This window comes from Ignavibacteriales bacterium, from assembly GCA_016709765.1.
Classification (GTDB): Bacteria; Bacteroidota; Ignavibacteria; order Ignavibacteriales; family Ignavibacteriaceae; genus IGN3.
The window spans coordinates 1,038,088-1,153,430 of record JADJMD010000013.1 but is presented as its reverse complement, the minus strand read 5'-3'; the positions used below and the strand labels follow the sequence as shown (position 1 = coordinate 1,153,430).

The 115,343-nt window shown below is 34.4% G+C and carries 99 protein-coding genes and 3 pseudogenes (2 of these 102 only partly in view); 50 read left to right on the top strand and 52 right to left on the bottom strand.

Annotation, left to right across the window (positions count from 1 at the left end; all coding sequences use genetic code 11):
- The 11 genes and pseudogenes from IPJ23_14705 to IPJ23_14655 all read right to left on the bottom strand — a co-directional run.
- Positions 1 to 513, bottom strand: partial view of a T9SS type A sorting domain-containing protein gene (locus tag IPJ23_14705; GenBank protein ID MBK7631926.1) — the 5' portion only. Its footprint begins 51 nt before the window's first position; only the first 513 of its 564 coding nucleotides appear in the window; it begins with the start codon at positions 511 to 513; its stop codon lies off the left edge, out of view.
- A gap of 1,746 nt (positions 514 to 2,259) precedes the next feature.
- The gene (locus tag IPJ23_14700) at positions 2,260 to 2,811 is read right to left on the bottom strand and encodes a T9SS type A sorting domain-containing protein (protein MBK7631925.1); all 552 of its coding nucleotides are present in this window, start codon (positions 2,809 to 2,811) and stop codon (positions 2,260 to 2,262) included.
- A gap of 871 nt (positions 2,812 to 3,682) precedes the next feature.
- A complete protein-coding gene (locus tag IPJ23_14695) occupies positions 3,683 to 4,204 on the bottom strand; it encodes a T9SS type A sorting domain-containing protein (GenBank protein ID MBK7631924.1) in 522 nt (173 codons plus the stop codon).
- A 127-nt stretch (positions 4,205 to 4,331) separates the two neighbouring features.
- The gene (locus IPJ23_14690; protein MBK7631923.1) at positions 4,332 to 4,643 is read right to left on the bottom strand and encodes a tail fiber domain-containing protein; all 312 of its coding nucleotides are present in this window, start codon (positions 4,641 to 4,643) and stop codon (positions 4,332 to 4,334) included.
- A complete protein-coding gene (locus IPJ23_14685; GenBank protein ID MBK7631922.1) occupies positions 4,601 to 5,986 on the bottom strand; it encodes a hypothetical protein in 1,386 nt (461 codons plus the stop codon). Before IPJ23_14685 ends, IPJ23_14690 begins: the two co-directional genes overlap by 43 nt.
- A 99-nt stretch (positions 5,987 to 6,085) precedes the next feature.
- Complete coding sequence (locus IPJ23_14680; GenBank protein ID MBK7631921.1) at positions 6,086 to 7,858, bottom strand: hypothetical protein; 1,773 nt, start codon at positions 7,856 to 7,858, stop codon at positions 6,086 to 6,088.
- A gap of 153 nt (positions 7,859 to 8,011) precedes the next feature.
- On the bottom strand, positions 8,012 to 8,170 hold the full coding sequence (locus IPJ23_14675; protein ID MBK7631920.1) for a hypothetical protein: 159 nt from the start codon (positions 8,168 to 8,170) through the stop codon (positions 8,012 to 8,014).
- Positions 8,171 to 8,529: 359 nt separating this feature from the next.
- The gene (locus tag IPJ23_14670) at positions 8,530 to 9,054 is read right to left on the bottom strand and encodes a helix-turn-helix domain-containing protein (protein MBK7631919.1); all 525 of its coding nucleotides are present in this window, start codon (positions 9,052 to 9,054) and stop codon (positions 8,530 to 8,532) included.
- Positions 9,055 to 9,083: 29 nt separating this feature from the next.
- Positions 9,084 to 10,793 carry a response regulator gene (locus tag IPJ23_14665; protein ID MBK7631918.1) on the bottom strand — a complete coding sequence of 570 codons (1,710 nt, stop codon included), beginning with the start codon at positions 10,791 to 10,793 and terminating at the stop codon, positions 9,084 to 9,086.
- Positions 10,776 to 11,144 (bottom strand): annotated as a pseudogene (locus tag IPJ23_14660) (hypothetical protein). Before IPJ23_14660 ends, IPJ23_14665 begins: the two are co-directional and overlap by 18 nt.
- On the bottom strand, positions 11,144 to 12,709 hold the full coding sequence (locus IPJ23_14655) for a hypothetical protein (GenBank protein MBK7631917.1): 1,566 nt from the start codon (positions 12,707 to 12,709) through the stop codon (positions 11,144 to 11,146). Before IPJ23_14655 ends, IPJ23_14660 begins: the two are co-directional and overlap by 1 nt.
- Before the next feature lie 1,574 nt (positions 12,710 to 14,283).
- Here IPJ23_14655 and IPJ23_14650 point away from each other — a divergent pair.
- Positions 14,284 to 15,000: a T9SS type A sorting domain-containing protein gene (locus tag IPJ23_14650; GenBank protein ID MBK7631916.1), complete on the top strand. Its 717-nt coding sequence runs from the start codon at positions 14,284 to 14,286 to the stop codon at positions 14,998 to 15,000.
- Here the strand turns inward: IPJ23_14650 and IPJ23_14645 are convergent.
- Positions 14,992 to 15,957: a hypothetical protein gene (locus tag IPJ23_14645; GenBank protein MBK7631915.1), complete on the bottom strand. Its 966-nt coding sequence runs from the start codon at positions 15,955 to 15,957 to the stop codon at positions 14,992 to 14,994. The two genes, IPJ23_14650 and IPJ23_14645, sit on opposite strands and share 9 nt — an antisense overlap.
- Before the next feature lie 176 nt (positions 15,958 to 16,133).
- Between IPJ23_14645 and IPJ23_14640 the strand changes: the two genes are divergently transcribed.
- Positions 16,134 to 17,243 carry a serine/threonine-protein phosphatase gene (locus IPJ23_14640; GenBank protein MBK7631914.1) on the top strand — a complete coding sequence of 370 codons (1,110 nt, stop codon included), beginning with the start codon at positions 16,134 to 16,136 and terminating at the stop codon, positions 17,241 to 17,243.
- A gap of 8 nt (positions 17,244 to 17,251) precedes the next feature.
- Here IPJ23_14640 and IPJ23_14635 read toward each other — a convergent pair whose 3' ends face one another.
- Positions 17,252 to 18,019 (bottom strand): response regulator transcription factor, encoded by a 768-nt coding sequence (locus tag IPJ23_14635; protein MBK7631913.1) that lies wholly within the window; start codon positions 18,017 to 18,019, stop codon positions 17,252 to 17,254.
- A gap of 274 nt (positions 18,020 to 18,293) precedes the next feature.
- Here IPJ23_14635 and IPJ23_14630 point away from each other — a divergent pair, with 274 nt between their 5' ends.
- The 4 genes and pseudogenes from IPJ23_14630 (at position 18,294) to IPJ23_14615 (ending at position 22,505) form a co-directional block, all read left to right on the top strand.
- Positions 18,294 to 19,028: a hypothetical protein gene (locus tag IPJ23_14630; protein ID MBK7631912.1), complete on the top strand. Its 735-nt coding sequence runs from the start codon at positions 18,294 to 18,296 to the stop codon at positions 19,026 to 19,028.
- A 39-nt stretch (positions 19,029 to 19,067) separates the two neighbouring features.
- Positions 19,068 to 20,286: pseudogene (locus tag IPJ23_14625) on the top strand (ammonium transporter).
- Positions 20,287 to 20,676: 390 nt separating this feature from the next.
- Positions 20,677 to 21,048: a beta-lactamase family protein gene (locus IPJ23_14620; GenBank protein ID MBK7631911.1), complete on the top strand. Its 372-nt coding sequence runs from the start codon at positions 20,677 to 20,679 to the stop codon at positions 21,046 to 21,048.
- A 20-nt stretch (positions 21,049 to 21,068) separates the two neighbouring features.
- Complete coding sequence (locus tag IPJ23_14615; GenBank protein ID MBK7631910.1) at positions 21,069 to 22,505, top strand: serine hydrolase; 1,437 nt, start codon at positions 21,069 to 21,071, stop codon at positions 22,503 to 22,505.
- 131 nt (positions 22,506 to 22,636) lie between these two features.
- Here IPJ23_14615 and IPJ23_14610 read toward each other — a convergent pair whose 3' ends face one another.
- A complete protein-coding gene (locus IPJ23_14610) occupies positions 22,637 to 23,134 on the bottom strand; it encodes a DinB family protein (protein ID MBK7631909.1) in 498 nt (165 codons plus the stop codon).
- A gap of 249 nt (positions 23,135 to 23,383) precedes the next feature.
- Here IPJ23_14610 and ettA point away from each other — a divergent pair, with 249 nt between their 5' ends.
- Together ettA and IPJ23_14600 are read left to right on the top strand one after the other, a co-directional pair.
- Entirely contained in the window at positions 23,384 to 25,069 is a 1,686-nt protein-coding gene (ettA, locus tag IPJ23_14605; GenBank protein ID MBK7631908.1) for an energy-dependent translational throttle protein EttA, read from the top strand.
- 62 nt (positions 25,070 to 25,131) lie between these two features.
- A complete protein-coding gene (locus IPJ23_14600; GenBank protein ID MBK7631907.1) occupies positions 25,132 to 25,758 on the top strand; it encodes a hypothetical protein in 627 nt (208 codons plus the stop codon).
- Positions 25,759 to 25,839: 81 nt separating this feature from the next.
- On the opposite strand, the gene gatD is transcribed toward IPJ23_14600, so the two are convergent.
- Both gatD and gatE read right to left on the bottom strand, forming a co-directional pair.
- Positions 25,840 to 27,234, bottom strand: a complete 1,395-nt coding sequence (gene gatD, locus IPJ23_14595) for a Glu-tRNA(Gln) amidotransferase subunit GatD (protein ID MBK7631906.1) — start codon at positions 27,232 to 27,234, stop codon at positions 25,840 to 25,842.
- Positions 27,235 to 28,062: 828 nt separating this feature from the next.
- Positions 28,063 to 29,970, bottom strand: a complete 1,908-nt coding sequence (gatE, locus tag IPJ23_14590; protein ID MBK7631905.1) for a Glu-tRNA(Gln) amidotransferase subunit GatE — start codon at positions 29,968 to 29,970, stop codon at positions 28,063 to 28,065.
- A gap of 199 nt (positions 29,971 to 30,169) precedes the next feature.
- On the opposite strand from gatE, the gene IPJ23_14585 reads away from it, so the two are divergent.
- Positions 30,170 to 31,909 carry an APC family permease gene (locus IPJ23_14585; protein ID MBK7631904.1) on the top strand — a complete coding sequence of 580 codons (1,740 nt, stop codon included), beginning with the start codon at positions 30,170 to 30,172 and terminating at the stop codon, positions 31,907 to 31,909.
- Between the two features lie 42 nt (positions 31,910 to 31,951).
- Here IPJ23_14585 and IPJ23_14580 read toward each other — a convergent pair whose 3' ends face one another.
- From IPJ23_14580 to IPJ23_14555, 6 genes are all read right to left on the bottom strand, one after another.
- Positions 31,952 to 33,175, bottom strand: coding sequence for a peptidase C1 (locus IPJ23_14580; GenBank protein MBK7631903.1), 1,224 nt, complete (start codon positions 33,173 to 33,175; stop codon positions 31,952 to 31,954).
- Between the two features lie 150 nt (positions 33,176 to 33,325).
- Positions 33,326 to 35,398 (bottom strand): VWA domain-containing protein, encoded by a 2,073-nt coding sequence (locus IPJ23_14575; GenBank protein ID MBK7631902.1) that lies wholly within the window; start codon positions 35,396 to 35,398, stop codon positions 33,326 to 33,328.
- Positions 35,399 to 35,579: 181 nt separating this feature from the next.
- Entirely contained in the window at positions 35,580 to 35,843 is a 264-nt protein-coding gene (locus tag IPJ23_14570) for a hypothetical protein (GenBank protein ID MBK7631901.1), read from the bottom strand.
- A 28-nt stretch (positions 35,844 to 35,871) separates the two neighbouring features.
- Positions 35,872 to 37,014 (bottom strand): acyl-CoA dehydrogenase family protein, encoded by a 1,143-nt coding sequence (locus tag IPJ23_14565; protein ID MBK7631900.1) that lies wholly within the window; start codon positions 37,012 to 37,014, stop codon positions 35,872 to 35,874.
- Positions 37,015 to 37,186: 172 nt separating this feature from the next.
- Positions 37,187 to 37,549 carry a cupin domain-containing protein gene (locus IPJ23_14560; GenBank protein ID MBK7631899.1) on the bottom strand — a complete coding sequence of 121 codons (363 nt, stop codon included), beginning with the start codon at positions 37,547 to 37,549 and terminating at the stop codon, positions 37,187 to 37,189.
- Between the two features lie 12 nt (positions 37,550 to 37,561).
- Positions 37,562 to 38,317 (bottom strand): class I SAM-dependent methyltransferase, encoded by a 756-nt coding sequence (locus tag IPJ23_14555; GenBank protein MBK7631898.1) that lies wholly within the window; start codon positions 38,315 to 38,317, stop codon positions 37,562 to 37,564.
- A gap of 153 nt (positions 38,318 to 38,470) precedes the next feature.
- On the opposite strand from IPJ23_14555, the gene IPJ23_14550 reads away from it, so the two are divergent.
- Positions 38,471 to 38,980, top strand: a complete 510-nt coding sequence (locus IPJ23_14550; GenBank protein ID MBK7631897.1) for a nuclear transport factor 2 family protein — start codon at positions 38,471 to 38,473, stop codon at positions 38,978 to 38,980.
- Positions 38,981 to 39,053: 73 nt separating this feature from the next.
- Here IPJ23_14550 and IPJ23_14545 read toward each other — a convergent pair whose 3' ends face one another.
- Complete coding sequence (locus IPJ23_14545) at positions 39,054 to 39,512, bottom strand: SRPBCC family protein (GenBank protein ID MBK7631896.1); 459 nt, start codon at positions 39,510 to 39,512, stop codon at positions 39,054 to 39,056.
- Positions 39,513 to 39,572: 60 nt separating this feature from the next.
- Here IPJ23_14545 and IPJ23_14540 point away from each other — a divergent pair, with 60 nt between their 5' ends.
- Both IPJ23_14540 and IPJ23_14535 read left to right on the top strand, forming a co-directional pair.
- A complete protein-coding gene (locus IPJ23_14540; GenBank protein MBK7631895.1) occupies positions 39,573 to 40,463 on the top strand; it encodes a carbohydrate kinase in 891 nt (296 codons plus the stop codon).
- A gap of 57 nt (positions 40,464 to 40,520) precedes the next feature.
- A complete protein-coding gene (locus IPJ23_14535; GenBank protein MBK7631894.1) occupies positions 40,521 to 41,975 on the top strand; it encodes a hypothetical protein in 1,455 nt (484 codons plus the stop codon).
- An 11-nt stretch (positions 41,976 to 41,986) separates the two neighbouring features.
- Here IPJ23_14535 and IPJ23_14530 read toward each other — a convergent pair whose 3' ends face one another.
- The 4 genes from IPJ23_14530 to IPJ23_14515 all read right to left on the bottom strand — a co-directional run bounded on the left by IPJ23_14530 (position 41,987) and on the right by IPJ23_14515 (position 45,756).
- On the bottom strand, positions 41,987 to 42,412 hold the full coding sequence (locus IPJ23_14530; protein MBK7631893.1) for an acyl-CoA thioesterase: 426 nt from the start codon (positions 42,410 to 42,412) through the stop codon (positions 41,987 to 41,989).
- 3 nt (positions 42,413 to 42,415) lie between these two features.
- Positions 42,416 to 43,000 carry an imidazole glycerol phosphate synthase subunit HisH gene (gene hisH / locus IPJ23_14525; protein ID MBK7631892.1) on the bottom strand — a complete coding sequence of 195 codons (585 nt, stop codon included), beginning with the start codon at positions 42,998 to 43,000 and terminating at the stop codon, positions 42,416 to 42,418.
- A 160-nt stretch (positions 43,001 to 43,160) separates the two neighbouring features.
- Positions 43,161 to 44,594: a right-handed parallel beta-helix repeat-containing protein gene (locus IPJ23_14520; GenBank protein MBK7631891.1), complete on the bottom strand. Its 1,434-nt coding sequence runs from the start codon at positions 44,592 to 44,594 to the stop codon at positions 43,161 to 43,163.
- 283 nt (positions 44,595 to 44,877) lie between these two features.
- A complete protein-coding gene (locus tag IPJ23_14515) occupies positions 44,878 to 45,756 on the bottom strand; it encodes a hypothetical protein (GenBank protein ID MBK7631890.1) in 879 nt (292 codons plus the stop codon).
- A gap of 138 nt (positions 45,757 to 45,894) precedes the next feature.
- Between IPJ23_14515 and IPJ23_14510 the strand changes: the two genes are divergently transcribed.
- Positions 45,895 to 47,091 carry a hypothetical protein gene (locus IPJ23_14510; protein MBK7631889.1) on the top strand — a complete coding sequence of 399 codons (1,197 nt, stop codon included), beginning with the start codon at positions 45,895 to 45,897 and terminating at the stop codon, positions 47,089 to 47,091.
- A 73-nt stretch (positions 47,092 to 47,164) separates the two neighbouring features.
- Here IPJ23_14510 and IPJ23_14505 read toward each other — a convergent pair whose 3' ends face one another.
- A complete protein-coding gene (locus IPJ23_14505) occupies positions 47,165 to 48,952 on the bottom strand; it encodes a T9SS type A sorting domain-containing protein (GenBank protein MBK7631888.1) in 1,788 nt (595 codons plus the stop codon).
- 418 nt (positions 48,953 to 49,370) lie between these two features.
- Between IPJ23_14505 and IPJ23_14500 the strand changes: the two genes are divergently transcribed.
- The 4 genes from IPJ23_14500 to serA all read left to right on the top strand — a co-directional run bounded on the left by IPJ23_14500 (position 49,371) and on the right by serA (position 52,408).
- Positions 49,371 to 49,670, top strand: coding sequence for a hypothetical protein (locus IPJ23_14500; protein ID MBK7631887.1), 300 nt, complete (start codon positions 49,371 to 49,373; stop codon positions 49,668 to 49,670).
- Between the two features lie 11 nt (positions 49,671 to 49,681).
- Positions 49,682 to 50,137 (top strand): hypothetical protein, encoded by a 456-nt coding sequence (locus tag IPJ23_14495; protein MBK7631886.1) that lies wholly within the window; start codon positions 49,682 to 49,684, stop codon positions 50,135 to 50,137.
- On the top strand, positions 50,137 to 51,096 hold the full coding sequence (locus tag IPJ23_14490; protein MBK7631885.1) for a hypothetical protein: 960 nt from the start codon (positions 50,137 to 50,139) through the stop codon (positions 51,094 to 51,096). Before IPJ23_14495 ends, IPJ23_14490 begins: the two co-directional genes overlap by 1 nt.
- A gap of 97 nt (positions 51,097 to 51,193) precedes the next feature.
- Complete coding sequence (gene serA / locus IPJ23_14485) at positions 51,194 to 52,408, top strand: phosphoglycerate dehydrogenase (protein MBK7631884.1); 1,215 nt, start codon at positions 51,194 to 51,196, stop codon at positions 52,406 to 52,408.
- Between the two features lie 8 nt (positions 52,409 to 52,416).
- Here serA and IPJ23_14480 read toward each other — a convergent pair whose 3' ends face one another.
- The 3 genes from IPJ23_14480 to IPJ23_14470 all read right to left on the bottom strand — a co-directional run bounded on the left by IPJ23_14480 (position 52,417) and on the right by IPJ23_14470 (position 55,603).
- Complete coding sequence (locus IPJ23_14480) at positions 52,417 to 53,760, bottom strand: sodium:alanine symporter family protein (protein MBK7631883.1); 1,344 nt, start codon at positions 53,758 to 53,760, stop codon at positions 52,417 to 52,419.
- 424 nt (positions 53,761 to 54,184) lie between these two features.
- A complete protein-coding gene (locus IPJ23_14475; GenBank protein MBK7631882.1) occupies positions 54,185 to 54,685 on the bottom strand; it encodes a hypothetical protein in 501 nt (166 codons plus the stop codon).
- A gap of 69 nt (positions 54,686 to 54,754) precedes the next feature.
- A complete protein-coding gene (locus tag IPJ23_14470; GenBank protein MBK7631881.1) occupies positions 54,755 to 55,603 on the bottom strand; it encodes a zinc metallopeptidase in 849 nt (282 codons plus the stop codon).
- A 314-nt stretch (positions 55,604 to 55,917) separates the two neighbouring features.
- Between IPJ23_14470 and IPJ23_14465 the strand changes: the two genes are divergently transcribed.
- Both IPJ23_14465 and IPJ23_14460 read left to right on the top strand, forming a co-directional pair.
- The gene (locus IPJ23_14465) at positions 55,918 to 57,225 is read left to right on the top strand and encodes an insulinase family protein (protein MBK7631880.1); all 1,308 of its coding nucleotides are present in this window, start codon (positions 55,918 to 55,920) and stop codon (positions 57,223 to 57,225) included.
- A complete protein-coding gene (locus IPJ23_14460) occupies positions 57,222 to 58,601 on the top strand; it encodes an insulinase family protein (GenBank protein ID MBK7631879.1) in 1,380 nt (459 codons plus the stop codon). The genes IPJ23_14465 and IPJ23_14460 overlap by 4 nt, the downstream gene beginning before the upstream one ends.
- A gap of 68 nt (positions 58,602 to 58,669) precedes the next feature.
- Here IPJ23_14460 and IPJ23_14455 read toward each other — a convergent pair whose 3' ends face one another.
- The 3 genes and pseudogenes from IPJ23_14455 to IPJ23_14445 all read right to left on the bottom strand — a co-directional run bounded on the left by IPJ23_14455 (position 58,670) and on the right by IPJ23_14445 (position 60,429).
- A complete protein-coding gene (locus IPJ23_14455; protein ID MBK7631878.1) occupies positions 58,670 to 59,272 on the bottom strand; it encodes a hypothetical protein in 603 nt (200 codons plus the stop codon).
- A gap of 56 nt (positions 59,273 to 59,328) precedes the next feature.
- Positions 59,329 to 59,796, bottom strand: coding sequence for a thioredoxin family protein (locus IPJ23_14450; protein MBK7631877.1), 468 nt, complete (start codon positions 59,794 to 59,796; stop codon positions 59,329 to 59,331).
- Positions 59,797 to 59,815: 19 nt separating this feature from the next.
- A pseudogene (locus IPJ23_14445) lies at positions 59,816 to 60,429 on the bottom strand (DedA family protein).
- Between the two features lie 265 nt (positions 60,430 to 60,694).
- Here IPJ23_14445 and IPJ23_14440 point away from each other — a divergent pair.
- The 22 genes from IPJ23_14440 to IPJ23_14335 all read left to right on the top strand — a co-directional run bounded on the left by IPJ23_14440 (position 60,695) and on the right by IPJ23_14335 (position 86,682).
- Positions 60,695 to 61,108 carry a hypothetical protein gene (locus IPJ23_14440; GenBank protein MBK7631876.1) on the top strand — a complete coding sequence of 138 codons (414 nt, stop codon included), beginning with the start codon at positions 60,695 to 60,697 and terminating at the stop codon, positions 61,106 to 61,108.
- Positions 61,109 to 61,136: 28 nt separating this feature from the next.
- Positions 61,137 to 61,766, top strand: a complete 630-nt coding sequence (locus IPJ23_14435) for a PorT family protein (protein MBK7631875.1) — start codon at positions 61,137 to 61,139, stop codon at positions 61,764 to 61,766.
- A 345-nt stretch (positions 61,767 to 62,111) separates the two neighbouring features.
- Positions 62,112 to 63,374 carry a hypothetical protein gene (locus IPJ23_14430; GenBank protein ID MBK7631874.1) on the top strand — a complete coding sequence of 421 codons (1,263 nt, stop codon included), beginning with the start codon at positions 62,112 to 62,114 and terminating at the stop codon, positions 63,372 to 63,374.
- 257 nt (positions 63,375 to 63,631) lie between these two features.
- Positions 63,632 to 63,769: a hypothetical protein gene (locus tag IPJ23_14425; GenBank protein ID MBK7631873.1), complete on the top strand. Its 138-nt coding sequence runs from the start codon at positions 63,632 to 63,634 to the stop codon at positions 63,767 to 63,769.
- Between the two features lie 505 nt (positions 63,770 to 64,274).
- Positions 64,275 to 64,901 carry a PorT family protein gene (locus IPJ23_14420; protein ID MBK7631872.1) on the top strand — a complete coding sequence of 209 codons (627 nt, stop codon included), beginning with the start codon at positions 64,275 to 64,277 and terminating at the stop codon, positions 64,899 to 64,901.
- A 79-nt stretch (positions 64,902 to 64,980) separates the two neighbouring features.
- On the top strand, positions 64,981 to 66,513 hold the full coding sequence (malQ, locus tag IPJ23_14415) for a 4-alpha-glucanotransferase (protein MBK7631871.1): 1,533 nt from the start codon (positions 64,981 to 64,983) through the stop codon (positions 66,511 to 66,513).
- 87 nt (positions 66,514 to 66,600) lie between these two features.
- Positions 66,601 to 67,047 carry a thioredoxin family protein gene (locus tag IPJ23_14410; GenBank protein ID MBK7631870.1) on the top strand — a complete coding sequence of 149 codons (447 nt, stop codon included), beginning with the start codon at positions 66,601 to 66,603 and terminating at the stop codon, positions 67,045 to 67,047.
- Between the two features lie 135 nt (positions 67,048 to 67,182).
- Complete coding sequence (gene hemG / locus IPJ23_14405) at positions 67,183 to 68,562, top strand: protoporphyrinogen oxidase (protein ID MBK7631869.1); 1,380 nt, start codon at positions 67,183 to 67,185, stop codon at positions 68,560 to 68,562.
- Positions 68,563 to 69,549: a porphobilinogen synthase gene (gene hemB / locus IPJ23_14400; GenBank protein ID MBK7631868.1), complete on the top strand. Its 987-nt coding sequence runs from the start codon at positions 68,563 to 68,565 to the stop codon at positions 69,547 to 69,549. It begins immediately after the preceding gene.
- A 44-nt stretch (positions 69,550 to 69,593) separates the two neighbouring features.
- Positions 69,594 to 70,589 (top strand): glycosyltransferase family 9 protein, encoded by a 996-nt coding sequence (locus IPJ23_14395; GenBank protein MBK7631867.1) that lies wholly within the window; start codon positions 69,594 to 69,596, stop codon positions 70,587 to 70,589.
- A 12-nt stretch (positions 70,590 to 70,601) separates the two neighbouring features.
- Positions 70,602 to 71,828 carry a metallophosphoesterase gene (locus IPJ23_14390; protein MBK7631866.1) on the top strand — a complete coding sequence of 409 codons (1,227 nt, stop codon included), beginning with the start codon at positions 70,602 to 70,604 and terminating at the stop codon, positions 71,826 to 71,828.
- A gap of 53 nt (positions 71,829 to 71,881) precedes the next feature.
- Positions 71,882 to 73,249, top strand: coding sequence for a TIGR00341 family protein (locus tag IPJ23_14385; GenBank protein MBK7631865.1), 1,368 nt, complete (start codon positions 71,882 to 71,884; stop codon positions 73,247 to 73,249).
- Between the two features lies 1 nt (position 73,250).
- On the top strand, positions 73,251 to 74,054 hold the full coding sequence (locus tag IPJ23_14380; GenBank protein ID MBK7631864.1) for an MOSC domain-containing protein: 804 nt from the start codon (positions 73,251 to 73,253) through the stop codon (positions 74,052 to 74,054).
- Between the two features lie 169 nt (positions 74,055 to 74,223).
- The gene (locus IPJ23_14375) at positions 74,224 to 74,640 is read left to right on the top strand and encodes a hypothetical protein (protein ID MBK7631863.1); all 417 of its coding nucleotides are present in this window, start codon (positions 74,224 to 74,226) and stop codon (positions 74,638 to 74,640) included.
- Positions 74,641 to 74,718: 78 nt separating this feature from the next.
- A complete protein-coding gene (locus IPJ23_14370; protein ID MBK7631862.1) occupies positions 74,719 to 76,014 on the top strand; it encodes a T9SS type A sorting domain-containing protein in 1,296 nt (431 codons plus the stop codon).
- Positions 76,015 to 76,021: 7 nt separating this feature from the next.
- A complete protein-coding gene (locus tag IPJ23_14365; GenBank protein ID MBK7631861.1) occupies positions 76,022 to 76,708 on the top strand; it encodes a DUF2461 domain-containing protein in 687 nt (228 codons plus the stop codon).
- A gap of 100 nt (positions 76,709 to 76,808) precedes the next feature.
- The gene (locus IPJ23_14360; GenBank protein ID MBK7631860.1) at positions 76,809 to 78,137 is read left to right on the top strand and encodes a lysine 2,3-aminomutase; all 1,329 of its coding nucleotides are present in this window, start codon (positions 76,809 to 76,811) and stop codon (positions 78,135 to 78,137) included.
- Positions 78,130 to 79,437, top strand: a complete 1,308-nt coding sequence (locus IPJ23_14355; GenBank protein ID MBK7631859.1) for a pyridoxal phosphate-dependent aminotransferase — start codon at positions 78,130 to 78,132, stop codon at positions 79,435 to 79,437. Before IPJ23_14360 ends, IPJ23_14355 begins: the two co-directional genes overlap by 8 nt.
- 237 nt (positions 79,438 to 79,674) lie before the next feature.
- Positions 79,675 to 82,929, top strand: coding sequence for a PD40 domain-containing protein (locus tag IPJ23_14350; protein ID MBK7631858.1), 3,255 nt, complete (start codon positions 79,675 to 79,677; stop codon positions 82,927 to 82,929).
- A 97-nt stretch (positions 82,930 to 83,026) separates the two neighbouring features.
- Entirely contained in the window at positions 83,027 to 84,790 is a 1,764-nt protein-coding gene (locus IPJ23_14345; protein ID MBK7631857.1) for a bifunctional metallophosphatase/5'-nucleotidase, read from the top strand.
- A gap of 88 nt (positions 84,791 to 84,878) precedes the next feature.
- The gene (gene hemL / locus IPJ23_14340; protein ID MBK7631856.1) at positions 84,879 to 86,174 is read left to right on the top strand and encodes a glutamate-1-semialdehyde 2,1-aminomutase; all 1,296 of its coding nucleotides are present in this window, start codon (positions 84,879 to 84,881) and stop codon (positions 86,172 to 86,174) included.
- 55 nt (positions 86,175 to 86,229) lie between these two features.
- Positions 86,230 to 86,682, top strand: a complete 453-nt coding sequence (locus IPJ23_14335) for a DUF1569 domain-containing protein (GenBank protein MBK7631855.1) — start codon at positions 86,230 to 86,232, stop codon at positions 86,680 to 86,682.
- A 10-nt stretch (positions 86,683 to 86,692) separates the two neighbouring features.
- On the opposite strand, the gene IPJ23_14330 is transcribed toward IPJ23_14335, so the two are convergent.
- The 4 genes from IPJ23_14330 to rpmH all read right to left on the bottom strand — a co-directional run bounded on the left by IPJ23_14330 (position 86,693) and on the right by rpmH (position 91,938).
- Positions 86,693 to 89,401: a patatin-like phospholipase family protein gene (locus IPJ23_14330; GenBank protein MBK7631854.1), complete on the bottom strand. Its 2,709-nt coding sequence runs from the start codon at positions 89,399 to 89,401 to the stop codon at positions 86,693 to 86,695.
- Between the two features lie 38 nt (positions 89,402 to 89,439).
- Positions 89,440 to 91,287 carry a membrane protein insertase YidC gene (gene yidC, locus IPJ23_14325; protein ID MBK7631853.1) on the bottom strand — a complete coding sequence of 616 codons (1,848 nt, stop codon included), beginning with the start codon at positions 91,285 to 91,287 and terminating at the stop codon, positions 89,440 to 89,442.
- Positions 91,288 to 91,390: 103 nt separating this feature from the next.
- A complete protein-coding gene (rnpA, locus tag IPJ23_14320) occupies positions 91,391 to 91,786 on the bottom strand; it encodes a ribonuclease P protein component (protein MBK7631852.1) in 396 nt (131 codons plus the stop codon).
- A gap of 5 nt (positions 91,787 to 91,791) precedes the next feature.
- Entirely contained in the window at positions 91,792 to 91,938 is a 147-nt protein-coding gene (gene rpmH, locus IPJ23_14315; GenBank protein MBK7631851.1) for a 50S ribosomal protein L34, read from the bottom strand.
- Between the two features lie 582 nt (positions 91,939 to 92,520).
- On the opposite strand from rpmH, the gene dnaA reads away from it, so the two are divergent.
- The 8 genes from dnaA to IPJ23_14275 all read left to right on the top strand — a co-directional run bounded on the left by dnaA (position 92,521) and on the right by IPJ23_14275 (position 103,489).
- Positions 92,521 to 93,918 carry a chromosomal replication initiator protein DnaA gene (gene dnaA, locus IPJ23_14310; protein ID MBK7631850.1) on the top strand — a complete coding sequence of 466 codons (1,398 nt, stop codon included), beginning with the start codon at positions 92,521 to 92,523 and terminating at the stop codon, positions 93,916 to 93,918.
- Positions 93,919 to 94,297: 379 nt separating this feature from the next.
- On the top strand, positions 94,298 to 94,702 hold the full coding sequence (locus IPJ23_14305; GenBank protein MBK7631849.1) for a hypothetical protein: 405 nt from the start codon (positions 94,298 to 94,300) through the stop codon (positions 94,700 to 94,702).
- Between the two features lie 174 nt (positions 94,703 to 94,876).
- On the top strand, positions 94,877 to 95,986 hold the full coding sequence (gene dnaN, locus IPJ23_14300; GenBank protein MBK7631848.1) for a DNA polymerase III subunit beta: 1,110 nt from the start codon (positions 94,877 to 94,879) through the stop codon (positions 95,984 to 95,986).
- A gap of 1 nt (position 95,987) precedes the next feature.
- Entirely contained in the window at positions 95,988 to 97,097 is a 1,110-nt protein-coding gene (gene recF / locus IPJ23_14295) for a DNA replication and repair protein RecF (protein MBK7631847.1), read from the top strand.
- On the top strand, positions 97,090 to 97,380 hold the full coding sequence (locus tag IPJ23_14290) for a DUF721 domain-containing protein (protein ID MBK7631846.1): 291 nt from the start codon (positions 97,090 to 97,092) through the stop codon (positions 97,378 to 97,380). Before recF ends, IPJ23_14290 begins: the two co-directional genes overlap by 8 nt.
- Positions 97,381 to 97,404: 24 nt before the next feature.
- Positions 97,405 to 99,381: a DNA topoisomerase (ATP-hydrolyzing) subunit B gene (gene gyrB / locus IPJ23_14285; GenBank protein MBK7631845.1), complete on the top strand. Its 1,977-nt coding sequence runs from the start codon at positions 97,405 to 97,407 to the stop codon at positions 99,379 to 99,381.
- Between the two features lie 37 nt (positions 99,382 to 99,418).
- Positions 99,419 to 101,896, top strand: coding sequence for a DNA gyrase subunit A (gene gyrA, locus IPJ23_14280; protein ID MBK7631844.1), 2,478 nt, complete (start codon positions 99,419 to 99,421; stop codon positions 101,894 to 101,896).
- Between the two features lie 123 nt (positions 101,897 to 102,019).
- The gene (locus IPJ23_14275; protein MBK7631843.1) at positions 102,020 to 103,489 is read left to right on the top strand and encodes a M20/M25/M40 family metallo-hydrolase; all 1,470 of its coding nucleotides are present in this window, start codon (positions 102,020 to 102,022) and stop codon (positions 103,487 to 103,489) included.
- Here IPJ23_14275 and IPJ23_14270 read toward each other — a convergent pair.
- The 6 genes from IPJ23_14270 to glgA form a co-directional block, all read right to left on the bottom strand.
- Positions 103,481 to 103,882 (bottom strand): cupin domain-containing protein, encoded by a 402-nt coding sequence (locus IPJ23_14270; protein MBK7631842.1) that lies wholly within the window; start codon positions 103,880 to 103,882, stop codon positions 103,481 to 103,483. The genes IPJ23_14275 and IPJ23_14270 overlap by 9 nt on opposite strands.
- A 29-nt stretch (positions 103,883 to 103,911) precedes the next feature.
- Positions 103,912 to 104,520 (bottom strand): DNA-3-methyladenine glycosylase 2 family protein, encoded by a 609-nt coding sequence (locus IPJ23_14265; protein MBK7631841.1) that lies wholly within the window; start codon positions 104,518 to 104,520, stop codon positions 103,912 to 103,914.
- Between the two features lie 62 nt (positions 104,521 to 104,582).
- Positions 104,583 to 104,924 carry a hypothetical protein gene (locus IPJ23_14260; protein ID MBK7631840.1) on the bottom strand — a complete coding sequence of 114 codons (342 nt, stop codon included), beginning with the start codon at positions 104,922 to 104,924 and terminating at the stop codon, positions 104,583 to 104,585.
- 124 nt (positions 104,925 to 105,048) lie between these two features.
- Positions 105,049 to 105,465, bottom strand: a complete 417-nt coding sequence (locus tag IPJ23_14255) for a hypothetical protein (GenBank protein ID MBK7631839.1) — start codon at positions 105,463 to 105,465, stop codon at positions 105,049 to 105,051.
- A 95-nt stretch (positions 105,466 to 105,560) separates the two neighbouring features.
- The gene (locus IPJ23_14250) at positions 105,561 to 106,097 is read right to left on the bottom strand and encodes a TetR/AcrR family transcriptional regulator (protein MBK7631838.1); all 537 of its coding nucleotides are present in this window, start codon (positions 106,095 to 106,097) and stop codon (positions 105,561 to 105,563) included.
- A 175-nt stretch (positions 106,098 to 106,272) separates the two neighbouring features.
- Complete coding sequence (glgA, locus tag IPJ23_14245) at positions 106,273 to 107,739, bottom strand: glycogen synthase GlgA (GenBank protein MBK7631837.1); 1,467 nt, start codon at positions 107,737 to 107,739, stop codon at positions 106,273 to 106,275.
- A 215-nt stretch (positions 107,740 to 107,954) separates the two neighbouring features.
- Between glgA and IPJ23_14240 the strand changes: the two genes are divergently transcribed.
- The gene (locus IPJ23_14240; protein MBK7631836.1) at positions 107,955 to 108,749 is read left to right on the top strand and encodes an alpha/beta hydrolase; all 795 of its coding nucleotides are present in this window, start codon (positions 107,955 to 107,957) and stop codon (positions 108,747 to 108,749) included.
- A 59-nt stretch (positions 108,750 to 108,808) separates the two neighbouring features.
- Here IPJ23_14240 and IPJ23_14235 read toward each other — a convergent pair whose 3' ends face one another.
- From IPJ23_14235 to IPJ23_14200, 8 genes are all read right to left on the bottom strand, one after another.
- Complete coding sequence (locus IPJ23_14235) at positions 108,809 to 110,155, bottom strand: MFS transporter (protein MBK7631835.1); 1,347 nt, start codon at positions 110,153 to 110,155, stop codon at positions 108,809 to 108,811.
- 66 nt (positions 110,156 to 110,221) lie between these two features.
- The gene (locus IPJ23_14230) at positions 110,222 to 110,860 is read right to left on the bottom strand and encodes a YceI family protein (protein ID MBK7631834.1); all 639 of its coding nucleotides are present in this window, start codon (positions 110,858 to 110,860) and stop codon (positions 110,222 to 110,224) included.
- A 198-nt stretch (positions 110,861 to 111,058) separates the two neighbouring features.
- On the bottom strand, positions 111,059 to 111,247 hold the full coding sequence (locus IPJ23_14225; GenBank protein ID MBK7631833.1) for a hypothetical protein: 189 nt from the start codon (positions 111,245 to 111,247) through the stop codon (positions 111,059 to 111,061).
- Between the two features lie 189 nt (positions 111,248 to 111,436).
- Positions 111,437 to 111,901: a nuclear transport factor 2 family protein gene (locus IPJ23_14220; protein MBK7631832.1), complete on the bottom strand. Its 465-nt coding sequence runs from the start codon at positions 111,899 to 111,901 to the stop codon at positions 111,437 to 111,439.
- Positions 111,902 to 111,992: 91 nt separating this feature from the next.
- Positions 111,993 to 112,454, bottom strand: a complete 462-nt coding sequence (locus tag IPJ23_14215; protein MBK7631831.1) for a nuclear transport factor 2 family protein — start codon at positions 112,452 to 112,454, stop codon at positions 111,993 to 111,995.
- A gap of 75 nt (positions 112,455 to 112,529) precedes the next feature.
- Entirely contained in the window at positions 112,530 to 112,964 is a 435-nt protein-coding gene (locus IPJ23_14210) for a hypothetical protein (protein MBK7631830.1), read from the bottom strand.
- Positions 112,965 to 113,053: 89 nt separating this feature from the next.
- Complete coding sequence (locus tag IPJ23_14205) at positions 113,054 to 113,494, bottom strand: hypothetical protein (protein MBK7631829.1); 441 nt, start codon at positions 113,492 to 113,494, stop codon at positions 113,054 to 113,056.
- A gap of 193 nt (positions 113,495 to 113,687) precedes the next feature.
- Positions 113,688 to 115,343 carry the end of a response regulator gene (locus tag IPJ23_14200; protein MBK7631828.1) on the bottom strand. 2,520 nt of this gene lie beyond the right edge of the window, so the window shows 1,656 of its 4,176 coding nt (coding positions 2,521-4,176); the start codon falls outside the window, past its right edge — the gene reads right to left on this strand; the stop codon is at positions 113,688 to 113,690.

The following is a 115,343-nucleotide window of genomic DNA, read 5'->3' as shown; positions in this document are numbered from 1 at the left end:
TTGATAGAAATAAATCCCAGTTGACAATTCAATAGCATTGAATTCAATCTCATAATTTCCTGCAGTTTTATATTCATCAACAAGCGTAGCAACATCTCGGCCTAAAACATCAAAAACTTTCAAAGTTTGCCAACCACTTGCTGGCGACTGCCAACTTATTTTTGTGCTTGGATTAAATGGATTTGGGTAGTTTTGATATAGTTCAAAAGTGTTTACTATTACGGTCGGGTTTTCGTTTACCTCGGTTACATCACCCGGTGTAAATGCATAAATTTTATTTGACCTGATTACAATTGCTGTTTTTCCCCCTGCCATTGAAGACGGATTTACAAAAGTACCCTCAGGAACCAATTCATAATAAGCATCATCGAATGCTGAGTATCCCCAATAATTTGTGGCTCCTACACTGTAGCCAATAGCAATCTCATCTCCAACCTGATAACCGTTTATCTGCTGAGCAGTTTGTTGCGTCGTCCAATTTTTTGTTAACCCGCTATAGGCTGTTAGCTCCATCGTGCCACTTTTTGCAAACACTATGTTGTTACCAATACCACTTGAATTAATTAGGAAATTCTTTTCATAGATCTGAGCTGTGCTTGCATCAAAAAGAACTGATGTTGACCAACTAAGAAGCATTAAATAATTTTTTGCATTGAGTGAGCCATACTGTTCGGAAAAAGAATATATAATAACAGAATCTTTTTCCTCCGAGTAAAAAATTACTTCATTATTTGGACCCCCGAGAAAGGCTCCACAAACTTTTGAAGTTGCAATCGGAGCGGTGCTTTTGCTATAAGTTTCTATTGACTGCAGGTTGTTGGTATTTCCGTTAAAGAAAAATGCCTGCATTGTGTCAGAAGTTGTATTAATTCTAAAAATCAGACAATAGTTTTCTGACGCAGTGACGCCGGCAAAATAAACATCCGGGTTTTGCGGGTAATATATGTGTTTAGATTGTTCTGTTGCAAAATTATGAAACCACAAATTATGATTGCCAGGACCTACAGCAACAGTTCCACCACAAATAAAGAAAACGTTGTTGGGGTCGGGGGTTGCAAAAAGTCCCGGTATCTCGCCGATATGTATTCCGGTTGTTCCATAAAATTTCCATAGCCCAACAGTATAGTCGGTTCCGCAATAATATTGTCCTATTGAAAAACTGCCCCCTCTTCTCCAGTCAGCCGGGCATAAGCAATCAACCGGGTCACAATTGAAAAAGAGCGAATACCAATTACCGGTTTTTGTTGAGTAACTCTTTACATGGTATTCCCTGTTTAATTGATCGCCTGTTGCATAACCACAGGTATAAACATAGATATCTTTAAGGTCAAAGCTCCTGGGACTAATGGAGGAAGCAAAATTTAAAACTTCAAAACTAGAGGGAAATGCAACTGAGGTAAATTGATTAGTTGTTGCCGAATATCCAATATACTGATGTTCATTAACTCCGTTACTATAGAATGCCACATATCCGCCATTCATAGGATCATCCGGATAGTGATACCATCCGCCCTGATCTAATTCTGCAAAGGAATGAGTAATTGAACTATATGCAATATTTTTGGCAAAGTCATTACCATTCCTGCCCAATATTGCCCCGGCATAATTATCTGCTGCCCAAAATTTATGATAAGTTCCAGCGTTGGTGACAATTCCGTAATTATATATTTGCCATTCAGCCAGCTCAGCATCGAAGACATAAAATATATTGGCGTCTGTAATAAAGTAAGCAAGCTTCTCGCCGCACCCATATCCCTTATGGATTGAAACACCGTTAGGATCAATTACATTGCCCTGATATTTTACAGTATCCCATTGTGAAAGAATAGAGCTATAAGCAACTAAATATTGATTGCTATATGCAAAAACAGTATTACCTGCACCAAGTACTTTTTGAAAATTTTGCTGTGAGCCCAGATTAACTTCTGTCCAGGTATTTATTCTGATATCAAAAAAGTAAACTATATCGGAACTGGATTTTGTGAATATTAAAACATCATCCCCTCTATCGGCAAGATAAGAACCTGTCATTGATGCGGGTAAATCTTGTTCAACCCAACCTGGCTGCTGTTGTGCGTATATTAAGGCAGTAGATTGAAGAAATGTATTTGTTAAGAAAAGAATAACAAACGATAAAAGATGAAATATATTTTTCATTTTCTCATCTCCTGTAAATTTTACGGGACAAGAAATACAGTACAACAATTTTTAAAACACAATAGCCCACCTGTTAAAGATGGGCTATATTAGAAGTATTATTTATCTAAGTAAAATCATTTTTTTAGTTTCAATAAAACTCTCCACTTGCAGTTTATAAAAATAAACTCCGCTAGTTAATCCGGAAGCATCAAACTCAATTTCATAACTCCCAGTAGATTTGTATTCATTAACAAGTGTTACTATTTCGTTACCAAGGACATCGTAAATTTTTAAAGTTTGCCAACCGCTTGTTGGCGACTGCCAACTTATTTTTGTGCTTGGGTTAAATGGATTGGGATAATTCTGTGAAAGTGAAAATTGATCCAATTTAATATTCTCCTCTTCCACATTTGTTATTGGTACATATGTGAATAAAAGCTGAATGTGATTCTGCCAAGCAGAATTTTCCCAATTTTCCCAGGCGTAAATCACCATATTTCCATTAGTGTCGTACACAGATCTTAATCTAATATAATTCTCCCACTGTGTTGTGTACCAGAACTGAGTTGTCCAGTCTAATAATTGATTGTCTGTACTATAAGATAAAATCCATTTCTGCTGATTTGTCCATCCATTAACACTATGCCAAAACTGAGATATATAATCTATCATTAGATTATTGTTATTATAATGTTTGGTGTATAGACCTAAATTAGACCAGACGGTGTCGATCCATCCTTCTTGTAATGTTACTACTGTAAGGTTTCCGTTACTGTATTGATTTGTAAATCTATCTTCAATTACCCACTGGTTGCCATCCCAGATTTTTGATTCGCTTACAATTTCGTTATTGTTACCATCATAAGTGTGCACCTCTAATGCAGAGTTCTCCCAGTTGCTTTGCCATGTTTGATATAACTCTTCAGTTAGATTATTACCCACAAATGTATATTGATATCTTTCTACATTTTCCCAGGCAGAACCATTCCAACTTTGATATAATTCTTCGGTAAGTAAATTATTATTGAAATTGTATCTTGTGGCTTCTACATTTTCCCAATCAATACCATCCCAAGCTTGGTAAGTTTCTGAAATTGTGTTTTGGTTGCCATCATATTCGTTAAGCAGTCTTTCCGAATTAACCCAGTCGCCGCCATCCCAATTCTTGGTAATTTCCTCTGTTGCATTATCATTTTCATCGTAAGTAAACCAGGTCTGTAATTCATTAACCCACGCAGTACTATCCCAAGTTTCAGTTGTAATTAAATAAAAGACATTGTTTGAATCAATAAAATAGGAATCTCGCGTAACATTCTTCCAATTTCCATTTTCCCATATTTGCTCAAGAACTTCGGTAATATTAAACCCGCTATCAAGAACCTTGTGAGTTTTCAGCGTACGTGAATTTATTTCATTTAGCGCGATTGTGTTAAAATCATCTTGCTGTGTATAAACTATTTGAACAAAAAACAAAATGAAAATTATTATTGTTACTAATCTCATAAACATCTCCTCTATATTTTATGCGTTATGTTTTCAATAATTATTTTAGCAAGGTCATTTTTTTTGTGCTCACATAACTACCTGCTTCCATTCTAAATAAGTAAATTCCAGAAGAATATCCGTTTGCATTAAAATTAACATCATATCGCCCTGCATCCATTTCCTTGTTAATTAGAGTTGCAACTTCGCTGCCAAGAATATCATATATCTTGATAAGCACATTGCTTCTTTCCGGAACAGCAAATTTTATTTTTGTTGTTGGATTAAATGGATTTGGATAATTCTGCTCAAGTTTAAATTCAGTTGGAATCGTTTCATCATCTTCAACGGCTGTAATTGTTTGCTGTTGATAAACGTACCAAAAACCTATTTGGTGCTGATTTACTGCGCTAACCGACTTACCAATAAATGGTTCACCTATAGTGCTGTTTAAAATGTAATTGGCATTAGATGTTTTATTACCACCCGCACTAATTACACTGTTGCTTATTTGATATTGCGAAAATGTAGTGCTTATAAAAAACATCGACATTAAAGCAACAACTATTATTTTATTTTTCATTTTATATTCCTTATTCATTTTACATTTATCCAAAGTATTAAGGATTAGCAGCAGCGATAAGCCTCCGTACCGCTGCCGCTTGTTATTCTATCCACCCAAAATCTTTTAATTATAATTTTTATTTCTCTTATTTATTTTCAAGTGTCTGTACGCGTTTTGTCAAGTTCTCAATTATAGCTTGTTGTTCTTGCATTGCCTTAATTAGGATTGGAATTAGTTCTGTGTATGAAAGCATTTGCAGATCTTTGATACCATCGCCATCATCACCATTATAAACTGTTATTAATTCCGGGAGAACCTTTTCTACATCTTGTGCGATCAGACCATATGATATATTATTTGGACTATTATCCGCTTTCATTTGATATGTCTTGGGTTGCAATTCCATTATAACATTCAACATATTATTAATCGGTTGGATATTCTTTTTAAGACGCATATCTGAAACTGGTGTATAGTTTCCATTTGTATTATCAAATCCCCCATTGATGCGTCATTATAAAAAAGACGTAAAAAATTAGTAGACTGTGAAACATAAAATTGCCATCGATTGGAATTAGATGTCTGCTGCAGAGTAAAGCCTCCACCAGGCACATATTGATCGTGAACCAATTGAAGGTTGGTAACGGGTACATCTGTTCCGATACCCACATAACCACTTGGCTGCACTACTATTCTTTTATTTGAGGACCCCCCGGTGCTAACATACCAATTGTCAGCAGCTGTTAATCCAGTATAAGCTTTAAGAATACCACTCCTTACATAGCCATATCCGGAAGTTGCTGTGCTTTGCAAAGCATTTACGTATATGCTTGCCCAACCGGCATTATTTCCATTGTAATAAATGCCAACTTGTCCGTCACTAAGCACTTCTAATTGATGAGTTGGGGTTTCGGTTCCAACGCCTACATTTCCTGCGCGATCAAAAGTCATTATGTTTTTAATTTGTGTATATCCATTATCAGCAGCAGTGTTTATTTTAAATTTTTGTTGATAAACATTAAAGGACCAGGCTTTGCCATCTACTGGCTGACCCTCTTCTAAAAAGGCCATTCCCAATCCACCACCCCGCGAAAGTTTTAAAGCTAAGCCTGAGGTTGAATTTGAATTAATCGTTAATGAATAGTCCGGGGTTGTTGTCCCTATTCCAATTTTATTTCCGTCATCAAATAAAACCGAATTGCCAAGAGTTGTGCTGTTAGTAAATTTCGGGATATAGTTTGCCGTTCCGCTTCCGCCAATGCCGCTTCCGCCACCTGTTGAGGAAATTGTTAAATCGTTTCCGCTTGGTGTTATTGTTACGTTAGCGCCTGCCACAAGATTTACATCATTCTTTAACCCATTAACACTTTTTACAACTTCATCATCCGCAATCTTTGTTGCAGTAATACTTCCATCAGGCACATTTAAACTATAAATACTGTAAGGAGCCGATGTTAGCGCAATGCGCGGGGCAAGCTCTGTGCCTGCTGCTACAGCAATACCGAGCCAGAGAGCAGCATTAAATGTTGATGGTGGTATTGGTGTTACGCTTCCCAACTGTGTGTTAACAATACCATTTGAAACTGTGATTAATTTGGATTCTGACCAGATAGCCGCACCACCAGATTCAACATCATATAATTTAAATGTAAGATTGTAGTCCCCATTGGGAACAACAACTCCGGCAGCATCTTTTAGAATACCTTGATAGTTAATTGTTTCCGGTATGCCCTGTGAATAAATGCTTGTTAAAGTAAAAAGGCATATCAAAAGGACAAAAAAGAATGTAATTTTTTTCATAGTATTTCCCTTCTAAGAAAGATTGATGAATAATTTGATTCCATTTTATTTGTTTATACTAAAGTCATTTATGACTTTTCGTTTAATTAATAAATACCTTTACTTGCTGTGTTCTTTGTCAACCCTATTGTTTTCATAATCTACACCCAGTGTTTCGCTAACACCGTAAGCATCGGGATGCAGATATCTGCCAACATCTTTTCCTGTTTTGTTTTCCTCAACGGGAATTCTGTTCTTCTCTGCAAACTTATCGTGTCGTATTCCTGTTACCTGCCATGATACTTCTATGTTTGGTTTATCTGTTCTGATAATAAATTGATTGTTCTGAATCTTTTGCGAAACAATTGCCTGTGCAAAATCTCCGATTACAGTTAATTGGTAACGAAAATCCTGGTTAAGTGCTTCAAACCAGTCGGGCATTGTAATAGTTGCATAACCCGAGCCATCAGTAATAACATTACCATTGTATATGTTCATCATATCGGGTGATTCTACAAATGAGTGATAAAGATTTTTATTTGTTGGATCTAAGGGATGATCTATCTTAAAAGAACCGCCACCTTTGCTAATAGTGCCCGTTACATTAACATTGCCGGAAAAATAGCCCGCCCAGGCCGTTGTACCCCCAATACCTATTCCATAGATACCTACGTTAGTGCCTGTGCCTCCCCCAGCGTAACCATGTACACCATAGTTGGCACCATTCCCTCCACTAACTGATCCCGTAACACCCCAATAAGACAATGAGCCCGTAGGATATACCGCTCCAGCTACGCCAGTATATCCACCTTGAAAATATCCGCCAACGCCATAAAAATCGGCGGGGACAGATTTTCCATAAACTCCAACAGCGTCATATTGCCCTGCTCCTAAATATTCTCCAACTATAACTTTTGCAGATCCACTAAGAGTATCTGATGTAAAATATCCCGCGTATTTTCTATTGGTTACAACGTGTAGCGGATATAGCGGAGTTTCCGTTCCAATCCCAACATTACCCTCTCTGTCAAATGTCATTAAATTCTTTATTGGTGAATAACCATTATCTCCTGCTGCATTTATTCTAAGCTTTTGCCCATAGACTTCAAAAAACCAGCCCCTCTGGCCTACTGGTTCTGACCCTTCGAGAAATGACAAACCAAGTCCACCATTAGATCTTGATAACTGTAACCCAAGCCCACCTACAGGCTCGGTATTTATTGAAAGCGCATAACTTGGTGAGCTATTATTTATTCCAATCTTATTTGAGTTTTGATATAAAATTGAGTTTCCAAGTGTTGTGCTGTTTGTAAATAATGGCAAGTAGTTTGCCGTCCCTGTTCCGCCAATGGTTCCTCCTCCGCCACCGGTTGAAGAGATTGTTAAATCATTTCCGCTTGGTGTTATTGTAACATTACTTCCGGCAACTAGATTAACATTATCTTTTAATCCATTTACGCTTTTTACTACTTCACTATCAGCTATTTTTGTAGATGTAATGCTTCCATCAGGCACATTTAAACTGTAAATACTATAAGGAACTGATGTTAACGCGATGCGTGGTGTAAGTTCTGTTCCTGTGGCTACTGTAATACCTAACCAGGCCGCTGCATTAAATGTTGCTTGTGGTATTGGGTTTACGCTTCCCAACTGCGTGTTAACAATACCACCTACAATATTAATTAGTTTTGTTTCTGACCAGATTGATGAACCGCCAGACTCCACATTGTATAATTTAAACGTAAGATTGTAGTCACCGTTTGGTACTAAAACACCACCCGCATCTTTTAATACACCCTGATAGTTAATTGTTTCCGGTATGCCCTGCGAAAATATGTTTGATACTAAAGCCACCAGAATAATTGCTGCAAATAACAAAGTAAGTTTTTTCATTTTAACTCTTCCCTATAATTAAACAAGTTATTTAGAAGCTAATTTTTATTTAAAGTGCAAATAGCAAAGAAAGCAAAAGAGCTGTGTAAACAATTTTGAAAAAATCATTTTTGAAATTTTTTAAATCATATCTTATAACGGTTTTCATCCCTTTCACTCCTTTAAAAAAAGGTTAAAAAATATCAGCATTAATGCCACCGTGACAATTATTAGCAGAACGTAAACGCTTATCTCAAGATGTTTTTCTCGTTTTTTTATTTGATTATCCGATCTCCCATCAACACTAAATTCTTTTCTTTCAGCTGGCTTCATCAGCAAAAACCTTTCTTTAGAATTCTTGATATTTGATAAGACAAAGTGATTTTTATTAAACACAGCAAATCTTTTATGCAAAAGTAGATTTTTAGTGAAGTAGTAAATTGCTTTTTTGATTCAATGTTTTGCTGTTTTGATGCAAAATGAAGAAAGATTGGTTGCGAAATGTTAAATGTTAATATTATTTGTGCGGCACTGTGGTGGCTGTCTAAAAAGTTGTGATTAGTGTCATTCCCGCATAGCGGGAATCCAAAAAATTAAAATACAAAACAGATTCCCACTGGAGTTTATCCTGATGTAAATCGGGGTGGGAATGTCAACTCTGTATTTCTGACTTTTGAGATACCTTTAGGGTTTTAATTGCTTTGCCTAAACTCGGATGGTAAGCAACTAAAATGTTTTTGAAATGCTCGAGTAAATTGTGCGGGACTTCCAAAACCAACTTCATAAGCAATTTGTGTGATGCTTAATTTGTTTTCAACAATCATTTGGGCGGCACGTTTTAACTTGTAGGTTCTTATAAATTCCCCTGGTCCTAGATTTGTAATTGCCTGTAATTTTCTATTCAGCTGGCTGCGGCTAACAAAAAGTTCGTGTGCAAGGTTATCGCTTGTAAAGCTTTCGTTCGGAAGATTTTTTTCTATGGTATCAATTATTTTTTTGACAAGTTCTTTATCCATAGAATTTGTAGATAATGATTCCGGCGTAATCAGAATTTCTTTACCAAATTTTTCACGAAGATGTTTTCGTTGGGTGATGAGATTTTTAATACAAATCGATAATTCAGTAAAGTTAAATGGTTTTGTTAGATATACATCAGCACCTGTTTCTAATCCTTCAATTTTGCTTTGCTGTGTAGCTTTGGCAGTTAACAATATCACAGGAATGTGACTTGTTTTCCAATCTGTTTTTATTTTTTACAAAACTGAAAACCATCCATTCCGGGCATCATAACATCGCTGATAATTAAATCCGGCAGACTGTGTTGAACAATATCGAGTCCCGCTTCGGCGTCTTCTGCAAGTAAAACATTGTAATCTGTATTTAGAATATCGTTAACATAATTACGCACATCGGGTGTATCTTCTACAAAAAGAATTAATGGTTTTTCGTTTTGATATTTTGCACTAGCCGGTTCAAAACTATTTTCATTATCATCGATATTTAAAGCAACAATGGCATCACCATTAAAATTATTTTTCTCTTCGGATAGTTTTTCTAACTCGTAATCTTTTAATATTGGAACAGTAATAACAAACTCCGTTCCTTCACCTTCAGAACTATTTACGGTAATTTCCCATTTATGCAGCAGCACTAATTCTTTTACAAGCGCCAAACCTATTCCAGATCCGCCTGCAACTCGTTTTGATGAATCTTCACCCTGATAGAATCTATCAAATATTTTTGATAGTTGTTCCTTTGGTATTCCAATGCCTGTATCGGTAACAGAAACTTTTGCAATATCCAAATCACTTTTCTTTTCTATTGACAAATCAACAGTAATTATTCCGCCAATGGGTGTAAACTTAAACGCATTACTCAGCAGGTTGTTAATAATTTTTTCAAACTTGTCTTTGTCTATCAGCACAGATACAAAATCTACTGCTGAGTTAAAACTAAATTTAATATTATTACGCTCCGCCAAAGCGGTAAACGAATCAGTAAAGGTTTTTATCAGCTTAACTAAATTCTGCGTTTCAGTTTTTAATGGAATTGATTCTGCTTCCAGTTGGGATAGCTCAAGCAACTGATCAATAAGCTGCTGTAGTTTTTCTGTGTTGCGTAACAGCAGATTATAGTATTGTGATTTGTTCTCTTTAATTCTTCCGCTAATTAATTCTTCAAGCGGACCTTTGATAAGCATTAATGGTGTGCGAAACTCATGAGAGAGATTTGCAAAAAATCGAGATTTCATTTTTTCTATTTCACGAAAATGATATGACTCAAGTTCGCGGTATTTTAATTCGTGCTGAAGTTTTACTCGATTTGCCTGAAATTTTATTATTCCCCAAATACCGACAACAAAAACAGCAAAGTATAAAACGACTGCCCACCCTGTTTGCCACCATGGGGGTGAAATTATCACACGGATTGATGCAGTGTTATCATTCCAGACACCATCGCTGTTTGTTGATTTTACTTTAAATACATATTTGCCCGGATTAAGATTTGTATAAGTTACAAACCTACGTGTGCCGCTTTGTATCCAATCTTTATCAAATCCCTCCATTTGATAAGCATATTTAATTGAATTAGTGCTATTATAATCAAGGGCAGAAAATTCCAATGAAAAAACATTATCCGTGTGTGAGAGAGTAATTCCATCAGTGTAAAAAATATTTTTTGAAAACGAAGAGTTTGTATTAACATTAACAGATTTATTAAAAATTTGAAAGTCCGTAAACACAATCGGTGGTTGATAGGTTGATTGTACTATTTTATTCGGGCTAAAATAATTAAGCCCCGCGGTACTGCCCATTAAAATTAAATTGCTTTTTAGTCGTAATGCAGAAATAAAATTAAAATCATTTCCAATCACGCCATCTGCAGAGGAATAATTTGTAAACGTGTTTTTTTGTAAATCAAAAAATGATATCCCGGAACTTGTGCCTAACCACAAATTTCCATTTTCATCTTCAACAATACTTTTTATAGAATTATCGGCAAGCCCATCTTCATTTGTATAACATTCTATTTTAATATCTGCGGAAGATTTCTTAAACCCATCATCAGAATTATTAATAATAAGTTTATTTAATCCATTGTTGGTTCCAACCCAAAGCGTAGTTGTGTTATCATCATTGCTCTGTTTTGATTCTGCAATTGAATAAATACTATTGCTGCTTAATCCGTTTTTATTTTTTTGATCATAATTAAAACGATAAAAAGTACCGCCGTTTTGTTCATCAAATAAATTTAACCCGCCGCCGTTTGTTCCTATCCAAATTCTATCTTTGCCGTCTTGATAAATTACCCAAACATCATCATATGGCTTAATGAATTTGGTTTATCAGTAAAGTGATGCCAATGATTTACTTTGTTTGTTGTTGTGTTTAATCTTGCCAGACCAACTCCCCAATAACCAACCCACACATTGTTTTTGTTATCCACCAAAAGAGATTTTACAAAATCCCTTGAGGAAGATTGTATGATATTATCAATTACGTTTATTTGGGATAGTTGATTTGTGTTATAGCTATAATGAAGCAATCCAAAACCATAAGTTCCAACCCAAAGATCGTTGTTAGCCCCTGCAGATAGTGCCCAAATATTTTCTGAAGCAAGTTTTCTGTTTTTACTTGGTGCACTATTTTTATTTGTGTCGTTTGATTTGAATAATCCATTATCAGTTCCAAACCACAGCGAACCATTTTGAGTTTGTGCAATAGCTTTTATATTCAGTTTGTTTAGTTCGCCAGAATTAAAATAATTATCCGCAAACGGCTGTGTGTTATTAAATTTAATGTTTTTATCAGAGAAGTAATTTAAGCCGTTGTGAGTCGCTATCCACAAAACACCAGAGCGGTCTTTAATAACATCATTAACTTGATTGCTAATTAAACTATGCGAATCATTTTTATCGTATAAAAATCTATTAAAAATATTTTTGGTTATGTTGTATCTTATCAAACCTGAATAAGAATTTATCCAGAGAATTCTATCCTCATCAACGTGCTCTTCTAATACAAAAGCACAGCTTGTTCCAAATTGCAACTTATCCGGATTAGGTATTTTGACCTGTGTAAATAATTCTGGTGCACGGCTTAATATTGTTAACCCGTTTGCGGTTCCAATCCATAATTTATTTTTTTCAAATTGTGATGGGGTAATTGCCCATATCAAATTATCTGATAAAGAATTGTTGTTCTCAATGCTCTTAAAGTAATGCTTGAATTTTGTTAATGATGTTTTAGGATTTAATTTATTAAGACCGTTAAAAGTGCCAATCCAGATATTGCCTGATTCGTCTTCAATAATTGATGAAATATAATTGTTGCTTATTGTTGTTGAATCATTGGGATTGTGATACCAGCGTGCTGTTTTACCTGTTGCGGGATTTAATTTGTAAACGCCGCTTCTGTATGTGCCAATCCATATTGAATCCTTGCTGTCAATATAAATTGTTGTAATCGGATTTTCTTTTGTGATGTCTGATTTTATCTGCCAATGTGTAAACTTATTAAAAACAGGATCGTAACAATTTATAAAACCGTTTTTTGTTCCCATCCAAAGTTTGCCCACACGGTCTTCAGTAATTGTCCAAATAGAATTATCTGAAAGTGAATTTTTATCACTCGGATTATTTCTAAAAATTTTAAACTCATAACCATCAAAACGATTTAAACCATCATCTGTTGCAAACCATAAAAACCCAAGATGGTCCTGTAATAAGTCGTAAACATAATTGTTAGACAGTCCATCATTAGTTGTAAGTCTATTAAAGGGAATTGATTGAGCATTTAGATTAGCTGCAATATTTATTGCAATTAAAAAACAGAATTGAAAAAAAAGATTTTTATTAAAGAATCGCTGCATAAAAAATCTTGAATCGTTATTAACAAGAATCTTAAGCCATAAATTAAGAAATACCAAAAGTTTACAATCACAAACAAATACATTTTACTTTAACTTGCAAGTATGATTGATGTGGAGCGATAATTGACATGAATCAAATAATACTGGGTTATTGCCGCAATACAACCCCAAAACATAATAAAATAAATTATTAAACATCTCTTTTTTAGCTGATTAGTATTTCTTAAGTTTAATTATAAACAAAGGAGTGTGTTATGAAATCAAACTATTTACTTGTTGTCTTAATCTTTTCTTTTTTTTTCTTACTTGAAGGTTCGACAACACTGGCACAATGGCCAAGTAACCCCGCGGTTAACCTTACTGTTTGTGATACAACTGGTGAGCAAGCACTTGCAAAAATAGGATCGACATCAGATGGCGGCTGCTACATTTCCTGGTTTGATAATAGAAGCGGAAGTTATGCTGTTTACTTGCAGCGATTAGATGCGTCTGGAAGTAAATTGTGGGCCTCAAATGGTTTGCTTGTAAGTAACAACGCACAATCAACTTCTCTTGTAGATTGGGACCTAATGGTTGATGCAAACAACAATGCAATTGTTGCATTTACCGATACAAGAAACAGTGGCAACCTAAATCCGTTTGTTTACGCTATCTCTCCTAGTGGTGATTTTCTTTGGGGCGCTAACGGAATAGATTTAAATCCAACTTCAGATTTTCAAGCAAATCCAAAACTTGCACAAACTGATGATGGCAATATTGTTGTTGCATGGATTATCGCCGCAACAAGATATCAAGTTGGATTACAAAAAATTTCTCCCACTGGTTTAAAACTTTGGGGAACAAATCCAATCATTCTTCAATCCGCAACAGAAGGTTACGGTTATCCGGATATTGTTAGGTCAGACAGCGGCGGAGTTGTTTTATTTCATACAGCCACAACAGGTAATTTCCCAGCACAAACTGTTAAACTTCGTGCAAAAAAAATTACATCTGCAGGATCTATTAGCTGGGCTGTTAACATTCAAGACCTTGGAAAGATAGCTGCTTTTACTGTCCCTAAAGTTTACTCTGATAATAATAATGGCGGTTTGATTGCATGGCATGATGATAGAGATAATAATTCATTACAAAGTGCATTTGTACAAAGGCTTTCATCAAGCGGTTCACTTTACTTTCCTGTTGATGGAGCAGAACTTTCTTTAATGGCTAACAGACACAAGTTTAATCCTGTTGTTGCTTTTGATAATCTAACAAATGAAACCTATGCTTTTTGGGTGGAAACTGAACCGAATCAAAATCAAAATGGAATAAGCGGACAAAAACTTTCTTCAAACGGAACACGACAATGGACCGATAACGCAAAAATATTTAAAGATCTTAGCGTTGCATTTACAACTTCAATAAGTTACTTAACTGCTGAAATGGGAAACAGCCGAGCATATTTATATTATCTAGAAGGCAATGGATCCGGACTTAACGATAAAGTTGAAGGATTTGCTTGCGATGCTAACAGTGATTTTCTTTGGACAGGAAATTTTGTAACCCTTTCCAATCCAACAAGCGATAAATTACAAATGGTTTCAACCGTTGATGTTTTTAAAAACTGTAAACTTGCATGGGGTGATGACAGGTTAGATGGAGCAGGAATTTACGCACAGGATATAAACCCCGATGGGCAGCTTGGTAATTCTGTAACACCGGTTGAATTGGTTTCTTTCTCGGCAAATGTTGTCAGCAACACAGTTAGTTTAAATTGGATCACTGCAACGGAACTTAACAACACTGGATTTGATATTGAGCGCTCTGTCATTTCGAACGAAGTGAGAAATCTTAACTGGCACTCAATTGGTTTTGTTAGTGGAAACGGTACAACTTCCGAATCTAATACATATTCTTTTTCCGATGAAAAGATTTCAAGCGAAAAATATTCTTACCGCTTAAAGCAAATTGATTTTGATGGAACCTTTTCATACTCTAACACAATAGAAGTTGATTTAAGTCTGCTGCAGACATTTAAACTTGAGCAGAATTACCCAAATCCGTTTAATCCTTCAACAAAAATTAGATATTCAATCCCTTCTGTCAGTTCGGCTAAAGTTGGAAGTCTTAACGTTACTTTAAAAGTTTATGATGTTCTTGGCAATGAAGTCGCCACGCTGGTTAATGAAAATCAGTCCGCTGGTAATTATGAAATTAATTTTGATGCAAAAATTTTATCAAGCGGAATTTATTTCTATAAATTACAGGCTGGTAATTTTAGTCAATCAATCAAAATGATTTTATTAAAATAAGTCTTTGCCTTTAAAGGACGGTTTAATTGCCGTCCTTTTATTATATTTTTCTGTGGCGTTCAATTTTTCAAGATCAACAATTGTTTCTCCGGTTTCATCAGTTGAAAAAGCACGAACAAATTTCACATCCCAATCCATTTCATTATACTTATAAGAATTTCGTGTAATTACAGTCTGAGAAAAACTGTCATCAAATCCTTTGATCATAATTAATAGCTCCGCTTCTAGTTCTTTAAGCTCATTTTGGGTTTTTCCAAATAAGGGACTGTCTTCATCTATTTGATGCACAATTGTCCAGGGTAATGGAAAATAATAAATGAATTTAATATCCAGCTTAAGCGGAAAATATTTTCTTGTAAACTGATTGTTGCTTTTATCTAAGTAAGTCATCATTGCGTTTGCCTCCATTTCCATCATAACATTAGCACGAGAATTTGCAACCCGAAACATTAAAGCTTTTCCATCTTTAAATGTTGTTATGATGGCCTTATCACTAAAAATAATTTTTGCTGATGGTTTTGAAAATCTGCCATACAATAACCCGGTGGCAAGAGCAAAGCTCAATATTCCTGTCATCGATTCTATTGAAGCAATTATGTTCGAAAAAATTCCGGAGGGATGCATTCCGCCATAACCAACAGTAGCAAAGGTTTGAACGCTAAAGAAAAAAGTGTTTAAAAAAGATTGTAATTTATCTTGGGCTTCAGCATTAACAAGGTTTTCAATTCCTGCCAGCTGATAAAGAATCGCAAATAATAAATTAACAGATATAAATCCTGCGAAGACAATTAAAAGAAACTTTGGCCATGAGATGCTAGTGAGATAATGAAATGCATTTACGGATGATAGTCCGCCGCCAATTCTTTTGATATTAAAAGAGCCATCTTTATTTATAATTCTCTTGGTGTGTTTTAAATATTTTTCACCTAAGCCGGGATCCTGTGATTGCTTAAACATATTATTATGATTAGTTATTAATTATTGTTGGTGAAGATATGAAATGAAATTGATATTTTTTGTGATTTTTAAATTTTATAATTATCCAATTCCTCGTTAAGCCATTCATCAATTAACTCTTGTCTCTATTGAGTGTTTTATCTAAGTTTTGATAGAAATTAATAATTACAGATAAAATGAATCAGTCAAACTCTACAAATAAAACTGAAAAAAAATTTCATCAGACAATCCGCGATGATTTAAGAAATATAAATCTTAAAAAAGAAATACAATCCGAATATAAAAGTCTGGGTAACTTTTATCTAAATTCAGAAAATAAAGCCAAACTTGAATCAATGTTTTTTATTCCAAGATGGATTCATAAAACTAAATGGCTCATAAAAAGTATGTTTCTTCATTTAACACCCTTGCGCCGTATTTTGGTTCTTGTTGGTATTTTCTCTTTACTTATCAACCGAAGTGGATTTTCATTCGGAAGCAATTCTATAATCGTTGATTTTAGTTTCTTGGGCGGATTACTAATCCTGTTTGTGCTGGCTGTTGAATTAAAGGATAAGCTTTTGGCGAAAAGTGAACTTGAAGCGGGGCGAAAAGTTCAAAAAGAATTAATGCCTGAGCAGGATATACAAATAGCTGGATGGAAACTCTGGTTATTTACTTCACCCGCAAATGAAGTCGGTGGAGATTTAATAGACTTCTTGCGCTTAGATGAAAACAATTATGTTATAACAATTGCAGATGTTGCCGGCAAAGGATTAAAAGCCGCACTTCTTACTTCAAAATTACAAGCAACTATTCGGGCACTGGCAACAGAAATTAATTCTTTATCTGACCTGGGAAAGAAAATCAATAAAATTTTCCATCGGGATAGTACTCCAAGTTTGTTTGCATCTATGCTACTTTTTAAAATTGATACAAACTCAGGAAAAGTGGAATACATTAATGCGGGTCATTTTTCTCCTTTGATTATTAGCAACAATGAAATAAAAGAATTTTCTAAAGGCGGTGCCGCCCTGGGAATTATATCAGATTCTAATTATAAAGAGCAGTCAATTGTGCTCGAAAACAATGATCTCTTTATTGCTTATTCAGATGGGGTGTTTGAAGCACAAAATGAACACGATGAATTTTTTGGCATGCAAAGATTCTTTAAGCTGATTAAAAACTCTTCAAATGATTCACCACAGCAAATTGGCAAATATATAATCTCCCAATTAGAACAATTCGTTGGGGATTATCCTGCTAGTGACGATATATCTTTGATCATAATGAAGAGAAATTCTTAACCAAATATCTAAACAGAAAAAGTTTTTTTCATAATATTACCGTATCGCTGGCTTATTGGAAAGGGAGTTGAAATATTTTTAAGATATAGATTATAGTTTCTAAATCCGGCTTTCTCGATCCTGTCTAGAAACAACATATTAACAATTGTAGCGCGATGAATTCTTAAAAAATCTTTTGCAGGTAAAGTCTCAACCCAATTTCTTATCGATTTTCTAACAATAATTTTACAGTTATCATCCGTTTTTACTTTAGAATATTCTTTAAGTGCAGTTATGCAGACTATTTTTGAAAATTCTACAAGTTTTAATTTTGTACCGATTTTAATAAGTATATGGTCTGTTTTTTTTGAATGTTCAGAAAAAGCATTTTCAGTTGAAATAATTTTATCAGTTAAATTCTGTTTTATCACTTCAATTTTTCTTAACCGTTTTCTTATCGACCTTAAAAGTGATTCGTGATTTACAGGCTTTATCAGAACATCATCTGCACCCAATTCCATTGCCGCTCTAATGTGACCATTCTGTGATGCTGATGTGATAACAAGTAAAGGAATACATTCCGTTGAAGGACTGCTGTTTAAATTTTTAATAACAATCAGTTCCTTTTCATAATCATCCAGATCGCATATCATAACATCAGGTAGATATCTATCCGCTATTTTCAAACCATCAGTCTCGCCGGCAGTTACATAAGTGCTGTATCCCGCAGATTCCAATGCATTTTGAAATTCAAAATCCTGTTCCTGGCTGCTATGTATTATTAATATTTTTTTCAATCAGTTTCTAACTGAATTTCTAAAATTATTTATGTTTAATTCAAATTTAGTTTTACTAAATAAAGGAAACAATAAAAAGCAAATAACAAACTCTAATGCTAAACTAACTCGTTTACAACAGCTATGTCGCGCTTGTTGATTATTTAATTTAGTACAAAAACAGAAATACATAAAATTGGACAATTAATTTTCTCTTTTATGGAAAACAAGAAATCTAATCATCACCTTTTCAGTACTTACCAATCTTATTTATTAATAATTAAAGGAATTACTAATGATTAATATTTTCACAAAATATCTTTTTGCTTTAGTTATATGTTTGATGAGCGTTGCATTTGCACAGGATTTAAGTCTTACCGTTAGTGCAGATTTAGTCAGCAGATACATCTGGCGCGGAATTGATGTGAATGATGCAGTAAACATCCAGCCAAACTTATCTTTAGCTGTCGGCGGATTTAGTGCCGGATTCTGGGGTTCATACAGCTTATCAAACAATCCTATAGACAATACTTTTAATCAGGAAATTGATACATGGATTTCTTATTCATTTGCTTTTGAAAACGGAATGAGTGTTGGTGCGCTGGTAACTGATTATTATTATCCTAATGCTGGAATCAAGTGGGGAAACTTTAATAACTATGACGATCCAAAAGGATCGGGGGCACACACAATTGAAACAGGATTGCTTTTAAAGGGTCCTGACTCTTTTCCAATTTCACTTTCCGGTTTTATCAATGTTTATAACGATGCCGGCAGCAATACATATTTTCAAATTGATTACCCGGCTACTGTGGCCAAAGTTCCTCTTAACTTTTTTGTCGGCGCTTCAGGCGGCAGCAAAGAAAATCCTGGTTACTATGGAACAGAATCATTTAATGTTATCAACATCGGTGTAAAAGCAACAAAAGAGTTAAAGATAACTGATGAATATGGCTTGCCAGTTTCGGTTTCATTTATAATTAATCCTAGAACTGAAATTTCTTATCTCGTTTTCGGTTTGACTTTTTAATGTTTCAAATAATTTAACTATTAATAAAAGGAGCTACTTATGTTCGATACCGGTAGTACTGGATTTATGCTCATTGCAACCAGTCTTGTAATGCTTATGACTCCTGGTCTTGCTTTTTCTACGGCGGACTTGTTGGCAGAAAAATGTTCTTGCAATAATGATTCAAAGTTTTGTTTCTCTCGGCTGGACGACTGTTATCTGGTTCGCTTTCGGATTTTCACTTTGCTTTAGCGGTGGTGAAGGCGGATTAATCGGCAATCTTAATATGGCTTTTCTTGCCGGAACAGATCTCAATTCTGTTTTTACAGGTAATCATCAAATCCCGCTTTACGTTTTCTGTTTGTACCAGATGATGTTTGCAATAATTACACCTGCATTAATCACTGGTGCATTCACTAATCGTGTTCGATTCCCCGCCTATCTTATGTTTCTAACAGCTTGGCTTGTCTTTCTATATTTCCCGCTCGTTCACATGGTCTGGGGCGGCGGTATGTTAGCTCAATGGGGTGTCTTGGATTTTGCAGGTGGAATAGTTGTTCACGCTAGCGCCGGTATGGCTGCACTTGCTTCGGTTTTTTATGTTGGAAAAAGAAATATTACAGAACGCGGACCGCACAGCATTCCTCTTGTTGCTCTTGGAACCGGTTTGTTGTGGTTCGGATGGTATGGATTTAATGCGGGAAGTGAATTACAGGTTGATGCAATTACGGGACTTGCATTTTTAAATACAGATGTTGCCGCTTCGTTTGCTGCAATCACCTGGCTGTTGCTGGCATGGACACTTGAGAAGAAACCAAAGTTTGTTGGTTTATTAACGGGTGCGGTTGCAGGTCTTGCAACTATCACACCCGCAGCAGGATTTGTTACTGTTCAAAGTGCCGCTATTATAGGAATTATAGCCGGACTAGTTTGCTACTTTGCAGTTTCCTTAAAAAACAAAATGCATTGGGATGACGCTCTTGATGTTTGGGGTGTTCATGGTGTTGGCGGTTCAATTGGAGTTATTTTACTCGGATTGTTTGCCACAAGTGCTGTTAATCCTGTGGTTACAACAAACGGCGTACTAATGGGCGGCGGTTTTGATTTCTTCTGGAAACAGGTTATAACGGTTCTTGGTGTTTGTGTATATGCTTTTGTTTTTTCTTATGTAATGCTTTGGGTAATTAATTTTATCACTCCCGTTAAGGTTACAAAAGAAGAAGAAGAAGCCGGATTGGATAGTTCACTTCACGGTGAAATGGCTTACGAACAGGATTAATTTTTATTGTTATTTGTTTTCATCAGGACACGAGATTATCGTGTCCTTTTTTATTTAATTGCTATTAAACTACGTGTCATTTCGAGCGCAGCGAGAAATCTTTTCCTCTATTCATTTAATTTCCCTGTCATCCTGGCAGGCAGACGTGAGAATCTTTTCTTTTATTTACTTTGTATGTCATTCCCACGCAGGTGGGAATCTGTTTGAACTCTCCTTTTTGCCAACCGCAGACTGTGAACTGCAAACTTCTATTTTCCGTTTCACCTTTGATATTATCTATCGTTATTTTTGCAGATAGCGGACCAAAGGCTGCCTGCTATTAAATTTTATTTATGATAACCATTGGTTAATATTTTTTTTATTTTTAAATGTTTATCAAGGGAGAAAAAAATGAAAAGACTTAGTACACACCAATTTTTATTAGTTGTTCTTTTCTTTGTGATAATTTTACCTGCTCGCATCTATAGTCAACCAAACGATTCACAGATTACAAAAGTAGAAAATGGATTACTTCCATATACGCTGATTGAGGGAGAGCCTTCATTCAATTTGCATGACCGAATGGAATATTATAAAGTTCCGGGAGTCAGTATCGCTGTTATTAAAGATTATAAAATTGAATGGACTAAACAGTACGGCGTTATGGATTCTGGAATTCAAAATCCCGTTACAGATAAAACATTATTTAATGTCGGCTCTTTAAGTAAAGGCGTAGCCGCACTTACAGTATTAAACTTGGTTAATGAAGAAAAATTGATTTAAATAAAAACATTAACGAACAATTGATCTCCTGGAAAGTGCCTGAAAATGAGTTTACTGCACAACAAGCTGTTACCCCATTTCTTTTAATGAACCACAGCGGCGGCGCAATGTTCCTTCCTGGTGTTGTATATCTGGCAAACAATTTCCCAACAAATCTTCAGATACTTAATGGAGAAAGTCCATCTCAAACAAATGCTGTGGTTATTGATAAAATACCGGGAACTGAATTTCATTACTCAAATGCCGGATATTCTATTTTACAACAATTAGCGGTTGATGTTGAAGGAAAACCTTTTCCTGAAATAGTAAGTGAAAGAATTTTTGAACCTCTTAAAATGTACAGCACTACTTTTGAACAGCCCCTGCCCGAAGAATTAATTAAAATTGCCTGTGCCGGACACGAGAGCAGCGGATTACCACTTTTGGCTAAAAGATATTTTTTCCCCAATATGGCTGCCGGTGGATTATGGACCACTACTGAAGATTATTCTAAATATATTATCGAGCTTCAGAAATCTTATCTGGGTAAGTCTAATAATATAATCTCACCTGAACTGACTAAAGAAATGTTATCGCCGCACGTTTCAAAACAATATGGACTTGGTGTATTTATGAGAGAAATGTTCGGAGAGATAAATTACTTTGGGCATATGGGAGACAGCAGAGGATTTTTTGCCGGATTTGTATCTCATCTAACTGATGGTTACGGCGCGGTTGTTTTTACAAACGGACAAAATGGGGCTAACTTAATCAGAGAAATAACAAATGGTATTGCCAAAGTTTATGGCTGGGAAAAATATCTTCCAGGTGAAAATAAAATTGTAGTTATTGAGAATGGAATTGCTGATAAATATTGCGGACGATATTCCTTGGGATCTGACGATTACTTTGAAGTACACAAAGACCAGGATAATTTATTTATTAACAAGTTTAATAATACACAGTTGTTTCATACAGGCCAGGGCAAATTTGTAATAAAATTAAGGCTGGGGTACTTGCAGTTTAATATTGATCCCAATGAGGATAAAACTACTGCTGTTTATTATTTTTCTGATGAACTGGGGCGGTTTTTAAATGAACCGATAAACTGCCAAAAAATGGAGCCCGGGCAAAAAGCACCAATTGAATTATTTGAAGAAGGCCAATTTGAAAATGCACTTAATTTATATCGTAAAATAAAACAGGAAAACCCAACTGATCTTAATGTGTCTGAAAATCGTTTTAATAGTTTGGGTTATGATTATTTAAGCAGGGGCCTCCTTGATAAAGCTATCTTAATTTTTAATTTAAATACAGAGCTTTATCCCGAATCTGCAAATGTGTTTGATAGCCTTGGCGAAGCTTATATGAAAAACGGAAATAATGAATTAGCGATCTTTAACTATAAAAAATCTATCAAGCTTAATCCCAATAATCAAAATGCTGTTGAGATATTAAAAAAACTTAAATCAGACTAGTAAAAGTTTTTATTTTTATCTTCCTGAGTGGTGTTGAAGGATGGAGATTCCCTCTCCTGCCTACAGCGGGCAGGTTCGAGGGAATGATATTAAAGCATTTTTTATGTTTTGGGCAAACTCTTAAAGTGAGTTTATTTACCCATCTCATCCGCACTTGGTCCGTAAACACCAGGTATTGGAATATCAAGCAGTCTTAAAAAAACACCCAGCTGTGCTCTATGGTGTATCAACTGGCTTAAAGAGTGTCGTATAACTTCAGCCTTAGAAAGATCCATAATTACAGCATCGCCGTTTCTCATAACCCATCTGTCGTTCAATTTATCTTCATTCTTTTCAACCAGCACAGATTTAGCATTGGTTACAGATTCCTCAAGCAGTGCCAGTAATTCTTTTGTATTATTAATTACTTTGGGATTATAGGGGGTTTTAGCAAAATCTAGTTCATCATGCATCATACCCAAGCCAATCCATCCGGGTATTTCTGCAATATGTGTTGATAATGCTCTTATCGTCATACTTTTGGGATGAGGTCTCCAATCGTATTTATCATCCGGTACAATCGCCATCATCTTTCGGGTAGATACTGCTTCCTGTTCCAACTCATTCAAAAACATTTTGATCATTGACATATTTGCTCCTTTTTAATTTGTAAAAAATCGATTAAGTAAAACTACAAAGAGTGATTGACAACAGTATGTTAGCAGGGTCATATAAAATTAATATAAATTATTTTGTCATTCCCCTGCAAAGGGGAATCCATTGGTTATTTGGTAGATTCCCGCCTACGCGGGAATGACTCACCTAAATACGCAGAACAATAATGAGGTTATTATTCCTTTCCTTATTTTTGCACATTACAAAAACAAAAGAAAGCATAAATGAGCGCAGAAGTAAACAAAATTATTTACTCAATGGTTGGGGTAAGTAAATTCTATAACAACAAACCAATTTTAAAAGATATTTACCTTTCCTATTTCTATGGAGCTAAAATTGGTGTAATCGGTTTAAACGGATCAGGTAAATCATCGCTTCTAAAAATTCTTGCAGGGGTTGATAAAAACATAAACGGAGAAACAGTTGTGTCTCCCGGTTTTACAATCGGCTACCTTGAACAGGAACCGCATCTTGATGATACAAAAACTGTAAGAGAAATTGTGCAGGAAGGTGTTCAATCAATTGTTGATTTGCTAAGCGAGTATGATAAAATAAATGAAAAGTTTGCAGAACCGATGGATGATGATGAAATGACAAAGCTTCTCGAAAGACAAGGCGAAGTTCAGGAAAAGTTAGAGGCAATGGGTGGTTGGGATCTTGATGCACGACTCGAAATGGCTATGGATGCGTTACGATGTCCGCCATCAGATGCTTTGTGCAAAATACTTTCCGGCGGAGAGCGAAGACGTGTTGCGCTGTGCAGACTGCTACTTCAAAAACCGGATATTCTTTTACTTGATGAGCCGACTAACCATCTTGATGCTGAAACAGTTGGATGGTTAGAGCAACACTTACAAAAATATGAAGGAACTGTAATAGCAGTAACGCACGATAGATATTTTCTTGACAACGTTGCAGGCTGGATACTTGAGCTTGACCGCGGCGAAGGAATTCCGTGGAAAGGAAATTATTCATCGTGGCTGGAACAGAAACAGGAAAGATTGCGCGTTGAAGAAAAGCGCGAAACCGACAGACAGAAAACTTTGCAGCGCGAACTTGAGTGGATACGAATGAGTCCCAAAGCTCGTCATGCAAAATCTCAATCAAGGATCACTTCTTATGAAAATCTTCTTAAGGAAGAAAAGGAAAAAGGACAGAAAGATCTTGAGCTTTATATTCCTGTTGCAGAACGACTTGGTGATATTGTAATCGAGACAGAAAAACTTAACAAAGCTTACGGCGATAATATTTTAATTGATGATTTAACATTCTCAATTCCACCCGGTGCAATTGTGGGAATAATCGGAGCTAACGGTGCTGGTAAAACAACTTTGTTTAGAATGATTACAGGATCAGAAAAACCTGATTCAGGTAATCTTAAAATCGGTTCTACTGTTAAGATGTCCTATGTTGATCAATCCAGGGATGCGCTTGATTCGGAAAAAAGTATTTGGCAGTTAATATCAAACGGAGAAGACACCATTATGCTTGGCAACAGGCAGGTAAACTCGCGTGCTTATGTGGCTCAGTTTAATTTCTCGGGTGCAGATCAGCAGAAAAAAGTAGGAATGCTTTCTGGCGGAGAAAGAAACCGCGTGCATCTTGCAATGATGTTAAAGCAGGGCGCCAATGTTATTCTTCTTGATGAACCAACCAACGATCTTGATGTGAACACTTTGCGCGCGCTTGAAGAAGGTATTGAAAAATTTGCAGGATGTGTTTTGGTAATAAGTCACGATAGATGGTTTTTAGATAGAATAGCAACACACATTTTAGCATTCGAAGGTGAAAGCAAAGTTGTTTGGTTTGATGGGAACTACACCGAGTACGAAGAAAAACGAAAAGAAAGATTGGGAATAGAGGCAGATCAGCCGCATAGAATTAAGTACCGACATTTAACTAGAAATTAAAAAATTGATTTCGCGATCCTAAAAAAATAAACTTATTATCAAAGAAAGGTTCGGGTTACATTATGAAAAAATTATCGGTCCTTTTGCTTGCCCTTACGTTCATCATTGCCTGCTCTAAAACCGAGGAGAAAAAAGTTGAGACCACGGAACAACAAACCGTAACCACACAAGAAGCACCTGCGCCGGTTGTTAATCATAGATATGGAATAAAATCCGGTGTTGTTTTATACGATGCGCCAATGGGTTTAAAACAAGAATTATATTTTGATGATTATGGGGCAAAAGAAGTTTTTATAACAATGATGGATATGGGTGTAGCAAAAACCAAAGCTATAGAAATTAGAAAAGATGGCTACACTTACAAATATGAAGATGGAAAAAAAGATGGAACAAAATCAAGATGGTATACAAGTGAAACCGATTTTGCAAAAGCAGATCCTAAAACCATTGAGCGCTACAAAGTAAAAGATCTTGGTACAGAAACAATTGATGGTAAAGAATGTAAGAAATGGAGCGCGGAGTTTAATGGAACACCAATGGTAACATGCATTTGGAATAATGTAATGGTAAAATCGGTAACACAGTTTAACGGAAAAGACCTTGTTATCGAAGCAACAAAAATTCAGGATACTTCAGTAGATCCTAAATTGTTTGAGCTGCCCGCTGGTGTAACTTTTAAAGATATTTAGTTTAAATAAATACTTTGCGTCTTAGCATCTTTGCAGAGGGAAAAATTTTCACGCAGAGACGCTAAGCCGCAAAGAATTAATTCATTTCCTATACTGCTTTATAAACTCTTCAACTTCCGGCAAACCGCCTTGATAAATTAAGTAGCCGTTGCTGGGTTCTCGTTCAGTAATTTCTCCGTTAATTGGGGTTAGCATTATCTCTTTAACTTTTTCTAAATCATTTGTTTGTCCGAGTGCCCAGCCTAGTTTTACATAAGCAACTTCGGGTAACATATTTGCAGCAGGAATTACACCAAGTTCCATCATATCCCTTCCGGTATCATAAACGTACATTTGCACATATCCCCAAAGAGTCTGTACAGTCATATAAACAGCAACATTTTTTTCTCTTGCACGTTTTAAAGCAGGATACATCGGTTTGTTTACGTGCCCGAGTCCGGTACCTGCAATTACAATTCCTTTATAACCATTATCAATTAGTGAGTCAATTATATCCGGCTGCATATTTGGATAGTAATAAACAATAGAAACTTTTTCTTCAAATACCGGATTGATTACAACCTCTTTATCATCTCTTCTTCTTTTATAATCCTCACGGAGCGGAGTGATTTTTTCATTGCTAACCATTGCGATCGGAATGTCACCAATCGTTCTAAAAGTTGAACGATAACTTGAGTGCATTTTTCTTACTCTGGTTCCGCGATGAAGCAGGCCGTACATATCAGAAGTTGGACCAAACATACAAACCATAACTTCGGCAATATCACTTTCGGAAGCTGTTTTAACTGCGTGAATTAAATTTAAGGCAGCATCTGAGGATGGCCGATCACTAGAACGCTGCGAACCAACCATTACAATTGGTACCGGAGAATTTTGAACCATAAACGATAATGCAGCAGCAGTGTGATGCATTATATCTGTACCATGGCCGATTACTATACCTTGAACACCTTTCTCAATCTCATTGCCGATGGCTTTTGCAATACCTGTCCAATGCTTCGGTCCGATGTTTTCACTGAACTCGCCATAAAGTTTTTCTGTTTCAAGATTGCAGTAATCTGCAAGCTCCGGCACTGAGCCGTATAGTTCTCCGGGAGAAAAAGCAGGAATAACTGCGCCGGTTCTGTAATCTAATCGCGATGCAATTGTGCCTCCCGTTCCCAAAAGTTTTACTCTCGGTTTTTTAGGATCGTAAGGAAAGTCTTTTTCAGGGATTTTGTACTTCGCTTCTCGCCTTCCAAATATTTTTACGTTCTTAATTTTTTCAGCAGCAATTCCAATGTTATAACCAATTAGCATTTTAAGAACAATATGAAACTCATCTGCGGTTTCTGACCGGGGTAAAATTAATCCTTTAAAACTTCCTTCATCCGTAAGAATTTCAACGTCGCTCCAGATTGGTGTTTTAAATTTTTGCAGTGTTGTTAATGCAACTCCACGATAACCTTTGTAATCTTCTATATTTATATCAGCCATTATTTTAATTTCTTTTTATCTTTTAAATAATTTTTAGCATTTTTTTTTTTTTTTTTTTTTTTTTTTTTTTTTTCTTTTTTTTTTTGGGTTTTCCTCCCTTTTTTTTCTTTTTTTTTTTTTTTTTTTTTTTTTTTTTTTTTTTTTTTTTTTTTTTTTTTTTTTTTTTTTTTTTTTTTTTTTTTGTGTTTTTTTTTTTTGTTTTTTTTTTTTTTTTTTTTTTTTTTTTTTTTTTTTTTTTTTTTTTTTTTTTTTTTTTTTTTTTGTTTTTGGCTGGGCCTCCCCGGTTTTTTTTTTTTTTTTTTTTTTTTTTTTTTTTTTTTTTTTTTTTTTTTTTTTCTCTCTTTTTTTTTTTTTTTTTTTTTTTTTTTTTTTTTTTTTTTTTTTTTTTTTTTTTTTTTTTTTTTTTTTTTTTTTTTTTTTTTTTTTTTTTTTTTCTTTTTTTTTTTTTTTTTTTTTTCTCCTTTTTTTTTTTTTTTTTTTTTTTTTTTTTTTTTTTTTTTTTTTTTTTTTTGTTTTTTTTTGGGGGGGGGGTTTTTTTTTTTTTTTTTTTTTTTTTTTTTTTTCTTCTTTTTTTTTTTTTTTTTTTTTTCCGCCCCCGCCTTTTTTTTTTTTTTTTTTTTTTTTTTGGGGGGCCCCCCTCCCCCTTTTTTTTTTTTTTTTTTTTTTTGGTCCCTTTCCCCCGGGGGGGGGGGGGGTTTTTTGGAAGATATTTTATTTCAATAATAGAAAAAAAATTTTTTTTTTTTTCCCTCCTCCCAAGGGGGGGGTTTTTTTTTTTTCAAATTTTTTTTTTTTTTTTTTTTTTTTCATCTCTCTTAATACCCTTTTTTACTTAAACCCGATCTTATCTGCAATATCTTTTGCAGGCACTCTTCCACGAAGTTTTTTCATTATCATACCCATCAATAAAGCGGTTTTATTTTCAGGATTAAACATTTTAATTTTTTCAAACCTGGACCCTAAGTTTTTAATTATATCATCAATTTCTTTTTCATCAGCAGGATTTGAAATTACTTCTTCTGTAAAAGCGCCAAGCTCTGCTGTAGTTCTTAATTTTGTTAGTAAAGCATCTTTTGGGATTTTGTTTTCAGAATAAGATTTTAGAATTTCTTCAAACATACTTTTGTTCAGCCATTCAGTGGTACAGCCACGCTTTTTTAATCTCTTGGGATATTGGATAAGAAAGACAGCAACGGTTGTTGGGTTAATTTTCCAATCATTAACCGCTTTCTTAAACAATTCGGCATATTTTGAAACAGAGAGTTCTTCAATTGTGTCTTTTGGAATTCCAAGTTTGACATACCATTCTATTCTTTTCCAAAATTGTTCAGGCAAAGAAGATTTTATTTTTTCTAATCTATCCTTTGTAATTTTTTTTGGCGGAAGATCTGTATCAGGGTACATTCTATCAGCACCAGGAAGAATGCGTTCAAATCCGTTTGTTCCGTCACTCATTGCCTGTCTTGTTTCAGATGGAATTCCAATTGTAGCTTCTTTTGCACGAATAATGATTTCATTAATTGCAGTCTTAACATCATCTTCGCTTCCCCAAACAAGTATCATTGAATCGTTATCAGTGGTATTAGTAAATTTTTTAATTTTTAACCAATCAGCAGAAGTTATTGTATCACTCTTACTATCAGAATGAATAAGGTTAGGAATGTTTGTTAAGCATGCTATTACTCTAACTCGGTCAGATATCTCTTTTGAAAAATAAGTATCTGTTTGTGTTTGCCAGTGAAGTAAATCTTTAAAACCTTTTAACACAACCACGCTTAGTGTCATTCCCGAATCCACGGCATTTTTAAGTGGTGCGTAATAAACCTTCTTTAATAGTTTTGTAATATCGTAAGATTCAGCTTTAAATGTTTCGGGTGTTATTCCTCGTTTTTTTAATTCTTCTTTTAAGCGCAAAAGATTCCATTGTCTCATCGCTTCATTATAGGTTAAAAGTGGGATTAATGTTATTTGCGGAACACCTTTAATTTCAACACGTGTTCCACCTTCTACACTTACATTAACATCTTCGCGTGCAGCTCCCATTCCCCTTCTAACTTTTTGAGTGCTTCTTACAAGTTTGCTGCATTGCCAAGCAACTTCTGCTACTTCCTGTGGTGTGTGCATTGCTGGTTCCGTTACAGTTTCAATAAGCGGCATTCCTAGTCTGTCTGTCAAATAAACTCTTTCATGACCGATATCAGAAACTTCTCGGCAGGAATCTTCCTCGATAGACATTTGAACAATTTTTATTTTTTTATCTTTGTAAGGTATCCAGCCATCCAGCGCATAAATTGCCGTTCGTTGAAATCCTGTGGGAATACTTCCATCCAAATATTGCTTTCGCGCTATGTGAAGTTCATCCACAAGATTACAGTTGTATAACATTCCAATTCCGATTGCAATATCAAGCGCATCATCGTTAATAAGAAAAGGCGGAGTATCATCCATCTCGTAAGTACAAACTGTTTCCCGTTTGATGTGATATATAATGTTCTTCTTTGTTTTAAATTCCATCAAAGCTGTGCCGTCATAAACTCCCATTTCAGAAAGTGTTGGACGCATATGGCGCAATATTTCAGCATCAAATTCTCTGCTGTATTTTCCAGCAGGGCATCTGCAGAAAAGTTTTTTTTCGGTTAAAAGCTGTTGATGGATTTCTAATCCAGATTTGAATCCGACTTTTTTGTAGTCTTCTTCTGTCATTTCACTAAAAGGCTTGAAGATAAAATCATACATAAGTGAGCCGTAAATTTTTATTATTATTGGTATGAAAAATAAACAAAGTTTTATGCAGCAGAAACTAATATTTAAGTATCCAAAATTAAAAAAATCTTCCTGTATTCATCTAAATCAATTATCTTTAAAAGAGTCGTTTAAAATCGAAAATTATTTGGAAGTTATTTTTTAAAAGGAAGCATATTTTATTTTGAACAAAATAAAAAACATCACTAAACTTTCTGAGCTGCCTGCAACAGCTATTTGTGGCAATGATATTACTTCATCCTGTCTCTATGTTTCTGCGTTATCTATTATATATGCAGGACAATATGCATGGATAGCGCTTTTAATGGTTGCCGGAATACTGTTTTTATTTAGGAAAATATATGGCGAGGTTGTTGGTGCATTGCCATTAAATGGCGGAGCATATAATGCGTTACTAAATACCACAAGCAAATCAATAGCATCTTTAGCGGCAACCCTTACTTTGTTATCCTATATGGCAACTGCAGTTATATCTGCATCGGAAGCAATGCATTATGTTCATCATCTGTTTAATGGATTTTCTGTTTTAGCGGCAACGGTTGTTTTATTAGCTGTTTTTATGATGATAACCATAATTGGAATTGGTGAATCATCTAAAGTTGCTGTGTTTATTTTTATTACTCACATCATAACCCTCACTGTATTGGTTTCTCTATCGATATGGTATTTGATTAATAATGGATTTAGTGTTCTCGAATTAAACTATCAACAACCAGTAAAAGAAGGAAGCATATATATTGCTTTATTTTTTGGATTCTCCGCAGCAATGCTTGGTATATCAGGATTCGAAAGCTCCGCTAATTTTGTTGAAGAACAGAAGCGTGGTGTTTTTCCTAAAACACTTAGAAATATGTGGATAGCTGTTGGCATATTTAATCCAGCAACTGCATTTTTAGCACTCTCTATAATTCCAATTCCCGAAGTGTCCGGCCATCAAGAAGCTTTGTTAGCACATATGGGAAACATTGCGGCAGGAAGTTGGTTGTCGGTTTTAATATCAATAGATGCCGCGCTTGTATTAAGTGGCGCTGTCTTAACTTCGTATGTTGGTGTTAGCGGCTTGATAACAAGAATGACCTTAGATAGATGTTTACCAAATTTTTTATTGAAGAGTAATAAAAGAGGTACAACTCACAGAATTATTATTGCTTTCTTTTTGCTTTGTGTTTCAATTCTTTTCATTACAGGTGGACAGTTGGGTGCATTAGCTGGGGTATATACAATATCATTCCTTTCTGTTATGATACTTTTTGGAATAGGTAATATATTATTAAAAGTTAAACGTAGTAAAATACCACGACCAGAAAGAGCATCAGCAGTTTCTCTAGTTATTGCAATAAGTGCTGTTATAATTGGTTTGATTGGAAATGCAATAATGAATCCTGGATATCTAGTTGTGTTTTTGGAATACTTTGTGCCAACGGTTGCTGTTGTTGCGATAATGCTTTGGAGAATTCCTATTCTAAAAGGAATCCTTTTTATTATTAGATCAATTGCCGAAAGTCTTCAAAAAATCACACGTACTACTTCAACTGTGATTAGAGATAAAATTAAACAGATTAACTCACAGCAATTTGTATTCTTTACAAAAGGAGATAACATAGCTAGCTTAAATGAAGTTATGCTTTATGTTCGACGAAATGAAAACACAAAGAACATTAAAATTGTAACAATTGTTAATGATGCAAACATAGTTTCTGAAAATTTGAAACAGGAAATTGAAGTTTTAGATAGAGCCTATCCGGAAATTGATATTGAGTATATTGAAATGCCTGGTGAATTTTCTCCTGAACTAATTCAAACTTTATCCGAAAAATGGAACATCCCAACTAACTTTATGTTTGTTGGCCAGCCGGGTGAAAAATTTATGTATCGATTAGAAGAATTGGGTGGGGTGAGATTAATTATTTAAACTGTAGAGACGCATCGCAATGCGTCTCTACTAAGCACACTTTTATTTGCTAAACTTGCTGAAGTAATCCTTAAACATATCTTTATGAACCATAAAATCCATTATCTTCAGCTTTACATAATCTTCCTGATAGTAATAGTATCCCTTGTCTCCAGTATTTTTTGATCCAGCCCCTGAATCTTTAATTAAAAACCATGTTTTGCCGTCTAATTCTTCATATCCAACTAAATGTATTCCGTGATCATCAGTTGTTGTTTCATTACTGAAACGAAATTGTCTTGAGTTTTCATCAATGTATTCAGAAGGAATATCAAAAGTTGGAACAACTGCACATTTTGTCCAGCTATAATAACCAGGCTCACTAACATCGCCGCCGATTGCAAGTGTATAACCATTCTTAATTGAATTCTTTAATATTTTCATAAAATCATCAAGCGGAATATTGTAATAATCTTTGTTATGCCACCAATTGTCCGGAACTTCATACTCAACTTGCTGCCAATACGGCTGCTGCATATATGAAACAACATCAACGTAATCATCAACATTTAATTTTAGATAATCTGTTAGATATTCTTTAGGCGAATATTTCTTTCCGTCAACAACAACTTCAGTTGGCGGTGTGCCTAGATAATGATTTAATATTGATTTTGTAACTTTAACAACTTCATCTTCATCCCAAGCATTTATAGCTTTTACATTTTTGAGATAAGTCTGAATTTCATTTATCATCTCACGATGATCATGAAATTTTTGATTGGGTAACAACCCAGTAAAGGCAGCTAAGGGAACAATACCATACGTTTTGTAAATTCTTGTAACTGCATTTGCTTCAGAACCTTCTTCAACAATTGATTTACCACGATTATGAACAAACTCTTTAACTTTTTCAACATATTCCCAGTAAGCAGTATAGATTGGAGAAAGCTGAACTTTTTTTCCGGTTAAACGATAAACTTCTGATTCGAAAAATGAAGTGGTAGAAAAACTCCAGCAAGTTCCTGTTTGTCCTTGAGAAACCGGATCGTTATGCCAGTAGTATTTAAACTCTTCTTTTGATTGCGGATAATTCATCCCTGAAAAATCAAGCATGAATGTTTTCTTTTTTTCTTTTGTTGGATTTTTAAATTCATCAATCCCTTTTTGAATTTCTTTATAAAAACCATCCTTTGGTTCTACAAAAACGCCTTTGTTTTTTTCTTGTGGTTTAGTTACGGAAGCTGAAATTAAAACTAAAATTACGATAAGCGATATAAATAATTTCATATCATATCCTTTAAGTAAGTTGATCAAATTAAATTAAAACTAACATTCAAAATTAGGGATAAATAAAAAGAGAGCGAAGAACACAAATAAAAAATTCCCGGTCAGATTGAAGGAGGCAACAAACAATCCGCCGGAAAATATTTCGAGACACTATTTTATAAGGATCATCTTACCCGCCATTAGACCAATGCCAAAATCAATTGTATAAATATAAACATCGGATGGAGCTTCTTGTCCGTTAGAGAATTTCCCATCCCAAAAAACCTCATAAGTTCCTGCATCAGAAACATAATATTTAATTTCTCTAACTAGTTCACCCAACGAATTATAGATCTTCACAACAACATCGGTTTGAATATTTTTTCCGATTGTAAATCTTATATTTGTTGATGGATTAAAAGGATTAGGATAATTACCAAGAATACGGAATTCCGTGGGTTGGATTGGTTCTGTACATATAATTATTCCCTCTTCAACTCCAGTTGGGTTTCCAAAACTTGTAAACGGAGAAATCACACCAAAAGCAATACTCAAATCAATGATTTGCTGTTTTAATAACAAGGCTTGCGGAGAATAAGGATCGAGTAAATAATATTGAACTATTAAGTACTCGATTTTTTGCTTTGCCCAAACTTTTGGTAAAAAACTATAATTAAGAATGTTTGAATCTGCCAGCGTTACTGGATAATTGTATTGTACATTCTGCCCAAATGCTTCACCGGAAAGCGTGATATTAATATTTCCAGGATTTGAATACCTTCCCGAAACAATCATTTGTTGTCCTTTATACAAATTTGGTAATGGATTGGGAAATATTTGATTTAAATATTGTGGGTCAAAGGAAATTGATGTGTTAAGCAATACCGGATTTCTTATCTGCTGGTAGAATGTTGTCAAGACCTCTTCTAATTCATTGTTCAATAAGAAAGTTGCAAATCCATTATTATCCAAAGAAATCTGAGTTAACAATTGTTCATTAACATATGAGCCTATCCCGAAACTGAACAATAAAATATTTGTTTCTGTAGTTTGAATTAAATTATTTATATGCTGAACTAGCTGTTCAGTAATTGTTATTCCGGCCGTAGCCTCTCCATCCGTTAAGAAGATAATAATATTTGCTGTTGAGTCATTTGCTGTTGAGAATTGTGGGACAGCAACATCAAAAGCCCCGGAAATATTTGTTAAATTTCTTGCATAAATTGTTGAAATATAACTCAATGCTTGATTCATTGTGGTTTGATTAAACTCAACATGTGTAGGGCTAAAGCTAGTAATCACATCATCAAAGTCTATTATATTAAATTTATCACCATCATTTAAATTTTGTACGATATAACTCGCTGCGTTTTTTGCTTGTTCCATCTTTGTTCCAGACATACTTCCAGAGCGATCAATTATTAGTGTGAAAACTTTGTCAATTACTTCAGTGTTATTACTAGGATCGGGCTCTGCAACAAATACAAAAAATCCGTTTTCTTGCTCATCGGGAACTAATGAATCGGGAAGAAAAGTACTGAAGCTAAATAATCCCAACTCATTTAAACTTAAAGAATATAAAACTTTATAATTTGCATTCGCATATAATTCTGAAGCTGTATATTCTAAAAAAGCATTGTTACCATTATTGATTTGCTGCGTAGCTGTGTGACTAAGTAATTGAATTGTTTCTATGGTTCTTGAAGAATTTAATGAAAATTTAAATTCCTGATAGTTTAATGAAGCTTGTTGAATTAGCGTGTAATTATTTGGATATTCAAAATTTACACTACCAAACGAGTACTTTAAAAATTCAACATAAGTTAATTCAATAGTAACTATTGAATCTGCTTTTAATGTATCAAGAATATCAAAATACAGAGGAACATCACCAAGATATTGTGCAAGATTTGGATGAGGATTACCCCCAGGCAATGAAGTATCGGGCGGTTGTGGAGTAATCATTGCAGTATTCCACATTCCATTGATTTTCCATTTTAACGAAACCGCACTAGCTCCCAATGGTAGCGGAAAAGCATATTTAAAATTTTTATCCACCCCAAAAACATTTCTGAACGTCTGTGTTGTTTTTATAAGAGCGATCTGGTTTTCAACTTCAACATTAATAATTGAGGTTTCAACTTTTAGATAAGATTGATTTGAAGCATTTACTATTCCGACTCCATTAGCAAAGATGCTAATTGATGTGAAAATTGCGAATAGAACTATTACCAACTGTTTCATAATGGCCCCTTCCTGTTGGATAAAAGTTAAAGAACTCTAAAAATATGTAATGAAACTTAATCTTAATAGCAGAATATTTCAAGCACATTACTTTATATCGCCACAAATAAAAAATTCCCGGTCAGATTGAAGGAGGCAACAAACAATCCGCCGGGAATATAAAGCGATGCGAACAGCTTTACTAATACGATATATCGCTTATTTCAATCATCTCAGTTTTTTTATCATACTTTTTAAGGTACGAAACAAATTCGGAGTTTAAGAATTTTTGATGGGTTTTTTCATAAACCTTAAGATACTTTTCAACTTGCTTATGTGTTAATCCGCTTTTCATGTAATTCTTTTTTTCATTATCATCAAAAAAGATGCGATAATAAAAAAGCTTTGCCGGTTTTGATTTTGCTTTAGCCGCAACTGGTTTTTTAATTGATTTTTTTACTGGCATTTTTTCTCTCTCCAATTATTTAGTTGGATTAAACTTTTCCGTTTTTCTTAATTACTTCGCGCGCAATAATTCCTTTTTGAATTTCATTTGTTCCTTCAAAAATTCTGTTAATACGGCTATCGCGGTAAATGCGTTCAATTGGAAGCTCTTGCGAATAACCCATTCCACCGTGTATTTGAACTGCAAAATCAACAACCTTATCTAAAGATTCTGAACAATAATATTTTACAATTGCCGATTGTCTTGAAATATCTTTCTTTAAATCATAATCAACAGCGGTACGGTAAACAACTGATTCCATATTATAAATCATAACCGCCATCTCTGCAAGCATAAATTGTATTGCCTGAAAATGTGAAATCGGATGATCAAACTGAACGCGCTCTTTTGCATACTTTGTAGAAAGTTCAAGCAATTCTTTTGAAACACCAAGGCATGCTGCACCCAATCCAAGTCTTCCGGCATCAAGAGTTTTCATTGCGTAAATAAATCCTCTTCCGTCTGTTCCAATTAAATGATCTTTTGGGATGCGAACATTTTCAAAACTTAATGCGTTAGTTACGCTTCCCTTTATTCCCATTTTCTTTTCCGGTGGACCAGCTTTAAAGCCAGGAACATTTGTATCAACAGCAAAAAGACTAATTCCTTTTTCTGTACGTGCAAACAAAGAAACAAAATCCGCAATACCGCCGTTTGTTATCCAGAGTTTTTCACCGTTAATAACCCATTCATCACCAACGATATCTGCTTTTGTTTTTAGATGGAAAGAATCTGAACCGGCTTGAGCTTCTGTTAAGCCAAATGCTGCAATTTTTTCTCCGGAGGCAAGAGGCGGTATAAATTTCTTTTTCTGTTCTTCACTTGCACCGTTAAAAATTGCGTTTGTTCCTATCGATTGATGTGCACCAATAAATGTTGCTGTGCTCATACAGCCGCGAGAAATTTCTTCCTGCATCAAACAATAACCAACTTCACCAAATCCGCCGCCGCCGTATTCTTCGGGAAATGAAATTCCAAGAAAACCAAGCTCAGCCATTTTTTGGATTAGTTCTTTTGGAATTTTTGCTTCTTCATCAATTTTAGCAGCAATGGGTTTGATTTCATTATTTGTAAAATCACGCACCATTTCCCGGAGCATGATTTGTTCTTCGGTAAAGCCAAATTCGAACATAGAGATGATGCCTTCTTTTTTTTGTCAATTGATATTGTCAAATAATATTCCAGAAGGATTTATTGCGTTATTTGCTCAAATATTGCTAAAAGTAGAACGTTGTAACAAAATCCTTTTCATATCAAAGAAGGGAAATAAAGAGCGTTCTTAATTGTGAGAAGCTAAAAATTACTTATTCATCTCGATTCACTGTTTCTGGTGAAAATGCCGGCAAACAAACCGCTACATATTCAGCTCCACCATCATGCGGAGTGCTGTATTGTATCCACTCTCCTTTTTTAGTTAGTATGGCTGAACCAGCTTTAACATCAATCGTTTCTTTTTCTGTTTTAACCTGCAAAGTTCCTTTAAGCACAACAGTGTATTCATCAAATTGTGGGCTTTGCCCCGGTTCAACCCAGCCTTGCGGGCTTGTCATCTTTGCGATGCTTAATGATTCCGTTTTTGAGTTTACTCTTCCAAAATATTCTTCAATTATTTTGGGTTTGTTTCCCACTGATTCAATTATGGTTGGCGATTTAATAACTATTGGCATTTTATGTTTTCCTTATTTCTTTTTTGCGCTTACAAGATAAAAGATAAGATTTGTTTCAAAAACTGTTTTTGGATTTTTCTCTAATTGATTTTTGATTTTATTAATTCCCTTTTGGTATTCTTCGTCAGAGAGATTTGCAAGTTGTGAGCAGCTTTGTTTCTGTAAAAATGGATCACTTAAAACATCATTGCCAATCCTTGTGTTGTTAACTTCTTCAACTGCTTTTATTTGAACGTCTGTAAAATTTTCTTTAATAAGTTTGTTTTTAAGAAGCTCTAAAGAGGGAAATCGCTTTAAATCATTTTCATAAATAGAATCAAAATAATTATAGACATACCAGTTTTTGTCTATGCTTGGATCAACACCAAAAGTAGCAACCGTTCCGTTACTCGTTAACGTTCGCATACTTTCACCAATAAATTTTTCTTTATCCGGAAAATGATGAATCGCATTTACACAAAATATCAAATCAAAAATATTATCTTTAAACGGAATGTTAACCGCATCAGCATTTACAAGGTTAAGATATGGTTTATCTGCTTTGGGGATTTTCATCATCTCAAGAGAAAAATCTAAACCAAAAATCTTTTTATTATTATTTTCAAGAAGACTAATCCATCTTCCAGTTCCGCAACCGGCTTCTAAAATTAATCTGTAATTATTGGATAAAACTATCTTTTTAAGTTCGTTTTCAACTCCAACTAAATAATCTGTTTTATAACGGTGGTTATAAGTTGCTGCAATTTGCGAGTAATCTGTTTTTTGCATTTTATTAAAGTTGATAATTATTATAATATTAAACTAAAAATTTGAAGTATCACATTCAAAAATTTAATTGAGCTTTGTTGTAATCAAGCATCCTCTTTTTTAGATTAAACCGAACACAAAAACAATTAATAATATTTATTTTTAGGAGGCACTATGAACAAACTATTTTCGCTACTTATCACCCTTCTCGTCTTTTCTTCATCTCTCTTTGCGCAGGATGTTGAAAAAGTTAAAGTAAAGATTGAAGCGATGAATAAGGCATATACTCAGGCTATGATTGATAATGATGTTGATAAAATGATGTCTATGTATTCTGATGATATTATATCGATGCCAAGTTATCAACCAACCGTAAAGGGACTTACCAAAGTTAGGGAGCTTAGTGAATTGCAGGCTAATTCCGGATGGAAAACCACGCACTTTGAAATGAATATGACTGATATAATGCTTGCGGGAAATCTTGCAATTGAAATCGGTAATTATAATATGAAAATGTCTGGGCCAAACGCGCCGGAATGGGCAGATTACGGAAAGTATCTCACCGTTTGGGAAGAGCAAAAAGATGGTTCGATGAAAATAAAAGTTGAAACTTGGAATACTGATACGAACCCGTGGGCGCAAATGGATGAATCAAAACAAGAGGAAATGCAAAAAACAGAATAACGTACTGTAATTCAATAAACATACTGACGCAATTTACTTTAATTGCGTCAGTTATATTGACTGATCTTACATTTTACCCAAACATTTTTACCAGTACTTCTCTTCTATAATTAAAAATTTCGTTTATCTTCTTTGAAATTGTTAGAGCATTGATTATCCGTCCAAGAAATCCAAAAGGAACAACATAACTAATGATATCTTCCATCAAAACACTTCCATCTTCTGCTTGTTTAAAAATATGTTCGTGATGCCACATTTTATAAGGACCAAATCTTTGCTCATCCACAAAATAATTTGGTTCATTAATTTGAGTAATTTCGGTAACCCATATTTGTGGAATATTTAACAGAGGACGAACAAGATATGATATAATCAAACCTGCATACATTTTATCTGGTAAGGAAGAAGTTACCTGAAAACTTAACCACGGCGGTGTAATTTTTGAAAGATTGGCAGGATTAGAAAAAAAATTCCAGGCATCATTCTTGGAAATATTTAATTTTTGTGATGTTTTGTGTTGATAAAGTTTCATAACCTTTTCATATTATTGATAGTGATTTAACAAATTATAGAAACAAATAATTCCCGACTTATGAATATTACTTCTATCGGAGAAATACTTTATGATATTTATCCGAACCACAAAAGACTTGGTGGGGCTCCGCTTAATTTTATCTATCATATAAAAAAATTAACGGACAGCGGAAATATTATTAGCCGTGTTGGTAAAGATGTACTTGGCAACAAAGTTATAAACGATCTTAAACATTCCGGTTTATCGTTTGATTTTATCCAGCACGATAATCTTCATCCAACAGGAATGGCAATTGTGCATCTTGATGCTGCAGGATCTCCAACATTTAAAATAGATATTGACAGCGCCTACGATTCTATTGAATTAAACGAAGACAATGAAAATCTAATTAATACAGATACTGACTGTCTTTATTTCGGAACACTTGCACAGCGCTCAGAACTTTCACGTAAAACAATTCAATCATTTTTTAAACGTGGATTAAAATATTTTACAGATTTAAATCTTCGCCAAAATTTTTATACTGGGGAAATTTTAACAGCATCGCTTGAAGCTGCTGATTTTATTAAAGTAAATTATGATGAAATGCATTTAATAAATGATTTACTTTTGCAATCAGAATATTCAACAGAACGTGTTGCTTTTGAACTCATGGATAAGTTTGATATAAATATGATTGCTGTAACACGTGGAAAAGACGGCTCATCAATTTTCGAAAATGGGAAAAGATTTGATCATTCAAATGTTGATATAAAAGTTGTTGATACAACCGGAGCCGGCGATGCATTTGCCGCTGTGCTTTGCGTTGGTTATTTGCACGGATTAGAAATTCCTTACATAAATAAACTTGCAAACGATTTTGCCAACGAGATTTGCCAATTTGAAGGTGCGCTGCCTAAATATGATAGAATCTACGAAAGCTTTAGAGAGCAAATGGGATTTTTTTAGCATCCTTTTTAATTAAAAACAAATTTAATTTTCATCATCAGTAAAACAGGATTGATGATGAGAATTATTTCTTTGCTGCTTTTATTTTTTTCAACCTCATTTGCACAAACCATATCCACCTCACGTATTGAAACTATTATTAAGCTGCTTATCAAAAACTCAATTGAGATTTCCAATTATATTTATCCGGCGGAACTACAAATATCAAATCGTTTTGGAATTGAGTATGACGGAATAAAAAATAAATTTTTAATCGCAAATGAAATTCCCAACGAACTTTCTAATAATTTATTAACTGAAAAAATTAAATACGATTATCAGCTTAAAAACCTTGAAGATAATTTTTCTTTACTAACCCTTACAATCCCCTCATTAAATATTAAAAGAGAATATTTTCTTAAAGACTCGTTTCTTGTAAGTTTGCCGTTCTTTTATTCGCGTAATTGGAAGTTTAACACTTCCGAACACTTTAATTTTTATATAAGCGATGAAACTTTGTTTAATAAATATTCAATAAATCAATTAGAAAAATTTGTTAACAAAATGATTAAGGTTCTTTCATTTACAGATGAAGAAATTAATTGTCTTAGAGAAAAGAAAATTTTTTATTTTCTCTGTAAGGATGAAGATGAGATCAAAATAGTAACAGGTTTTACAACACGCGGTATTTATATTATTGCTCAAGATTATATAATTACAACTTACAATGCTCACTATCACGAGTTGCTGCATTTTCTTATCAATTTTAAGCTTCGGGAGTTACCTCTTTACACCCATCCTTTTTTACAGGAGGGATTTGCAGTTGCTTATGGTGGCCGCGGCGGACTTGAAGCACACACTATTTCTGAAATGGGTGTGTTCTTGATTAAATCAGGTTTTGCAACTTATACTGAGCTGCTTAATAAATCAGATTTTCAAAAAATGGATGCGTCTATTTCGTATTCAATATCCGGGCTTTACACAAACTTCTTTATAAAGAAACTTGGTATTGATCATTTTTTAAATCTTTATAGAAAATATTCTGGAAGTTCAGAAAAAGTATTTTTCGCCAACATTTTAGGCAAGGATCTTTTGCCGGATAATCAATGGAATTTATATGTTGATTCTTTATCAACTTTAAATCCAATAAAGATTGTGGAAAACACAAGACGCACAGATTTCGAGCCTATCACACAGCAAAATAATTTTGAGATTTATGAAAACAACGCCAATTTTTTTTTTAGAATTAAAGACACTTTATTAATTAGCACTTCAACCATTATCTCTAACTTTAGAAGTAGAATTTTCAGTGAACACTTTCCTAGTCGAAAATATAATTCTGAAAAATATTTAATCATTGCAAATCAAAACGAAATATCTGTATATAATTTATTTTCCAATAATCTTATTGGAAAATATGTCGTTTCTTTTTCACTTCCTCCAAAAGCGATTCCAATTAAAGAAGGATTTTATGAGTTTGTAATATCTAAAAATTTGTTTGATGAAAAATTGAAAATAAGTGTAATTTATTAAGACAAGGATATTTAGATCTTATGTCTTTCAATAATATCTTCAGGAATTCTTGTCGGTCGTCCGGTAGTAAGCGAAACAAGAGTGTAAAGCATTTCTCCCTCAACAGCAATTTTATTTGTTTCTTTATTATAAACCCAAACGTTAATAGTAACTTGCGCACCACTCCAATCGCCAACTTGTGTTTTAACTAAAGCAACATCACCAAATTTCAACTCCCGTTTGTATTTAAGATGCACTTCGCTTGCAAACCAGTTTAATCCTTTGCCAATATATTCTTCCATTGGAACTTTATACTTATCCCGCATCTGTATAAATCTTGCTGTCTGTATATAATCAAGATATTTAGAGTTGTGAACATGATTGTTCATATCAATATCATCAGGGCGAACAATAATTTCAGTTTCAAAAATTGAATTTGTATTTGTTCCTGTGCTCATCGATTACATTTCAATAAAGTTCTTAAGAAGTTTTAACCCTGCCTTGCCGGACATTTCCGGATGAAACTGAACACCGTATGCATTTTCATTTTCAATAGATGAACAAAAGTTTATTGCGTTTTTACAAGTAGAGGTTGAAAGTTCGCTTTTGGGTAAATAGTAATCATTGTTAAAAAGAAATTCGGAATTTTCATCAATTCCATCAAACAAGGCGCTTTGCCTGCAAATCTCAACTTTATGCATTCCTTTATAGGAAGATTCTTTAACCGCGTCCTCAAACTTTATTGCTGTTCCGGAGAATAAACCAAGACAGGCAAAATTTCCTTCGGTTGAGTAATCAGACATTAACTGCATGCCCAATCCTATTCCAAGCATCGGTTTTCTAACAACACGTAGAACTGAATATAAATTTAGAAGCTGTATTTTTTTCATTACCGAGGCAGCGCTTCCACATCCCGCAAGTATTATTTTATCAGCTCCACAAATATCCAACTCGTTTCTGGACACTTTAAAATCTTCAGTTATTTTTCTAAGTGATTCTGCAACTTTATCAATGCAAACATCACCATAGTCTACAATTGTAACCATTTTATAATTTAAATTTTAGATTCTAATAATTATATCAAAACAAATTTATTTTTCATTGTAAAATAACAATACTAGGGAACTATTTAAATTTATAGGCAAGAAGATATGATGCTATTAGATAGTGTTTTTTCTAAAGTTTAATGAATATCTAGCTATTTAACTAGCAGCATTTTTTTGATTCTATAATAGAACCTGTTTGAAGTATGTTCGAATAAATCGCGATGCGATAAAAATATATTCCGCTTGAGAGTTGATACGGATTAAATTCAACTTCATAATTTCCTGCCGGTTTAAATTCATCCATTAATGTCACAACTTCATTACCAAGTACATCAAAAACTTTTAGCGTTAGATAACCGGCAACTGGCGATTGCCAACTGATTTTTGTTCTTGGATTAAACGGATTTGGATAGTTCTGATATAGTAGAAAATCAGTTAAGGTTTGTTCCTCGTCAATTCCAGTTGCCGAATGAAGTTCATAAGCACCAATATCATACCCGATTCCTTGTGGTCTAACTATTCCATCAAGATCAACATTTACAACGGAACTTACTAGTGGTGTTCCTATATTTATTGGTTGAGATGATTGAAGTAAATGATAATCAGAGTTTGCGGTAGCAACAAAAAGGGTGGTCTCGTCTTGAACAACTTGTGAATGTGTATCATAACCTAATGCTTGCCATGACGTAAAACTGATGTTAGAATTTCCATCGTCATCACTTAGCCGATTTTCTAAAAGATTATAATCGCTAACAAATCCTGTTTTAGACTCTTCATCAATACAAATACTGCCTCTAAAGCTATGATTATTAATTAATATATTATTATAAACCGTGTTTCCCGTTGAGCCATTTACAATTAATATTGCCCAACGTCCATCTGTAGGATGAACGATTGTGTTATTGAAAATTTTATTATTCTTTGATCCTTCCGCGCCATCTATCTGATACATGGCAATTCCGGTAGCATGATTATTGTATATGACATTGTTAAATATTTTCGAATCCTGAACACAGTCCATATTAATGGCTGAACCACCGCCATATCCATTATCGTGAATTATATTTCCAGCAACAATCGCATTGCTAATTATTCCATCACCCCCCATAGATAAATCACCGTTCATATGAACGCCGCACCCATTATTATTAAATGAATGATTATTAATTATTGTTGGTCTATCGCTGCTGTTGGAGATATAAATCCCATGTTCATCCTGGCTGTATGAACACGAATTATTTTTAATTAAAATATCGTTTGTAAATCCTGTAAAGATTCCCCACTTATAATTGTTTGTGCAAATGTTGTTTATAATTTTCACAAAATCAGAAAGCACCACTCTTATTCCTGCTCTTGGTTGATTGATAACATTAAATCCCTTTATCTCAATCCAATTGGCGCCTTCAATATTAATTCCATCATTTGTAATTGGATTGTGAATATTAATAGTAACATCATTGCTTAATGTTTTAAAAACTATTGGCTGGGCCTGGGTTCCGCTTGTTCTGATATCAAAACCCATGTTAACTACCAGAAAGAATGAGAATGGAATCTCCTGCAGAAACAATGTTTGCTGCATGCTGAATAGTTGCAAAGGCTGTACTGACACTTAATCCATTATTATTGTTGTTACCATTTACAGAAACATAATATGTTGATTGTGGCAGAGTAAATGCGGAAAAAAAGATATAAAAATAATTATTTGTAAAAGGTATATAAACATTGTAAGCCTTTGATGTTTATTCATAACTCACAATTAAAGTACCAAGATGGGATCCGAAGACCAATTTAGGAAATCTTAGAAAACACAACAAACAGCAGATTATCGCGACAAACTGTTCGCGATACTATTCTTAAGATTATACACCTGGAAATATTTACACGAAAACTTTTCTAAATCTCTCATCAAAAGCTTTTGCTAACCTTAAAGGTGATTGCTCATCTTTATTTAAATAAAGTGATGGTTCAATTAGCTCCAATTCCATAAGTGCAAACTCATTCTTACTCGTTCTAACTAAATCTACTCTTCCGTATAACGGAATTGTTGAAAGTTTATTAATAATATTTTCAGCGATCACGATTATTTCTGATGATACATCTTTTGGCTTGATATTTCCGCCATGTTCTTCCTGAACACGAAAATCTTTTTCTTTTGGTTTCTTTAAAACCGAATGGCTGAACTTTCCATCAAAAAAGAATAAAGAATATTCGCCCTCTTCAACAATGTTTTTCAAAAATGGTTGGACCATAAATTCTCTGCCGGCAAATATTTTTTCCAGCTGAGAAAGATTCTCCACCAATTTTTCTTTTGTTAATCTAAATGTGTTATCTGCATTTGCGCTTATGTTTGGTTTGATAATTATTTCATCAGTATCATGTTTATCAAAATAACCTTTTGCTAAAACAGAGTTAAACCCTTTCTCCCAAATAGTATCAACAATTGCTACTCCTTTTTGTTTAAGAGCAAAAAGATAATTTTTATTCATATTCCATTTCATCAAGTCAAGATCGTTTTCAAGATAAGAAACACTGTTAATCTTTTCTAAAACCTTAATAAATTTTTCAGGATTATTTTGATAATCCCAAGTAGATCTAACAATTACGGCATCATAATCTGCCCAGTTTACATTTTCATTTCGCCAGGAAATTTCTTCAGCCATCCAGCCAAGTGTTTTCATTGGTTCGATTAACAGTTTATCGTAGGTGTGAAAATTTTCCAACGAATCCATTGATAGGAGTGCAACTTTTTTATCCATAAATATTTTTCTATATAATTTGGTGTTAAATATTGAAGCGGAAAATTACAGCAGAACAACTGATTTACAAAAAATAATTATTTAACTTTGCCTTGTTGAAGTACAGAGAATTTATAACATAAAAGAGAGAACCCTTCCGTGGAATGGATTATACTGATTCTATGGCTTTCCATAATTAATGGCGGGCTTGGTGGGCAATACGTTTTAAACTGGATGGCTAATCAACCCAAATATACGGGCGGAAGCAAGGTTGATATTTCTGCCGGAGTGATGACCTGGTGGAGGGAAATTTCAAAACTCCTCTGGGCCGTTATTGCCGTTACAATCGAACTGCTTCGGGGTAAGAAGCCAAAATATTTGTGGCCCGGCATGGTATCTCTATCAACAATTATTATTTGCGCCTTTACTGGCGTGATAGAAAATATTGGTTTCTTCTATCTTCCTAGAAATTATTCACCGCATATTTTTGCTCCTTATGTAAATGTTTACCTTGCCTTTCTTCCATTCTTTGGCAAGGTGATGTTTAACGCACCGATACGAAAAGAACATTGGATTGGAATATCCCTTGTCGTTGCCGGACTTGCAACGCCTCACATTCCATGGTTATTAGGAATTGCACAGGATAGTCACAATGCTCTTGATATGAATGCCATCATCTGGATTTTAATTATTAACGGATGCTTACTCTCTCAGCAGGTATTAAATAACAAAACCGTTCAAACTGCTTTGCCCGGTGTTGGACCTAACGCACTTGTATTGTGGAGAGAAATCTGGAAAATGATTTTTATTTCATCAGCAATTTTTATTATTCCAATTATCGGCAATATGATGAATGCAAATATGCCCGATAGTGTAACTTCATCTAAGTTTGAAACAAGAGTTCTTAACAAGATAGATGAAAACAAAAAAAATTATTTGCTTAACTATTATACAAAAACAGATAATAATTATGTTTTAAAGTCCGATGTGTCCGAAAATGATGAAGAAAAAATAAAAGAGATTATCAAAGCAACAGAATATCATCAGTTCTTTTCTTTGTTCGATGGAAGCATAATTCCTAATAACTGGCTTCCTATACTTTTTGTTATTGCGGCTGGATTAACAGGATATATTTACAGTTTTGGATTTTTTAAACTATCAAAATTTGCGGCACATTTTTGGGTTCCTTATACAAATGTTTGGCTAGCCTTACTTCCATTTGTTATGCTATTGTTCGGCAAAGATGTTACCGGATATCAAATTGCGGGTGCCGTTGTTGTAACCGCCGGACTTATGATTGGTGTGATGGATCATAGAAAAAATAAGGTTGTAGAAATTGAAAAAAGAAATAAGTAGTTACTTTTTTTAATGAAGAAATAAAAACCCCTCGGTTAAGAGGGGCTCGTTATAAAAATCTTCCAATTAAATATTACTTAATTAGGATCATCTTCTTTATACTTTTAAAATCATTTTTACCAGATGAAGAATTCGCTTCGAGCGAATAAAAATATACTCCGGACGATAATCTGCTAGCATCAAACTTTAATTCATAGTCCCCGGCGGATTGTGTTTTATTAACAAGTTCGCTTACTTTTTCACCGATCGAATTATATATCAATAGCTTTACTGAGCTTTCATCTGCAATAGAATATTTTATAACAGTTGAAGGATTGAATGGGTTTGGAAAATTTTGTTCCAAAGCATAGACGGATGGAATATTAATGTCGGCTGAAACAACCTCAGAATATTCAAAACTTCCGGAATAGTCTATTTGCTTTAGCCTGTAAAAATATTTTCCTACCGTTAGATCATTATCAACAAATGAATATGATCTGTATTCCGTTGTTGTCCCGTTTCCCGTTACAAACCCAATTTTTTCCCATATATTGTTGTTTTTTTTCTGGATTTCAAATCCACTATTATTTTGCTCTGTTGCAGTCATCCAGTTAAGTTGTACACTTTTTCCGTTTACCATAGCTTTAAATGAAATTAATTCAACCGGCACAATTCTGCTAAGTTTATCAAAATAAACTTTTTTGTTGGCGCCAGTTTCACCAACGTAGATTGCAGAAATATCTCTTGCCGGAACATTGATCGGAATTAATTTAGGTGAATACATATTGGCAGAATAAACTAACGGATACTCGTTAATCATTTCGAAACTTGAGAATGTTGCTGAACCATAAGGAAGGCTTGTGTAAAGCAACTTGTCTGACTGTAATGTGCCTGCTCCTGACTGTGCGCTATCTGAATAAAACAGTAAATCAAATCCACCGCCCATTCCTGCATCGGTAAAGTGGCGCAAATCAAACCAGTATTCATCAGTATTCACATTTCCAGCAAGTAAAACTGGGGGATCGTATGAAAACCCGCTATTTATACTTTTACGACCATAAATATCTCTTGCACCTGCTGTTCCAGATGTATAAACAAACCATGACTCGCCATTATTCATTGCGGATAAATATTCTGTCTTTGAAGTATTATCCGTAGCAACATCTATAAAACCTGTTGAAGTAAGCACACCAACGCCGGTTTCACGGTATCTTGCCTGACGTATAACCGATGTGGAAGTATCAGCAAGTATAGGCCCGTAGTAATTCATAATTAAAGTATCACCTGTTCCAGACATACACATTCTTGGATTTGCACCTGAGCTTGTAACAAGACCTCTCGCTCCCCAATTTGTTCCACCGTCGACTGAACTATATCTGACGATGCTGTTATTGGCAAGTGAGTCAAGAAACATATAAAGATTGCCTGTTGAAGAAGTAACAACATCAAATGATCTGTACCCAGTAAATGGAAATGCGTTAAAATTGCCACTTAGAAAATTCCAACTATAAATTTCCTGCCCAACCTGAAAAAAACAATAAACTGAATCCAGCCCGCTTTTTACTAGTTTGATATAATCATAATAACCGCGATAAGTAATGCCGGAACCAAACTGGCTCCACGAATCTCCGTTGTTTGTTGAAGCCAAAATAACGAGCCCTAAATTTGCAGTTGATAATGTATCATTAACTGCAACGTAAATTGTGCCGCTTGAACTTTGTATTCCTGATAGTTGTCCGATTGGTTCAAAGTCCAGTACTAAATTATCCGTACCCCAGTCTCCTCCATCGTTTTGATGGTAAAGTGGTTTTTCTACACGGACATCCTGCGAATAAATTAGAGCTGCAAACGAGAAAAGGAAAAGTGTAAAAAGAAATTTCATTTTAGACCTCCTGATGGTTTGTGAGTGAACACATTTAGAATGAGTTGAGAATAACTTAAATATAGTCAGCATCATTATCAACATGAATGAATTAACAATTATACCGAACCGTTATCGCCTTTACATTATCTATAAGATAAAACCAGCTTAAGTAAGTTGAGGTTTTCCTCTATTATTGTTGATTTTGTTAAGTTTAATAAAAATTGGGAGACAATTAAATCTGATAACTATGATGAAAAATTTTTACAGAATGTGGAAATATTTTCTACTTGACCAGTCAGGTGTATTTCGGGCAAGAAGAAATCATTTGTAGCAAATAGTGTTCTAAAACATGGAGTTAATTGCGGATATACCTTTGTGCGGTAAAAATTAAAATTATTGATATGTTACTAACGAAAAATTTTTTATAAATATTTAAATGATACATTCTACTATAACCTATCCAACATTAATAATTGCTCATCGAGGTGAATCCTATGATGCACCTGAGAATACGTTACGCGCAATAAATTTAGCGTGGCAGAATGGTGCGGATGGAATTGAAATTGATGTACATCTTTCGAGCGATAACGAGATCATTGTTTTTCACAACAAAAAGATAAAAACTATTTCAGGTAAAAGTGAATTAGTAAAATCACAAACTTTAAAGGATTTAAAGGAAAATAACGTCGGAAGAATCAAGGGTAATAAACCGAATAATGAAAAATACCGACTCTAAACGAAGTACTGTTGACCATTCCACCAAACAAATATCTTTTTATTGAAATTAAATGTGGAATAGAAATTATTCCATACTTAAAAAATGTTTTGCATCATTATCAAGTAAAAACAGAACAAATAAAAATTATTGGATTTAGTTTTAAAAAAATGACGTTGATTAAAAATAGTTTTCCTGAATTTGAGGTCTTATTGAATAAAAGAATTAGTATAGGAAAAATATTTTTAGGTAAATCGTACTGGGAAAATCTTATTACGAATCTAAAACTAAATTATTTAGACGGATTAAACATATCTTATACTAAGTCTTTAAATTTCAAATTGATTGAAACATTTAAGAATAATAAACTAAAACTATTTGTCTGGACAATTAACAAACCAGAGAAAGCTTTACGATTGATTAATTTTGGGATTGATGGCATTATGTCTGATCGTGCCGGGTGGATTAGAGAAAAAATAAATTTATAATGAAAAAAGAATCTAAAATTATAATCGGTATTCATGGACTTGGAAATAAACCATCAAAAAATATTTTAGAGAAATGGTGGAAACAAGCGATATTGGACGGGTTAAAGTTCAATAATTATCTTACATCTGAATTTGATTTTGAACTTGTTTATTGGGCGGATATTCTTCATCCTTTCCCTCTCGAGATTGATGCAAATAACAAATCCAACTTAAAAGCTAATGAACAATACACCTCTGATGATTATCAGGAACCTATTAAGCCTTTAAACTTCAGAAATAAGGCGATTGAGTACATGGAAAAGTATTACAGTAAATTTATTTTAAATGAAGTTTTATCATTAAAGTATCCATCAATAACAGAATTTTTCATACACCTTCATTTAAGTGATCTTAAAACATATTATTCAATGGAAAGGATTCCTTTTGACGGGAAACAAATTCCTGTAAAAGAAGCAATCATTGATCGTTTGATAAACATCTTAAACAAACACAAAAAGAAAAAAATATTTCTTATCGCTCATTCAATGGGATCACTGATAGTTCACGATACCTTTACAGAATACCCCTCAGAAGCTCCGATCGACACTTATATTACAATTGGGTCCCCATTGGGACAGAAGTATGTTATAAGTAAATATAAAACTGAAAATGAGATCAACTCAATAAATAAATTTAACGTTCCTGAAAATATTGTGAACAAATGGTACAATCTGTCTGATATTCAGGACCAGGTTGCACTTAATCATAAAATATCAGATTTATATGAAACAAATTCATTGGGTATAAAGATTGAGGATCAGCTGGTTAAAAATAAATATGTGAGTTCGGGTGTTAGAAATCCGCATAAAGCTTTTGGATACTTGAGAACACCTGAGTTTTCAAAAATCATAAACTATTTCTTAACACAGAAAAAGCCAGGAATGTTTGAGCGAATTATAAAAATTTTTAGTAGAATATAATTCTTGCCGTTTTTGGGAGGACACTATATAAATTTTTACTGTCCCTAAGTGCATCTCATCAGGAATTTATTATTTTTAGAAAAACAATTTGGAAAATATGCCAAATACAAAAAAAACTCTTTCGCTTTCAAAGAATAAAATAAAAATTCTTTTGCTTGAAGGCTTACATAAAAACGCTTTACAGCTTTTTAATGATAATCAATACGAAACCGTTGAATACCAAAAGAGTTCACTTGAAACTAAAGAACTGATTGAAAAAATAAAAGATGTTCATCTACTCGGAATAAGATCCAAAACAAATATTACGAGCGATATTTTAAAACACGCAAACAAACTTATTGCAATCGGGTGTTACAGCATCGGCACTAACCAGGTTGATTTACTATCAGCTAAGCTGCAAGGTACACGCTCTGTTGCAGAACTTGTAATTGCGGAATGTATTTTTCTTATCCGCGGCATTCCGGAAAAAAACTTTGCTGCACACAATGGTATTTGGCTTAAAGATGCTTCAAACTCTTATGAAGTTAGAGGAAAAAACTTAGGAATTGTTGGATATGGGCATATCGGTTCACAGGTTTCTATTCTTGCTGAATCATTGGGAATGAATGTGTACTATTATGATATTGAAAAAAAATTAAATCTCGGTAATGCAAAGTCTTGTTCAAGTTTACAGGAAATTCTTTCTATTTCGGATATCGTAACGCTTCACGTACCGGAAACCGATCTTACAAAAAATATGATTAGCAAAAAAGAATTGAGCTTAATGAAAAAAAGTTCATATTTGATTAATGCTTCACGCGGATCTGTGGTTGTTATTAAAGATCTTGCAAAAGTATTGGAAGAAAAACATTTGGCTGGCGCAGCAATAGATGTTTTTCCCGAAGAACCAAATTCAAATAAAGATTCTTTTAGAAGTGTTTTACAAAAATTCCCGAATGTAATATTAACTCCGCATATTGGCGGCAGTACATCTGAGGCACAAGCAAATATTGCTCTGGAAGTTTCTGAAAAATTAGTAAAGTATTGTGATGTTGGAACTACAATTGGCGCAACAAATTTTGTTGAAGTAGCGCTTACACCAATCTTAAATAGGCAAAGATATCTTCATATCCATAAAAATCAGCCGGGAGTATTAAATAAAATAACAAAAGTATTCACTTCAAGAAAACTTAACATTGCATCACAATACTTGCAAACAGATGCACATATTGGTTATGTAATAATTGATATCGATCAAAAAAATAATTCTGCTGAGATAATGAAAGAATTAAAAGCAATTCCGGAAACTATTAAAACAAGGGTGCTGCTTTAGTCTTTTAATTATTCTCCTTCTTCATCAAGTTTATCTTCCCAAAGATATTTTTTTGTTTCGCTTGCTATTACTCCGCTTAACAAAATTAATGAAACAAGATTCGGTACTGCCATTAGCGCGTTTGTAATATCCGCAAAAGTCCAAACAACATTTAAAGACATAACAGAGCCAATCATAACAAACATTACCCAAAGGTAGCGGTATGGTTTTATAACTTTGTTACCGAAAAGATATTCTGCGGCTTTTTCACCATAGTAAGACCATCCAAGTATTGTAGAAAAAACAAAGGTTAGTAAACCAAGTGTTAACACAATCGGACCGATAATATGAAAATCACTGAATGCCTGTTTTGTTAATGCCGCGCCTGATAATCCTTTTACCCACTCTCCGGAATTTACAATTACTAATCCTGTAATTGCACAAACAACAACGGTATCCCAAAATGTTCCTGTTGAAGAAACCAATGCCTGCCTAACAGGATTTTTTGTTTGTGCAGCCGCCGCAACAATAGGCGCGCTACCCAAACCGGACTCGTTGGAAAAAAGTCCGCGCGCAATTCCAAATCTAATGGCTTCTTTCATTCCCGCACCAAGAAAACCGCCAACAACAGCGTGCCCGCTAAATGCGCTGTTAAGTATTAACATAACTGTATCGGGAATCCCGTTAATATTCATTCCAAGAACTATTAAACAGCCAAGCACATAAGTAATTGCCATAAAAGGAACGAGCCGCTCACAAACTTTTGCAATAGATTTTATTCCGCCTATAATTACAAACGCTGTAAGCGTTGCTAATATTAATCCTGTTATCCACATTGGAACTTGAAAAGCTTCGTTAACTAAAGTGGAAATGGAATTTGCCTGTACCATATTTCCAATTCCAAATGCAGTAACGGAAGTAAAAGCGGCAAACAAAACCGCAAGCCATTTCATATTTAATCCGCGTTCAAGAACATACATTGGTCCGCCCGCCATAGAACCATCAGTCATTTTAACTCTGTATTTTACCGCAAGCAAAGCTTCGCTGTACTTAGTTGCAATTCCAAAAACGCCGGTAAGCCACATCCACAAAACAGCACCTGGTCCGCCCGCAGCAACTGCGGTAGAAACTCCAACAATATTTCCGGTTCCAATTGTTGCGGCAAGCGCAGTGGTTAGGGCACCAAACTGGCTAATATCTCCTTTACCTTCTTTATCTCTTCGCAAGGATATTTTTATTGCTTTGCCGATAAATCTTTGAATTATCTTAAGTCGGAATGTTAGAAAGACGTGTGTACCAAAGAGAAGTATGATAAGCGGATAACCCCAAAGTAAATCGCTAATTTGTGTAAGAATATTTTCTAAAGCTTGCATAAATCTCCTTTAACCTAAAATGTATTTATAAAGAAGTGCTGATCTGTGTTTCAAAGATATGTTTGTAAAATTTAATTTCATCACAAACAACTAAAAATTTCTTTTGTGTTGATATTATGATAAAATAAAAAGCAGTTCTTTTAAAAGACGGGATTTATATGTCTTTCGCCGTGAAAGGATCTGTGTGAAAATTTGGAGCAAGTCATTTCAGAGCCCGCCGGGCGGATTACGATTGAGAAATTTGTTTAGATTTAAAGACTTCTTCCTGCGGTCGAAGTGAAAACAATTATCACACTATCTCAAAACGGGAATCTAAATGTTTAAGTTTTAAAAAAGATTCCCGCATTCACGGGAATGACAAATTTTTTTATCGATTTTTGAAACAGTCTTAAATATCTGTTTGTAAATATATTATAAGCTATTTTTATTCCAGTACATTTACTTTTGCTGGACCATCGTCAGAAAATATTTTCCATTGAACAAATGCCGCCGCCAAAAATAAAATTATAGAAAGCCAGTAAGCAAATTGATAATCGAGTGTAATAACGGCTTGCCCGCTTAATTTAACATCACCATCCATATTAATCTTAAGCAGAATTAAAAAGATTGCTCCAAGCGCCGATAACACAATATTTACAAGAGATAGTGTCCTCATCTTTACAAAGCTTATAGCTAGAGCAATAACAGCAGTAAGTAATGCAAACAAAGCCAATGGCTGAGAATCTACTTTTTCATTTTCTTTAGCTTCGCTTGTGGTTGTTTCACCAAACATACTATTAGCTTTATAATCTGCTCCTGTAATAAGCTGGAAACCTGATAAACTCATAATTGTTTGTCCGCTGCACGAAAGATTTACAAAGGGAAGAAAAAACAGAAGAATAATAATTCCATAAAACCCGGGTGAAAATTTTTTTAACGGCTCCATGCTTACCTCTTTTAATAATGAATAAAGAAATAGTTACTCGAACCTTTAGCACATCCCAAATTATTAATCTTACAAATTTATTGCGTTGAATGTATCGCCCTGGCTTATATCTCCGGAAGTAAACCCTTTATAAAACCATCTTTTTCTTTGCTCTGATGTTCCGTGAGTAAAAGATTCCGGAACAACATATCCTTGCGCTTGTTTTTGAATGTTGTCATCACCAACTGCGCTGGCTGCTGTTAAAGCTTCTTCAAGATCACCGCTTTCAAGAAGATCTTTTTGTTCTGTATAGTGCGCCCAAATGCCTGCATAAAAATCTGCTTGTAATTCTAGTCTTACAGAATATTTATTATACTCTTCTTTGCTTACTTGCGAGCGCATTTCGTTCATCTTATCCATTACCCCTGTTAAGTTTTGAATGTGATGACCAACTTCGTGAGCAATTACATAAGCCATCGCAAAATCACCCGGTGCTTTAAAACGTTTTTGCAGCTCATTAAAAAAACTTAAATCGATGTACAGTTTTTCATCACTGGGACAATAAAACGGACCCGTAGAAGCGCCCGCAACACCGCAAGCTGATTGAACCTGCCCGCTGAACAACACCAATTTGGGTTCGCGATAATTTGCACCCTTTTCTTTAAAGATTGCATGCCAAACATCTTCGGTTTCAGCAAGCACAACAGAAACAAATTGTGAAAGCTCTTTATCAGTTGCACTTTCAACGTAGTTTGAATTGGTTGTTTGGTCCGTTGTTTGGATATTTTGTAGAATTGAAGTAGGATCTCCGCCAAGCAAAAGAACAACAAGTACAATCGCAATTGTTCCAATACCACCGCCAACTATTCCTTTTCCTCCTGGCGACATACCGCGTCTGTCTTCAACATTCGAGCTTTCTTTTCTGCCTTGCCAACGCATTTTTATCCTTTCGCTTTAATTGTAAATGCTCCTTTAGTAAAAAGATGTTTCCTGTAAAAATTTGTGGTTAAAGATATTTTATATTTTATCAACTATCAATTAAAGTTATAAACGTTTTTAAAAGTATTTATGCTTTAAAATGGAGAGATAAAATCTTTCCTAAAAGATGTCATCTCTTTTCAACTTTTAACTTTCTTTTTTGAGCAACATCAGTTCTTGATTCAAAATTTCAACCGCTTATCAAAATACCCTTTATATGCATAATACAATTTGTATTTTAGCCTATCACATTTAATTAATATTTCGGATTAACCATGAAATACATTTTAGTTTTTCTCATCTCTGCTGTCTCGATGTTTGCACAGGTAAAAGCAGATGATGTAAAATCGTTTACACTAAAGAACGGAATGAAAATTTTTGTTCTTGAAGACAGCTCAATTCCAAATGCCAATATGTACTTTTTTTACAAAGTTGGATCCCGCAATGAATACATTGGAATAACGGGCATATCTCATTTCTTTGAACACATGATGTTTAATGGCGCAAAGAAATACGGACCCAAACAATTTGATCGCGTTATGGAAGCTAATGGCGGATCAAATAACGCATACACTTCAGAAAACATTACTGCTTACACAGATTGGTTTCCTTCAAGTTCACTAGAAGTTATGTTTGATCTTGAAGCAGATAGAATTGCAAACTTAAACTTTGATCCTAAAATGATTGAAAGTGAAAGAGGAGTGATTTTATCCGAAAGAAGTACGGGATTAGAAAACAACCCACTTGAACAGCTTTGGCAAGAAACTCAAGCAACCGCCTTTATTGCTCACTCTTATCAGTGGCCGGTAATTGGATGGGAATCTGATATAAAGAATTGGACAAAAGAAGATTTGGAAAATTATTTTCATACTTATTATGCACCAAATAATTGTGTTGTTGTAATAAGCGGCGATGTTAAGCTTGCCGAGGTTAAAAAACTTGCAGAAAAATATTTTGAACCGATTCCTGCAGGTCCAAAACCAAGAAACTTACATACTGTTGAGCCCGAACAAACAGGCGAGAGAAGGCTTTTTGTAAAACGCGAAGTTCCATCACCCTATATAATGATTACATATCATGTTCCGCAATCAGGCAGTGATGATTATTATGCTCTTGATTTGCTAAACTCTGTTTTGTCCGAAGGTGAATCATCAAGGCTCTATAATTCAATCGTTGAAAATCAGCAGCTTGCACTTGAGGTTGGAAGTTATTATCCCGAAGCCTTCGATCCAACATTATTTTACTTTTATGGAATTGCTAACGATGGAGTTTCCGTAGCACAATTAGAAAAAGCAATTCTTGATGAAATAGATAAAATTGTTAATGACGGAATAAGTGAGGGTGAATTACAAAAAGTTAAAAATCAAAAATTAATGCAGTTTTATAAAACCACAGAAACTATAAACGGAATGTCTAATACGCTCGGCACTTATGAATTATTTTTTGGTGATTATAAAAAAATGTTTACCGCTCCGGATGATTACAAAAGAGTTACTGCAGAAGAGATTAAAACTGTTGCCGCTAAATATTTTACAAAACAAAACAGAACTGTTGGTGTATTGAATACGGAGGAAGTACAATGAAAAAGATTTTATCAATAATACTTTTATGTATCATCATTTTTCCGATTACCAATGCACAATTCAAACTTCCAAAGTATGAAGTTGTTACGCTTGATAATGGTTTAACAATCTATTTAATGGAAAAGCATGATGTCCCAGTCCTTTCTTTTTCGACTGTGTTTGATGCCGGGGCAATAAGAGATGGAAGCTCAAATGGTCTGGCCTCTTTTACTGCAGAAGCTTTGAAATTTGGGACAGTCAGTTATACAAAATCCCAAATAGATTCCGTTTTTAATTTTTACGGAAGCAGTTTAAACACTTATGCAAGGCTGGATTATTCTGGTGTATCCGCCCAGTTTATGAAAAATGATCTAGACAAACTTTTACCTGTTATAAAAGATGTAATAACAAATCCAACTTTTCCCGAAGAAGAAATTGTTAAAAGAAAACAACGTTGGATTGCGGAACTTGATCAGGCAAAGGAAAGTCCAAGACAGGTAATTGGGGCTTATTACAATAAGTTTTTATTTGCTGATTCTCCTTACGGAAATCCTGTTGACGGCACTAAAAAGAGCGTTGAACAAATTAGCCAAGACGAAATAAAAGGCTTCTATCTAAAGAACATCAGATCAGAAAATTGTGCAATTGCAGTTGTAGGTGATTTTGATTCTGGCAAAATGAAAGCCAAATTAATTGAGCTTTTTTCTAATTGGCGAGTAACGGCACCAAGATTAATAGATGATTCAAGATTTACAAAAAAAGATTTGAAAGAGCCATCTGTTTATCTAATCAATAAAGACAACGCAACAGAAACCACTTTTATGATTGGCGGATTTGGCGTGCCAATGAGCAATCAGGATCTAATTCAGATTGATGTTATTAATACAATTCTTGGCGGCAGATTTACAAGCTGGTTAAATGATGAACTTCGGGTAAACGCCGGCTATACTTACGGTGCACGCAGCCGGTTTGTGTCTTATAAAACGGCAGGAACGTTTTACATAAGCACCTTTACCGCAACTAAAAATACGGAAGCAGCAATTGATCTTGCCGTAAAGACCTACAATAGACTTTTTGAAAGAGGAATTGATGAAACAACTTTAACCTCTGCAAAAAATTATGTTAAAGGACAGTTTCCGCCTGATTACGAAACCTCTGGCGCACTTGCGGGATTTTTAACACAAAAATACATTTATGGATTAGACGACTCATACATTAACGATTTTGAAATAGCCGTCGATGGAATGACTGTTGCCAAAGCAAACGAAATCATCAAAAAATATTTTCCAAAAGATAACTTACAGTTTGTGTTAGTCGGCAAAGCTGATGATATACGGACGATCGCAAAAAAATATGGAACTGTGGTTGAAAAAAATATTAGCGAGGATGGATTTTAGATTAATGTACACTTAACAATGTACAGCGAATAATTAAAGCACGATTGAGAAATTCTCAGTCGTGCTTTTCATTTAAAATAAAACGTGATAGAATCCACATAAATCTTAATTTTATTTAAGACCGGATTTTTTGTAGATATAATTTTATCCCCAACTATCTGATTCCATTCATTTTCAAATAAATCTTTGTAATCATAGTAAAGACCAACGGAGTAGCAATCGGATTCTAAATTTCCTTTTTCAAAATTTACATAACCGCCGTAATCCCAATCAAAGCCCGAAAAAGTAAAGTGTTTTCCGTTTAGTTTAACTAAGTCTTTTAATTCAACCCCGATTTTAATTCCATTATCAATTTCCCAAACAGAATTATCACCATGAATTTCTATCCATTCCGGATTTTTAAAATTAACAGTGTCTTTCCACTTGATAAAAAATGATTGCGGAGTATCTTTAAAAAAAACAGATCCAAGAATTCTTTCTGTTCCCTCAGCATACCAACGTTCAACTCTATCAACATTTTTTTTGCCAACAATTTTTATCAAATCGTTTTCAGCTGATTTTGAATTTAAAATACTGTTGCCGGCACAGGGGGATAAAACAAAATCGCTTTTAGGTTGAGAATAAACTATTTGAAATAAAAAGAATACGGTTAATGCTAGTATTTGCCTCATAAATGTTCCCACAATGTAAGTTTTAAATTTCTACTCTTGCTAAATTAAAAAAAATGTTATTCTTTTGATGGCTTCCACTTATTCAAAAACGCAATAAATTTTTCTTTATCGTAATCTTTATCTTTTTCTAAATCACCCGTGTTTTGACTATGCAGAAGTTTTCCGGTTTGATCTAAAACAAAAAAATGCGGATAGCCTTCAACTTTTGGATACTGTGATAAAAAATCTTCGTTTTTATTTTCTTTACTGTAATTGATTTTTAAAACAATAAAATTCTTTTCAAGCGAAGTTTTTATTTCTTCTGTACCGCGCATAAAAGCATCTATTCTATGGCACCAAATGCACCACTCGCCACCAACATCCAAAATTATTCTTTTGTTTGATTGTTGTGCATTTTCAACTGTGATTTTTAAATCATCAAATGGATTTCTAGTTGGGTCAAATTTTTCAGCTGTACTTTCTGTTTGAGCAAGTATTGTAATTGAGGTTATCAAAAAAGTAAAAACTAAATAAATGTATTTCATAAATAGCCAAAGAATTTTGTTAAACTATATATTTTATCGCTACAAATCCGCCAATAAGTAAAACAGTGAACGCAATCGCAAGCCAGTTAAAATATTTATCAATAAAAGTTTTTATTTGCGGACCAAATTTCCAAATCAAATAGGCTACTAAAAAAAATCTTGCACCACGACTTATAATTGAAGCTACAATAAACATAATAATATTGATATTGAAAGCGCCGGAAGAAATTGTAATAATTTTATAGGGTATAGGTGTAAATCCCGCAGTAAATATTATCCAAAAATCATATTGCTCGTACATTTTTTGGATTTTAAAAAATGCTTCCGGTGTAAAAGATGGAATATTATTAAAGAAAAATGTTGCAATTCCTGTGAACTCATTTGTTGGTGTCCACCATAAAAAATGTCCAATCGCATAACCAAATAACGCTCCGGTTACAGAAGCGATGGAACAAATGGCTGCAAACTTAAATGCCTTTTTTGCGAGCCAAGAACCAGGGCAATTAAAAGCGCATCGGGTGGAATTGGAAAAAATGATGATTCCGCAAAAGCAAGAATAAACAGAGCAACTGCCCCATATTTGGTATCAGCCCAATGAAGGACCCAATCGTAGAGTTTTCGAATAATTTTCATAATTAGGACTAAACTTAAAGCATTTTAAGTGAATCTAAAAACCTAAATCTCACACTATTTTCTAAATTTTCTTTATCTGCGACTTTTTAAATGAGCCAATTTAAACCACTTTTACGCATGTACAGATAGAAGCCAAAAAGTATTTTTTAACAAAACAAAAACTACAGGTTTACGTAGTGCGGCAGGCAAAAATAGATTTTACTTTTTGAGTGAAAATTGAAAAGATCTTAACTAACATAATCTACAAACAACAAAGAGGCGTAAAATGAAAAAAATCTTTTCCCTGTTTCTAATAATGGGTGTTTTACTTGTGTTGGGCTGCAGCGATAATGCAACCGGACCAAATACTGGTGGGCTTGGTGGTGGCGGTACAACAGGCGGGGTTACTTTTACAATCGGCCAAACCCAAGGCTCACAGCAAGGCAGTACAATGTTTACATTAAAACCAAGTGTAGATGTAACAATAACCACGATAACGGCAAAACTTCCGGCTCAACAATTTGAGGATCTATTAACAAATCCAAATCCAGATGCTGTGGTTTCTTCTCAAAACACCTATGAATTAGAAGAATATACAGGAGTTCAAGCCGGTCAACAATGGCAGTTTGTTTTTGTTGGCAAGATAGGTAGTTCGACAGGTGCGGCATATACCGTAACCGCAAATTATACAGTACAATAATTAACTATAAACTAATTCGGAGAGAATAATGAAATCGTTCAAAAACTTAATTGCATTTTCAATAATATTTTTACTTTCTTCTTCAATCTTTGCACAAACAACGGTAATGATTGGACCAAGAGTAACTGGCAATTTTAACATTTTTAATTTAAAAAATTCAACCGGTACATATAACGGAATTGGGGTAGGCTTTGGACCAACAGTGGATGTAACCTTTGGAAAACATATTGGAATTATGGTTAACATGACAGCTTTTGATATGAGGAACTTTTCCAATTCACAAACTATTCAAAACACAACTGTAGAATCTGCTTATAGTCTATCATATCTTGTGCTCGATCCAATGTTTAAGGCAGAGTTTAGTGGATTTTATATGGTTGCCGGGCCTTCATTGGGTATTAAACTTAATTCAAGTGGGGAAATAACACAATCTGCATCTGGTCAGGCACCTGTTATACAACCAGATAATCCAGACACAAAATCTATTAGGTTTGATATTGCCGTTGGTACAGGATATACATTTAAACTTTCATCAGATATGGGCTTAGGAACTGATTTTTTGGTAAACATTCCTCTTTCTGATACATATAATTTACCTGGTAGAAGCAATAGTATTTTTACAATGAAACTTGGTGTTGCACTTAAATTTAAAATCTAAGTTCTCTCCTCGTTAGTTAAGACCCCCGCAAACCCCCGAAGAATTTTTCGGGGGTTTTTTACAATCCGTAAAAATTATCAAATACAAAAGGTTATTTTTTCTTAAAAAAGCATCTCCCTTCGTTTTTTATTCATTATCGAGGATTTAGGGATAACCATTATATGGCACAATATCTGAAATTATACTTGCAACTTCGGGCTTCCAGTATCACTTAAACTACATCCTCTAACTTGTTTATAATAAGCTTGTTAATTTTATAAAACTAGTTGACATTGTAGATTTTTTGTGTACTTTTGAGTGTCCGAAAAAACGAGGTCTTAACTAACAACAATTAATGGAGTATTTATGAAAGAATTTTCTTCTTTCTATAGATCAAACCTTTTAATAAAGGTTTTTGTATTAACATTTATTTTTCTCTTTTCTTTACCTTCTTTTGCACAAGAAGTGGTAAAAAAAGATCTACGATATGGCGGGTATGCAAGGTTATACAGTATGGGCGATAACCCGTTCATTGTTGATCCTGATAACATAAAATCTAACCCAGCATATTCCTCGATGTATTCAAATTTCCTTTGGGGCGATATTGGCAGCAATAATGGAATTGCTGACGAAGGGATTGGACAATTTGCCGGATTTAACTACAGCCTAAATAAAGAATTTACTTTGGGTGCTTTGCTTGCTAGAAATGATTTTAACTCAAGTTCTATCGGATCGCTGGATCCAGGTGGATTGGTTAATCTGGTAAATACTAATGCAACAGGAGCGGATATAGTTGCATTAAATAACAATTTTGAATTATTAAGTTCATATCGCTTTGGAAATTTTGTTCTTGGTTTGGGATTATCATACGCCTCAACCACAAATGATTTTACTCCAGCAACTGGTACCGGTGATAAAAACAGCGCTAGCCAGCTAGGTGTAAATGTTGGCTTTATGGCTGATTTATCTCCAAGTTTTAAATTCGATGTTGATTTTGCTCTAGCTTTGCCTTCAGCTACTTATGAACCAGGAACGGGAGATAAGGTAAGTGCTTCCAATACATTTATGGCAGCAAACGTTAGAGCTTTTCTCAAGCTATCTAACAAATTTACATTGGTTCCAATTGTTGGATTTTACAATGGATCGGGTAAAGTTGATGTTGGCGCACAATCTACAGACTTACCATCTATGATGTCACTGAGTGCTGGCGTGGGGCTTGCTTATCAAGTTGAAAACCTGATAATTTCTGGCGGACCATCTTTTGCATATCAAAGCACAACAACCGCCTCAGTAGCAAATGCTTCTCCGGAATTAAAAAACTCGACCCTTACCTTCCCAGCTTGGAATCTAGGTGCCGAATGGTATTTCACTGATTGGCTAATCGGTAGATTGGGATATGTTGCCAGCACTTATTCTCGCACCAACCAAACATTTGCAAGCTCAACTACAGTTGATGAGAATAGCAGAACCGGTTTTGACAATGGTGATGTAAGACTTGGCGTTGGTTTTAGATTTGGCGGATTTAATCTAGACGCAACAGTTAATGATGATGTTTTGAGACAAGGTCTTAATCTTATTGGCGGCGGCACAAGAACCTTTGCTTATCTTTCCGCAAGTTACGGTTTCTAATTTTTTGTAGCAGGCTGTCTACTATAGGCAGCCTTAAATTCATAAAGTCCATTTTAAAAATGAATTTGCTAAAGAGGTTTTTTTTTTAATAAGTTTGTAGTGGTCTTAATTAACTAATCTAAAATAAATATAAGGAAAACTTATGAAACAGTTACTTTCTGTTCTATTACTTGCTGTGCTATTCACTGGTTTTATTAATGCCCAAGGTAAAATGGCTGTTGGTGTTCAGGCTGGTGTTGCTATACCAATTGGCGATTTTGGCTGATGGTTATAAAATGGGATTTGGAGGACAAGGTAATTTTGCATATCACATAAATCCAATGCTTGATGTTACTGGTTCAATTGGTTATTTAACTTTGCAGCTTTGGTTTAAAGAAGCTGATTATAAATTTTAGTAGTGTTCCTGTTATGGCTGGTATTAGATATGTCTTTTGGTAAAGGTAAGTTTTAATCCTTATGGTTTCTGGAGAACTTGGATTGCATTTTTCTTGTTGATAGCAGCCCTTCCTGAGTTATTCCAGGGCTCGGGACAATTGAGGTGGTTCTGCTTCTTCACACAGATTTTGGAATTGGTGTTGGCGCAGGTTTCTTATATCAATTGGGTCCTAAAATAGATCTTGATGTAAATGCCAAATTTAATGATATTTTTGTGAAGGAAGTTCAACTAATTTTATTAGCATTATGGCTGGCGTGTTGGTAGCATTATAATATTATTATTTATTACAATATAAAGCAGTGTCATTTTTGGTACTGGTTTTTATTTTAAAATCTCACAAAATATTTCTCGACTCTAACGAATCCTCAATCCAACAAATAGCTTAATGTGCAGTTGAATTGGTAAAAAACTCTTCCTATTTTTTTAAATACATTAAATGTTTTTTCAGATTTAAGGGAGATTTTTTGAAAAAATTTTCTCTGTTCTTTTTTGTCTTATCCTTTTTCATTATTTCTACAAACGCTCAGGTTCGTTTTGGTTTAAAATCCGGATTAAATATATCATCAATTCATGGCGATGACGCAGGAGATTTAGATTCTAAATTTGGTTTCGCTGGCGGATTCTTTTTATTATATCAAACTAAAAGCTTCTATATCTTACAACCCGAGTTATCCTATACGATGAAAGGCGCAACTACAAAAATTGGACCTGTTAGTTTTACATTAGCTTATGACTATGTAGAGGTTCCCATACTATTTAAGTTCGCACTTCCTTTAAATGACAGCCCAAATATAAAACCATCTGTATTTGCAGGGCCATATATGGCGTTCAAAACAAAAGCTAAAATAATCGCTAAGGCAAATGGGGAATCTGACGAAGCAGATATAAAATCAGTTACCTCAAGAGATTATGGAGTTCAATTTGGCTGCGCGTTGGGTTTTAATCTGGGAAAATATGAATTGGGTTTTGATATTAGGTATAGTCTTGGTCTTTCTTCTATGGATGAATCAATGAATCATTTTGATGTTAAGAATAATGTATTAAACGTCAATCTCTATTTTTGTTTCGCAAATATGCAAAAACTTAATTAACCTAAATAATTTTGTTGTTCTAGGTTTCCGCTTTCTTTATTGATTCCTTATTTTTCCGCAATAATTTTTAGAGGTTTAAATGAAATTTGAACGTAGTGCAGGAATTTTATTGCATCCAACTTCTCTACCGGGTAAATATGGAATTGGTGATCTTGGCGATGATGCTTTTAAGTTTATAGATTTTTTAGAAAAAGCCGGACAAAAACTCTGGCAGGTTTTTCCACTTGGTCCAACTGGTTACGGTGATTCGCCATATCAATGTTTTTCTGCATTTGCAGGCAATCCAAATCTTGTTAGTCCTGATACATTAATGGAAGACGGTTTGCTTCGTGATCATGATTTGCAAAATATCCCCAAACATGATCCAGCATTTATCGATTACGGCGAAATAATTGAGTATAAAAAATCACTGCTTAAAAAGGCATTTATTAATTTTAAAAATCATCAAGAAAAGTTTGAAATAGATTTCAATAAATTCTGCAAAGAAAATAAAATCTGGCTTGATGATTTTGCTTTTTTTATGGCTGCAAAAGAAGCGCATGGCGGAATTGTCTGGAGAGATTGGGATAGCGGTTTAGTTCTTCGCAAGAAAAAATCTTTGGATGAATGGAAAAAGAAATTATCCGATGATATTCTGTATCAAAAATTTGTTCAGTTTATTTTCTTCAAACAATGGACGGCTGTTAGAGAATATGCAAACAGCAAAGGAATAAAGATAATCGGCGATATGCCTATTTTTATTGCTTACGATAGCGCTGATCTGTGGGCAAACAAAGAGCTTTTTACGGTTGATGAAAATGGAAGTCTTGAAACAGTTGCTGGTGTACCGCCAGATTATTTTTCTGCAACCGGACAGCTTTGGGGCAATCCGCTTTATAAATGGAAAGAAATGGAAAAAGATGATTTTCTGTGGATGAGAAACCGATTCGAACAATTATTTAAAATGGTTGATATCGTTCGTATAGATCACTTCAGAGGGTTTGAAGCGTTTTGGGAAATTCCGGGTGATGCATTGACTGCGGAAAACGGAAAATGGGTAAAAGCACCAGGACACAAATTATTTAAATCAATAAAAAAACACCTTGGCGATGTTCCGATTCTTGCAGAAGATCTTGGCGTAATTACACCAGCCGTAGAAAAACTTAGAGATGATTTTGAATTTCCGGGAATGAAAATATTACAGTTTGCTTTTGGAACTGATATGGAAACAAAATTTCTTCCGCATAACTTTGTACAAAACTGCGTTGTGCTAACCGGTGCTCATGATAACGACACAACTCGTGCTTACTTTGAAAACGCTAAGCTTGACAAAAATTCTGATATTTATGATCATACACAAAAGTACTTAAATTATTTTGGAGATGATATTGTTTATGAGTTGATAAGATTAGCCTATAGATCAGCGGCAAATATTGTTGTTGTTCCGATGCAGGATATTTTAAATCTTGGTGGTGAAGCAAGAATGAATTTCCCTGGAAAGCTCGGTGGCAATTGGATGTGGAGATTTACCTGGGATCAAATCACAGATGTTCTTCACTGGAAATATTTTGGTTTAACTCAGCTCTATGAAAGACCTCCAAAACCAAAAAAGGTCGAAACAGATGTGGTTTAATTTTACTCTGTCATTCCGCACTGAATGCGGAATCTATTTTGCAATATTTGAATCAAACATTTTGGAAAAACAAAAAAGGAGTACGAATTGAAAAAAGGATTTTTATCCGTGATTTTATTAACAGCAATATTAATAGGATGCAGTAAAACTGGAGCTAACGATAATTTAAACTGGGAAGAAAACCTTGAATCCGCATTGCAAAAAGCAAAAACGGAAAACAAGGCTGTGCTTGTTAATTTCACTGGCAGCGATTGGTGCCAGTGGTGCATTAAATTAAGCAATGAGGTTTTTTCAAAATCAGAGTTTAAAGAATATGCAGATGCGAATTTAATTTTAGTAAGATTAGACTTTCCACGTAGCATAGAGCAAAGCGCTGAAACAAAAGCCTACAACAACCAGCTTGCACAAAGATATGGCGTGCAAGGTTTTCCTACCGTTTTGTTATTCAATTCTTCCGGCAATTTGGTAAAAACAACGGGTTATTTGCCAGGCGGACCAGTTACTTACGTTAATGATTTGAAAAGTTCTTTGTAAACCAAGATCTTTAAAAGCCCGGAACATTTGTGATCTGGGCTTTACTTTTATCGACTCCACATCATTCTACCTATTAAATTCCTTGCCCTTTTACTAAATTTGACTACTATAATTCAAAGAAATACAATTTGCTAAATGAGTAAAAAAATAATAGTAATTGGTGCAGGTATTTCCGGATTAACCACCGCATATCTTTTATCTAAAAAAGGATTTGATGTTAAGTTAATTGAGAAAAATAATTCTGTAGGTGGCTCGATTGAAAGCGTAACTGAAAATGGTTTCCTCTTTGATCGCGGACCAAATAGTGCTCTCGAAACAACTCCCGTTATTGCACAACTTATAAAAGAACTTAAACTTGAACATGAACTTCTTTACGCTAGCAAACAGGCAAACAAAAGATATATATTACGCGATAACAAACTTCACGCACTTCCTATGTCTCCGCCCGGACTTATAAAAACAAAACTTTTTTCTACTAAAGCAAAGTTTCGTTTAATGGCTGAACCATTTATTGGAAGATCAAAAGATGGCTATTACCAAAGTCTTGCTGAGTTTGTTAAGCGAAGATTGGGACAAGAGTTTTTAGATTATGCAATCAATCCTTTTGTTGCTGGGGTTTATGCAGGAAAACCTGAAGATCTCAGTGTAAAATCTGCCTTTCCAAAACTTTATGCTCTTGAAGAAAAATATGGTGGCTTAATTATCGGAACCATTCGCAGCATCAGAGAAAGAAAAAAACGAGCAGAGGTTGCAAAGCAATCAGCAAAAATGTTATCATTTAAAAGCGGAATGGCTGTTCTTCCAAAAGCAATTGAAAAATATTTTGGTAGTAGTGTTCTGATTTCTAGTGAGGTAACTTCTGTTGATAAAAATGAAAATGGCTATTCTGTTTCATATCAACAAAACGGAATAACGAATAAAATTGATTGTGATGCGGTGCTTTCAACAATTCCGGTTTATGCTGCAAGTAATGTTTTTACAAAGTACGATAAAGAATTTAAATCCCACGCTGGGGCAATTTATTATCCGCCGGTTTTAGTTTATTATTTAGTTTATGATAGAAAAAATATTAAACAAGAATTGGATGGGTTTGGTTTTTTAATTCCAGAAAAAGAAAACAAATCTTTTCTTGGTGCGCTTTGGAGTTCAATCATCTTTTCAGATAGAACAGATGAAAGCAAGGCGGCTTTTACTTTGTTTGTGGGTGGATCAAGAAATCCTGACTTTGTAAATGAGGAGAGAATGTCTTTGCTGACAAAAGTTAGAAAAGAATTTGAAGAATTAATGGGCATAACCGCCAAACCAATGTTTACATCAGAAAGGTTTTGGGAAAAAGCTATTCCGCAATACAATTTAGGATACATTGAACATGAAAGATATTTTGATGATTTTGAAAAACGAAACCCTGGGTTATTTATTAGCGGTAATTTCCGCGGAGGGATTTCAGTTGGGGATTGTATTAAAAATGCAGAGTTAGTTGCAAATAAGATTTTTGAAAATTTAAAAGGAGTTTAAATGTCGACTTACCCAACAATTCGTCATCGTCGTTTACGTTACAATCCGCTTGTGCGTGATTTGGTTAGAGAAACGACGCTTACAAAAAATGATTTGATATATCCTTTGTTTGTTGTGCCTGGAACAAAAATTAGAAAAGAAATAAAATCAATGCCCGGTGTATTTAATTTATCGATAGATGAACTTGTAAAAGAATGCAAAGAAGTCCGCGATTTAGGAATTCCGGCTGTGATATTATTTGGAATCCCTGAACACAAAGATGACGTTGGTTCCGAAGCTTACGATGCAAATGGAATTATTCAAAAAGCAATTCGCGCTATAAAAGCGGAGATAAAAGATTTGCTTATAATTACTGATGTTTGCATGTGTGAATATACATCTCATGGGCATTGTGGAGTTTTAAATGGTGAAGAAATATTAAATGATGAAACTGTATCACTGCTTGCCAAAGAAGCGGTATCACATGCAGAAGCTGGTGCAGATATGATAGCTCCTTCCGACATGATGGACGGAAGAGTTGCGGCAATTAGAAAAGCCTTGGATTATAAAGGTTTTAATAAAATTCCAATCATGAGTTATGCGGCAAAATATTCATCAGGATTTTATGGACCTTTTCGAGATGCGGCAGATTCAACTCCAGCTTTTGGTGATAGAAAATCCCATCAGATGGATATCGGAAACGTAAACGAAGCCTTGCGTGAAGTTGAAGAAGATATTAAAGAAGGCGCAGATATTGTTATGGTAAAGCCGGCGGGAGCTTATCTTGATGTAATCAGAAAAGTAAAAGATACATTTGGAATGCCAACGGCTGCTTATCAGGTGAGCGGCGAATATGCAATGATTAAGGCCGCTGGGGCGAATGGCTGGATTGATGAAGAGCGCGTAATGGTTGAAGCTGCTTTTGCAATTAAGCGCGCTGGTGCTGATATGTTTCTAACTTACTTTGCAAAGGATCTGGCAATGTGGATTGACAAAACAAGAAAGTAACGATTAAAATCAAACGGCACAAAAAAGTAAAAGATATTCTTGTTGTGCGTCAGCATAATCAAATCGGAGATATGCTGTGCTCGCTTACGCTTTATAAAGCTCTAAAGAAAAAATATCCTGACGCAAGAGTAACTTTAGTGGCTGCAAAAACAAATTATGAGATTCCCTTTTTTGATATTAATCCCTATCTCGACAGAGTGATAATTTTTAACAAATCTTCACTTAAAACAATTTTAATATTCATAAAAGAATTAAGAAGCCGAAAATATCAAATCGGAATTGTGCCTTCCACAATTGTGCTTTCAAGAACATCGCATATAATTAATTTAATTTCAGGTGCAAAAATTCGGGTTGGTGTAAAATCTATTGATGGAAATGAAAACAAATCACACAAATATTTAAATGTTAAATCAGATTTTATATGGAAAGATTCGCATCAAACAAAGCGAAGTTTAGATATAGCAAAACAACTGGGTAGCGATTTATCTTTGGAGGAAATAAATTCTATAAAAATAGATTTTAATGATTCAGATTTAGATTTTGCTAACAATTTTATCTCAACAAACTTTCCAGATAAAAATAAAAAAGCAATTGCGTTTCATCCCGGGGCAGGAAAAGAAATTAATATTTGGGATAAAAAATATTTTATCGAACTTATCAAAAAACTTACTTCTAGTTTTGATATTAATATTTTAATAACCTCTGGCTGGACAGATGAAAAGATTGTAACCGAAATCAGCAAAGAATTAAATCTTACAAATATTAAACACAAAATTTTGCATAATGCTTCTGTTAAAAAACTTGGTGCTGTTTTATCAATGATTGATCTTTATATTACAAATGATACCGGGACAATGCATATTGCTGGTTATTCTGGCGTAAAAATGATTTCTCTTTTTGGTCCAACTCGCCCAAACGAATGGGCGCCAAAAGGAAAAAATCAAAAATATATTAAAGCAACGGACAACAACATTAACAGTATCGGTGTTGATGAGGTTTTTAAACTTGCTAAAACTTTTTTAAGTGAAAATAAAAATTAAAGCAAAAATACTATGTGGATAATTATTAGGGTGTTAATTGGTGTTGTGATTCTTTTTTTATTGGAATATTATTTTACCAGAAAATTAAATCGTGTATTTAAAACTCTATTTCCCAACTACGATACAAAGAAAAAGAAAATATTTCTTTACTCGTTTCTTGTTTTGTTAAATCTTTATCCTGTTATACTAATCTTTAACGCAATTTATGCGGCGCTAACAAAACAATCGGTTTCTTTTCCTCAAAATATTTTCGCTGATTATTTGCTCCTTTATCCATTCTGGGTTTTAATCATTTTAATACTACAAGTTAGTGTGATTTTTATTTTTGTGGACTTATTGAAGTTAGTTTTTTATCCACTTTATAAAAAACACAAAGAAAAACTTTACCCACTGCAAGTAAAAATATTCTTACTGTTGGTGTTGATTTTTATTTTTTATATACCAGCAAGAATGATTTATGATTATAACACCGTTGATGTGCGCATTGTTGATTTTAAGAAGAATAATCTTCCAAAAGAATTGGTCGGATTTAAAATTGCTTTTATCTCTGATGTGCAAGCCGATAGATACACCGATGACAAAAGATTACAGCGATATGTTGATAAAATAAATCAACAAAATCCCGATTTAGTTTTAATTGCTGGGGATGTGATTACTTCAACTCCGGATTATATTGAAACCGCTGCAAAGTACATTGGAAAAATTAAATCTAAATTCGGCACATACTCTTGTGTGGGTGATCATGATAATTGGGCCTATAGAAAAGATTATGTTAGAAGTTTGCGTGAAGTTGAAACCGCTTTAAGTAATAATAATGTTGAAATGATTGACAATGAGTTACGTTATTTTGAAATAGATTCAACACGAGTGGGAATTACATTTATTACCAATACCTATGTTTCTGATATTTCCGAGACAACTCTTAAAAATGTTGCCTCGTCCAACAAAGCTGATTTTAAAATATTTTTAACTCATCAACCGCAGCAATTTTTGATTGACAACGCAGTAAAAAACAAATACGATTTGTTTCTTGCCGGACACACGCACGGTGGACAAATAACTTTGTTGTTTCCGTTTATTCAACTTACTCCTACACTCGTAGAAACAAAATATGTTAAAGGTGATTTTTACTTTAACAATATGCTTGCTGTTGTTTGCGGTGGATTGGGAATGTCCCTTGCGCCGGTTAGATATAACTCAACTCCCGAAATTGTTTTAATCAACTTGCGTAATAATTGATTAACCCTTTTATTATCTTTAGCAAAAATTTATTATATAATAAGAGCAACTAGATGATCATAGACAAAAATAATAGAATCCTTGTTTTAATTAAAGAGTTCGTTTATGAAAGATTTGATCTGAGTGAAGACAAAGCAAATGAACAAGAAATAGTTGAATTAATAAAGAAGGGGGTGGAATTTCGGGGAACTAATCTTTGGGTGTTAATCTTTGCCATCTTCATTGCATCTATCGGGCTTAATGTTAATTCTACCGCAGTAGTTATCGGTGCAATGTTAATCTCACCATTAATGGGGCCTATTATGGGAATAGGTTTGGGTATAGGGATTAATGATTTTCAGCTAATTAAAAAAGCATATAAAAATTTAGGAATTGCTGTCATAATAAGTGTAATCGCCTCAACTACATATTTTTTTATAAGTCCGCTTAGTGATGCCCAATCTGAATTATTAGCGAGAACCACACCAACCATTTGGGATGTGCTTATAGCTTTGTTTGGTGGTCTTGCCGGAATAGTTGCAGCAACAAGAAAAAGCAGCAGCAATGTTGTTCCTGGCGTTGCAATTGCAACAGCTTTAATGCCTCCTCTTTGTACTGCCGGCTTTGGATTGGCTACGGGCAACTTCTATTATTTTATAGGTGCATTTTATTTGTTTTTTATAAATAGCGTGTTTATTAGCTTATCGGCTTTTATAATTGTTCGGTTTTTAAAATTTAAGAAAAGTGCTTTTGTTGATAGTGTTGCGGAAAGAAGAGTAAGAAGATCCATCCTTATTGTAGTAATAATCACAGTTATTCCAAGCCTTGTAATGGCCTATAATATTGTTAATCAAAGCATCTTTGAAAGGAACGCAAACAGATTTATTGCTTATGAACTTAATTTTGAAAACTCTCAAATTGTAAGCAGAAACATTTCATATAAGGGCGAAAAGTCTATGATTGAGGTCTTTTTACTCGGAGAAACGCTTGAACCAAAGCTTATTGAGAATGTAAAATCTAAATTAAAAAACTACGGACTTGTTGATACAGAATTTAAAATTCGGCAGGGAATAAATTCTGAAAAGGTTGATATAAATACTTTGCGCACAGGGGTAATTGAAGATTTATATAGAAAGAATGAAGAGCTAATTAAAAACAAAGACAAAAAAATCACTTTACTTGAAAGTGAACTCAGCAGATTAAAATCAGAATCTTTTCCGGTTGAAGATCTTTCCAAAGAGCTTAAAACGCTGAACAAAAATCTATCTGAGTTTACCATGAACAAAACAATCCTTACTGATTTAGTAAAACAAAAAACAGATACTCTTGCTTTTGCCTATGCGCGCTTTAAGACAAAACCATCTTCCTCTGAGATTAAAAAACTAAAAGAATGGTTGTCTGTTAGAACAAAGTATGAGAACATCCGGTTGGTTATACAATAATATGAAACATGAATTAATATTATCGCAGATATTTGTTTATCCTGTTAAATCACTTGGGGGGATAAGTCTTAAATCATCTGAAGTTGGAGAACGTGGATTAAAATACGATAGACGCTTTTTGCTTGTAGATGAAAACGCAGAGTTTATTACTCAGCGCGATTATCCGCAAATGGCATTTTTAAAACTATCCTTTTCTGATAATGGTTTTAATGTTTTGAATAGTCAAAATAATTCTAAGATATTTATTCCCTTTGGATCAACATCGAATGAAACAATTAAAGTTAAAATTTGGGATGATATTTGTAATGCCTTTGTTGTAAATAAAGATTTAGATATTTGGTTCTCAAGTGCAATCAACAAAAAATGTTCTTTGGTTTACATGCCTGATGCTGAACAAAGAATTGTTGAAAAAAAGTATATTAATGAAGCGCACATCGTAAGTTTTGCAGACGCATATCCATTTTTAATAATTGGGCAGGCTTCATTAGATGATTTAAATTCCAGATTGCAAACACCAATTCCAATGAATCGCTTTAGAACAAACTTTGTTTTTACAGGTGGGGACCCTTATGAAGAAGATGATTGGAAAGATTTTAAAATTGGCAATACTGAATTTAAAGCCGTAAAGCCTTGCGCAAGATGTGTAATCACCACCATCGACCAACAAACAGCCATCAGAAATGATGAGCCCTTAAAAACTTTATCTACATACAGAAAGACAAACAATAAAATTATGTTTGGAATGAATTTGATTTGCCATAAAACCGGCAAGATTTCTCTTAATGAAAAAATTGTTATTTGTTAGCTAATTCTTTGTTTCGTTTAGTGCATAAAACAAGTACTAGTTCCATCACACTATAAACATTTCTCTTAATCCGTTTTTGCCACTTATCCCCAATCTCTTGTGAGCCTGTTATTTAAAAGCCAAGTTATTTTTGAAACTATTTTTATAATCGAATAGTAAGGAAAAAATCATGAAAAAATTGTTGTTTTTTTTAATAATACTTTTTGCCGTTCTATTTTTAAGCAAAGATTTGTTTTCACAACCTGTTCCTATGCTTACAAGAGTATTGAACGAGAACCAAATTTCTGAAAACTTATTGATTGGATTGCAATCCTGCAATAAAGGATTAACGGCTTCCTGTGCCTATTTAATTGGAGAGTTTTGCTGTAAAAAATCTGTTATTCCTCTTATGGCTTTGTTGCATAATGCGGAGTGCGAAGAGATAAGAATTCTTGCTGCGCTTTCGCTCTGTAAGATTGGAGACGCTCGCGGAGTTTTTGCTGTAAAAACATCCGCGTTGTATGATGATAGCCAGCGAGTTAAAAGACTTTGCGGTTTATTTTATAAAGCGGTTTTAGCGGGAAAGGTTGAGGCAAAACTCTATTAATGTCCTTTAATATCTAAGCGAATGATTTTAACTTAACATCAACTAAAAATTATTCTAATCACACTCGTCTGAATGTTAATGAATCGCTTAAATAATATTTGCTTTGTGTTTTTGATTTTTGTTTTATCAACTATTTCTTTTGGGCAAAGAACAAGCGAATGGGAAAAGCTTACCTCGCCAACAAACGATGTTTTAAGAAAAATATTTTTTCTTGATCAGAACAACGGCTGGGCAATCGGTCTTTCCGGCGCAATAGTGCACACAAGCGATGGCGGCAACACCTGGGTTTTACAAAACAGTACAGTAACAACTCCGCTTGTAGATCTATTTTTTCTAAATGAAAATTTAGGCTGGGCATTAACTCACCCTCAAACACCTCCATTTGGAACAACTGTTTTGAAAACCACAAGCGGCGGTTCAACTTGGTTTAAAGATTCTACTTTTTTTCTTAATGAAATTATGTACACAATTTATTTTTTTAATGAGCACGTTGGGGTTGTTGGTGGCAATGGAGTAAAAAAAACCTCTGACGGAGGAATATCGTGGCAAAAGTCCTTTATTGAACCCGGCGGTGTTTCTACGCTACCAATCAACAATTTTGCTTTCTATAGCAATACCTTTGGATACGCTTGCGGGGGGAGGATTGACGTAGCCGGGGTTATTTGGAGAACCACCGATGGTGGAGACAATTGGTCCTATCTCGGCTTAAGCCCCGATCAGATATTTGATGTTTTTATTTTTGATTCCTTAAATGCGCTCGCTCTTTCGGGGGATCCAGAGGGGTTTTATCAGATAAGCAAATTAAAAACAACAAACGGAGGTTTGAGTTGGAACTCAACAGCACTTCCACTTCTAGGATTATCATTTACGATTGATTTTCAAGATGATAAAGAAGGATGGTCTGCTTCTGGCTATAAATTTTTACATACAGGTAATAGCGGTGATACATGGGTTGAAGAACTTACTCCAGATAGTACAACTATTTACGATCTTCAATTTGTGGATAAGTACACCGGTTTTGCTTGCGGAGAAGATGGTGCACTATTAAAGTTTATATCTTTTAAAAAACCTGGTGTTAATAAGCCTGTTTTTGAACTATTACAAAATCACCCCAATCCTTTTTCAGAAAAAACAACTTTTCAAGTTTCTGCTATTACGCCAGATTATGATGTGCCTGCCCGGGCACAAATTAAATTGTTTGATGTGCTTGGGAATGAAATTCTAACAATGGTTGATCGAGATTTTAATTGGGGTATTTATGAGTTTACGTTTGATTTCGAGCAAGCAAAACGATCTCTTTCAAGCGGTGTATATATTTTAGTTTTAGTTTCCGGGGAAACCTTAGTAACACGAAAGATTATTTACTTAAAATGAGGCAAATATGAAAAATGAAATTACTTTTCCACAATCAACTATAAAATTTTTAACTGCTCTTTCTAAAAATAACAACAAGGAATGGTTTGAAAAAAATAGAGTACGTTATGATTTTGAATTTTTGCAGCCTGCCATGCAATTTGTAATTGATCTGGGTGAAAAACTTTCTGAAATATCTCCAAACATTAATGCAATCCCAAAAATTGACAAATCAATTTTTCGGCTTTATCGTGATGTAAGATTTAGTAAAAACAAAGCCCCGTTTAAAACTAATCTAGGTTTGTACTTTTGGGAAGGGCGTGGAAAGAAAATGGAATGTTCCGGTTTCTATTTTCACATCGAGCCAAAACTATTTTTTCTTGGAACGGGAATGTACATGTTTACAAAAGAACAATTAAAGAAATATCGTGAAATTGTTTCTGATCCAACTCAGGGAGAACTATTAAATGAAATAATTTCTGCTCTTTTAAAGAAAAAGAAAATAAAGTTGGGTGGTAGAACTTACAAGAAAACTCCTCGTGGATATGATCCTGAATACAAATACAGCGAACTACTTTTACATAGCGGTCTTTATGTGTCTTATGAAAGCTCCTCTTTTGATGAGCTAATAAAAAAAGATCCCATTGGTTTTGCTTATAAACTATTTAAAGAAACTTATCCTCTTCATAAGTGGTTTGTAGAAAATCTTGTTTAATCTTGCTTTTCTAGATAAATATCTTATCTTGCAACAAAATTATTCTCTTATACCTGTCTAATTCGTAGGTTAGCAATACAAATCAGAAAGGAGATGAAAGATGAAGTACGGTTCATTTATGCTTCACAACTTCAAAAACATCCCCCAGATACATTCAATTCCTCCTGAATTTATTGAAGCTATAGAAGTTGTTGGCTCAGTTCTTCCATTTAAAACAAATAATTATGTTGTTGAATGTCTTATAGATTGGAACAACATACCAAATGATCCAATGTTTAAGCTTACTTTTCCGCAAAAAGATATGCTGCGACCTCATCATTATGAACAGATTAAGCGCGTAATTAATAGCGGAGCCGATAAAACAAAAATAAAAGAAGTCGCTAATGAAATAAGGTTGCAGCTTAATCCGCACCCTGCTGGACAGCTAGAGCATAACGTGCCGACGATAGAAGGCGATAAACTTTACGGTATGCAGCATAAGTACCGTGAAACCGTTTTGTTTTTTCCGAGTCAGGGACAAACATGTCACGCTTATTGTACTTTTTGTTTTCGCTGGCCTCAGTTTGTAGGAATAGATGATTTAAAATTTGCATCTAAAGAATCAGAACATTTAGTAAAATACGTGCAAGCTCATGAAGAAGTGACGGATGTTTTATTTACCGGCGGCGATCCGCTGATTATGAAAACAAAACATCTTGAAACTTATATTCGTCCATTGCTTAACGCAAATATTGAACACTTAAGAAATATAAGAATTGGAACAAAAGCACTTGGCTATTGGCCATATAGATTCTTAACTGATAATGATTCAGATGATTTATTAAGATTGTTTTCGGATGTAAAAAAAGCTGGAAAACATTTAGCGCTGATGGCGCACTTCAATCATCCGGTTGAACTAAGCGGCGAAGCTGTTGCCCAGGCAATCCAAAAAATTAATGATACTGGTGCGGTTATCAGAACGCAATCGCCTGTACTAAAACATATAAATGATTCGCCAAATCTTTGGGCGGAAATGTGGAAAAAGCAAGTTGAGCTTGGCTGTGTTCCTTATTATATGTTTGTTGCACGGAACACCGGGGCGCAACATTATTTTTCAATTCCGCTTGTTGATGCTTGGAAACTTTTTAGAGAAGCATATCAAAATGTAAGCGGAATTTGCAGAACCGTGCGCGGTCCAAGTATGTCTTGCCTGCCGGGTAAAGTGCAGTTGATTGGTGTAAGCGAAATAAAAGATGAAAAAGTTATGGTCTTTAGAATGATACAGGGGAGAAACTCTGATTGGGCTGCTCGACCGTTTTTTGCAGAATACGACGATACAGCAAATTGGTATACGGATTTAAAACCGGCATTTGGAGAAGAAAAGTTTTTCTTTACAGATGAATTAAACACATTTGTTTCACCTCAAGAAATAGAAGTTGATTATGAATAAGGTCGGTAAAAACAACAACGGCAATTTTGATATAAGTTTAAACTTAAATGTTCGCGGTGCGCCGCTATCAGCAACTTTGTTGATAAATGAAATCTCTAACAAGTTAATAAGTGAAGGAAGAAAAGTATATAAACTTGGTCTTGGGCAATCGCCTTTTCCTGTTCCACAAATGGTTGTTGATGAACTAAAGGTTAATGCTCATCAAAAAGATTATTTACCTGTTAGAGGGTTAAAACAATTAAGGCAGGCTGTTGCGGATTATCATTCCCGAAGAAATGATATTAGAAGAAACGTAAACAATGTTTTAATCGGGCCCGGCTCAAAGGAATTAATGTTTCTTTTGCAGTTTGTTTATTATGGTGATTTGGTTATTCCTACACCAAGTTGGGTCTCTTATGCGCCACAAGCAAAATTTATTGGAAGAAATGTTTCCTGGCTTAACACAACTGAAAAAAACAAATGGAGAATTACACCGCAAGATTTAGAAAATCTTTGTAAAGACGATCCTGATAGACCAAGATTAGTAATTTTAAATTACCCTTCCAATCCAACGGGTGCTACTTATACTGTAAACGAATTAAGGGATCTGGCAAAGGTTGCAAAGGAATACCGTCTTATAATGTTATCCGATGAAATTTATGGCGAGCTAAACTTTGAAGGCAATCATGTTTCTATTGCAAAATTTTATCCCGAAGGAACTATAATTTCAAGCGGATTAAGTAAGTGGTGCGGAGCTGGTGGATGGAGATTGGGAACTTTTAATTTTCCACCTTCACTTAACTGGTTGCTTGATGCGATGGCTTCTGTTGCAAGTGAAACATTTACCTCTACAAGTGCGCCCATCCAATATGCAGCAGTTTGCGCTTTTAGAGGCGGAATTGGAATAGAAAGATATTTGTGGAATTCCAGAAAAGTTTTAAAATCTCTGGGATTTCATATACATAAAAAATTAGATAGAGCAGGCATAACAGCGCCAGCGCCAGAAGGAGGTTTTTATCTATTCTGCAATTTCAATAAGCACGCTGCAAAACTTAAAAAACGTGCAATAACAAACAGTTACCAGCTTGTCCAAAAACTTTTAGAAGAAACAGGTGTTGCTTTGCTGCCTGGCAGTGTGTTTGGAAGACCCGAAGAAGAGCTTACAGCGCGTCTTGCTTATGTAGACTTTGATGGCTCAAAGGCATTAGCAGCTATAGAAACATTTCCACCGCATAAAACCCCCGATGAGAATTTTATCAATACAAATTGCTCGCATATTATTGAAGCTATTGATTTAATTTGTAACTGGGTGAAAATATAACTGTTTTGTGTTTTCGTTTTATCGCTATCACAATAGTAAAAAAAACGCTTGGTTGACAAAAATTTCTTGTAAATACTTACCGCCTATTAAAATATCCCGCCGCTCAGCATACCTTTATTATAATTATACATGATTTTAAGTAACTTTTGTCATTGCTTTGCTCTAAAAAATTTTGTTCGATCAAAAATCAACTAGTTGTTCATTACTATAATTATTAAAAAATTTTCTGAGGACATTATGAATAAATTTACCTTCTATTTTTTACTCCTCTTTGTTTCCCTTGTGGGGACTATTTCTGCACAGGTTAATGCAAGAATGCTGCAGTTTCCCGATGTGTCGGCGACACATATTACATTTACTTATGGCGGCGATATTTGGATTGTTGCTAAAGAAGGCGGAACCGCTTATAAACTAACCTCTGCAAAAGGAACTGAATTGCTCGCAAGATTTTCACCCGATGGAAAACAAATAGCATTTAGCGGAAATTATAGTGGCAATGTTGATATTTATGTTATGCCTTCGCTTGGCGGATTGCCTCTAAGAATTACTCACCACGGAATGGCCGACAGATTGTTGGATTGGTACCCAGATGGAAACTCTCTGCTATTTGCTTCGTCTCGAGAAAGCGGCAAGCAGCGTTTCAGTCAATTTTACAAAGTATCAAAGTCTGGCGGATTGCCGGAAAAACTTCCACTGCCTTATGGTGAGTTTGGCGTTATATCACCCGATGGAAATAAAGTTGCTTACACTCCAAAGTCCCGCGTATTTAGAACATGGAAAAGATATCTGGGAGGAATGGCAACTGATGTTTTTATTTTTGATGTTGAGAAAAAAACTGCGGAAAACATAACTAACAACATAGCAAATGATGAACTGCCAATGTGGAGCGGAAACAAAATTTATTTTCTATCCGATCGTGGTGAGAATAAAAGAAATAATATCTGGTCTTATGATCTTACCTCAAAACAAATAAAACAACTAACAAGCTTTGAGGATTTTGATATTCACTTTCCATCAATCGGAAATGGTGAAATTGTTTTTGAAGCAGGCGGGCTCTTGTATCTGCTTGATCTTACAACAGAAAAACATAAAGTGGTAAATATTAATGTTGTGACAGATGAGTCTACTTTAATGGAACGAAATGAAAACGTTGAAAAAATGATTCAGGGTTTTTCTCTATCATACAACGGTAATCGTACTTTGTTTGAAGCAAGAGGTGAAGTCTTTTCTGTTCCGACTGAAAACGGTCCCGTAATTAATCTAACTCAATCTCCAGGCGTTGCAGAACGATTTCCCGCCTATTCTCCAAACGGAAAATACGCCGCATACTTCTCAGATAAATCTGGTGAATATGAGCTAACTATCCGCGATTTGGAAAAGCCATCAAAAGAAGAAAAGCTAACTTCTCTAGGTGCCGGGTTTCGATATTCATTATTCTGGTCGCCAAACAGTAATGCTCTAGCTTTTATTGATCAGACAATGACAATTTATATTTACGATATGGCTAGAGACAAGACGATAAAAGTTGATAAACAAAAATGGATGTATGAGGGAGCGCTTCGAAACTTTTCAGTAAGCTGGTCATCAGATAGCAGATATCTTGCTTATGAAAAAGAGCTTGATAGTAGGACGACTGCAATTGCAATCTTCGATACAAAAGAAGAAAAGATTCATCAGGCTACTTCTGGATATTATAATGACGCAAAACCTGTGTTTGATCCAGATGGTAAATATTTATTCTTCTTAACCAACAGAAATTATAAGCCTGTTTACAGTGATTTTGATAATACATGGATTTATCCAAACTCAACTCAAATTGCTGCCGTTACTTTAACAAAAGTGATTCCATCTCCTCTGGCACCAAAAAATGATTCAAGCATCGTAAAGAAAGAGGAAGAAAAGAAGAGCGAGGCAAATAAAGATCAGAAGAAAGAAGAAAAAAAGGATGTGCCAAATGTAAAAGAAGTTAAAATAGATTTTGATGGATTTGAACAACGCATTGTAATACTGCCGCCTGCAGCAGGAAACATAGTATACTTACAAACCGTAACAGGTAAAGTCGTTTTTCATCGAATGCCTAATAATGGCTCTGATGACAAGAAAAAACCTGTTTGTTATTTTGATTTAGAAAAGCGTGAAGAAAAAACGATTGTGGATGATGCTGATGCGTTTCAAATTTCTGCAGATGAAAAGAAGATATTGCTGTTAAAACAAAAAGTGTATTCCGTTGTTGATGTTGCTCCTGATCAGAAGCTGGATAAAAAGCTTCCAACAAATCAACTTGAAATGACAGTTGTGCCGCGAGATGAATGGAAACAGATATTTACAGATGTCTGGAGATTGGAAAGAGATTACTTTTATGATAAAAACATGCATGGTATTGATTGGAGTGCAATGAGGAAACAATACGGGGCATTGATTGATAACGCGGTAACAAGATCTGATGTTAATCATGTTCTTGGAGAACTTATAGCGGAACTAAATGCCTCTCACACCTATCGTGGCGGCGGTGATGATGAAACGCCTCTTAGAAGACAGGTTGGCTATCTTGGTATTGATTGGGAGTTGAAGAACGGTGTGTACATGATTAAAAGAATTGTGCGTGGAGCGCAATGGGATTCAGAAGTCCGTTCACCGCTTGATGAATCAGGTTTAAAAGTTAATGAAGGTAATTACATTCTTGCTGTTAATGGTGTTTCTATTGATGTTACAAAGGATCCATGGTCAGCATTTGAAGGACTAGCTGATAAAACAATTGAACTTACCGTAAATGATAACCCATCAATTAATGGAGCATGGAATATTTTAATAAAAACAATGAGTGATGAAACACGATTAAGAAATCTTGAGTGGATTGAATCTAATAGAAAAAGAGTTGATGAGGCTACCGGCGGAAAAATTGGATACGTCTTTGTGCCGAGCACCGGAATTGATGGACAGGATGAGCTTGTAAGACAATTCTATGCGCAGTATTCTAAAGAGGGGTTAATAATTGATGAGCGGTTTAATGACGGCGGACAAATTCCAGATCGTTTTGTAGAACTGCTAAACAGAAAACCGCTCAATTTCTTTGCGGTAAGAGATGGAAACAACTGGCAATGGCCGTCTGCCGCAAACATTGGTCCTAAGGTTATGCTTATAAACGGCTGGAGTGGTTCCGGTGGAGATGCGTTTCCGGATTATTTTAGAAAATCTGGCGTTGGTCCTCTAATTGGAACGAGAACATGGGGTGGATTAATTGGGATTACCGGCGCTCCAAATTTAATTGATGGAGGCAGTGTTACTGTGCCAACTTTTAGAATGTACGATCCCGATGGAAAATGGTTTAAAGAAGGTCACGGCGTAGATCCTGATATTGAAGTTCTTGAAGATGCCGCACAACTATCAAGGGGGATTGACACGCAGCTTGAAAAAGCGATTGATGAAGTTATGAGGTTGCATAAACTAAATCCACCGATAAACCCAAAGCAACCTCAATATGAAAAAAGATAAATGAAACTAAAAGCGATCATAAATGATCGCTTTTTTTTTATAATCTGTTAACAATCATTTTATTATCTTGCAAACAAAAATCAATTGGAAAATAAAAATGATATATAGATTCTTAAATATTATTGTCCTTGCCCTTTTTCTAAGTTTTACAACTTTTGCGCAATCTGTAACAGTAAAGATTATTGAAACAAGTGATGTGCACGGTGCAATTTTTCCTTACAGCTTAAAGGACAACAGCGAAATTAACTCTTCGCTCGCACGTGTTTCAACTTATGTTAATCAACAGCGTGCAGATACAAATCAGATTGTTTTTCTTTTAGATAACGGGGATATAATTCAAGGAAATCCTGCTGTATATTATTATAATTTTGAGAAAACCGATACAATAAATCTTTACGCCAATGTAATGAATTATATGAAATATGATGCCGCAACGATTGGTAACCATGATATTGAAACAGGGCACGATGTTTATGATAAGTTTAACAAAGAAATAAATTTTCCGTGGTTGGCCGCTAATATAATTAATACTACAACAAACGAGCCCTACTTTAAACCCTATACTACAATCGAAAAAAACGGAGTAAAAATTGCTGTGCTTGGGTTGATTACACCGGCAATCCCTCAATGGCTTCCGGAAAAAATTTGGAGCGGAATGCGCTTTGACGATATGATAGAAACGGCTCAAAAATGGATTAAGAAAATACGAGAAACTGAGCAGCCAGATTTAATGATTGGTTTATTTCATTCTGGCATTGATTACACCTATAACGATGAAGATGAAAACACATATAAAAATGAAAACGCTTCTCGTCTTGTTGCAGAAAAAGTTGATGGCTTCGATTTAATATTTGTGGGGCATGATCATGCTGGTTGGAATATTAAGACTAAGAATCCGTCTGGAAAAGAAGTTTTGATTCTTGGAACAACATCGAGCGCACAAAACGTTGCCGTTGCAAGCTACACTTTGAAGTATGATAAAATATGTATGATTTATGATAAGAAAGAGATTATTGGTGAACTGGTTAACATGAAAGACTATGCTGTTGATCAGAATTTTGTAAATCACTTTAGTAAAAATCTAACAGAAGTGAGAAACTATATTTCTCGCCCAGTCGGTGAGTTCACAGAAATGATTTCCTCGCGCGAATCTATGTTTGGCCCATCAAAGTTTGTAGATTTAATTCACACTGTTCAGTTTGAGTTAACAAATGCAGATGTTTCCTTTACTGCGCCACTTTCATTTAACGCTAAAATTGATGCAGGAAAAATTTATACTGGTGATATGTTTGATCTATACAGATACGAAAACTTTTTATACACAATGGAATTAAGCGGGAAGGAAATAAAAGATTATCTCGAGTATTCTTACTGGAACTGGATGAACCAAATGAAAGATGAAAACGATCATTTACTAAAATTTAAACTTGATGGAAATGGAAACTTAAAATATTCCGAACGATCAAAATCACCGGAACTTGAAGAAAGATTTTATAATTTTGATTCCGCAGCGGGAATTGAATATGTAGTTGATGTTACGAAACCGGCAGGCAATAGAATCAATATTATTAAGTTTTCAAACGGGAATGTATTTGATCTAAACAAAAAATATAAAGTGGCAATAAATTCTTATCGCGGTAACGGCGGCGGCGGTCATCTTACTCGTGGTGCAAAAATACCGCAGGAAGAATTATCTAAAAGGGTTCTCAACTCGACAGAAAAAGATTTACGCTACTTTTTAATGAGGTGGATTGAAAACAAACAAATAGTGGAACCAAAAGTTATCGGCACCTGGAAAGTTGAACCGGAAAATTTCTGGAAATCCGGTAAACAAAAAGATTATCAATTATTATTCAAATAAACACAATAGTAAGCTGATTTTAATGATACGACTGATCAGTTATGATCATAATAAATCATGAAAATCCGCCTACCATTTTTTCGAGGAAATTATGAACACAACTAAAAGCAAACAACTATTCGAGGAAGCTAAAAAATTTATTCCTGGTGGGGTTAATTCACCGGTAAGAGCATTTAAATCAGTTGGCGGTGATCCGCTATTCATCCAGCGCGGCAAAGGCTCAAAGTTTTATGATGTTGATAGTAATGAATACATTGACTACATAGGTAGCTGGGGACCTCACTTGTTTGGACACAATCCGCCTTTTATTAAAGAGGCATTAAAACGAACATTTGAAAACGGAACAAGTTTTGGCGCGCCGACCGAAATGGAAGTCAAGATGGCTCAACTAATTACCGAGCTCGTTCCATCTGTTGAAATGGTAAGAATGGTTAACAGTGGAACCGAAGCAACAATGAGTGCTGTTCGTGCTGCACGCGGTTATACTGGTAAAGATAAGTTTATAAAATTTGAAGGCTGTTACCACGGGCATGCTGATTATTTTCTAATTAAAGCTGGAAGCGGCGCATTGACTCTTGGTGTTCCAACTTCTCCGGGCGTTACAAAGGGGAATGCTGCCGATACTTTGCTTGCCGACTACAACGATATAGCGTCAATCAAAAAACTTTTAACAGAATACCGCGGACAAATTGCAGCGATAATTATTGAACCAATTGCCGGCAATATGGGCGTTGTGCAGGCTAACGAAGAATTTCTTGTTGAGTTAAGAGGAATCTGTAATGAAGAGGGCATCGTTTTAATATTTGATGAAGTAATGACGGGTTTTCGTGTTGCGTCCGGAGGAGCACAGGAAATTTTAGGAATTAAACCTGATCTTTCTACATTCGGAAAAATTATAGGCGGCGGTTTACCTGTTGGTGCATTTGGCGGTAAGCGAGAAATTATGGAAATGCTTTCGCCTAGCGGTCCGGTTTACCAGGCGGGAACATTAAGCGGAAATCCGCTTGCAATGTGTGCAGGATTTGCTGCGCTATCACATATTAAAGAACATCCCGAAATTTATGTACAGTTAGAAAAAGCTTCGATGTATCTGGAAAACGGATTTAAAGAAAACTTAAACTCTGTTGGAAAAAACTATGCAATGAATCGTGTTGGTTCTATGATGTGTCTGTTCTTTACAGAAAAACCAGTTAATGATTTTAAATCTGCTTTAACTTCTGATACTGCATTGTATGGAAAATATTTTCACGAAATGTTAAATCGTGGAATTTACCTTGCGCCAGCACAGTTTGAGGCGTTATTTGTTTCAACAGCGCATACAAAAGAAGATTTGGATAAAACGATTAAGGCACATAAGGAAAGCGTTGCTCAGCTTTTAAGTTAAATACTGTTTCAAGTTAGTGTAGAATTTGTTGATTTAATTAATAGGAAATTTGAAAATGAAAAATATCTTTGATCCAACAGTAACAACAGAAATTATAAGTAGAATTAATAAACTAGATGCGGGCACAAAAAGACAGTGGGGAAAAATGAACGCCGCACAAATGCTTGCACACTGTAATGTAACATATGAATTAGTTTATGATAAGATTCACCCGAAGCCAAATACATTAAAGAGTTTTATTCTTAAAATATTTGTTAAACCTGTTGTGGTTGGAGAAAAACCTTATAAAAAAGATAGCCCCACCGCGCCTGAATTTAAAGTTAATGATGATAAAATTTTTGAAACAGAGAAAGGTCGGTTAATTAATTATATTTTAAAAACTCAAGAACTTGGTGCGGCTAAATTTCATAACAAAGAATCTCATTCATTTGGGGCACTTACTAAAGACGAGTGGAACAATCTTTTTTATAAGCATCTCGATCACCATCTAAATCAATTTGGTGTGTGATCTTAAGTATTTAATAGTAATATCCGATCGAAAAATAAAATAAAACATCTCCCCAGCTAATTGGATTTTGGGGAATATCTTTTCTTAGTAAAAAGCTTCGTCCAACAGCAAATTCGGCGGGACCAATTGGTGTATCAAAGGCAATAGATCCGCCAATTCCATGTCTTAAATCTTTAAATTTAATTTGATCTTGCTCAGGCCAAGCTCGCCCCAAATCATATCTAATATTTAAATATGTATCAAAGAAAATTACAATGGGTAATTTGTATCGATACATTAAAGACGCAAGAAATATTTGTCTTCCCCTAAATTCATAATCGTGCATACCAAAAAAGGATTCTTGTCCACCAAGTGAATATTGTTGGCTTAGTGGAAGGGTTTTATCTGCAAATCCAAATTTTATTTTTGGAGAGATGACAGAGCGGTTAAATAAAGGAAAATAATTTTTATACTCAAAACTAATGTTGCTGTAGCCAACTTCTCCGCCCAATACTGAAAACGCAGTTTCGTAAAACCCAGAAAAATAAACCCCTTTTTCTGGAAATGGATATTTATCCTGCGTATCGATGGTTGATGAAATTTTTAAGCTCACAATTTTTGTTTTAAATGGATCGGTTGAATTATTTTCTATGTTTTTAATTTCATCAAACTGATATCTGCCTTCAAAAATCAGATTACCAAAACGACCCACCTGGGTTCCGACGCCAAGCGATATCCCGTAAAATATTTGCCGATACATTCCGGTTTCAACACGAGAAAAATTTTTGCTTTTTAAGGTCTTATCCTCTGAATATACCTTCACATCGTTAAATCTATAAAACGCATTAATTTTATAAGTAAAATAAGTATCAAAAACTCTATTTGCCTTTTGTTCTAGTATAATTGCGCGATTATTAAGTCCGCCAAATAATATTAATCCAAGCTCTGTTCCGGTACCAAATAAATTTTCATCCCGTACATCTAATCCCAATTGGGTGCGGTATTCATTATCACTTCTAAAACTTATTCTTAGCAGGCTTGATGGTTTTTCATCTACGCTTATAATAAGAATGTTTTGCCCGTTATCTTCTTTCACAACAACGTCAATGTTATCAAATAGTTTGGTGCTTCTAAGGTTGATCAATCCCCTTTGTACTTCTTGAATACGAAAAAAATCTCCCGCATTAAAATCAAATTCTCTTGTTATAACATTTTTATTCGTGGTGTTGTTTCCTGCTACATCAACGCGAGAAATTAGCCCTTCATCAACAAAGATTTTTAATCGCTTTTCATCCGGGTTATATTCAATGCTTTGAATCTCTGCAAGTGAGTATCCTTCATCTCTATATAACTGAATGAGCTTAATTACTGCGGCAAGAACTTGCCTCCCTGAAAAGTGCTTTCCCTTTAATGAAGAGAATATTTCACTGATTTTATTGGAATGAATTAATGAAATCCCAATTAAATCAATATTGCCAATTAGCGGGCTCTCTTCTTTTATAAGATCAATAATCGACGCTTCTTCGGTAATGCTAATTTGTACTGATAAATTTTTATAGTCACCCGTTTCAAAAAGCTTGTACAGATCGTAGTTGATTTTTTTGTTAGATATTGAATCCATTGATTCATATCCAAAAAAGAACGCCTTCTCCTTTAAAGATAAGTTGTCACTTAGCTTTATTTTATAAAAATATTTTTCTCCTTCTATAAGGGAGTTGTAATTGGCAGAATCTATTTTTTCTTTTAGTGTATTAACCAGTGGTTTTGCTGATTGATAGCCAAGAGAAATTAGGCTATCAACCCTATTAAAATCTGTTAAAAGTATATTGTTTAGTCTTGGACTAACTACAAAATCTGCCTTGCTTATCTGCTCGGTATTGTTTTGTTTCATTGGAATGCTAACTATTTGATCGGCAACAATCCATGGTGTTGAAAGATTTTCTTCCGGCCAAAGGTCACTGGTTGTGTTAACCGCTATAACAAAATCACCACCGTTGTTCTTTGCCACATCAACAGGAATGTTTGCAACAAGGCCGCCATCAACCAATAACAACGAATCCATTTTTACTGGAGATAGAAAAAAAGTAACGCTCGAACTTGCTCGTAATGCATTGCTTAATGATCCTCGATCCATCAAAACCATTTTGCCAGTAATAAGATCAGTACAAACCGCTCGGAATTTTATCGCAAGTAAATCAAATGAAGCTTCTGAGTGAAGTGGCGCATTAAACGCGATTACATTTAAATAATTTGATAGTTTTTGACCATCATTAAACGAAGTTGGTAATATCGGATTAAGCCCATCAAGCCTTAGTGAAAAGATTGCTCTGTCTTCAGTAACTTTTTGATCAACAAATAAATCTCTTCTGTTGGATTGTGTTTTTAAAGTAAGCAGATCATTCCAGTCTGTATCACGGGCAATAGAATCAACCTGATCAATTGTGTAACCAGCGGCATACATTCCACCAACAATGCTGCCCATGCTTGTGCCGACAATTAAATCGGGTTTAATTCCAGCTTCTTCAAAAGCTTTTAAAACCCCGATTTGAGAAAGCCCTCTTGCGCCTCCACCGCTAAGAGCAAATGCAACCTTAGGTTTCTGCGCAGGTATGAATTCGGTTAATCCAAAAGGAAGGTTTTTTTCAATAACATTTAGCGATAGTATGTATTTTGTTTGACCAAAATTATTTGAGAAAAATAATACAAGTACTAAAAATAATATTTTTATCTGTTCTCTCATTTAATTATTTAGGTTAAAAAAACAGAGCCTGTTAAAATCTATTTCTTTTTCTTTTGTTGACCTTTAGTTTGTTCTTCTGCAGCTTCCATTAGTTTAGACATGAATCCTTTTTTCTTATTTGGATTTGCAACAGGAACGAGTTCAACTGTTCCACCCTGATGATTAATATAATATTGTTGTGCTATAGACAAAACGTTAAACATAAAGTAATATAAGTTTAATCCGGATGGAAAACTCATAAACAGAAGCGTAAGCATAATTGGCATCATATAAATTAATGCTTGCTGCTTTGGATCTTTAACTGTCATTTTTTGTTGTACAAACGTTGTAATGCCCATCAATAAGGCTAATCCACTAATGTCCTGTATTCCAATAAGCGGCAACTTGGTCCCAAGATGAAAAATTACATCCGGTTGTGAAAGGTCCGTAATCCACCCAACAAAAGGCTGCTGACGTAAATCTATCGCTGATTGGAACATTCCCCAAAGAGCAACAAAAATCGGCATCTGCAATAACATCGGCAAACAACCGCCCGCTGGATTGATACCATATGTTGAGTAAAGCTTCATAGTTTCTTTATTCATCTTTTGTGGATCATCCTTAAGTTTTTCTTTTAACTCTGTAATCTTGGGCTGCAGGGCTTGCATTTTTTTCATTGATTGATAGCTGGATTTTGTAAGTGGATAAACAACTATCTTAATGATTATTGAAAAGATGATTAGAACAATTCCATAGTTTGGGATGAACGAGTTAATAAACTGAAATAGTGGCAGCAATAAATATTCTGCAATCGGTCTTACAATAAATTTTAACCCAAAAAAACTACCAAAATCAACAATCTTAACTAAGTTTCTTCCATAGGCTTCAAGTTCTTTATAATCAACGGGGCCGATATAAAGAGTAAATGATTGTGTTTCTAAAGATTGGTTTTGAAATGGAAGCGTTAGTCTTGCATCGTATTTTTCATGTAATCCATCTGCGCCTCTTTTTTCTTGTATTCCTTCAATGTAAGCACCTTCAACTTTTTTAGGATCGTCTGGAATTATAATTGCGGCAAAATATTTATTTCTAACCGTAAGCCAATCAACCCTTCCGCGGAATTCCTTTACTTCTTTTTCCCCAACTGTAGAAGCATTAACAATTACCTGTTCATCACCATAATACACGCTTGCATTTGAGTAGTTAGCCTCATCAACAGAATTTTTTTCAACAGAGCGTATTCCATTACTCCAAATTAGATCATAAGAATTATTGCTTATAACATTAGTAAATCCTGCAAAAGAAATTTTACTTTTTACTTCATACAGACTTCCAAAAAAGGTGTATGATTTTGTAAGGGTTTTGCCTGGCTCTAGCTCAAAAGAATAATTAACAATTAAAGAATCCTCTTTATTTATTTTATACATGCCGCCAGTTTTATCTGATGCAAAGGTTATTTCTTTTGTATTAATGCCTTTTCCATCAGTAGAAACAAAAGATAAATCGTAAGATCCGCCTTTATTATAATCTATAAGCTGTACATAGTTGTTATAATTTGTGTCTCCATTTTTATTTGCAGAATACCAGTTTTTAAATTTTGATAGGAAAATTTTTCTAAAGTTTGCGCCCTTGTTTGATAGCTCAAATCGAGCTAATTGTGTTTCGATTATAAGCGTTTCTTCTGGAATATTTGGATTGCCAATGTTTACGATTTCGGTCTTAATTTCTTCGGGAATTGTTTTTGCTTCGACAACGCTGTCATTAGAACTTAAATTAACGGTGTCTTTGTTTTGAGTGGTTTCATTATTTTTTTTTGGTTGCTGATTAGGGTCGGGTGCGCTTATATAAAGCCACAATACTAAAATGGCGCCAATTAAAATAAATGCAATTGTTGTTTGCTTATCCATCTATAAAACTCTAATATTAAATTACAGTTGAAGAAATCTTAATTAATTCCGGCGTGCTATGAAGTGTAGTTTTTTTTTGAAGTTTTTTTTTCAAAATAACCTATTAAATCTGTTGTATGATTTTATTCATCAGTTCAACAACACCTGGAGAAATATCTCTCAAATATATATTCTTATTACTCGCTTCAGATAGTCTGTTTGGAGAAAAAACTAAAAACAAATGAATGCTTTTATTTAAAACTTTTTCTAATAAAGGATTCTTATTAATTCTGTAAGACTCTTTAATTAATCTCTTAACCCTGTTTCTCCAAACAGCCTTGCCTGATTTTTTTGATACTGCCGCAGCTATTTTTACTTCTGAGGTATCGCTATCAACACATAAAAAATGCACCTTTAACAATCGATCCGAACTAAACAAAACATTTGCCGCGCTATAAATTTTTTCAAAATCACTTTTCTTTTTAACCCTTTCGTTTTGGGATAAAGAAAAATTTTTCAAAATAACTACATCTCATCGCTAACGGTAAGTTTTTTTCTTCCCTTTGCTCTTCGGCTTGCTAAAACTTTTCTACCGTTTTTTGTTTTCATTCTTTCTCTAAAGCCATGCTTATTTTTTCTTTTTCTGTTGCTTGGCTGAAATGTTCTTTTCACTTTGTTACTCCTATTTTACATAAAGTTTGCAAAAATATAGATAGATTCAAATTTTTCCAACAATTTTAAAGTTTAGTTGGCACTAAATCTAAAATAAGTATCTTCAATCTTCTATATAAAAAGAGGTTGCTTTGGCGTAACAACTTATAATTTTTAATAAAGAGCACTGTTTTAGCGCAATTTCTAAGTATTTGCCTTGGCAAAGGCTAAGCAAAATAACATAGATAAACTTTTTTAATCGAAAGAAAAAAATATATTTAAATAAACTTGCCGATATAAAGTTTTGTATCTATTTTTTACTAATCTTTGGTGTGTTCTTTTTGTGTTTATAACCTGTGGATAACTTCTTAATGTGAAAACGTTTCACACAATAAAGTAATCTTAAAATCAGGTAATTATTACCTTAGCTTGTTTGATAACATGAAAATAATCCTTGTAAATCATTGAAAAACAGCTGTTTATCTGGTGTTTAATAATGTTAACAACTTGTTAACTTGTTTTTTTAGCTCTATTAAATAAAAGAATTTTTCATTTTAATTATCACTTTATACGCTTTCAACTATTGTGGATAACCCTAAATTTATCAATCTAGAAACCACCAGTACTGCTACTACTACAGAGGCTAATTTGCTCTGGAAAAACTGTTTAACCCGCATTAAAGAAAACGTTACTTTAATGACTTACAACACTTGGTTTTTACCAATCAGACCTGTTAGCGTAAATGATAAAAATCTTAAAGTTCAACTTCCAAATCAATTTTTCTGGGAATGGATTGATGAACACTTTAGCACAATTGTTAAAAGAACAATTTTTGATGTACTTGGTGAAGATGGTAAGCTCTCATACATAATTGCCGATGAACAAGAGCAGAAAGAGGAATTAGCAAAAGATAATCCTGTCATTCAGGAGAGCAAAACGAAACCCATTAATACAAAAAGACCTGAACATGAAACAAACCTTAATCCACGTTACAAATTTGATAATTTTATTAAAGGCGAAGGCAATCAGTTAGCAAGAGCCGCTGCTGGTGCGATAAGCGATAATCCTGGTGGAACTTCTTTTAATCCTTTTTTCATTTATGGCGGTGTTGGATTAGGTAAAACTCATCTTATACAGTCAATTGGTAATAGCATTCTGGAAAATTTTCCAGAAAAAAAAGTAATCTATCTTTCCTCTGATTCATTTACGGTGGAATTTGTAGAAGCTATTCAAACTAATAAGGTTAATGATTTTTCTGGATTTTATAGAAATATGGATGTTTTGATAATTGATGATATTCAGTTTTTAATGGGTAAAGAAAAAACTCAGGATTTGTTTTTTCATATATTCAACACTCTTCATCAATCAAGAAAACAAATTATTCTCTCCAGCGACAAACCACCAAAAGATTTAAAAGGATTAGATGATAGATTAATTTCAAGATTTCAATGGGGACTATCTGCTGACATTCAGCCACCGGAACTTGAAATGAGAATTGCCATTCTAAAAAACAAAGCAGAAGAATATGGAATGGCTATATCAACAGATATTCTTGAGTTTATAGCCGAAAGTATTACCTCTAATATACGTGAGCTTGAAGGGTGTTTAATAAAATTATTAGCTAATGCCTCTTTAAACTCTAAAGAAATTACTATTGAACTTGCAAAAAGAACCGTTAAAGAAATTGCAACAGATAGAAAAATAAATATTACAATTGATGACATAAGTAAAGCTGTTTGTCATTACTTAAACATTGCTGAAAATAAGATAAGAGAGAAGACCAGGAAAAAGGAAATTGTTCTTGCCAGACAGTTGGCGATGTACTTTGCTAAGGAACTTACAAAGTCTTCTTTAAAAACAATTGGGCTTCACTTTGGAGGAAGAGATCATTCAACTGTAATACATGCTTGTAACAGCATCGAACAAATGCGAAATAATGATCTTTCTATGAAAGAACTGATTGATAGTATTAGAAATAAGATTGAGCTTAATTATTCCTGAAATAATTACCTAACTGTTATGAGGCTTATTCTGGAACCTTTGTTTTTATTAAGTATTTAAGCTTTTTGGGCTGTTAATAAGTTGTGAATGAATGGTATATAAATTGTTAACTACTACTGATTTCTAATAGCTCTGTTGGTAACCTAATATTCATTAGATATATAATTAACTTTAAGTGTTGATTTAATAGTTTAATTATAAAACAAAAACAGATAATACAGAGCTTATTAACATATTAACATTCTTATTATTATTATTAATTAAACATGTATATATATTAATTATTAATATTGTGTTAATTGATTTATAAATTGAATTACTTAAAATTTGAGAAACAATATTATCTCATTAATAAAATTCTAAAATGAGAGAGGAAAAAATGAAAAAACAATTAATAGTTCTTTTCACATTGGTTACAATATCAATTATAACTTTTACCAGTTGTGAACCATTTATTGAAAATAAAATTACCACTAGAAATCTTGCTGATGGTGGTGTAATATTAACTTTACGTGGTCAGGCTTATAATATTCCTGCAGGAGAAACATTAATTTTAAATGATTTTAAAAAAGGTACTTTTGCATATTCAACCGTTTACGAATTACCTTTTGGTATAACATCAGCCACTGCAACAGGTGATATTGCTGGAGAAATGAAATTACTTGCAGGTACTGAAATTTCTTTAGTTTATACTAGTGTTACTGATAGTGCAAAATATACCCTGTTTGGTGTTTTATCCTCGTCAGATGATATAAACAGAGCTGATCCTTTTGAAACACCATAGTAAATAGAGCATCACTACATTTTTTTAAGGAGTTAAATTATAAAAAGTTTAGCTCCTTTATATTTTTAAATTGATAAATATTCTAACTCGCCTTTAAAATTTAATCTCTTAATTTTCATTGAAATTACCTCTATTTTTAGTATTTTTATGCGCTTCAAAAGGAGATATTTTTATATGGAATTCAAGATAAACAGCAAAATATTGGAAAAATTATTAGCCAAAATTATTCCTGCTGTTCCATCACGCACGCCAATGCCTATATTGGAAAACTTTCTGTTCGAAATAAAAGATGGTTCGCTTACAGTTAGCGCAACCGATCTTGAAATTGCATTGCGTTCATCATTAAACGTGGCTGCGGAAAAAAATATTAAAATAGTTGTTCCAGCCAGATTGCTTTATGATATCGTTAGATCATTGGAAGATACACAAGTAAACTTTTTAGTTGATGGTAAGGGGAAAATAAAAATCACAACGGATAAAGGCATTTATGGCTTAAGTTATTCTCCTTCAGAAGATTTTCCTGAAATTGCTTCAGTGTCTAAAGAAAAAGAACTTATTATAAATGGCAACGATCTAAAAAAATCGCTTGAGCAAACATCTTTTGCAATGAGCAAAGAAGATATGCGCCCTGCAATGACAGGAACATTAGTGGAATTTTCAAAAGAAGGATTAAGATTTGTAGCAACTGATGGCCACAGGTTAGTAAAGTTTATTAATAAATCTTTTGCTTCAGATACGCAGGATCAGTATATAATTCCTGAAAGAGCAATTTCGGTTTTATTAAAACAATTAGGCGATGCAGATGTAAAAATTTATTTAAGTAAAACATATGCTTCATTCATAATTAACGATCTTGAATTTATTAGTCGCCTGATAGGTGAAAAATATCCCTCCTACGGTAGCGTAATTCCTTTGGAGAATGAAAATTTTCTAACTGTAAACAGAGCAGAGTTATTGTCTGCGGTAAAAAGAATGATGCTGTTTTCCACATCAAATTCCAAACAGGTTAAGTTTTCTATTAGTGAAAATTCATTAGAAGTATCAGCAGAAGACATTGATCACGGTTCTGATGCCAAGGAAAATATTCAGTGTGATTATAAAGGTGATCCTATGGATATTGGTTTTAATACAACTTATGTTAATGATATTTTATCACATCTTGTTGGTGATCAAGTAATATTTAAACTTCACTCTCCAACAAAAGCAAGCATTATTGAGCCTGTAAAAAATAATGAGAATGAAGATATTATGATGTTGCTTATGCCGGTGCGTTTGAACAATTAAGATGATCCTGTCTCGTTTATCTCTAAGGAATTTTAGAATTCATAAGAATATTAACCTTACCTTTTCTGATACACTAAATTACATCGTTGGGGGAAACGGACAAGGAAAAACCTCAGTGTTAGAAGCGGCATATTATCTTTGCACAACTAAAAGTTTTTATGCAAAAGATATTGAAGCCGTAAGTTTTAGTGATAATGATTTTGAGGTAAATGGTTTTTTTAATGATATAACAGAAGATAAGATTAGAGTTTTTTTTTCTGTGCAAGAAAACCACAAATATTATTTTCAAAACGAAAAATTGATTTCAAGAAGTTCGCAAGTAATCGGAAAATTCCCAGTTGTTATTTTAACTCCTGCGGATCATGCCATTACACAGGGCTCTCCAGCAGAAAGAAGAAAGCTCGTTGATTCTGTTATTTCTCAGGCAAGCAGCACTTACTTAAACATTCTGTTGGATTATAATAAAACTCTTAAACAGCGCTCAGTTGTTTTAAATAGATTAAGAGAAGGATTTTCAAAGAGTGCTGTAGCTGAACTAGACGCCTGGACTGAAAAGTTAATTGAAAATGGAGTAGAATTAATTAATTATAGAAATAATTTTATTAAAAGGTTTAGTACTTATATATCAGAATCCTATAATAAAATTATAGGCAATAAAGAAAATCCAACTATACAATATTATTTCCTTGACGGCTGCAGCGAGGATGAAATTGTCAATACATTTAAATCTCTTATTGAAGATAAAAGAAACGAAGAGATAAGACGCTCTGTTAATCTAGTTGGTCCGCATAGAGATGATTTTATTTTTACGATAAATGAAATAAACTTAAGAACATATGGTTCGCAAGGACAACATAAGACGTTTCAGACAGCACTGAGGTTTGCAGAGTTTTTTTATTTAAAAGATGCAAGCGGAAAAACACCAATTTTTCTTTTGGATGATGTCTTTGGTGAGCTTGATGCTTATCGTGCCGGAAAAATAAGTGAATATCTTAAAGAGGTTGGGCAAGCATTTATAACCCTTACAGATTTTGCTGATTTTTCTTTTCTTAAAAAAGACGAAAAAGATTTAATAATAAAATTAGATAACGGAAACATTGCCTATGCCTGATGGCTTTAGAAGCATTAAAGATGTTTTTAATAATGATCCGGCATTAAAAAACATCAGAAGCGTTATAGTTGAAAACGATGTTGTTAACGATTTTGAAAAGATATTTCCCGAATTTACAAAAGTTGCAAAAGCTAGGAGCGCACAATTCTCAACACTTACCCTTAAAGTTGAAAATGCGGCATGGCGAAACGAATTAAAGTTTAAAGAAAAAGAAATAATAGAAAAAATAAATTCATATTACGGTCAAGAAAGAATTAATAGAATTAAATTTTCGGCCAAGTAAAGAATTAAAAGGAAAAAAACTTAAATGGCTAAAGTTCAAAACAATAATGATTACAGTGCAAAAAATATAAATGTTTTAAAGGGACTCGAAGCTGTTCGTAAGCGCCCGGCAATGTACATTGGCGATGTTAGTTCTCGCGGTCTCCATCACCTTATAAACGAAGTGGTTGATAATAGTATTGACGAGGCATTAGGTGGATATAATGATCGAGTTATTGTTACAATTAAAAAAGACGGAAGCGTTTCAGTTGAGGATCATGGTAGAGGAATTCCTGTTGATATGCACCCGGAAGAAAAGCGCTCTGCACTTGAAGTTGTTATGACAGTCCTTCACGCTGGCGGAAAATTTGACAAAGATTCATATAAGGTTTCCGGTGGATTGCACGGAGTTGGTGTTTCGGTTGTCAACGCACTATCTGAAAAAATGACCGCGGAAATAAGAAGAGATAATAAAATTTATTTTCAGGAATACCATCAGGGAATACCGGTTGAAAAGGTAAAACAAACAGGGACATACAAGGGTAACCAAACAGGAACCACGATTAATTTTAAGCCAGACGGCGAAATATTTAAAACAACAAAATTTAATTTTGAAACAGTCTCTGAGAGATTACGCGAACTTGCTTATCTGAACAAAGAAGTAACGATGATTCTGAAAGATGAAAATGATGGGCAGGAAGAAACCTTTAGATTTAAGGGCGGACTTATAGACTTTGTTAAATATCTCGATGAACAGAGAACAGTGTTACACAAGCCGGTATATATTGAGGGCGAAAAAGAAAACACACCTGTTGAAATTTCTTTTGAATACAGCGACTCATACTCGGAAAATGTACACTCGTATGTAAATAACATTAATACAATTGAAGGCGGAACCCACCTAGTTGGATTTAGAACAGCACTTACTAGAACGCTAAACAACTACGCATACAAAAATGGGTTGATTAAAGAGAACAACAAAATAACTCTAACCGGAGATGATTTTCGCGAGGGACTTACTGCTGTAATTTCTGTAAAGGTTATGGAGCCGCAATTTGAAGGACAAACAAAAACTAAACTTGGTAACAGCGAAGTAAAATCAGTTGTTGAAACTATAGTTGGTGAAAAATTATCAGAATATCTGGAAGAAAACCCCTCGATTGGGAAAAAAATAATTGAAAAATGTATGCGTGCTGCAGAAGCAAGAGAAGCCTCTCGTAAAGCCCGCGATCTTGTCAGAAGAAAAAATGCTTTAGACTCAATGCATTTGCCAGGTAAGCTTGCAGATTGTTCCATCAACGACCCAGAGCATTGTGAAATTTATATCGTTGAAGGCGACTCTGCGGGCGGTTCAGCAAAACAAGGCAGAGATAGAAGATTCCAGGCGATACTTCCAATCAAAGGAAAAATTCTTAACGTAGAAAAAGCAAAACTTAATAAGATTTTAGAAAACCAGGAAATTCAAACAATGGTTGCCGCACTTGGTGCTGGAATTGGGGATGAGTTTGATGCGGCAAAATCACGATATGGAAAAATTATCCTGATGACGGATGCGGATGTTGATGGAAGCCATATTCGAACATTACTTCTCACTTTCTTATACCGGCACATGAAAGAACTTATAACATCCGGAAAGGTTTATATTGCGCAACCGCCGTTGTACAAAGTAAAGAAGGGGAAAGAAGAACATTATGCCTTTGATGATGAAGAGAGAGATAAAGTTTTAAAGCAGTTTAGAAAAGATATAAAAGCAAAAGCAGGAGTAGTTGAAGATGACAGCGAGGTTGATGAAGAAGGACAGCCAAAGGGCGTTACCATTTCTCGTTATAAAGGATTAGGAGAAATGAATCCAGAACAGCTTTGGTCAACAACAATGAACCCGGAAACTAGAACAGTGTTGCAAGTAAATGTAGAAAGCGCAGCGGCAGCAGATAAGATTTTTGAAACACTAATGGGTGACGCCGTTGAACCAAGACGTGCATTTATAGAAAAGCATGCTAAGTATGCTAATCTTGATATATAATTAAAACGATTTTTTATTAAAGTAATTATTAAAACATATGACCACAATATTTGAAAAAGTTGTACCCGTTACATTAGAAGATGAGATGAAATCATCATACATAGATTATGCTATGAGCGTCATCGTTGCACGTGCATTACCTGATGTGCGAGACGGATTAAAACCTGTTCATCGTAGAGTTTTATTTGGAATGCACGAACTTGGTTTACCCCATAACAGGCCTTATAAAAAATCTGCAAGAATAGTTGGAGAAGTTCTTGGTAAATATCATCCGCACGGTGATACTGCAGTTTATGATTCTATGGTTAGAATGGTTCAGGATTTTTCACTTCGTTACCCCCTTGTTGATGGGCAGGGAAACTTTGGCTCAGTTGATGGTGATTCACCTGCGGCAATGCGTTACACAGAAGCAAGGCTTGCACGCATAGCAGATGAGATGCTCCGAGATCTTGATAAAAACACAGTTGATTTTGCAAACAACTTTGATGAGTCTCTTCAAGAGCCAACGGTAATGCCTTCTTATCTTCCTAATCTTTTAATAAACGGCGCAAGCGGAATTGCAGTTGGAATGGCAACAAACATTCCACCGCATAATATTAGAGAAGTTATAGATGGGTGTGTTGCAATGATTGAAAACCCTAAAGCAAGCGCTGCTGATTTGATGAAATATGTTCAAGCTCCGGATTTTCCAACAGGCGGAATTATTTATGGATATGAAGGTGTTAAAGAAGCTTTGCTTACGGGCAGAGGAAGAGTTGTTATCCGTGCAAAAGCAAATGTTGAAACATTAAAGAACGACAGAGAAAACATTATTATTACGGAACTACCTTACCAGGTTAACAAAGCATCGCTAATTGAAAAAATGGCTGATCTTGTGCGCCAGGGAAAGATAACCGAAATATCAAACATAAGAGATGAATCTGATCGCGATGGAATGCGAGTTGTGATAGAGCTTAAACGAGATGCACAGCCAGCTGTTGTTCTTAATCAACTATTTAAGCATACCCAAATGCAAGTTACTTTTGGCGTAATTATGCTTGCACTTGTTCATGGCTCTCCTAAGGTACTTAACTTACAGGAAATGATTAAGCACTTTTTAGATCACAGAATGGAAGTGCTTATCCGCAGGACAAAATATGAGCTAGATGCGGCAGAAAGACGAGCTCACATCTTAGAAGGCTACATAATTGCTCTTGATAATATTGACGAAGTAATAGCCACAATTAAAAAATCTAAAGACGTTGAAACGGCCAAAAGCAGCTTGATGAAAAAATTCAAGTTAAGCGAGATACAGGCTAAAGCAATTTTGGATATGAGATTACAGCGCCTAACAGGGCTGGAGCGCAAGAAAATAGAAGATGAGTATAAAGAAATTCTTAAGTTGATAGAGAGACTTACAGGAATTCTCGACAACGAAAGGACAAGAAAAAAAATTATTAAAGACGAACTTCTTGTTCTTAAAGAAAAATATGGTGATGAGCGCAGAACAGAAATTATTAAAGATTATAAAGAATTTGCTCTAGAAGATATTATTGCCGAAGAAGATGTTGTTGTAACAATATCACATGGTGGATTTATAAAACGCTTCCCTGTTAGCGGATACCGAAGACAGGGGCGTGGCGGTAAAGGCGTAACCGGTGCTGGAACCAAGGAAGATGATTTTATAGAACATATGTTTGTTGCTTCAACACACCAATACATTTTATTCTTTACGGACAAAGGACGATGCTATTGGTTAAAAGTTCATGAAGTTCCGGAAGCTGGAAGAACCGCAAAAGGAAGATCTATTGTTAATCTTCTCGATAAAGATAAGGATGACAACATTACAGCATTTGTTGCAGTTAAAGAATTCCGTGAAGATCAATACCTTATAATGGCAACAGAAAAAGGCACTATAAAGAAAACCGTTCTTTCTGCTTACGGCAATGTTCGTAAAGGTGGAATAAACGCCATCAATCTTGCTGCTGGAGATAAGCTGATAGAAGTGAAGATGACAGACGGAAAAAATGATATTGTAATCGGAACAAGCAATGGTTTTGCAATTCGCTTTAATGAAAAAGATGTGCGTGATATGGGAAGAACAGCAACTGGCGTTCGCGGAGTTAGGCTCGGCAAAGGTGATAGGGCAGTTGGTTTACTAGTTATCAGAAGTGATAAAGCTACGGTGCTTGTTGTTACGGAAAAAGGCTATGGCAAGCGTTCTGATATCGAAGATTATAGAATTACAAAACGCGGCGGCAAAGGCGTTATCACGGTTAAGACAACGGATAAAGTCGGTAAGTTAATAGCACTAATGGAAGTTGTTGATCGTGATGAGCTTGTAATTATTTCTACACAAGGAATGGTTATTAGACAAAGCGTTAAAGACTTGCGAGTGATGGGCAGAAACACTCAGGGCGTAAGAGTAATCAGACTGAACGAACACGATTCAATTGCCGATATTGCCCGCGTTGTTCCTGAAGACGATGAAGAGATTAATGGTAACGGTAAAGAACTAGAGCCATTGCTCAGCTAATTCTGTTTTATAAAAAGTAAAAGACCAAATCGCCCCAAAGCAGGGGCGATTTTTTTTATAACCAGTTATCAGTTCTTTTTGTATTTTTAATCGTAAATAATTTTAAACAGATATAATCCAGATATGAAAAATTCACTAATCATCCTTTCAATACTTTTCATAAGTTTTTTTGTTAATGCTCAAAACTCAACAGGTCTTTCAGAGATCACAAAAGAAAACCTTATTAAGAATGTAAGGATTCTTTCTTCTCATGATTTTGATGGAAGGTTACCCGGCAGCGAGGGCTATAACAAAGCCGCACAATTTGCGGCAGATAAATTTTATGATCTTGGACTAATGTTTGCCGGTGATGTTAATTATTATCAGTATTTCAATGTTGAGTATAATAAAATTAATTCTCCAGTAGTATTTAAAACAATTGTTGATGGCGATACTGTTAACGGAGAAATAGGAAAAGACTTCGTTCTTCGGGGATTTACAGGATCAAATAGTTTTACTTTGCCGGTTGTGTTTTGCGGATATGGAATATCAAGATCAGATTTATATTATGATGATTACGCCGGAATTAATGTAAAGAACAAAATTGTTATGGTGTTTAAACAAAATCCAACATGGAAAAACAATGACAAAGATTGGGGTACAAATTATCCCCGTGAAAAATCTCTTGTTGCAAAGAAACATGGCGCAAGGGGAATTTTATTTGTTTCACTTCCAAATGATGTAAATCCTCAACCGCTCATCAGCAGCGTATTACACGGCGATGGAGAACAACCACTTGATTTTCCACAACTACATATTTCATTAGCGGCGGCAAATAACTTGCTTAGCAGAACGGGCTTTTCTATTAGCGATTGCCAGACAAAGATAGACGAAAAGAAAAAACCTCTTTCTATGAATCTGACAACAAAGGCACAAGTCGAAGTAAATGCTATTTATGAAAAGAATGCGCGAACAATGAACGTGGTGGCAATGATAGAAGGAAGAGATCCGAAATTAAAAGAAGAGTTTGTTATAGTCGGCGCTCATATTGATCACGTTGGCTCACAAGCTGGCTTGTTGTTTCCCGGCGCTAACGATAATGCTTCCGGTTCATCAGGTGTTTTAGAAATTGCGAATGCATTTGTAAAAGGCGGAATAGTGCCAAAGCGCTCCGTAATATTTGTTTTATTTGCATCCGAAGAACAAGGATTGAACGGCGCCAAGCACTTTGTTGAAATCTGGAAAAGGGGTTACGATAAAATTACTGCAATGATTAATCTGGATTGCATAGGTTACGGCGATAGTATTAAGGTTGGAAACGGAACGAGCGCCCCAAATCTTTGGCAAATTGCAAACCAAATTGATGAAACAAGTTTTAACTCGATGGTTAGCAGCACATGGAACGGCGGCGGAGCGGACGCAACACCATTTCATGAAAAATCCATTCCGTGTTTGTATTTTGTTACAACAAATAGTTATGACCATCTTCACCTTCCAACAGATGAAGCAAGCACACTAAATCCAACGCTTTATGAAAAAGTTGTTAAGCTTGCTCACTTAACAGTTCTTGAAATAGCTAATGGAAATTATGAGCGCGAGGAGATTTTAAAATAAAAAAGAGTGTTTTTGAATTGGTAATATTGCTAATTGTAAACCAAGCCAAAAATTAAAAAACCTCAACTTCTTCGGGAACAAAAAAAGCATTATACAGCCTGTTCTTGAAAAAACAGAATGTATTGCTTCTGGTGGAGTATAAAGATAATCACCGGAATTCAGTTGATCAGAACCAAACCTTACCTCTCCTTCTAAAACGTAAGCTTCTTCTCCCGCAGGATGATTATGATTTGGATAAGAAGCACCCGCTTCAAACTTTAACATAAAAGTTGGTGATCTTCTTGTGGCTTCATCATATCTGAGAACCTTGACAGATATTCCCTCTGTTTTAACGCCCTCTTCAATCAATGGTTTCCATTCAGCTTCGTTTGTTTTTGTTATTTGCTTTATCATTTGATGAATCCTTTGTTATAAAAAATAAACTAAATTCTATTTCTTTTTTTAAGATAATAAAACCACAGAAAATAAGCTGCCAAAGATCTATAAGGTTTCCACTTTTGCGTAAGGCGAACGATTCCGAGTTTTGTTTTTACTTTTGTTAATTCTTTTATTGTATTGATTAGTGCAATATCACCAAGCGGAAAAATGTCTTTTGATTGCAGGCAAAACATTAAATAAATATCTGTCGTCCAGTCTCCTATGCCTTTTATGCTTGTAAGTTTTTTTCTTACTTCTTCAGGACTAAGTTTTGGTAACTCATCAAAAACAAAATCTTTATTAAGCACCGCTTTAGAAAGCTCACGAAGATATTTTGCCTTTTGCCTGCTTATCTGGCAAACTCTCATTTCTTCATCACTAAGTTTTAGTATTTCTTTAGGTGAAAAATCTGGCAGATAATTTTTAAGCTTATTAAAATGTGCTTCTGCAGAAGCAAGACTAACTTGTTGCTCTAAAATTATTCTTGATAGCGAAACAAAACCTTGTGGTCTTTTCCAGTTTGGTGGAGCGCCGTATTTATCTTTTATTTTTGAAAAGATGTTGTGGGATGAGGTGAGATTATTTGAGTCAGGTTTATTTATTACCAAAGTGATTGTTTTAAAATTTTATTAACATATGTTAGCAGTAATTTTTATTGTTGATTTTTTCATATCACTCAAATAGCTCTGACATTGCCTAGAAATAGCTTTTTCATGTCTCCATTTACTTTGAAGCTTAAATAAAATAAATATGGTGCAAGTACTAAAATTCCACCAATGGAACCTGATATGCCCAAAATAAGACCTTTAGATGAAAAATGATTTCGCCATGCAATCCATAATCCAGAGATCATCAGATGGCACATGAAGTCTAAATTAAATTGACCCGCCCAAATCATTGCCTTTATATCGCCAAAGAAAAGAGTGAAGATATTCCATCCATGATCAGCACCAACAATGACAGTGTAAAATAAAGTACTTGTAAAAATAACAGCTAAAAATAAACGAAATTGAGTCATGTTTTTTACTCCAATAAATTAATTAAATAATATGCGAAATTTCTGTTGCAAGTTTACTGAAAAAATATAGTCTGTTCGTTATTTAAATTGTCCAGGATTTTGAATTTAAAAAGTAAGCTGAAAATTATTTTGCTGATTTCCATAATGGGCCCACAGCAATTAAAAGCACGAGTACATTAAAAATAGCATTAGAAGCATTGTCAGAGGCAATAGAACCAGCACAGTCTAAAAAAAACCAAGAAACCAACCCAATAACTACTGATTTACGTACACCTTCTGGTGCAAGGTCATACACCCAATTTTGCAAACACCAAATGCACACACCCCAGCCAAAAAGAAAACCACCAGTAAGTGCCGATAGAAATCGTGTTGTAGGTGCTTGATAATTTTGTAAACCGTCAATTGGCCAGCTTAATAAATCAAGCGACCATCTTGCAGGTTCGGAAGTAGGTAATATAGTTCCTAAAAAGAAAATAGGGCCAAAGGAGCCCACAACGATTGCCGTAAATTTTAAATACGATTTGTGAAATTGTTTTGTTATTAAACTATTCAATCTGTTTACTCGTTAAGTTTGATACAAACTTAGTAAAAAGAAATAAACAATTTTAGACGGTACCGTACAGTAGATAATGATTGCTAAACAAAATTTTTTGCGATTCTCTTTAAGTTGGCAAAATATTCTGAAAGCCATTGATGATTAAGATTTTCGGCGTTGATTCGTAAATAGAAATTATCAAGGGCTAGTTCAAAAATCCCTTGTAATTGTTTTCGAGAAAGTTTTAAGTCAAAATCTTTCACCCAAAGCATTACAAAAGCATCACCTACTGTTTTGTTAGATTTAACGAGAGCATCCAAATAGAGCTTATGCTCTCGGTTAATGCGTAATTGTCTGTTGAAGAGTAAATCGGTTTTATGTTTCACAAGAATATCTATTAATTCAGGGTCAATATTTTTCGCGCTATTTTCTTTATCGGCAATAATATGTGACTGCTGAAGATGGTATTCTATCAGTAGCTCTAAAAACAAATCAAGGTGTGCAAAGTGATGATAAAACGATGATTTGCTTATACTCACTCTTTTGGCAATAACCTCAATTTTAATACCTTTTGGTCCTTCCTTTGCGAAGAGGTCATAACCTGTCAAAATCCATGGTTCTTTAGTGTTAGTTTTCATTATTAAAATCAAATCTCAATTAATTTTTAAGATTATCAACAACCCATTATTTGCCGCAATATTTTTTATTTCAAGTATTTTATTCTTCTTGCTACGTCTCATCAAACTAAAAAGAAGTTTATGCGAAATGGAAATAATCAAGCAAGCAATAGCGAAAAGTCCTCTCCTGTATTGACTATTTTCTCTTCTCCATAGCCAGCTTATAAAGCTCCATATATTTCTCTGCAGATTTTTTCCAGCTAAAATCTAATTTCATTCCATTTTGCTGGATTTTTTTCCAGATATCTTTTTGTTTAAAAACATTTACAGCACGCTCAACAGAAGATGAAAGCGCAAAGCTTGTGTAATCATGAAACGAAAAGCCCGTACCGTGATCAAATCCATAATAATTTTCTTCATCCCAATCTTTTACTGTGTCTGCAAGCCCGCCTGTTTTTCTAACAACGGGAACCGTTCCATATTTTAAGCTGTAGATCTGGTTCAATCCACACGGCTCATAACGCGAAGGCATTAAGAAAATATCTGCCGCAGCTTCAATTAGATGTGATAGTTCATTATTATAGCCAATGTATGTTCCAATCTTACCGGGAAAATATTGAGGCAATCCACGGAAGAATGCTTCGTATTTATCTTCACCGCTTCCAAGAATTATATATTGTGCATCAATATTCATTAAGTCGTTAATTGCAGCAGAAAAAATATCAAATCCTTTTTGCATTACTAATCGGGATACAACACCAACAAGAGGTCTGTTTTCATCAAACGGAAGATTGAAATGATCCATTAAGAATTTTTTGTTTTTTGTTTTACCAGACAAATCTTTTATAGAAAATTTATAAGGTAAAAACTTATCTGTTTCCGGATTCCATTCTTCATAATCAACGCCGTTTAAAATTCCGTAAACGTCCTGTTTGCGGGAACGCAGAATATTGTGTAAGCCTGCGCCATATTCTTCGGTTAAAATTTCGTGCGAATATTTGTTGCTGACGGTGTTTATTAAATCAGAAAAAACAATTCCTGTTTTCATAAATGAAACAGAATTTTCAAACTCAACAGGCCCATTGGGGTAATACAAATCACCACGAATCTCTGCCGCAAACAAAGCAGATTTAGAAAATCTGCCTTGATATCCAATGTTATGAATTGTAAAAACTGTTGCGGTGTTGTCAAACATTCTGTCCCAGTTGTAATTGTCCTTTATAAAAAGCGGAATCAATCCGGTTTGCCAATCGTTACACTGGATAATATCGGGCGACCATACAAATCTTTGCATGGATTCAATTACAGCCTTTGAGAACAAAATAAATCTTTCATCTTCGTCCATGTCGTTTGTGTAAATCGCATCTCGATAAAAGTAATGTGGACAATCAATAAAATTAATCTCAACATTTGAACCTGGAAGCGTTGCCTGGTGTAAATGCACAGAACGATCAATTCCATTAACTCGAATTGTCATTTCCCCAATCTTCCAATTATATCGCAAGCTGTGTTTAGATTCATCTATTGAGCGATACTTTGGAAGAAATATTTTTACCTCACATCCAAGTTTTTCTAATGCTTTGGGCAGCGAACCTGCAACATCTGCAAGTCCACCAGTTTTTGCATATGGAACGCATTCAGTTGTAACAAATGCTATTTTCATTTTTTATAAAAGTTGTTTTGGAAACAGTTGAAACAGTTAAATATAAATAGTTGAATTATTAACCCCGCAATTAATTGCGGGGTTAATCAAGGAACGTATTTAAAAAAACCGTTTCAACGGTTTAAGATTAAAAGAATTTATTTTGCTTAGTGAATAATAAGGTATATTGTTTTAAATTTCACTTAAAATAAACAAGGATTTAAAGCGGAGAAAAAATGAAAGAAATAATTAATGGATTATCGGTTTTTCTTGAGGGAAACAACAAAAATAAATCAATAGTTTTTTTACACGGATTTCCATACGATCATACAATGTGGAAAGCACAAATAGATGAATTTAGCAAAAGCTATTTTTGTGTTACTTATGATATACGCGGACTTGGTGAATCGCCCTTTGGTGACGGACAGTATACAATGGAGTCGTTTGTTGATGATTTAGAAAACATTATTGATGAATTGAAATTAGACAAACCCATATTGTGTGGACTTTCAATGGGCGGATATATTTCGTTTCGTGCTTTAGAAAGAGTTGAAGAAAAGTTTTCTGCAGTAATTTTGTGTGATACAAGATCAGAGGCTGATAATAATGAAGGAAAATTAAAACGAGCGGCTGCGATTAAAAGAATTAATGTGGAGGGATTGGCTCAGTTTTCAAAAGATTTTATTGCTAATTGTTACGGTGATTTTTATAAAAAGAATTATAAAGGTGAATTTGAAAAAAGAATAGCAATATCTTCTGCCTTTAATCCAGCAGGAGTTAAAGGTTCCTTGTTGGCTATGATCGGAAGAAACGATACGACAGAATATCTAAGCAAAATAAAAATCCCGGCTCTTCTTATTTGCGGCGAATTTGATGCACTAACTCCGCCATCAGTAATGAAACCTCTTGCAGATAAAATTAATGGAGCAGAGTTTATCGTTATAAAAAACAGCGGGCACATGAGTCCGATTGAAAACCCAGCTGATGTCAATGAAACAATTAAAAAGTTTTTGACAAAAAATAACTTGTAAGCTTAATAACAAATCAGCTTTCTATTTTTTGCTGGCTCGAGTATTAGACCATAATGTGCCTAAGAGTTATCCAGATAGTTAAGTTCTAGTTCATCAACACGCTTCTGATGTTTTTCAAAATTAATGAATCTGATAAGGACAAGCATTACTCCCGCAAAAACTATATAGCAAAGAATTACATACTCCCAATTAAATAAATCTTTTAATGGCCCGAGCAAAGCTGCACCTGCAGCTAAACCCAAATTTGAAATTGCCATATAGAGGGTAAACTGAGTTGCGGAAACTCTTTTCCAGCATAGTTGCATTGCCGAAGCAAAAATTGCAATATTTGTAAAAGTTAACAGGATATAAAAACAGATTATAAAACCTATTACAAAAATGTCATTCTGCCAAAAACTTTTTAAGAAAGACATTATAGCTGAAAGTAAAATTAGTAAACTCAGATAAACAGATATCATTTTAACTTTACCAAAATAATCGATAAGAAAACCACCGATGATCATTCCAAGTATACCTGAAATTAAATTTGCGGTTGCAAAGATTTGAGAATATTGTGTATCAGCCCAACCAAGCTGCTGTACCGTAAATACAGGCAATACAGTATCAATCAATCCTCTTCCGACTGAATAACTAAAAGCAGCAACACCCATCATAAAACTGACAGGTAGAAAGAAAACCTTGTATAAGCTTTTAAAGACACCTTTCCAGCTGTGTAATTGAATTTTCTCTGCGGCTTTTGAGGCTTCACCTTTCGTCCATGGCAGTAATTTTTCCCCAGGTCTTTCTCTTAGTAATAATGGAACAAGAATAATGATAGAAATAATTAGCGAGAATGAAACTATTGCGTAAAAGTAACTATAATGACTCATAATCCAACTGCCGGCGGCAACTGATGCAGATATTCCTAGTGTCTTTGAACCCCACATTAATCCATTGGCTCTTGCCTGCTGATCAACTGGTAAAATATCAATTGCCAACCCGTCAACAGCTATGTCCTGTGATACTTCAAAAAAGCTGACTATAAATCCCAATATCATTAAAGCAGACAAGTTATTCAGCGGATCAATTATTAGTGACATTGACAAAAAACTTGCAATCAATCCAAATTGACCAAATAAAATCCATGGTCTTCTTCGACCCATTGATAAATATGTAAACCTATCCATAATGGGAGCATTAATAATTTTTAAACTCCAGGGTATTCCTATCACTGCAACATAGCTGCCAATTTCTGCGGGACTTTTTCCATTCATCGCTAACCACGCAGGTATAGCATACCATAATAATCCTTCGGGAATTCCCTGAGCAACATATAATGCTGCAAAACTAAAATACCTTAAAAAAGTATTTTCAGATAAAGAGGGAAGCGGCTTTGACTTTATTTTATCAGATTTTACAAACAGCATATATTATTATCCTTTAGAAACGTGGATACAAAACAATTAAACCTTTTTAAGTTATTATTTTGTTTTTTATTTAGCATCTGAACCAACAAGATTAGCCGTAATCTGAATTTTATCAGACACTCGGTTACCGATTAGCGAATTACTTATTCCAAAATCCGAAAGATTAATATCGAACTTTGCTACAATACTGATTAAATCCCCTGGCAATATTGACTTAGTAATTTCACTCTCCTTTAAATATTTAATTGTTGCATTTGCATAAATTAGTTTGGTATAACCATGCAAATTAAAATCACCTTCCACAACAATTTTAACTACATTATCTTCTACTAAATCAACTCTTTGAACTTTTTTTATTTTGAAAGTTATACTAGGATATTTTTCTGCATTAAGCCATGACATGCTTCTTAAATGCTCATCTCTTTTATCAATTCCCGTTTTGATTGAAGAAGTAGAAATAGCAACCTCACCAACAAGAGTTGATTTTATATCTTTCACATCAAAGGATACATTACCCCAAACTTTATTTGACAAACCTGTTATATTCTCATAACGAGCCTCGCTGAAAAAAGTAGCCTGATTTCTATCTATCTCATCTTTTAAATTAAAAACTTGTACGCCGTTAGACGGCAGATTAAATCCCTGAGAATAGACGCTAGTGATAATTAATGAAAACGCTAATAATATTTTTATCCCCGTGAACATAGTTTTATCTCCTTACAGTTATTAATATTTTAAGCCTTATTGATAAAATTTTAAAAACTTATCTGGTCCTTTTTTCTAAAAGTATTTACTCTTTATAAAACATTTGTCTTGTGGTAAAGCTAAAAAACTTATTACATTATTCCGTCCTTTGGTTACTAGCGAATGCTTTATTAAACATTAATATTTAAAGAATAAAAATCATTTCTTTGTAGAAGCAACTTCTTCAACAAAATAAATTGACGGCATACCAACAACACCCGCATTTTTCATCGCTTCTTTAGTTGCATCGGATGAGACAAACTTTTTAGCATTCTCAATGCTATTTATCTCCAGAAGAACAAAAAGATCATTTGGCTCATCTGCACTCCTAAAAACTTTTCCTCCCATAGAACCATTCTCTGCTCTGTAACTTGCATGATTATCGAAAGCAGGTTTCTACTTACTGTAGTCCTCAATTTTATGATGAATTAATATGTGTGCCATTTCTTGCCTCTTTTTTTATTTAAATAAATAATAAAAACAGACAAATTTTTTACCTGCCTGTCCTTATTAATATTTTATTTGGTTTAACTTTTATCAGTCATTCTTTTTAATTTCGCCACCGTGGTCACCATCTAACACCCACGTGCCGTTCTTTTTCATTAAAATATCAGTCCAGCGCCCTCTCTCAGTTTCTGTTTTTCCACCATTACTTTCAGAAACCAGAGTATAGTAATAATGCACAAAAGCAAAATCTCCCTTAACCCAAATTCTGGCTGGCGTTAGAATATTAAATTGTTGTTTCCCTTTTGTGGAAAAGTATTTTTTAGATTTGACAACACCTTCCCGTGTTCCGGGAGCTTCGTTTTCATACGACCAGCCAAGATATGAATCATCAAAATATTTTAAATCGGCCAAGGGATCGATGTTGTTTATTTCCCAATATTTTTCAACGCCTGTCCAAACTTCTTTTTGTTCGGGTGACCACTGCTGAGCAATTATTTGATTTGCCCCTACAAAGAAAAGTACTAAGAGAAAAGGAAGAATTATTGTGTCCCTCATATTTCTAGCTCCTTTTTTTTATTTATCTTGACAATTAAAAGAGGCATATAATCATCTGCCAACTTATTTGAATTTTTTTCACTAACTATTTTTAGTCATCATTTTTAATTTCACCGCCGTGGTCACCAACAATCATCCATGTACCATTTTTTTTCATTAAGATATCCGTCCAGCGGCCCTTTTCTGTCGTTGATTTACCGTCATTATTTTCAGAAACCTGGGTGTAGTAATAGTGTGCATACGCAAAATTGCCGTTAACCCATATTCTGGCCGGGGTTATAATATTGTATACTTGTTTTACCTTTGTGGAAGAGTACTTAGATGATTTAACGGCATCTTCTTTTGTTCCAGGGGTTTCATTAGAATAAGACCAGCCCATATATGAATCATCAAAGTATTTAAAGTATGCCATGGGGTTATTATTATCTATTTCCCAATATTTTTGCACTCCTGCCCATACTTCTTTTTGTTCAGCTGTCCATTGTTGTGCATGGACATTAAGAGCAAAGATCATCACAAATAAAAATGATGAAAGACCAATTAATTTTTTCATTATAAATCCTTTTTGTTAAATATTTTATTGAATAAAAAAAGACTCAGAATTTCTGAGTCTTAATTAACACCCTCCTTACTTTCTTGTTCCAGCAACTTCACGATAAATTTCATCTGAATGCATACCAACGTATTTCATCCAAAGCTTATTAAAATTTTCATTTTCTTCTTTGGTGAAGGCTTTTTCGTATGTTGAATTCATTTCCCCGCTGAAAGCAAATAGATCCTCAAGGTTTTTGAATTCATTAATAATAAGAAGATCTCTGCTGTCAGATCCCCAATTATGTCTTACCACTCGTTGACTTAATAATTTTGCATTACCAGTAACTGCCTCAGTTTGTCTTTTAAGCATTTCTCCAAATGCTTTGGCGTCGTCACCGGTTGGAAGAGATAGCATTTTCCAGGTTTGGATGTAAACAACGTGTGTATCACCTGCGCTTTGAGCAGATATATTTGCAGAAGAAAATAATACAGCGGAAAAAAGTAAGATCGGAATTAGTAGTTTGTTCATAGTGCATTCCTAAATGATTATTGATTATTAGTTACTATTTATTGAGTCAGTTCTCAATCTTATTTAAGTTGTGAGTTAACCAGCATTCTTTAATGTCCGGTTAACCATTGTTCAAAACTTTTATTTGTTTTGCCATCTGCATAAGCCCAGTCAGGTTTTAATCTTAGCCCATCATTGCTTTTCCATATAAAATCAACAGCATCTTTTATTTCTTTTTCATTAGTAATACGCATTAATAGCAGGTTTCCTTTTTCAAGTATAAGTGGTTTTATTTCACAGTTGATATGTTGAGCTATAAGAGCGCTTTGTATAATTTCAGCTTGTCTTAAATCGTAAGTAGCCCATACAATTCCGGATTTCCCGGTGAGAAAATCATTTTCTTCAAAAGAAACCGAAACCTCTACGCCGATTCCAAAAGGAATCTCTGGCGGCAAATCATTAGTAAAACTTGCCCAATTGATTATTTTTGCTGTTTCAAGCTCAATTATTCCCGTGTTTAAGTATGAGCCTTTTATTTTTAATACAATCACGATATATCGAATAAGATTATGAAATTGTTCAATAATGTTTCTTACTGCAAAAGTAGAAGATTACCCTTTGGATATCTTGCACTATTAGTGCAATTGTTAGGACTTTTTGTCCAATTGGGGAGATTTCTTTAGTGGAAGAGTTTTTAAGGGTTTAATTCTAATAATTAAATTGGATAAAAAAATGGATACAAATTCAATTCTTTTTATACTCTGATGGGGAACAATTAAACTGTTTTTTAAATGCTCTGGAAAAATATGCCTGATCATTAAAGCCAACTTTGTAGCAAATTTCTGCAACGGTGCCAGCGTTTTGTTTTAGCAAATCAGCAGCTCTTTGAAGACGAAGCGAGCGAATTAATTGTCCAGGCGGCTGATCCACAAGGGCATTAAGCTTTCTGTTAAGCTGAGAAACGCTCATATTCATTTCGGTGGAAAGTTTTTCAACATTGAATTGTTCTTCTTCAAAGTGCATTTCAATTGTTTGTATTACCCTTTGCAAAAATTCCTGATCAACAGAAACATTGCTAACTTCCGAGGGCTTAATAATTGTTGCTTTGCCAAAACGTTTTCTTAACAGCGCACGCTGGTATATCAAATTTTTAACTCTAACTTTTAATTCTTTTGCACTAAAAGGTTTTGTTAAATAAGCATCAACACCCGTTTCTAAACCCTCTATCTTATCATCAAGCCCCGCTTTTGCCGTTAACATTATAATTGGTATGTGGCTGGTTTTTTCATCGCCGCGTATTTTTTTGCTGAACAGATAGCCATCCATCTTGGGCATCATTACATCAGTAACTATTAGATCAGGAATTTCAACTTGAGCGATTGTTACTCCTTCTTCACCATTAACAGCCTGTATTACTTTATAATCATTTTCAAGTTGTTCGTTTATGTAAGCGCGCACATCAGCATTATCTTCAACAATCAAAATTATCTCTTGCTGATGAACTCCCGATAGCGGATTATCTATCCCTGTTTCGAGGTGATCGTTCTGTAACAATAAGTCTATTGAGGAGAATTCTTGAACATGTAAGTCGCCATTCAAAGCAAAATGATCCCCAGACGCTTTTGTTGAGTGGTTGTTTTTTTCTTTAATGTCGACTATAGAAAGATGAATAATAAACTCAGTTCCTTCTCTTTCCTTACTGTTAACGCTTATTTGTCCTTTGTGAAGCTCAACTAATTCCTTTACCAGTGCCAATCCAATTCCGGTTCCTTCCTGCTCGCGAGTGCTTGAACTATCAACCTGGTAAAAACGATCAAAAATATGCGGCAATCGATCTCCCGGTATTCCTATTCCGGTATCTTTAATTATAATTTCTATAGTAGGGGAAAAAACATTTACTATGAGTTTAATTTCCCCGTTTTCTGGAGTAAACTTTAGCGCATTTGAAACAAGATTACAAATAATTTTTTCCATTTTATCTGCATCAAAAAAAACAAGAACATTAACTAATTCCGAATCAAAAACAAGATTTATTTTTTTTGCTTCTGCTAATGACTCAAAAGAGTATAAAATACTTTTTAGAAATGAAATCAAATTATGTTGTTCCGCCTTAAGCTCCATGCTTCCGGCTTCAAGTTTTGAAAGATCTAGTAATTGATTAATCAATGTAAGAAGCCTTCGTGCATTTCTGTTTGCAACTTGCAGTTTTCCCTTTTCTTTTGTGTCAATATTCGATGACATTACACTTTCAACTTGCCCAAGGATTAGTGTTAAAGGTGTACGAAATTCGTGAGAGATATTTGCAAAGAAATGAGATTTTAGTTGATCCAATTTACGCAAAGTAACAGTTTCAACCTTTTCAACCTTTAGCTGGTTTTTAAGTTTAATTCGTGTTAACTC

Coding starts and splice junctions, on each gene's coding strand:
- IPJ23_14700 (MBK7631925.1), bottom strand. CDS start 2,811: ATGATAGATTATATATCTCAGTTTTGGCATAGTGTTAATGGATGGACA.
- IPJ23_14695 (MBK7631924.1), bottom strand. CDS start 4,204: ATGAAAAATAAAATAATAGTTGTTGCTTTAATGTCGATGTTTTTTATA.
- IPJ23_14690 (MBK7631923.1), bottom strand. CDS start 4,643: ATGCGTCTTAAAAAGAATATCCAACCGATTAATAATATGTTGAATGTT.
- IPJ23_14685 (MBK7631922.1), bottom strand. CDS start 5,986: ATGAAAAAAATTACATTCTTTTTTGTCCTTTTGATATGCCTTTTTACT.
- IPJ23_14680 (MBK7631921.1), bottom strand. CDS start 7,858: ATGAAAAAACTTACTTTGTTATTTGCAGCAATTATTCTGGTGGCTTTA.
- IPJ23_14675 (MBK7631920.1), bottom strand. CDS start 8,170: ATGAAGCCAGCTGAAAGAAAAGAATTTAGTGTTGATGGGAGATCGGAT.
- IPJ23_14655 (MBK7631917.1), bottom strand. CDS start 12,709: ATGCAGCGATTCTTTAATAAAAATCTTTTTTTTCAATTCTGTTTTTTA.
- IPJ23_14650 (MBK7631916.1), top strand. CDS start 14,284: ATGGTTTCAACCGTTGATGTTTTTAAAAACTGTAAACTTGCATGGGGT.
- IPJ23_14645 (MBK7631915.1), bottom strand. CDS start 15,957: ATGTTTAAGCAATCACAGGATCCCGGCTTAGGTGAAAAATATTTAAAA.
- IPJ23_14640 (MBK7631914.1), top strand. CDS start 16,134: ATGAATCAGTCAAACTCTACAAATAAAACTGAAAAAAAATTTCATCAG.
- IPJ23_14630 (MBK7631912.1), top strand. CDS start 18,294: ATGATTAATATTTTCACAAAATATCTTTTTGCTTTAGTTATATGTTTG.
- IPJ23_14620 (MBK7631911.1), top strand. CDS start 20,677: ATGAAAAGACTTAGTACACACCAATTTTTATTAGTTGTTCTTTTCTTT.
- IPJ23_14610 (MBK7631909.1), bottom strand. CDS start 23,134: ATGTCAATGATCAAAATGTTTTTGAATGAGTTGGAACAGGAAGCAGTA.
- ettA (MBK7631908.1), top strand. CDS start 23,384: ATGAGCGCAGAAGTAAACAAAATTATTTACTCAATGGTTGGGGTAAGT.
- IPJ23_14600 (MBK7631907.1), top strand. CDS start 25,132: ATGAAAAAATTATCGGTCCTTTTGCTTGCCCTTACGTTCATCATTGCC.
- gatD (MBK7631906.1), bottom strand. CDS start 27,234: ATGGCTGATATAAATATAGAAGATTACAAAGGTTATCGTGGAGTTGCA.
- gatE (MBK7631905.1), bottom strand. CDS start 29,970: ATGTATGATTTTATCTTCAAGCCTTTTAGTGAAATGACAGAAGAAGAC.
- IPJ23_14580 (MBK7631903.1), bottom strand. CDS start 33,175: ATGAAATTATTTATATCGCTTATCGTAATTTTAGTTTTAATTTCAGCT.
- IPJ23_14575 (MBK7631902.1), bottom strand. CDS start 35,398: ATGAAACAGTTGGTAATAGTTCTATTCGCAATTTTCACATCAATTAGC.
- IPJ23_14570 (MBK7631901.1), bottom strand. CDS start 35,843: ATGCCAGTAAAAAAATCAATTAAAAAACCAGTTGCGGCTAAAGCAAAA.
- IPJ23_14565 (MBK7631900.1), bottom strand. CDS start 37,014: ATGTTCGAATTTGGCTTTACCGAAGAACAAATCATGCTCCGGGAAATG.
- IPJ23_14560 (MBK7631899.1), bottom strand. CDS start 37,549: ATGCCAATAGTTATTAAATCGCCAACCATAATTGAATCAGTGGGAAAC.
- IPJ23_14555 (MBK7631898.1), bottom strand. CDS start 38,317: ATGCAAAAAACAGATTACTCGCAAATTGCAGCAACTTATAACCACCGT.
- IPJ23_14550 (MBK7631897.1), top strand. CDS start 38,471: ATGAACAAACTATTTTCGCTACTTATCACCCTTCTCGTCTTTTCTTCA.
- IPJ23_14545 (MBK7631896.1), bottom strand. CDS start 39,512: ATGAAACTTTATCAACACAAAACATCACAAAAATTAAATATTTCCAAG.
- IPJ23_14540 (MBK7631895.1), top strand. CDS start 39,573: ATGAATATTACTTCTATCGGAGAAATACTTTATGATATTTATCCGAAC.
- IPJ23_14535 (MBK7631894.1), top strand. CDS start 40,521: ATGAGAATTATTTCTTTGCTGCTTTTATTTTTTTCAACCTCATTTGCA.
- IPJ23_14530 (MBK7631893.1), bottom strand. CDS start 42,412: ATGAGCACAGGAACAAATACAAATTCAATTTTTGAAACTGAAATTATT.
- hisH (MBK7631892.1), bottom strand. CDS start 43,000: ATGGTTACAATTGTAGACTATGGTGATGTTTGCATTGATAAAGTTGCA.
- IPJ23_14515 (MBK7631890.1), bottom strand. CDS start 45,756: ATGGATAAAAAAGTTGCACTCCTATCAATGGATTCGTTGGAAAATTTT.
- IPJ23_14505 (MBK7631888.1), bottom strand. CDS start 48,952: ATGAAATTTCTTTTTACACTTTTCCTTTTCTCGTTTGCAGCTCTAATT.
- IPJ23_14500 (MBK7631887.1), top strand. CDS start 49,371: ATGATACATTCTACTATAACCTATCCAACATTAATAATTGCTCATCGA.
- IPJ23_14490 (MBK7631885.1), top strand. CDS start 50,137: ATGAAAAAAGAATCTAAAATTATAATCGGTATTCATGGACTTGGAAAT.
- serA (MBK7631884.1), top strand. CDS start 51,194: ATGCCAAATACAAAAAAAACTCTTTCGCTTTCAAAGAATAAAATAAAA.
- IPJ23_14480 (MBK7631883.1), bottom strand. CDS start 53,760: ATGCAAGCTTTAGAAAATATTCTTACACAAATTAGCGATTTACTTTGG.
- IPJ23_14475 (MBK7631882.1), bottom strand. CDS start 54,685: ATGGAGCCGTTAAAAAAATTTTCACCCGGGTTTTATGGAATTATTATT.
- IPJ23_14470 (MBK7631881.1), bottom strand. CDS start 55,603: ATGCGTTGGCAAGGCAGAAAAGAAAGCTCGAATGTTGAAGACAGACGC.
- IPJ23_14465 (MBK7631880.1), top strand. CDS start 55,918: ATGAAATACATTTTAGTTTTTCTCATCTCTGCTGTCTCGATGTTTGCA.
- IPJ23_14460 (MBK7631879.1), top strand. CDS start 57,222: ATGAAAAAGATTTTATCAATAATACTTTTATGTATCATCATTTTTCCG.
- IPJ23_14455 (MBK7631878.1), bottom strand. CDS start 59,272: ATGAGGCAAATACTAGCATTAACCGTATTCTTTTTATTTCAAATAGTT.
- IPJ23_14450 (MBK7631877.1), bottom strand. CDS start 59,796: ATGAAATACATTTATTTAGTTTTTACTTTTTTGATAACCTCAATTACA.
- IPJ23_14440 (MBK7631876.1), top strand. CDS start 60,695: ATGAAAAAAATCTTTTCCCTGTTTCTAATAATGGGTGTTTTACTTGTG.
- IPJ23_14435 (MBK7631875.1), top strand. CDS start 61,137: ATGAAATCGTTCAAAAACTTAATTGCATTTTCAATAATATTTTTACTT.
- IPJ23_14430 (MBK7631874.1), top strand. CDS start 62,112: ATGAAAGAATTTTCTTCTTTCTATAGATCAAACCTTTTAATAAAGGTT.
- malQ (MBK7631871.1), top strand. CDS start 64,981: ATGAAATTTGAACGTAGTGCAGGAATTTTATTGCATCCAACTTCTCTA.
- hemG (MBK7631869.1), top strand. CDS start 67,183: ATGAGTAAAAAAATAATAGTAATTGGTGCAGGTATTTCCGGATTAACC.
- hemB (MBK7631868.1), top strand. CDS start 68,563: ATGTCGACTTACCCAACAATTCGTCATCGTCGTTTACGTTACAATCCG.
- IPJ23_14390 (MBK7631866.1), top strand. CDS start 70,602: ATGTGGATAATTATTAGGGTGTTAATTGGTGTTGTGATTCTTTTTTTA.
- IPJ23_14385 (MBK7631865.1), top strand. CDS start 71,882: ATGATCATAGACAAAAATAATAGAATCCTTGTTTTAATTAAAGAGTTC.
- IPJ23_14380 (MBK7631864.1), top strand. CDS start 73,251: ATGAAACATGAATTAATATTATCGCAGATATTTGTTTATCCTGTTAAA.
- IPJ23_14375 (MBK7631863.1), top strand. CDS start 74,224: ATGAAAAAATTGTTGTTTTTTTTAATAATACTTTTTGCCGTTCTATTT.
- IPJ23_14370 (MBK7631862.1), top strand. CDS start 74,719: ATGAATCGCTTAAATAATATTTGCTTTGTGTTTTTGATTTTTGTTTTA.
- IPJ23_14365 (MBK7631861.1), top strand. CDS start 76,022: ATGAAAAATGAAATTACTTTTCCACAATCAACTATAAAATTTTTAACT.
- IPJ23_14360 (MBK7631860.1), top strand. CDS start 76,809: ATGAAGTACGGTTCATTTATGCTTCACAACTTCAAAAACATCCCCCAG.
- IPJ23_14355 (MBK7631859.1), top strand. CDS start 78,130: ATGAATAAGGTCGGTAAAAACAACAACGGCAATTTTGATATAAGTTTA.
- IPJ23_14350 (MBK7631858.1), top strand. CDS start 79,675: ATGAATAAATTTACCTTCTATTTTTTACTCCTCTTTGTTTCCCTTGTG.
- IPJ23_14345 (MBK7631857.1), top strand. CDS start 83,027: ATGATATATAGATTCTTAAATATTATTGTCCTTGCCCTTTTTCTAAGT.
- IPJ23_14335 (MBK7631855.1), top strand. CDS start 86,230: ATGAAAAATATCTTTGATCCAACAGTAACAACAGAAATTATAAGTAGA.
- IPJ23_14330 (MBK7631854.1), bottom strand. CDS start 89,401: ATGAGAGAACAGATAAAAATATTATTTTTAGTACTTGTATTATTTTTC.
- yidC (MBK7631853.1), bottom strand. CDS start 91,287: ATGGATAAGCAAACAACAATTGCATTTATTTTAATTGGCGCCATTTTA.
- IPJ23_14305 (MBK7631849.1), top strand. CDS start 94,298: ATGAAAAAACAATTAATAGTTCTTTTCACATTGGTTACAATATCAATT.
- dnaN (MBK7631848.1), top strand. CDS start 94,877: ATGGAATTCAAGATAAACAGCAAAATATTGGAAAAATTATTAGCCAAA.
- recF (MBK7631847.1), top strand. CDS start 95,988: ATGATCCTGTCTCGTTTATCTCTAAGGAATTTTAGAATTCATAAGAAT.
- IPJ23_14290 (MBK7631846.1), top strand. CDS start 97,090: ATGCCTGATGGCTTTAGAAGCATTAAAGATGTTTTTAATAATGATCCG.
- gyrB (MBK7631845.1), top strand. CDS start 97,405: ATGGCTAAAGTTCAAAACAATAATGATTACAGTGCAAAAAATATAAAT.
- gyrA (MBK7631844.1), top strand. CDS start 99,419: ATGACCACAATATTTGAAAAAGTTGTACCCGTTACATTAGAAGATGAG.
- IPJ23_14275 (MBK7631843.1), top strand. CDS start 102,020: ATGAAAAATTCACTAATCATCCTTTCAATACTTTTCATAAGTTTTTTT.
- IPJ23_14270 (MBK7631842.1), bottom strand. CDS start 103,882: ATGATAAAGCAAATAACAAAAACAAACGAAGCTGAATGGAAACCATTG.
- IPJ23_14260 (MBK7631840.1), bottom strand. CDS start 104,924: ATGACTCAATTTCGTTTATTTTTAGCTGTTATTTTTACAAGTACTTTA.
- IPJ23_14250 (MBK7631838.1), bottom strand. CDS start 106,097: ATGAAAACTAACACTAAAGAACCATGGATTTTGACAGGTTATGACCTC.
- glgA (MBK7631837.1), bottom strand. CDS start 107,739: ATGAAAATAGCATTTGTTACAACTGAATGCGTTCCATATGCAAAAACT.
- IPJ23_14240 (MBK7631836.1), top strand. CDS start 107,955: ATGAAAGAAATAATTAATGGATTATCGGTTTTTCTTGAGGGAAACAAC.
- IPJ23_14235 (MBK7631835.1), bottom strand. CDS start 110,155: ATGCTGTTTGTAAAATCTGATAAAATAAAGTCAAAGCCGCTTCCCTCT.
- IPJ23_14230 (MBK7631834.1), bottom strand. CDS start 110,860: ATGTTCACGGGGATAAAAATATTATTAGCGTTTTCATTAATTATCACT.
- IPJ23_14225 (MBK7631833.1), bottom strand. CDS start 111,247: ATGGGAGGAAAAGTTTTTAGGAGTGCAGATGAGCCAAATGATCTTTTT.
- IPJ23_14220 (MBK7631832.1), bottom strand. CDS start 111,901: ATGAGGGACACAATAATTCTTCCTTTTCTCTTAGTACTTTTCTTTGTA.
- IPJ23_14215 (MBK7631831.1), bottom strand. CDS start 112,454: ATGAAAAAATTAATTGGTCTTTCATCATTTTTATTTGTGATGATCTTT.
- IPJ23_14210 (MBK7631830.1), bottom strand. CDS start 112,964: ATGAACAAACTACTAATTCCGATCTTACTTTTTTCCGCTGTATTATTT.